Annotated in this window: 105 protein-coding genes, 2 tRNA genes and 6 pseudogenes (2 of these 113 cut by a window edge); 57 read left to right on the top strand and 56 right to left on the bottom strand. The window is 50.2% G+C overall.

Annotation, left to right across the window (positions count from 1 at the left end):
* The 4 genes in view from APU02_RS18975 to APU02_RS18960 are tightly spaced (at most 15 nt apart) and all read right to left on the bottom strand, a layout consistent with a single transcriptional unit that may run on beyond the window.
* Window positions 1–1,009: the 5' portion of a Gfo/Idh/MocA family oxidoreductase gene (locus tag APU02_RS18975; protein ID WP_060570960.1), read on the bottom strand. The gene continues 14 nt to the left of window position 1, outside the view; 1,009 of the gene's 1,023 nt are visible here — the first part of the coding sequence; its start codon is at window positions 1,007–1,009; the stop codon falls past the left edge of the window.
* Window positions 1,010–1,019: 10 nt separating this feature from the next.
* Entirely contained in the window at window positions 1,020–2,087 is a 1,068-nt protein-coding gene (locus APU02_RS18970; protein ID WP_060570921.1) for a Gfo/Idh/MocA family oxidoreductase, read from the bottom strand.
* On the bottom strand, window positions 2,084–3,268 hold the full coding sequence (locus APU02_RS18965) for a Gfo/Idh/MocA family oxidoreductase (RefSeq protein WP_060570920.1): 1,185 nt from the start codon (window positions 3,266–3,268) through the stop codon (window positions 2,084–2,086). Before APU02_RS18965 ends, APU02_RS18970 begins: the two co-directional genes overlap by 4 nt.
* Window positions 3,269–3,283: 15 nt before the next feature.
* Window positions 3,284–4,438 (bottom strand): Gfo/Idh/MocA family oxidoreductase, encoded by a 1,155-nt coding sequence (locus tag APU02_RS18960; RefSeq protein ID WP_060570919.1) that lies wholly within the window; start codon window positions 4,436–4,438, stop codon window positions 3,284–3,286.
* 189 nt (window positions 4,439–4,627) lie between these two features.
* On the opposite strand from APU02_RS18960, the gene APU02_RS18955 reads away from it, so the two are divergent.
* Window positions 4,628–5,683: a LacI family DNA-binding transcriptional regulator gene (locus APU02_RS18955; protein ID WP_060570918.1), complete on the top strand. Its 1,056-nt coding sequence runs from the start codon at window positions 4,628–4,630 to the stop codon at window positions 5,681–5,683.
* 1 nt (window position 5,684) lies between these two features.
* On the opposite strand, the gene msrA is transcribed toward APU02_RS18955, so the two are convergent.
* The gene (msrA, locus tag APU02_RS18950; RefSeq protein ID WP_060570917.1) at window positions 5,685–6,323 is read right to left on the bottom strand and encodes a peptide-methionine (S)-S-oxide reductase MsrA; all 639 of its coding nucleotides are present in this window, start codon (window positions 6,321–6,323) and stop codon (window positions 5,685–5,687) included.
* Between the two features lie 215 nt (window positions 6,324–6,538).
* Between msrA and tamA the strand changes: the two genes are divergently transcribed.
* The 3 genes from tamA to APU02_RS18935 are packed head-to-tail and all read left to right on the top strand — an operon-like array spanning window position 6,539 to window position 12,395.
* A complete protein-coding gene (gene tamA, locus APU02_RS18945) occupies window positions 6,539–8,272 on the top strand; it encodes an autotransporter assembly complex protein TamA (RefSeq protein WP_060570916.1) in 1,734 nt (577 codons plus the stop codon).
* Window positions 8,269–12,048, top strand: a complete 3,780-nt coding sequence (tamB, locus tag APU02_RS18940) for an autotransporter assembly complex protein TamB (RefSeq protein ID WP_060570915.1) — start codon at window positions 8,269–8,271, stop codon at window positions 12,046–12,048. The genes tamA and tamB overlap by 4 nt, the downstream gene beginning before the upstream one ends.
* Window positions 12,049–12,050: 2 nt before the next feature.
* Window positions 12,051–12,395, top strand: a complete 345-nt coding sequence (locus tag APU02_RS18935; RefSeq protein ID WP_042289476.1) for a gamma-glutamylcyclotransferase — start codon at window positions 12,051–12,053, stop codon at window positions 12,393–12,395.
* 339 nt (window positions 12,396–12,734) lie between these two features.
* Here APU02_RS18935 and ppa read toward each other — a convergent pair whose 3' ends face one another.
* The gene (gene ppa / locus APU02_RS18930) at window positions 12,735–13,265 is read right to left on the bottom strand and encodes an inorganic diphosphatase (protein WP_042289473.1); all 531 of its coding nucleotides are present in this window, start codon (window positions 13,263–13,265) and stop codon (window positions 12,735–12,737) included.
* Between the two features lie 308 nt (window positions 13,266–13,573).
* On the opposite strand from ppa, the gene ytfQ reads away from it, so the two are divergent.
* The 5 genes from ytfQ to APU02_RS18905 all read left to right on the top strand — a co-directional run bounded on the left by ytfQ (window position 13,574) and on the right by APU02_RS18905 (window position 19,326).
* A complete protein-coding gene (gene ytfQ / locus APU02_RS18925) occupies window positions 13,574–14,530 on the top strand; it encodes a galactofuranose ABC transporter substrate-binding protein YtfQ (protein WP_042289469.1) in 957 nt (318 codons plus the stop codon).
* Between the two features lie 75 nt (window positions 14,531–14,605).
* Window positions 14,606–16,108 carry a galactofuranose ABC transporter, ATP-binding protein YtfR gene (gene ytfR, locus APU02_RS18920; RefSeq protein WP_060570959.1) on the top strand — a complete coding sequence of 501 codons (1,503 nt, stop codon included), beginning with the start codon at window positions 14,606–14,608 and terminating at the stop codon, window positions 16,106–16,108.
* A gap of 13 nt (window positions 16,109–16,121) precedes the next feature.
* A complete protein-coding gene (gene ytfT, locus APU02_RS18915; protein ID WP_042289468.1) occupies window positions 16,122–17,144 on the top strand; it encodes a galactofuranose ABC transporter, ATP-binding protein YtfT in 1,023 nt (340 codons plus the stop codon).
* Complete coding sequence (gene yjfF / locus APU02_RS18910; protein WP_042289465.1) at window positions 17,131–18,132, top strand: galactofuranose ABC transporter, permease protein YjfF; 1,002 nt, start codon at window positions 17,131–17,133, stop codon at window positions 18,130–18,132. The genes ytfT and yjfF overlap by 14 nt, the downstream gene beginning before the upstream one ends.
* Window positions 18,133–18,213: 81 nt before the next feature.
* Complete coding sequence (locus APU02_RS18905; RefSeq protein WP_072197150.1) at window positions 18,214–19,326, top strand: methyl-accepting chemotaxis protein; 1,113 nt, start codon at window positions 18,214–18,216, stop codon at window positions 19,324–19,326.
* A 63-nt stretch (window positions 19,327–19,389) separates the two neighbouring features.
* On the opposite strand, the gene fbp is transcribed toward APU02_RS18905, so the two are convergent.
* Window positions 19,390–20,388 (bottom strand): class 1 fructose-bisphosphatase, encoded by a 999-nt coding sequence (gene fbp, locus APU02_RS18900; RefSeq protein ID WP_042289463.1) that lies wholly within the window; start codon window positions 20,386–20,388, stop codon window positions 19,390–19,392.
* Window positions 20,389–20,563: 175 nt separating this feature from the next.
* On the opposite strand from fbp, the gene mpl reads away from it, so the two are divergent.
* Entirely contained in the window at window positions 20,564–21,937 is a 1,374-nt protein-coding gene (mpl, locus tag APU02_RS18895) for a UDP-N-acetylmuramate:L-alanyl-gamma-D-glutamyl-meso-diaminopimelate ligase (RefSeq protein WP_060570914.1), read from the top strand.
* A gap of 103 nt (window positions 21,938–22,040) precedes the next feature.
* On the opposite strand, the gene yjgA is transcribed toward mpl, so the two are convergent.
* Window positions 22,041–22,592, bottom strand: coding sequence for a ribosome biogenesis factor YjgA (gene yjgA / locus APU02_RS18890; RefSeq protein ID WP_060570913.1), 552 nt, complete (start codon window positions 22,590–22,592; stop codon window positions 22,041–22,043).
* 95 nt (window positions 22,593–22,687) lie between these two features.
* On the opposite strand from yjgA, the gene pmbA reads away from it, so the two are divergent.
* The 10 genes from pmbA (at window position 22,688) to APU02_RS18840 (ending at window position 31,831) form a co-directional block, all read left to right on the top strand.
* Window positions 22,688–24,040: a metalloprotease PmbA gene (gene pmbA, locus APU02_RS18885; protein WP_042289456.1), complete on the top strand. Its 1,353-nt coding sequence runs from the start codon at window positions 22,688–22,690 to the stop codon at window positions 24,038–24,040.
* A 328-nt stretch (window positions 24,041–24,368) separates the two neighbouring features.
* Window positions 24,369–24,707, top strand: coding sequence for a glycine dehydrogenase (locus tag APU02_RS18880; RefSeq protein WP_060570912.1), 339 nt, complete (start codon window positions 24,369–24,371; stop codon window positions 24,705–24,707).
* 10 nt (window positions 24,708–24,717) lie between these two features.
* Entirely contained in the window at window positions 24,718–25,080 is a 363-nt protein-coding gene (locus APU02_RS18875; RefSeq protein WP_000435389.1) for an SFCGS family glycine-rich protein, read from the top strand.
* A gap of 2 nt (window positions 25,081–25,082) precedes the next feature.
* Complete coding sequence (locus APU02_RS18870) at window positions 25,083–25,382, top strand: DUF4312 family protein (RefSeq protein ID WP_060570911.1); 300 nt, start codon at window positions 25,083–25,085, stop codon at window positions 25,380–25,382.
* A gap of 22 nt (window positions 25,383–25,404) precedes the next feature.
* Entirely contained in the window at window positions 25,405–26,181 is a 777-nt protein-coding gene (locus APU02_RS18865) for a DUF4311 domain-containing protein (RefSeq protein WP_042289446.1), read from the top strand.
* A gap of 11 nt (window positions 26,182–26,192) precedes the next feature.
* Window positions 26,193–26,837, top strand: coding sequence for a DUF4310 family protein (locus APU02_RS18860; RefSeq protein ID WP_042289444.1), 645 nt, complete (start codon window positions 26,193–26,195; stop codon window positions 26,835–26,837).
* A 92-nt stretch (window positions 26,838–26,929) separates the two neighbouring features.
* Window positions 26,930–28,063, top strand: coding sequence for an amidohydrolase/deacetylase family metallohydrolase (locus APU02_RS18855; RefSeq protein ID WP_060570910.1), 1,134 nt, complete (start codon window positions 26,930–26,932; stop codon window positions 28,061–28,063).
* Window positions 28,047–29,165, top strand: coding sequence for a DgaE family pyridoxal phosphate-dependent ammonia lyase (locus APU02_RS18850; protein WP_060570909.1), 1,119 nt, complete (start codon window positions 28,047–28,049; stop codon window positions 29,163–29,165). Before APU02_RS18855 ends, APU02_RS18850 begins: the two co-directional genes overlap by 17 nt.
* Complete coding sequence (locus APU02_RS18845) at window positions 29,162–29,902, top strand: KDGP aldolase family protein (protein ID WP_042289437.1); 741 nt, start codon at window positions 29,162–29,164, stop codon at window positions 29,900–29,902. The genes APU02_RS18850 and APU02_RS18845 overlap by 4 nt, the downstream gene beginning before the upstream one ends.
* 18 nt (window positions 29,903–29,920) lie before the next feature.
* Window positions 29,921–31,831 (top strand): BglG family transcription antiterminator, encoded by a 1,911-nt coding sequence (locus APU02_RS18840; RefSeq protein WP_060570908.1) that lies wholly within the window; start codon window positions 29,921–29,923, stop codon window positions 31,829–31,831.
* Window positions 31,832–31,879: 48 nt separating this feature from the next.
* Here APU02_RS18840 and nrdG read toward each other — a convergent pair whose 3' ends face one another.
* The 5 genes from nrdG to treR form a co-directional block, all read right to left on the bottom strand.
* Window positions 31,880–32,344 carry an anaerobic ribonucleoside-triphosphate reductase-activating protein gene (gene nrdG, locus APU02_RS18835; RefSeq protein ID WP_042289432.1) on the bottom strand — a complete coding sequence of 155 codons (465 nt, stop codon included), beginning with the start codon at window positions 32,342–32,344 and terminating at the stop codon, window positions 31,880–31,882.
* Window positions 32,345–32,502: 158 nt separating this feature from the next.
* Entirely contained in the window at window positions 32,503–34,641 is a 2,139-nt protein-coding gene (gene nrdD / locus APU02_RS18830; protein ID WP_060570907.1) for an anaerobic ribonucleoside-triphosphate reductase, read from the bottom strand.
* A 403-nt stretch (window positions 34,642–35,044) separates the two neighbouring features.
* Window positions 35,045–36,700: an alpha,alpha-phosphotrehalase gene (treC, locus tag APU02_RS18820; RefSeq protein WP_060570906.1), complete on the bottom strand. Its 1,656-nt coding sequence runs from the start codon at window positions 36,698–36,700 to the stop codon at window positions 35,045–35,047.
* A 48-nt stretch (window positions 36,701–36,748) separates the two neighbouring features.
* Complete coding sequence (treB, locus tag APU02_RS18815) at window positions 36,749–38,167, bottom strand: PTS trehalose transporter subunit IIBC (protein ID WP_042289756.1); 1,419 nt, start codon at window positions 38,165–38,167, stop codon at window positions 36,749–36,751.
* Window positions 38,168–38,312: 145 nt separating this feature from the next.
* Window positions 38,313–39,260 carry a trehalose operon repressor TreR gene (gene treR, locus APU02_RS18810; RefSeq protein ID WP_042289426.1) on the bottom strand — a complete coding sequence of 316 codons (948 nt, stop codon included), beginning with the start codon at window positions 39,258–39,260 and terminating at the stop codon, window positions 38,313–38,315.
* Between the two features lie 389 nt (window positions 39,261–39,649).
* Here treR and mgtA point away from each other — a divergent pair, with 389 nt between their 5' ends.
* Window positions 39,650–42,358 (top strand): magnesium-translocating P-type ATPase, encoded by a 2,709-nt coding sequence (gene mgtA, locus APU02_RS18805; RefSeq protein ID WP_060570905.1) that lies wholly within the window; start codon window positions 39,650–39,652, stop codon window positions 42,356–42,358.
* Window positions 42,359–42,458: 100 nt separating this feature from the next.
* On the opposite strand, the gene gbpA is transcribed toward mgtA, so the two are convergent.
* The 10 genes from gbpA to arcA form a co-directional block, all read right to left on the bottom strand.
* Complete coding sequence (gene gbpA, locus APU02_RS18800; RefSeq protein ID WP_042289422.1) at window positions 42,459–43,910, bottom strand: N-acetylglucosamine-binding protein GbpA; 1,452 nt, start codon at window positions 43,908–43,910, stop codon at window positions 42,459–42,461.
* Between the two features lie 168 nt (window positions 43,911–44,078).
* Window positions 44,079–44,465: a 2-iminobutanoate/2-iminopropanoate deaminase gene (ridA, locus tag APU02_RS18795; protein ID WP_000047541.1), complete on the bottom strand. Its 387-nt coding sequence runs from the start codon at window positions 44,463–44,465 to the stop codon at window positions 44,079–44,081.
* A gap of 75 nt (window positions 44,466–44,540) precedes the next feature.
* On the bottom strand, window positions 44,541–45,002 hold the full coding sequence (pyrI, locus tag APU02_RS18790; protein WP_012907399.1) for an aspartate carbamoyltransferase regulatory subunit: 462 nt from the start codon (window positions 45,000–45,002) through the stop codon (window positions 44,541–44,543).
* Window positions 45,003–45,015: 13 nt separating this feature from the next.
* On the bottom strand, window positions 45,016–45,951 hold the full coding sequence (pyrB, locus tag APU02_RS18785; RefSeq protein WP_042289420.1) for an aspartate carbamoyltransferase: 936 nt from the start codon (window positions 45,949–45,951) through the stop codon (window positions 45,016–45,018).
* A gap of 35 nt (window positions 45,952–45,986) precedes the next feature.
* Window positions 45,987–46,088, bottom strand: coding sequence for a pyr operon leader peptide (pyrL, locus tag APU02_RS18780; protein WP_042321688.1), 102 nt, complete (start codon window positions 46,086–46,088; stop codon window positions 45,987–45,989).
* A 99-nt stretch (window positions 46,089–46,187) separates the two neighbouring features.
* Window positions 46,188–46,667: an arginine repressor gene (locus tag APU02_RS18775; protein WP_042289416.1), complete on the bottom strand. Its 480-nt coding sequence runs from the start codon at window positions 46,665–46,667 to the stop codon at window positions 46,188–46,190.
* Window positions 46,668–46,696: 29 nt separating this feature from the next.
* Window positions 46,697–48,100, bottom strand: a complete 1,404-nt coding sequence (locus tag APU02_RS18770) for a YfcC family protein (protein ID WP_060570904.1) — start codon at window positions 48,098–48,100, stop codon at window positions 46,697–46,699.
* Between the two features lie 58 nt (window positions 48,101–48,158).
* Entirely contained in the window at window positions 48,159–49,163 is a 1,005-nt protein-coding gene (gene argF, locus APU02_RS18765) for an ornithine carbamoyltransferase (protein ID WP_042289411.1), read from the bottom strand.
* Between the two features lie 123 nt (window positions 49,164–49,286).
* A complete protein-coding gene (gene arcC, locus APU02_RS18760; RefSeq protein ID WP_060570903.1) occupies window positions 49,287–50,213 on the bottom strand; it encodes a carbamate kinase in 927 nt (308 codons plus the stop codon).
* A gap of 10 nt (window positions 50,214–50,223) precedes the next feature.
* Window positions 50,224–51,444, bottom strand: a complete 1,221-nt coding sequence (arcA, locus tag APU02_RS18755; protein WP_060570902.1) for an arginine deiminase — start codon at window positions 51,442–51,444, stop codon at window positions 50,224–50,226.
* A gap of 677 nt (window positions 51,445–52,121) precedes the next feature.
* Between arcA and APU02_RS18750 the strand changes: the two genes are divergently transcribed.
* Entirely contained in the window at window positions 52,122–52,574 is a 453-nt protein-coding gene (locus APU02_RS18750; protein ID WP_042289403.1) for a YhcH/YjgK/YiaL family protein, read from the top strand.
* A gap of 47 nt (window positions 52,575–52,621) precedes the next feature.
* Here the strand turns inward: APU02_RS18750 and argF (APU02_RS18745) are convergent, their stop codons facing one another.
* The gene (gene argF / locus APU02_RS18745) at window positions 52,622–53,626 is read right to left on the bottom strand and encodes an ornithine carbamoyltransferase (RefSeq protein WP_042289398.1); all 1,005 of its coding nucleotides are present in this window, start codon (window positions 53,624–53,626) and stop codon (window positions 52,622–52,624) included.
* Window positions 53,627–53,789: 163 nt separating this feature from the next.
* Here argF (APU02_RS18745) and rraB point away from each other — a divergent pair, with 163 nt between their 5' ends.
* The 3 genes from rraB to APU02_RS18730 all read left to right on the top strand — a co-directional run bounded on the left by rraB (window position 53,790) and on the right by APU02_RS18730 (window position 55,966).
* On the top strand, window positions 53,790–54,209 hold the full coding sequence (gene rraB, locus APU02_RS18740; RefSeq protein ID WP_060570901.1) for a ribonuclease E inhibitor RraB: 420 nt from the start codon (window positions 53,790–53,792) through the stop codon (window positions 54,207–54,209).
* Between the two features lie 12 nt (window positions 54,210–54,221).
* The gene (miaE, locus tag APU02_RS18735; protein WP_192841986.1) at window positions 54,222–55,034 is read left to right on the top strand and encodes a tRNA isopentenyl-2-thiomethyl-A-37 hydroxylase MiaE; all 813 of its coding nucleotides are present in this window, start codon (window positions 54,222–54,224) and stop codon (window positions 55,032–55,034) included.
* Window positions 55,035–55,135: 101 nt separating this feature from the next.
* Entirely contained in the window at window positions 55,136–55,966 is an 831-nt protein-coding gene (locus APU02_RS18730) for a hypothetical protein (RefSeq protein ID WP_060570899.1), read from the top strand.
* A gap of 6 nt (window positions 55,967–55,972) precedes the next feature.
* Here the strand turns inward: APU02_RS18730 and APU02_RS18725 are convergent, their stop codons facing one another.
* Window positions 55,973–56,473 (bottom strand): GNAT family N-acetyltransferase, encoded by a 501-nt coding sequence (locus tag APU02_RS18725; RefSeq protein ID WP_042289390.1) that lies wholly within the window; start codon window positions 56,471–56,473, stop codon window positions 55,973–55,975.
* Window positions 56,474–56,659: 186 nt separating this feature from the next.
* Between APU02_RS18725 and APU02_RS18720 the strand changes: the two genes are divergently transcribed.
* The gene (locus APU02_RS18720; RefSeq protein WP_060570898.1) at window positions 56,660–57,859 is read left to right on the top strand and encodes a DUF898 family protein; all 1,200 of its coding nucleotides are present in this window, start codon (window positions 56,660–56,662) and stop codon (window positions 57,857–57,859) included.
* An 87-nt stretch (window positions 57,860–57,946) separates the two neighbouring features.
* Here the strand turns inward: APU02_RS18720 and APU02_RS18715 are convergent, their stop codons facing one another.
* The 3 genes from APU02_RS18715 to pepA all read right to left on the bottom strand — a co-directional run bounded on the left by APU02_RS18715 (window position 57,947) and on the right by pepA (window position 62,882).
* Window positions 57,947–60,808 carry a valine--tRNA ligase gene (locus APU02_RS18715; protein ID WP_060570897.1) on the bottom strand — a complete coding sequence of 954 codons (2,862 nt, stop codon included), beginning with the start codon at window positions 60,806–60,808 and terminating at the stop codon, window positions 57,947–57,949.
* Window positions 60,808–61,251 carry a DNA polymerase III subunit chi gene (gene holC, locus APU02_RS18710; RefSeq protein WP_042289386.1) on the bottom strand — a complete coding sequence of 148 codons (444 nt, stop codon included), beginning with the start codon at window positions 61,249–61,251 and terminating at the stop codon, window positions 60,808–60,810. Before holC ends, APU02_RS18715 begins: the two co-directional genes overlap by 1 nt.
* Window positions 61,252–61,370: 119 nt before the next feature.
* Window positions 61,371–62,882, bottom strand: coding sequence for a leucyl aminopeptidase (gene pepA, locus APU02_RS18705; protein WP_060570896.1), 1,512 nt, complete (start codon window positions 62,880–62,882; stop codon window positions 61,371–61,373).
* A 153-nt stretch (window positions 62,883–63,035) separates the two neighbouring features.
* Between pepA and ytgA the strand changes: the two genes are divergently transcribed.
* From ytgA to lptG, 3 genes are all read left to right on the top strand, one after another.
* Entirely contained in the window at window positions 63,036–63,086 is a 51-nt protein-coding gene (gene ytgA / locus APU02_RS27030) for a protein YtgA (protein WP_211180521.1), read from the top strand.
* A gap of 62 nt (window positions 63,087–63,148) precedes the next feature.
* On the top strand, window positions 63,149–64,249 hold the full coding sequence (gene lptF / locus APU02_RS18700; RefSeq protein ID WP_060570895.1) for an LPS export ABC transporter permease LptF: 1,101 nt from the start codon (window positions 63,149–63,151) through the stop codon (window positions 64,247–64,249).
* A complete protein-coding gene (gene lptG, locus APU02_RS18695; protein ID WP_042289381.1) occupies window positions 64,249–65,331 on the top strand; it encodes an LPS export ABC transporter permease LptG in 1,083 nt (360 codons plus the stop codon). Before lptF ends, lptG begins: the two co-directional genes overlap by 1 nt.
* Before the next feature lie 79 nt (window positions 65,332–65,410).
* On the opposite strand, the gene APU02_RS18690 is transcribed toward lptG, so the two are convergent.
* Entirely contained in the window at window positions 65,411–66,913 is a 1,503-nt protein-coding gene (locus APU02_RS18690; RefSeq protein WP_060570894.1) for a helicase HerA-like C-terminal domain-containing protein, read from the bottom strand.
* A 135-nt stretch (window positions 66,914–67,048) separates the two neighbouring features.
* Entirely contained in the window at window positions 67,049–68,068 is a 1,020-nt protein-coding gene (locus tag APU02_RS18685; protein WP_060570893.1) for an NAD(P)-dependent alcohol dehydrogenase, read from the bottom strand.
* A gap of 198 nt (window positions 68,069–68,266) precedes the next feature.
* On the opposite strand from APU02_RS18685, the gene APU02_RS18680 reads away from it, so the two are divergent.
* The 3 genes from APU02_RS18680 to APU02_RS18670 all read left to right on the top strand — a co-directional run bounded on the left by APU02_RS18680 (window position 68,267) and on the right by APU02_RS18670 (window position 70,768).
* A tRNA-Leu gene (locus APU02_RS18680) sits at window positions 68,267–68,351 on the top strand.
* A gap of 189 nt (window positions 68,352–68,540) precedes the next feature.
* On the top strand, window positions 68,541–69,788 hold the full coding sequence (locus tag APU02_RS18675; protein ID WP_060570892.1) for an integrase arm-type DNA-binding domain-containing protein: 1,248 nt from the start codon (window positions 68,541–68,543) through the stop codon (window positions 69,786–69,788).
* Between the two features lie 110 nt (window positions 69,789–69,898).
* Window positions 69,899–70,768 carry a DUF6387 family protein gene (locus APU02_RS18670; RefSeq protein WP_060570891.1) on the top strand — a complete coding sequence of 290 codons (870 nt, stop codon included), beginning with the start codon at window positions 69,899–69,901 and terminating at the stop codon, window positions 70,766–70,768.
* A 245-nt stretch (window positions 70,769–71,013) separates the two neighbouring features.
* On the opposite strand, the gene APU02_RS18665 is transcribed toward APU02_RS18670, so the two are convergent.
* The gene (locus APU02_RS18665) at window positions 71,014–71,439 is read right to left on the bottom strand and encodes a hypothetical protein (protein WP_060570890.1); all 426 of its coding nucleotides are present in this window, start codon (window positions 71,437–71,439) and stop codon (window positions 71,014–71,016) included.
* A gap of 423 nt (window positions 71,440–71,862) precedes the next feature.
* Between APU02_RS18665 and APU02_RS18660 the strand changes: the two genes are divergently transcribed.
* The 7 genes from APU02_RS18660 (at window position 71,863) to APU02_RS18630 (ending at window position 78,641) form a co-directional block, all read left to right on the top strand.
* Entirely contained in the window at window positions 71,863–72,066 is a 204-nt protein-coding gene (locus APU02_RS18660; protein ID WP_000401166.1) for an AlpA family transcriptional regulator, read from the top strand.
* 15 nt (window positions 72,067–72,081) lie between these two features.
* Window positions 72,082–72,390: a hypothetical protein gene (locus APU02_RS18655; protein WP_032422806.1), complete on the top strand. Its 309-nt coding sequence runs from the start codon at window positions 72,082–72,084 to the stop codon at window positions 72,388–72,390.
* Between the two features lie 337 nt (window positions 72,391–72,727).
* Window positions 72,728–73,930 (top strand): site-specific integrase, encoded by a 1,203-nt coding sequence (locus APU02_RS18650; protein WP_060570889.1) that lies wholly within the window; start codon window positions 72,728–72,730, stop codon window positions 73,928–73,930.
* The gene (locus tag APU02_RS18645) at window positions 73,927–75,468 is read left to right on the top strand and encodes a site-specific integrase (RefSeq protein WP_060570888.1); all 1,542 of its coding nucleotides are present in this window, start codon (window positions 73,927–73,929) and stop codon (window positions 75,466–75,468) included. The genes APU02_RS18650 and APU02_RS18645 overlap by 4 nt, the downstream gene beginning before the upstream one ends.
* Window positions 75,465–77,462: a hypothetical protein gene (locus tag APU02_RS18640; protein WP_060570887.1), complete on the top strand. Its 1,998-nt coding sequence runs from the start codon at window positions 75,465–75,467 to the stop codon at window positions 77,460–77,462. Before APU02_RS18645 ends, APU02_RS18640 begins: the two co-directional genes overlap by 4 nt.
* 7 nt (window positions 77,463–77,469) lie before the next feature.
* Window positions 77,470–77,886, top strand: a complete 417-nt coding sequence (locus APU02_RS18635) for a hypothetical protein (protein ID WP_060570886.1) — start codon at window positions 77,470–77,472, stop codon at window positions 77,884–77,886.
* 341 nt (window positions 77,887–78,227) lie between these two features.
* On the top strand, window positions 78,228–78,641 hold the full coding sequence (locus tag APU02_RS18630) for a hypothetical protein (protein ID WP_060570885.1): 414 nt from the start codon (window positions 78,228–78,230) through the stop codon (window positions 78,639–78,641).
* A gap of 72 nt (window positions 78,642–78,713) precedes the next feature.
* On the opposite strand, the gene bamE is transcribed toward APU02_RS18630, so the two are convergent.
* From bamE to APU02_RS18610, 4 genes are all read right to left on the bottom strand, one after another.
* On the bottom strand, window positions 78,714–79,016 hold the full coding sequence (gene bamE / locus APU02_RS18625; protein ID WP_131729053.1) for an outer membrane protein assembly factor BamE: 303 nt from the start codon (window positions 79,014–79,016) through the stop codon (window positions 78,714–78,716).
* Between the two features lie 100 nt (window positions 79,017–79,116).
* Window positions 79,117–79,770 (bottom strand): hypothetical protein, encoded by a 654-nt coding sequence (locus tag APU02_RS18620; protein ID WP_032422802.1) that lies wholly within the window; start codon window positions 79,768–79,770, stop codon window positions 79,117–79,119.
* 306 nt (window positions 79,771–80,076) lie between these two features.
* The gene (locus tag APU02_RS18615) at window positions 80,077–81,393 is read right to left on the bottom strand and encodes a relaxase/mobilization nuclease domain-containing protein (protein ID WP_060570884.1); all 1,317 of its coding nucleotides are present in this window, start codon (window positions 81,391–81,393) and stop codon (window positions 80,077–80,079) included.
* The gene (locus APU02_RS18610) at window positions 81,362–81,799 is read right to left on the bottom strand and encodes a hypothetical protein (protein WP_032422798.1); all 438 of its coding nucleotides are present in this window, start codon (window positions 81,797–81,799) and stop codon (window positions 81,362–81,364) included. Before APU02_RS18610 ends, APU02_RS18615 begins: the two co-directional genes overlap by 32 nt.
* Window positions 81,800–82,109: 310 nt before the next feature.
* On the opposite strand from APU02_RS18610, the gene APU02_RS18605 reads away from it, so the two are divergent.
* On the top strand, window positions 82,110–84,467 hold the full coding sequence (locus APU02_RS18605; protein ID WP_060570883.1) for a DUF262 domain-containing protein: 2,358 nt from the start codon (window positions 82,110–82,112) through the stop codon (window positions 84,465–84,467).
* Between the two features lie 45 nt (window positions 84,468–84,512).
* On the opposite strand, the gene APU02_RS18600 is transcribed toward APU02_RS18605, so the two are convergent.
* From APU02_RS18600 to APU02_RS18590, 3 genes are read right to left on the bottom strand one after another with little or no spacing between them, the layout of a single operon-like run.
* Window positions 84,513–85,349: a phosphoadenosine phosphosulfate reductase family protein gene (locus APU02_RS18600; RefSeq protein ID WP_060553423.1), complete on the bottom strand. Its 837-nt coding sequence runs from the start codon at window positions 85,347–85,349 to the stop codon at window positions 84,513–84,515.
* 2 nt (window positions 85,350–85,351) lie between these two features.
* On the bottom strand, window positions 85,352–88,651 hold the full coding sequence (locus tag APU02_RS18595) for an ATP-binding protein (RefSeq protein ID WP_060570882.1): 3,300 nt from the start codon (window positions 88,649–88,651) through the stop codon (window positions 85,352–85,354).
* Window positions 88,651–89,601, bottom strand: a complete 951-nt coding sequence (locus APU02_RS18590) for a DUF4007 family protein (RefSeq protein WP_060570881.1) — start codon at window positions 89,599–89,601, stop codon at window positions 88,651–88,653. The genes APU02_RS18595 and APU02_RS18590 overlap by 1 nt, the downstream gene beginning before the upstream one ends.
* Before the next feature lie 291 nt (window positions 89,602–89,892).
* On the opposite strand from APU02_RS18590, the pseudogene APU02_RS18585 reads away from it, so the two are divergent.
* Window positions 89,893–90,252, top strand: a pseudogene (locus APU02_RS18585) (tyrosine-type recombinase/integrase); the annotation flags it as partial.
* Between the two features lie 86 nt (window positions 90,253–90,338).
* Here the strand turns inward: APU02_RS18585 and APU02_RS18580 are convergent.
* Window positions 90,339–90,620: pseudogene (locus APU02_RS18580) on the bottom strand (transposase); the annotation flags it as partial.
* Window positions 90,621–90,783: 163 nt separating this feature from the next.
* On the opposite strand from APU02_RS18580, the pseudogene APU02_RS27025 reads away from it, so the two are divergent.
* Window positions 90,784–91,335: pseudogene (locus tag APU02_RS27025) on the top strand (DUF2913 family protein).
* Here APU02_RS27025 and APU02_RS18570 read toward each other — a convergent pair.
* Together APU02_RS18570 and APU02_RS18565 are read right to left on the bottom strand one after the other, a co-directional pair.
* Window positions 91,332–91,562: pseudogene (locus tag APU02_RS18570) on the bottom strand (Rpn family recombination-promoting nuclease/putative transposase); the annotation flags it as partial. The pseudogenes APU02_RS27025 and APU02_RS18570 sit on opposite strands and share 4 nt — an antisense overlap.
* Before the next feature lie 30 nt (window positions 91,563–91,592).
* Window positions 91,593–92,510, bottom strand: a complete 918-nt coding sequence (locus APU02_RS18565; RefSeq protein ID WP_060570878.1) for a LysR family transcriptional regulator — start codon at window positions 92,508–92,510, stop codon at window positions 91,593–91,595.
* A gap of 172 nt (window positions 92,511–92,682) precedes the next feature.
* Between APU02_RS18565 and APU02_RS18560 the strand changes: the two genes are divergently transcribed.
* The 12 genes and pseudogenes from APU02_RS18560 to APU02_RS18505 all read left to right on the top strand — a co-directional run.
* Window positions 92,683–94,164, top strand: a complete 1,482-nt coding sequence (locus APU02_RS18560; RefSeq protein ID WP_072197149.1) for an MFS transporter — start codon at window positions 92,683–92,685, stop codon at window positions 94,162–94,164.
* Window positions 94,165–94,301: 137 nt separating this feature from the next.
* Window positions 94,302–94,529, top strand: a complete 228-nt coding sequence (locus APU02_RS18555) for a hypothetical protein (protein WP_060570876.1) — start codon at window positions 94,302–94,304, stop codon at window positions 94,527–94,529.
* 11 nt (window positions 94,530–94,540) lie between these two features.
* Window positions 94,541–95,551, top strand: coding sequence for a 3-oxoacyl-[acyl-carrier-protein] synthase III C-terminal domain-containing protein (locus tag APU02_RS18550; RefSeq protein ID WP_060570875.1), 1,011 nt, complete (start codon window positions 94,541–94,543; stop codon window positions 95,549–95,551).
* Between the two features lie 26 nt (window positions 95,552–95,577).
* Window positions 95,578–97,419 (top strand): asparagine synthase (glutamine-hydrolyzing), encoded by a 1,842-nt coding sequence (gene asnB / locus APU02_RS18545; RefSeq protein ID WP_060570874.1) that lies wholly within the window; start codon window positions 95,578–95,580, stop codon window positions 97,417–97,419.
* Window positions 97,420–97,427: 8 nt separating this feature from the next.
* The gene (locus APU02_RS18540; RefSeq protein WP_082636860.1) at window positions 97,428–98,516 is read left to right on the top strand and encodes an AfsA-related hotdog domain-containing protein; all 1,089 of its coding nucleotides are present in this window, start codon (window positions 97,428–97,430) and stop codon (window positions 98,514–98,516) included.
* A gap of 4 nt (window positions 98,517–98,520) precedes the next feature.
* Entirely contained in the window at window positions 98,521–99,648 is a 1,128-nt protein-coding gene (locus tag APU02_RS18535) for a hypothetical protein (protein ID WP_072197148.1), read from the top strand.
* Between the two features lie 2 nt (window positions 99,649–99,650).
* On the top strand, window positions 99,651–100,421 hold the full coding sequence (locus tag APU02_RS18530) for an SDR family oxidoreductase (protein WP_060570871.1): 771 nt from the start codon (window positions 99,651–99,653) through the stop codon (window positions 100,419–100,421).
* A gap of 8 nt (window positions 100,422–100,429) precedes the next feature.
* A complete protein-coding gene (locus tag APU02_RS18525) occupies window positions 100,430–101,206 on the top strand; it encodes an SDR family oxidoreductase (RefSeq protein ID WP_060570870.1) in 777 nt (258 codons plus the stop codon).
* Window positions 101,207–101,261: 55 nt separating this feature from the next.
* Window positions 101,262–101,573, top strand: coding sequence for a hypothetical protein (locus tag APU02_RS18520; RefSeq protein WP_060570869.1), 312 nt, complete (start codon window positions 101,262–101,264; stop codon window positions 101,571–101,573).
* Between the two features lie 86 nt (window positions 101,574–101,659).
* Entirely contained in the window at window positions 101,660–102,325 is a 666-nt protein-coding gene (locus APU02_RS18515) for a 4'-phosphopantetheinyl transferase superfamily protein (protein WP_060570868.1), read from the top strand.
* Between the two features lie 10 nt (window positions 102,326–102,335).
* Window positions 102,336–103,022 (top strand): NAD(P)-binding domain-containing protein, encoded by a 687-nt coding sequence (locus APU02_RS18510; RefSeq protein ID WP_239692883.1) that lies wholly within the window; start codon window positions 102,336–102,338, stop codon window positions 103,020–103,022.
* 2 nt (window positions 103,023–103,024) lie between these two features.
* Window positions 103,025–103,284: pseudogene (locus tag APU02_RS18505) on the top strand (integrase core domain-containing protein); the annotation flags it as partial.
* 147 nt (window positions 103,285–103,431) lie between these two features.
* Here the strand turns inward: APU02_RS18505 and APU02_RS26315 are convergent.
* The 11 genes and pseudogenes from APU02_RS26315 to APU02_RS18465 form a co-directional block, all read right to left on the bottom strand.
* A pseudogene (locus tag APU02_RS26315) lies at window positions 103,432–103,569 on the bottom strand (transposase); the annotation flags it as partial.
* A 455-nt stretch (window positions 103,570–104,024) separates the two neighbouring features.
* Complete coding sequence (locus APU02_RS18495; protein ID WP_060570866.1) at window positions 104,025–104,276, bottom strand: MafI family immunity protein; 252 nt, start codon at window positions 104,274–104,276, stop codon at window positions 104,025–104,027.
* Between the two features lie 193 nt (window positions 104,277–104,469).
* On the bottom strand, window positions 104,470–104,748 hold the full coding sequence (locus tag APU02_RS26710) for a hypothetical protein (protein WP_192841985.1): 279 nt from the start codon (window positions 104,746–104,748) through the stop codon (window positions 104,470–104,472).
* Window positions 104,749–104,763: 15 nt separating this feature from the next.
* The gene (locus tag APU02_RS18485; protein ID WP_060570864.1) at window positions 104,764–105,063 is read right to left on the bottom strand and encodes a hypothetical protein; all 300 of its coding nucleotides are present in this window, start codon (window positions 105,061–105,063) and stop codon (window positions 104,764–104,766) included.
* Window positions 105,060–105,320: a hypothetical protein gene (locus tag APU02_RS26705; protein WP_131729052.1), complete on the bottom strand. Its 261-nt coding sequence runs from the start codon at window positions 105,318–105,320 to the stop codon at window positions 105,060–105,062. Before APU02_RS26705 ends, APU02_RS18485 begins: the two co-directional genes overlap by 4 nt.
* Complete coding sequence (locus tag APU02_RS18480) at window positions 105,310–105,936, bottom strand: adhesin (protein WP_233467550.1); 627 nt, start codon at window positions 105,934–105,936, stop codon at window positions 105,310–105,312. Before APU02_RS18480 ends, APU02_RS26705 begins: the two co-directional genes overlap by 11 nt.
* 363 nt (window positions 105,937–106,299) lie before the next feature.
* Entirely contained in the window at window positions 106,300–106,614 is a 315-nt protein-coding gene (locus APU02_RS18475; protein WP_060570863.1) for a hypothetical protein, read from the bottom strand.
* Entirely contained in the window at window positions 106,611–107,018 is a 408-nt protein-coding gene (locus APU02_RS18470) for a hypothetical protein (protein ID WP_239692882.1), read from the bottom strand. Before APU02_RS18470 ends, APU02_RS18475 begins: the two co-directional genes overlap by 4 nt.
* A 24-nt stretch (window positions 107,019–107,042) precedes the next feature.
* A complete protein-coding gene (locus tag APU02_RS27020; protein WP_233467549.1) occupies window positions 107,043–107,201 on the bottom strand; it encodes a hypothetical protein in 159 nt (52 codons plus the stop codon).
* 453 nt (window positions 107,202–107,654) lie between these two features.
* Window positions 107,655–107,834, bottom strand: coding sequence for a hypothetical protein (locus APU02_RS25375; protein WP_072197146.1), 180 nt, complete (start codon window positions 107,832–107,834; stop codon window positions 107,655–107,657).
* 134 nt (window positions 107,835–107,968) lie between these two features.
* Window positions 107,969–108,044: transfer RNA gene (locus APU02_RS18465), tRNA-Ile, on the bottom strand.
* 125 nt (window positions 108,045–108,169) lie between these two features.
* Between APU02_RS18465 and mug the strand changes: the two genes are divergently transcribed.
* Window positions 108,170–108,676: a G/U mismatch-specific DNA glycosylase gene (mug, locus tag APU02_RS18460; protein WP_060570862.1), complete on the top strand. Its 507-nt coding sequence runs from the start codon at window positions 108,170–108,172 to the stop codon at window positions 108,674–108,676.
* 87 nt (window positions 108,677–108,763) lie between these two features.
* Here mug and rpoD read toward each other — a convergent pair whose 3' ends face one another.
* The 3 genes from rpoD to rpsU form a co-directional block, all read right to left on the bottom strand.
* On the bottom strand, window positions 108,764–110,611 hold the full coding sequence (gene rpoD / locus APU02_RS18455) for an RNA polymerase sigma factor RpoD (RefSeq protein ID WP_042289358.1): 1,848 nt from the start codon (window positions 110,609–110,611) through the stop codon (window positions 108,764–108,766).
* A gap of 258 nt (window positions 110,612–110,869) precedes the next feature.
* Window positions 110,870–112,615, bottom strand: coding sequence for a DNA primase (gene dnaG / locus APU02_RS18450; protein WP_060570861.1), 1,746 nt, complete (start codon window positions 112,613–112,615; stop codon window positions 110,870–110,872).
* Window positions 112,616–112,850: 235 nt separating this feature from the next.
* Window positions 112,851–113,066 (bottom strand): 30S ribosomal protein S21, encoded by a 216-nt coding sequence (gene rpsU / locus APU02_RS18445; RefSeq protein WP_001144069.1) that lies wholly within the window; start codon window positions 113,064–113,066, stop codon window positions 112,851–112,853.
* A 227-nt stretch (window positions 113,067–113,293) separates the two neighbouring features.
* Between rpsU and tsaD the strand changes: the two genes are divergently transcribed.
* Complete coding sequence (gene tsaD, locus APU02_RS18440; RefSeq protein WP_042289353.1) at window positions 113,294–114,307, top strand: tRNA (adenosine(37)-N6)-threonylcarbamoyltransferase complex transferase subunit TsaD; 1,014 nt, start codon at window positions 113,294–113,296, stop codon at window positions 114,305–114,307.
* A 21-nt stretch (window positions 114,308–114,328) separates the two neighbouring features.
* Here tsaD and APU02_RS18435 read toward each other — a convergent pair whose 3' ends face one another.
* Window positions 114,329–114,997: a response regulator transcription factor gene (locus tag APU02_RS18435; RefSeq protein WP_042289351.1), complete on the bottom strand. Its 669-nt coding sequence runs from the start codon at window positions 114,995–114,997 to the stop codon at window positions 114,329–114,331.
* Between the two features lie 303 nt (window positions 114,998–115,300).
* Between APU02_RS18435 and APU02_RS18430 the strand changes: the two genes are divergently transcribed.
* Window positions 115,301–115,343, top strand: partial view of a S8 family serine peptidase gene (locus APU02_RS18430; protein WP_060570860.1) — the start only. 2,000 nt of this gene lie beyond the right edge of the window; the window shows 43 of its 2,043 coding nt (coding positions 1–43); its start codon is at window positions 115,301–115,303; its stop codon lies beyond the right edge, outside the window.

The raw sequence follows: 115,343 nt of genomic DNA, 5'->3' as shown, positions 1-115,343 counted from the left end.
TTATCCAGTGCCGTAATTGCGACGAACGATAAATGGCATCGACGATCTGCAAGGATTTCGCGGCTTCATCAATGCCGCATACATTTGCGGCGGCGGGATCGCACACCGCATTGTAGAACTGGCGAATCGCTTCCCGGTGGCCGACGCCCCAGTAGCTTTTGCCGCTGCCGTCCGGGGCGGAATCACTCGCCAGCTTGTGCCGCGCGCCGTCACGCAGTAACCACAGCTCACTGCCCTCAAGCTGCAGCAAGCCATGTTCACCGTGAATTTCCATTTGCAGGGGTGAGTTGGTGGTGTAACAGTTGCTGGCGTAGAACAGCCCGCGCGCGCCGTTAGCAAAGGCGAAGGTAGCCATCGCGCTATCCTCGCCGTCAATAATGTCAGCCAGCCAACTGCTGTCGACCACGCCTTTCACGCGGGTGACGCCCTTGCCAAACCATTGCATCAAATCAAGGGTGTGAATCGCCTGGTTGATCAGCAGACAGCCGCCTTCGGTGGCATGTTTCCCACGCCAGGGACTGTCGGTGTAATAACCGCCGCCGCGCGACCAGGTCAGCACAGCTTTAATGGCGAGCATTTTGCCGATTGTCCCGTCCTGCAGTTGCTGCTGAATAGCGATGCTGGTGGGGTTAAGCCGGTTCTGATAACAAATGCCCAGCGTTCCTTTGGCGTGCAGAAGGGCGGCGTCGATTTCCGCCACGTCCAGCGCGTTTATCACCGCAGGCTTTTCGCAAAAGACCTGTTTCCCCGCCGCCAGCGCGGCGAGGATCATCGGCTTATGCAGATAATGCGGCGTACAAATATGCACCACGTCGATGGCGTCATCCCACAGCATTTCACGATAGTCATGGTAGAGCTGGCAGTCATATTCTGCGGCCAGTTGTCGCCCCCGGTTGATATTGCATTCCGCAATGGCCCGTAGCGTCACGGCGGGCAACTGACGCAGTGCCTCTACGTGGGTGGTGTGGATGGCTCCACAGCCAATGATGGCGGCGTTCAGTGTTTTCATGGGCGCTCCGTCATCCACGCGCATTTGCCTGCATCTGTGCTTTAACGCACAACTCGGCGGCCTTAAAGGCGTGCGCCTGGGTCATGGCGTTTTCGCTGCGATGCAGACAGTCGAGGATCAGTTCGCCAAAGTAGGGGAAGCCGACTTTCCCCGCGACGGGATAGCGGAACTCGCCCTCTTTGTTGACCAGATAGACCACATCCTGCTCGCCGCGAGTGATATCGACATATTTACGGATTTCGATATAGCCCTCAGTACCGAGCAGGGTTAAGCGTCCGTCGCCCCAGGAAGAGAGGCCGTCCGGGGTGAACCAGTCGCAGCGAAAGTAGCCTGTGGCGCCGTTATCGCCCGCCAGCATCGCGTCGCCGAAATCTTCAAACAACGGATACTGTGGGTGATTCACGTTACGCGCCTGACTGGCGACAACCTGAGCGTTACTGTTGCCGGTGTAAAACAGAAACTGCTCGATCTGATGGCTGCCAATATCGCAGAGAATGCCGCCGAAATAGCGACGGTCGTAGAACCAGTCCGGACGCCCGCTGCCCTCGCGATGCGGGCCGGTACCGAGCGTTTGCACCACCCGGCCTATCGCCCCTTTTTTCACTAACTCGCCAGCGAAGACCGCGCTTTCGACGTGCAGGCGTTCGCTGTAGTACACCGCATATTTTCGTCCGGTTTTGGCTACCATCGCTTTGGCGTCTTCCAGTTGCCCGAGCGTAGTCAGCGGCGCTTTATCCGTGAAGTAATCTTTTCCGGCCGCCATCACCTTCAGCCCCAGCGGACAGCGCTCTGAGGGCACCGCCGCGCCAGCGATCAGCTGTATGTCCGGGTCATTGAGCAGCGTGTCCAGCGAGTCAGCCACCTGCGCCTGAGGGTACTGCTTCACGAACGCCGCCACCTTCTGCGGGTCGGGGTCATATACCCATTTCAGCGTCGCGCCAGCCTCAATCAACCCGTTGCACATGCCATAGATATGGCCGTGATCGAGCGCGGCGGCGGCAATCATAAACTCGCCAGGCTGGACCACCGGCTGCGGTTTGCCGGTGGGGGCATAGTTCATTCCATCGTTTAAGCTCATGCTTCTACTCCTGAATCTAAGTCTTTACCCAGAGGGATTGCGCCCACTTCGGCAAAATTGCTCACGGAAGCGGATTTCTCATAAAAATGCGGGGCTTTCTCCAGCAGGCCGCCGGTGCGATAAAACGCATCGGCGCGGGCAACCGGCAGCGTGACCACGGAACGAGTGATGGCCGATTTGTAAATCGCGGCGATCAGTTCCAGTGAGCGTTTCCCCTGCTCACCGTCCACCAGCGGCGCGGTTTGTTGTTCAATGGCGGTTAACACGTTTTCGATTTGCCCGGTATGCAGGGTCCATGTGAGGGCGGGTGTGGCGTGAAACAGCGCGGTCAGGCGCGCTTCCAGCGCAAGATTGTTTTCCGGCTGCGGAAAGCCGTTGTCGGCGGACTGACTGGCGAACACTTTCCACGGCGCGGAGATCCGCGCCTTTTCGCCCTGGATGACAATCTTCTGATCTTCGCCGTGATGAACGACCGAGGCGGTCAACTGCGTCAGCGCGCCGCCGGGGTATCTGAAAATCGCCGCGCTGAGGTCTTCGACTTCGGCGTTATCGTGGGCGACGTTGGTCATCATCGCCACCACCTCGCTGGGAAAGCCGAGCAGCCACTGGATGGCGTCGATGTGGTGCACCGCGTGATTCAGCGTGCAGCCGCCGCCCTCTTTTACCCAGGTGCCGCGCCACCAGAGGTCGTAATAGCTGTGCCCGCGCCACCAGAAGGAGTCCACCTGCGCGTGGCAAATATTGCCTGCCAGGCCGGAGTCCACCGCCGCCTTTAAGCGCCAGAACGCGTCAGTAAAGCGGTTTTGCGCAATCACCGACAGGGTTTTCCCGCTGGCCCGTTGGGCGGCGATCATCGCGTCGCACTCCTCCAGCGACGCCGCCATTGGTTTTTCGCACAGCACATGCTTTCCGTTATTCAGCGCATCAATGGCGATTTCCGCGTGGACGTAAGGCGGCGTACAGACGTCCACCAGATCGACATGCAGATCCGCCGCCAGCAGCGCGGCGTGGCTGGCGAACACCTGCGCTTCAGCCAGCCCGTAGCGGGTTTTCTTCTCTTCGGCTTTCTCCGGATAGATATCCACCAGCGCGACAATCCGGCAGCGTTCAGGAAAGGCCAGATAGCCCTGAATATGGTTATGGGAAATATTCCCCGTTCCAACAATCGCAACGTTCAGCATCCTTCCTCCTCGTCGTTACCAGGTGCCGGAAGCGTCCAGCGTGCGGCTGGCGACATGTTTTTCTACCGATGACGCAATGCGTTCTTGCAACAACTGGTAGTAGCGCTGCTCGTCAAAGGGAAACGCGACCCAGTCGTCGATCCAGGTGGACAGGTGCATGGCGTTAGAAAGCGTGAGACCGCGAATCCCCTCCAGACCGGGGGCGATCAGCGGCTCGCCGTGCAGGATAGCGGCGGTGAAATTACGGGTAATCACATCATGCTCGCTGCATTCCGCCGCGGTGGGAATCGTCACTTCCCAGCACTCCGGCTCGCCGAAGCCGTTTTGCCAGCGGGCATTGAACTCGGTTTCTGATTCGCGCAAACGCCAGAAGCGCAGGCGGCCTTCTTCCACCACCACTTTGCCGCGATCGCCTGCGATCTCCAGCCGGTTGGTCCCCGGCGCTTCTGCGGTGGTGGTAATAAACACCCCCGTTGCGCCGTTGGCGTATTCCGCATACGCGGTGACCTCGTTTTCGACCTCAATCTGGCGATGCTTACCAAACTGGCAAAAGGCGCGCATCCGCACCGGCATTCCCACCAGCCACTGCCAGAGATCGAGCTGATGAGGATCCTGGTTGAGCAGCACGCCGCCGCCTTCGCCTTTCCAGGTGGCGCGCCAGCCGCCGGAGTTGTAATAGCTCTGCGAGCGATACCAGTTGGTGATGATCCAGTTGGAGCGGCGCAGTTCGCCCAGTTCGCCGCTGTCGATGAGATCTTTCACTTTCTGGTACAGCGGATTGGGACGCTGGTTATACATCATGCTAAACACCACGTCGCATTCGCGAGCGCAGGCGTTCATTTCCTCAACCTGCGCGGTGTAGACGCCAGCGGGCTTTTCGCAGAGGGTGTGTATGCCCCGGCGCATTGCCATTATCGATAGCGCCGGATGATCGTAATGCGGCGTGGCGACAATCACCGCGTCGATCAGACCGCTTTCCAGCATCTCGCGCGCGTCGCTGAACAGAGCGACCGACTCGCCCGTCAGACGGCGGATGGCGGCATGTTTGTCGGGATTGTTATCGCAAACGGCGGTCAGGCAGGCTTCTTCAACCTTACCTGCCAGCAGATAACGGGCGTGGACGGTGCCGATATTGCCGACGCCAATAATGCCAAAGCGTACTTTTTTCATGTCAGGCCTTACTCAGTGCGATGGGGGATAAGCGGAACATAGAAAACGGCTGAAACGTCGACAACGGGATTTTGTGAGAGGGCTTGCAGGATGCAAAAGAAGTTAGCCCGCGAAGCAAAAAGGCGTTTTAGAATCAATGGGGTACATCTGCAAAAATTTGCAAAGATACATTGCGAGCGGGGTCACAGAATGTCAGGCAAGCTAAAAATGGACGAAATTGCGGCCTTGACCGGCTTCTCGGTCAGTACCGTTTCCCGGGTACTCAGCGGAAAGTCTTACACCAGCAACAAGGCGCGTGAAGCGATAGTGAGCTGCGCGCGCCAGTTGGGCGTGCTCGACTCCCTCGCCAGCGGTCGCCTGCTGATTAACGGCATCGTGGTTTTTGCCCCCCAGCGAACGTTCACCGCCCAGGGCGACGCTTTTTACCTGGAGGTAACGCGGGGCATCGCTGACGCGGTTGCGCCGCACGATGTGTATCTCACCTGGTGTGGGCTGGACGAGCAACGCGCCGATATCAAAATCTTTCTGGAAAAAGCCAACAATAAGAATATCAACGCCATCATTCTGATCGGCATTGACGATCCAACCATCCACAAACTGGCGCAGTCGCTGGATAAACCCTGCGTGCTGGTGAATTCGCAGGATCGGGAGGGGCTACTCGACGCGGTATCACCAGATCACCGGGCGATTGGCAACCTTGCGGCGCAGTATCTGTTCGATCAGGGGCACCGCCGCATACTTCACATCACCAGCCTGCGGCGCGAAACCATGTACTGGCGGCTGGAAGGCATTAAAGAGGTCTATCGCCAGTATCAGATCCCGTTTGATTCACAGCGGGATCTGTTGGTCACCGAAGGGTTTACCGCCGGGGAGGCGGAACAGGCGATAGACGACTGGCTGCGCATTACGCCGCGCGAGGCGTGGCCGGAAGTGATTTTTTGCGCGGGTGCGCCGATGTCGGTGGGCATCCAGCGCGTGCTGGAAAAAGCGGGCGTTCGCATGCCGGAGGGGATCTCGCTCATGACCACCGGCGTGGAGGGACTGGACGCGGAGGTTATTGCAACGGTGAGTTGCATCACCATCCCCTGTCGGGCGCTGGGGGTGGAAGCCGTGCATTTATTGCAAAACCGGCTCAACCGGCCATCCGCGCCGGTATTCAATTTATGCCTGAAAGGCAAGGTGTTGGATAAGGGCACGGTGGTTAGCGCCACGCGCCACGCCGCCCGCGTGGCCGTGTCACGATAGATTACCCTTGTGGCGGCAGACAAATGCCAATCCCGCCGATGCCGCAGTATCCGTACGGATTTTTGTGCAGATACTGCTGGTGATCGTCCTCGGCGTAGTAAAACGGCGTGGCGTTGCTGATTTCCGTTGTGATGTGGCGATCGTCGCCGGAGGCGGTCATCGCCGACTGAAAACGCGCAAGGCTGGCGCGCGCGGCGGCATCCTGCTCCGGCGTCAGCGGATAAATGGCCGAACGGTACTGGGTGCCGTGGTCGTTGCCCTGACGCATACCTTGCGCCGGATCGTGGTTTTCCCAGAACACCTGTAGCAGCTGCTCGTAGCTGATAACGTTCGGGTCATACACCACGCGTACCGCTTCGGCGTGGCCGGTCTCGCCGGAACACACTTCCCGGTAGGTCGGGTTAGGCGTATAGCCGCCGGTATACCCCGCCGCGGTGCTGTAAACGCCAGGGAGCTGCCAGAACAGGCGCTCAACGCCCCAGAAACAGCCCATGGCGAAAAGGGCGACTTCCATCCCCTCGGGCACGTTCGTCATTGAATGTTCATTGACGGCGTGAAGCGTCGCCACCGGCATCGGGGTATTGCGTCCAGGTAGCGCCTCTGACGGTGAAATCAGATGCTTTTTGTCGAATAAACTCATGGTGCCGTTCTCCCGATAATCAGTAATTGGGGTTAAGGTTGTAACAAGACGCGTATTTGCACACAATATCCATTACGAATACGTCTATCTTAAACATAAGAAATATTTGGGTTGTCGTCTGTTTTTCAATCCCAGTTGTTGGGTTTTTGTTAAGCCGTGGATCGGCATTATGGTTGTTTTCCAGGGGTGGAAATAAGGGATATTCAGGAGAAAAAGTGCCACATATCCGTCAGTTATGCTGGGTGAGCCTGCTGTGCTTAAGCAGTTCCGCCTGGGCCGCGAACGTCCGATTACAGGTCGAGGGGCTATCAGGAGAACTGGAGAAAAACGTCCGTGCGCAGCTCTCCACGATTCAAAGCGACGAAGTGACGCCGGACCGGCGTTTTCGCGCGCGCGTAGATGATGCTATCCGTGAGGGGCTAAAGGCGCTCGGTTACTACGAGCCGACGATCGACTTTGACCTGCGTCCGCCGCCGGCAAAGGGGCGTCAGGTGCTGATCGCCAGGGTCACGCCGGGTGAACCGGTGCGCATTGGCGGGACCGAAGTCATTTTACGCGGCGGCGCGCGTACCGACAGAGATTATCTGGATCTGCTGAAAACGCGTCCGGCAGTCGGGACGGTGCTGAATCACGGGGATTACGACAGTTTTAAAAAGTCCCTCACCAGCGTGGCGCTACGTAAAGGGTATTTCGACAGCGAATTTAATAAGAGCCAGTTGGGCGTCGCGCTTGACCGCCATCAGGCTTTCTGGGATATCGACTACAACAGCGGCGAGCGCTACCGCTTTGGTCATGTCACTTTCGAAGGTTCGCAGATCCGTGATGAGTATCTGCAAAATCTGGTGCCGTTTAAAGAGGGGGACCAGTATGAATCAAAAGATCTCGGCGAGTTAAACCGTCGTCTCTCGGCGACCGGATGGTTCAACTCGGTGGTCGTCGCGCCGGAATTCGACAAAGCGCGCCAGACCAAAGTGCTGCCGCTAAAGGGCGTGGTTTCGCCGCGCACCGAAAACACCATCGAAACCGGGGTGGGCTATTCCACTGACGTCGGCCCGCGGGTAAAGGCGACGTGGAAAAAACCGTGGATGAACTCGTACGGGCACAGCCTGACCACCAGCGCCAGCATCTCCGCCCCCGAACAGGTGCTGGATTTCAGCTACAAAATCCCGCTCTTAAAGAATCCGCTGGAGCAGTATTACCTGGTGCAGGGCGGCTTTAAGCGTACCGATCTCAACGATACCGAACAGGACTCCACCACGCTTGCGCTTTCGCGCTACTGGGATCTTTCCAGCGGCTGGCAGCGGGCGATAAACCTGCGCTGGAGTCTCGACCACTTTACCCAGGGCGAAGTGACCAATACCACCATGCTGCTGTATCCGGGGGTGATGATAAGCCGTACCCGCTCGCGCGGCGGCCTGATGCCGACGTGGGGCGACTCGCAGCGCTATTCGATTGACTACTCCAACACCGCCTGGGGATCAGATGTCGATTTCTCGGTGATCCAGGCGCAAAACGTCTGGATCCGCACCTTGTACGATCGCCACCGTTTCGTGATGCGCGGCAATCTCGGCTGGATTGAGACCGGCGACTTTGACAAAGTGCCGCCGGATCTCCGCTTCTTCGCCGGGGGCGATCGCAGTATTCGCGGCTACAAATATAAATCAATCTCGCCGAAAGACAGCAATGGCGACCTGAAAGGGGCGTCAAAGCTGGCAACCGGCTCGCTGGAATATCAGTATAACGTCAGCGGAAAATGGTGGGGCGCGATGTTTGTCGACAGCGGCGAAGCGGTCAGCGATATCCGCAGAAGCGACTTCAAAACCGGCGCCGGGGTTGGCGTGCGCTGGCAGTCGCCGGTCGGGCCGATCAAGCTCGATATCGCCGCGCCGATCGGCGACAAAGACGAGCATGGTTTACAGTTTTACATCGGTCTGGGGCCTGAATTATGAGTTTATGGAAGAAGATAAGCCTCGGCGTACTGATTTTTATCCTGCTGCTGCTGGCAACCGTCGGGTTTCTGGTGGGCACCACCACCGGTCTGCATCTGGTGTTCAACGCGGCGAACCGCTGGGTGCCGGGGCTGGAAATCGGCCAGGTGACCGGCGGCTGGCGTGACCTGTCATTGAAAAATATCCGTTACGACCAGCCGGGCGTGGCGGTGAATGCCGGCGAAGTGCATCTGGCCTTAGGGCTGGACTGCCTGTGGAACAGCAGTCTGTGCGTCAACGATTTGTCGCTCAAGGACATCAACGTCGTCATTGACAGCAAAAAGATGCCGCCCTCGGAACAGGTAGAGGCAGAGGAAGACAGCGGCCCGCTGAATCTCTCCACGCCCTATCCCATCACCCTTTCTCGCGTCGCGCTGGAAAACGTCAATATTAAAATTGACGACACCACCGTTTCGGTAATGGATTTCACCTCAGGCCTGAACTGGCAGGAAAAAAATCTGACCCTGAAGCCCACCTCATTACAGGGGCTGTTGATCGCGCTGCCTAAAGTGGCGGACGTGGCGCAAGAAGAGGTCGTGGAACCGAAGATCCAGAATCCGCAGCCGGACGAAAAACCGCTCGGCGAAACGCTCAAGGATCTGTTCTCCAGGCCGGTGCTGCCGGAAATGACCGACGTTCACCTGCCGCTGAATCTTAATATTGAAGCGTTTAAAGGCGAGCAGTTGCGTCTTACGGGCGATACCGATCTGACGGTCTTTAACCTGTTGCTGAAGGTCAGTAGCATTGACGGCAATATGAAGCTGGACGCGCTGGATATCGATTCCAGTCAGGGGACGATAAATGCGACCGGTACGGCACAGTTAAGCCATAACTGGCCAGTGGATATGACCCTCAACAGCACGCTGAACGTGGAGCCGCTGAAGGGCGAGAAGATCACGCTAAAGGTGGGCGGCGCGCTGCGCGAACAGCTGGAAGTCGGCGTGAATCTCTCCGGTCCGGTGGATGTGGATCTGCGGGCGCAGACGCGGCTGGCGGAGGCCGGGCTGCCGCTCAATCTGGACGTGGTCAGTAAGCAGGTTTACTGGCCGTTTACCGGCGATAAGCAGTTCCAGGCCGATGATATCCGGCTCAAACTCACCGGCAAAATGACCGACTACACGCTGTCGATGCGCACGGCGGTGAAAGGGCAGGATATTCCCCCGGCGACCATCACCCTGGATGCGAAAGGCAACGAACAGCAGATTAACCTCGACAAGCTGACTGTCGCCGCGCTGGAAGGGAAAACCGAGCTGAAAGCGCTGGTGGACTGGCAGCAGGCGATCAGCTGGCGCGGTGAACTGACGCTGGACGGCATTAACACCGCCAAAGAGGTGCCGGACTGGCCCTCGAGGCTCAATGGTCTGGTCAAAACCCGCGGCAGCCTGTATGGCGGCACGTGGCAGATGGAGGTGCCGGAGCTGAAGCTGACAGGCAACGTTAAGCAGAACAAGGTTAACGTTAACGGCTCGCTGAAGGGCAACAGTTACATGCAGTGGATCATTCCAGGACTGCATCTGGAACTGGGGGCGAACAGCGCGGATGTGAAAGGCGAGCTGGGCGTCAAAGAGCTGAATCTGGACGCCACCATTGACGCGCCGGGGCTGGATAACGCACTGCCGGGGTTAGGCGGTACGGCGAAAGGCCTGTTAAAGGTGCGCGGCACGGTCGATGCGCCGCAACTGCTGGCGGATATCACCGCCCGCGGCCTACGCTGGCAGGAACTCTCCGTGGCCCAGGTGCGGGTAGAAGGAGATATCAAATCCACCGACCAGATTGCCGGACAGCTTGATGTCAGGGTAGAACGAATCTCGCAGCCGGATGTGAATATCAATCTTGTCACGCTGAACGCGAAAGGCAGCGAGAAGCAGCACCAGTTGCAGCTGCGGGTTCAGGGCGAGCCGGTTTCCGGACAGCTCGATCTGGCCGGTAGCTTTGACCGAAAAGAGATGCGCTGGAAAGGTACCCTCAGCAATACCCGCTTCCAGACGCCGGTGGGGCCGTGGTCGCTGACCCGCGCCATCGCACTGGATTACCGCAACCAGGAGCAGAAAATCAGCATTGGGCCACATTGCTGGACGAACCCGAACGCTGAACTGTGTGTGCCGCAAACCATTGACGCCGGGGCGGAAGGCCGGGCGGTGGTGAATCTCAACCGCTTCGATCTGGCGATGCTGAAGCCGTTTATGCCAGAGACCACTCAGGCCAGCGGCGTTTTTACCGGGAAGGCTGACGTGGCGTGGGACACCACCAAAGAGGGGCTGCCGCAGGGCAACGTGACGCTTTCCGGACGTAACGTGAAGGTGACGCAGACGGTTAACGACGGGCCGCTGCCGCTGGCGTTTGACACGCTGAACGTCAGCGCCGATCTGCATAACAATCGCGCGGAACTGGGCTGGCTGATTCGCCTGACCAATAACGGACAGCTTGACGGTCAGGTGCAGGTGACCGATCCGCAGGGGCGACGTAATCTTGGCGGCAATGTGAACATCCGCAACCTCAATCTGGCGATGGTGAACCCGATCTTTGCCCGCGGTGAAAAAGCGGCGGGGATGCTGAACGCGAACCTGCGTCTCGGCGGCGATGTCCAGGGGCCGCAGATGTTTGGTCAGCTCCAGCTAAGCGGTCTGGATATCGACGGCAACTTTATGCCGTTTGACATGCAGCCAAGTCAGCTGGCGATGAATTTTAACGGTACGCGCTCGACCCTGACCGGGGAAGTACGTACTCAGCAGGGGCAGATAAACCTCAGCGGTGACGCAGACTGGAGCCAGATCGACAACTGGCGCGCGCGGGTTGCGGCGAAAGGCAGCCGGGTGCGCATTACCGTACCGCCAATGGTACGGCTGGACGTCTCGCCGGACGTGGTGTTTGAAGCGACGCCGAGCTTATTCACCCTCGACGGTCGTGTCGACGTGCCGTGGGCGCGCATTGTGGTGCATGAGCTGCCGGAAAGCGCAGTGGGCGTCTCCAGCGACGAAGTCATGCTCAACGATCAGTTACAGCCTGAAGAACCGCAGACCGCCGGGATCCCGATCAACAGCAACCTGATCGTCCACGTCGGCAACAACGTGCGGATGGACGCGTTTGGCCTGAAAGCCCGTCTGACGGGCGATTTGAAAGTGGCGCAGGATAAACAGGGGCTGGGGCTTAACGGACAGATTAATATTCCGGAAGGCCGCTTCCACGCCTACGGGCAGGATCTGATAGTGCGTAAGGGCGAACTGCTCTTCTCTGGCCCGCCGGATCAGCCTTTACTCAATATCGAAGCGATTCGTAACCCGGAAGCGACCGAAGATGATGTAATCGCTGGCGTTCGCGTCACCGGATCGGCGGACGAACCGAAGGCGGAGATCTTCTCTGATCCGGCCATGTCACAGCAAATGGCGCTCTCTTATCTGCTGCGCGGACAGGGACTGGATAGCGATCAAAGCGACAGCGCAGCGATGACCTCCATGCTCATTGGCCTGGGGGTTGCACAAAGTGGTCAGGTTGTGGGTAAAATCGGGGAGACATTTGGCGTAAGCAATTTGGCGCTGGACACCCAGGGGGTAGGGGACTCATCCCAGGTGGTGGTCAGCGGATATGTATTGCCTGGTCTACAGGTGAAATACGGTGTGGGCATATTTGACTCTTTAGCCACGCTCACGCTACGTTATCGCCTGATGCCTAAGCTATATCTGGAAGCCGTGTCTGGCGTAGATCAGGCACTGGATTTGCTCTATCAGTTTGAGTTTTAGCAATGCGAATATTTGTCTACGGCAGTTTACGAACCAAACAAGGCAACAGCCACTGGATGACCAACGCCCAGTTGCTGGGCGAATACAGTATTGATAACTACCAGTTGTACAGCCTGGGCCACTATCCAGGCGCAGTTCCCGGGAACGGAACAGTACAGGGTGAAGTTTATCGTATTGATAACGCCACGCTGGCCGAACTGGATGCCCTGCGCACCCGGGGCGGCGAATACGCACGCCAGTTGATCCAGACGCCGTACGGAAGTGCATGGATGTATGTGTACCAACGTCCGGTGACGGGATTAACGCTGATCGAAAGCGGTAACTGGTTAGACAGAGACCAGTACTGAATTGAGCACGCCACCTTCGGGTGGCGTTGTTTTTTGCGAGGCGCTACGCATCATTATTTGTCATCTCATCACGCCATTTCTTTTCTCTCCGTTCCGCTTCACTGTGCAGAGGGATCAATCCAGGGAGGATACTGAACAACCATTTACGGACGCGGGCTCTCTGCGCCAGACAGCTCCTTCGCACAGGCATGGCTGGGGATGAGGTGGTCGACGTTGCGTTATTAAGACGCAGGCTATCGTGAAAGAGGGGAAGTTAGGCCGGTTAAGGCGCTTCATCAGGCATAAAAAAACCCTGATCCGCCGATGCCCGACGTTCAGGGTTTTTATCGCGTAACGAACTTATTTCTTCGCGGCGCGCTCGAAGGAAGCAACGATTTCCGCTTTAGCGGCTTCGGCGTTGTCCCAGCCGTCAACTTTCACCCATTTGCCTTTTTCGAGGTCTTTGTAGTGCTCGAAGAAGTGAGTGATCTGCGCTTTCAGCAGTTCCGGCAGGTCGTTCACGTCTTTAATGTGATCGTACTCTTTGCTCAGCTTGGTGTGCGGCACGGCAACCAGTTTCGCATCTTCACCGGATTCGTCGGTCATTTTCAGCACGCCAACCGGACGGCAGCGGATCACAGAGCCCGGCTGCAGCGGGTACGGCGTTGGGACCAGTACGTCAACCGGGTCACCGTCCAGAGACAGGGTGTGGTTGATGTAGCCGTAGTTGCACGGATAGAACATCGCGGTGGACATGAAGCGGTCAACGAACAGCGCGCCGCTCTCTTTGTCGACTTCGTATTTGATCGGATCTGCGTTAGCCGGGATCTCAATCACTACATAGATATCTTCCGGCAGCTCTTTACCCGCAGGTACGTTGAGTAAGCTCATGTCTGTTTCCTTTAACTGTGTCGTAAACAAGTGGCAAGTATTATAGCTATCTCGCGCCGAATGTCTTCGCCTGATTTTGTTTTTACCTCCCTCCCGCATGGCCTTTTTAGCGCGCTCGCATGACAGGAAAATCCATATCTTCAGCCGCTTTTTTCATAGGTAAATGAAAGCGATTACAAACTTGTGATTAACGTTCTATTTACTTTTTTGAAGTGTGATGTAACGCAATTCGTTACATATTCGATTGTCTATAGTTTTTTCGCGACTGTTTCTTAACCAACAAAAACTCACCCTACGAGGACACAGTTATGTGGAAGCGCTTACTTTTAGTCACAGCAGTTTCGGCAGCCATGTCGTCTATGGCGATGGCCGCCCCCTTAACCGTAGGATTTTCGCAGGTCGGCTCAGAGTCCGGCTGGCGCGCCGCCGAGACCAACGTGGCGAAAAGCGAGGCCGAAAAGCGGGGGATTACGCTGAAGATCGCCGACGGCCAGCAGAAGCAGGAAAACCAGATTAAAGCAGTGCGCTCGTTCGTGGCGCAAGGGGTTGACGCTATCTTCATTGCGCCGGTGGTTGCGACAGGGTGGGAACCGGTGCTGAAGGAAGCGAAGGACGCGGAAATTCCGGTCTTTCTGCTCGACCGCTCCATTGATGTCAAAGACAAATCTCTCTATATGACGACGGTGACCGCCGACAACGTCCTTGAAGGCAAACTGATAGGCGACTGGCTGATCAAAGAGGTGAACGGTAAGCCGTGTAACGTGGTTGAGTTGCAGGGAACAGTCGGCGCCAGCGTGGCTATCGACCGTAAAAAAGGCTTTGCAGAAGCCATCGCCAATGCGCCAAACATCAAAATTATCCGTTCCCAGTCTGGCGACTTTACCCGCAGTAAAGGTAAAGAGGTGATGGAAAGCTTTATCAAAGCGGAAAACAACGGCAAGAACATCTGCATGGTTTACGCCCACAACGATGATATGGCGATTGGCGCCATTCAGGCGATAAAAGAGGCGGGACTGAAGCCAGGGAAAGACATTCTCACCGGTTCCATCGACGGCGTGCCCGACATCTTCAAAGCGATGATTGACGGTGATGCCAACGCCAGCGTTGAACTGACGCCAAACATGGCGGGTCCGGCTTTCGACGCGCTCGAGAAGTTCAAGAAAGACGGCACGATGCCGGAAAAAGTGACCATCACCAAATCGACGCTTTATCTGCCGGACACCGCGAAAGAAGAGTTAGAGAAGAAGAAAAATATGGGCTACTGATTGTTTGACAAGGCCGGGTGGCGCGACGCTGACCCGGCCTACGGTAAAGCGGGTTCAGAATGTACCGGAGGAACCATGACCACTGCTCAACACCAGGCGATCCTCCGTACCGAGGGCTTGAGTAAATTCTTCCCGGGCGTCAAAGCGCTGGATAACGTCGACTTCACGCTACGGCGCGGCGAAATCATGGCGCTGCTGGGGGAAAACGGCGCGGGGAAATCGACGCTGATCAAAGCGCTGACCGGGGTATATCACGCCGATCGCGGTACGATATTTCTGGAAGGCCGTGCGATCTCACCCCGGAATACCGCCCATGCACAGCAATTGGGCATTGGTACGGTGTATCAGGAAGTTAACCTGCTGCCAAACATGTCGGTGGCGGATAATCTGTTTATTGGCCGTGAGCCCCGGCGTTTTGGCCTGTTGCGGCGCAAGGAGATGGAAACACGCGCCTCGGCGCTAATGGCGTCTTACGGCTTCTCGCTCGACGTGCGCGAGCCGCTAAACCGCTTTTCAGTGGCAATGCAGCAGATCGTCGCCATTTGCCGGGCTATCGATCTCTCTGCAAAAGTGCTGATCCTCGACGAGCCGACCGCCAGCCTTGACACCCAGGAAGTGGAGATGTTGTTTGGTCTGATGCGCCGCTTGCGCGACAACGGCGTCAGCCTGATCTTCGTGACCCATTTCCTCGATCAGGTCTACGACGTGAGCGACAGGATCACCGTCTTACGTAACGGTAGCGTTGTTGGCTGTCGTGAAACGCGCGAGCTGCCGCAAATCGAACTGGTGAAAATGATGCTGGGACGCGAGCTGGAAACCAACGCGCTCCAGCGCGCGGGGCGCACCTTGCTGAGCGACAAACCGATCGCTGCGTTCAAAGGGTATGGCAGGAAAGGGACGATCGCCCCGTTCGATCTGGAAGTGCGCCCCGGTGAGATCGTCGGTCTGGCGGGGCTGTTAGGCTCCGGGCGGACGGAAACCGCGGAAGTGATCTTTGGCATCAAGCCGGCAGACAGCGGCAGCGCGCAGATCAAAGGCAAACCGCACGCTCTGCGATCGCCGCATCAGGCATCCTGCCTGGGGATCGGGTTTTGTCCGGAGGATCGGAAAACCGACGGTATCATTGCCGCCGCATCGGTACGGGAAAATATCATTCTGGCGCTCCAGGCTCAGCGCGGCTGGCTGAGGCCGATCCCGCGCAAGGAGCAAAACGACATTGCGGCGCGTTTTATTCGCCAGCTTGGTATACGCACGCCCAGCGCGGAACAGCCGATTGAGTTTCTTTCCGGCGGCAATCAGCAGAAGGTGCTGCTGTCGCGCTGGTTGCTGACCAAACCGCAGTTCCTGATCCTCGACGAACCCACCCGCGGGATTGACGTCGGCGCGCATGCCGAGATCATCCGGCTGATCGAAACCCTTTGCGCCGACGGTCTGGCGCTGCTGGTGATTTCTTCGGAGCTGGAGGAACTGGTCGGTTATGCGGATCGGGTCATCATTATGCGCGACCGAAAACAGGTGGCGGAGATCCCCCTGGCTGAACTCTCTGTTCCGGCGATCATGAACGCCATCGCGGCGTAAGGAGACTTTTGTGATGCCTCAATCTCTCCCGCAAAGCACCTCGCCAAAGCGACGCTTTCGCTGGCCGACCGGGACGCCGCAGCTGATAGCGCTCCTGCTGGTGCTGCTGGTGGACAGTCTGGTTGCGCCGCATTTTTACCAGATTGTCCTGCAGGATGGCCGTCTGTTCGGTAGCCCTGTCGATATTCTCAATCGCGCCGCGCCTGTGGCGCTGCTGGCGATCGGTATGACGCTGGTGATCGCTACCGGCGGCATCGATCTCTCTGTCGGCGCGGTGATGGCCATTGCGGGGGCCACCACCGCGGCCATGACCGTCGCCGGACACAGCCTGCCGGTGGTGTTGCTCGCCGCGCTTGGCTCGGGGATCCTCGCCGGATTATGGAATGGTGTCCTGGTGGCGATCCTGAAAATCCAGCCGTTTGTCGCCACCCTGATCCTGATGGTGGCCGGGCGCGGCGTCGCGCAGTTGATCACCTCCGGACAGATCGTCACCTTTAGCTCGCCTGCGCTCTCCTGGTTTGGCAGCGGATCCCTGCTGCTGTTTCCGACGCCGGTGATCGTGGCGTTGATCACTCTGCTGCTGTTCTGGTTGCTGACCCGTAAAACCGCACTCGGTATGTTTATTGAAGCGGTAGGCATTAACATTCGCGCGGCCAAAAACGCCGGCGTGAATACACGGATCATCGTCATGCTCACCTATGTGCTCAGCGGGCTGTGCGCGGCGATTGCCGGGATCATCGTTGCGGCGGATATACGCGGCGCCGACGCCAACAACGCCGGGCTATGGCTGGAGCTGGACGCCATTCTGGCGGTGGTTATCGGCGGCGGCTCGCTGATGGGTGGACGCTTCAACCTGTTTTTGTCGGTGGTGGGGGCGCTGATCATTCAGGGCATGAACACCGGCATTTTACTGTCCGGATTCCCGCCGGAAATGAATCAGGTCGTCAAAGCCGTCGTGGTGCTGTGCGTGCTGATTGTCCAGTCGCAGCGCTTTATCAGTTTGCTAAAAGGAGTGCGTGGTCGTGATAAAACGTAACCTACCGCTGATGATCACCCTCGGGGTTTTTGTGCTGGGCTATTTGTACTGCCTGACCCAGTTTCCCGGCTTCGCCTCCACGCGGGTGATCTGCAATATTCTCACTGACAACGCCTTTCTCGGCATCATCGCCGTAGGGATGACCTTTGTGATCCTCTCCGGCGGTATCGATCTTTCTGTCGGTTCGGTGATCGCCTTCACTGGCGTATTTCTGGCGAAAGCCATTGGTTATTGGGGCGTGTCGCCGTTGCTGGCGTTTCCACTGGTGCTGGCGATGGGCTGCGCCTTCGGCGCGTTTATGGGATTACTGATTGACGCGCTGAAGATCCCGGCGTTTATCATCACCCTTGCCGGGATGTTCTTTCTGCGCGGAGTCAGCTATCTGGTGTCTGAAGAGTCGATTCCGATTGACCATCCTGTTTACGATACCCTTTCCAGCCTGGCGTGGAAGATCCCCGGCGGCGGGCGTTTGAGCGCAATGGGTCTGCTGATGTTGGCGGTGGTGGTGACAGGCATTTTTCTGGCTCACCGCACGCGGTTTGGGAATCAGGTGTACGCCATTGGCGGCAACGCGACCTCGGCAAACCTGATGGGCATTTCAACGCGCAGCACCACCATTCGCATCTATATGCTGTCCACCGGGTTGGCGACGCTCGCCGGAATCGTTTTTTCTGTCTATACCCAGGCCGGTTACGCGCTGGCGGGCGTTGGCGTGGAGCTGGACGCGATCGCTTCGGTGGTCATTGGCGGCACGCTGCTGAGCGGCGGCGTCGGCACCGTGCTCGGTACGCTGTTCGGCGTGGCTATTCAGGGGCTGATTCAGACCTATATTAATTTCGACGGCACGCTCAGTTCGTGGTGGACGAAAATCGCCATCGGGATCCTGTTATTTATCTTCATCGCGTTACAGCGCGGCCTGACGGTGCTGTGGGAGAACCGGCAAAACGCGCCGGTACGCAGAATATCCCCCTCGGTCTTACCAAAGTGAAACGCGGGCATCGCGTAATCACCTAAACTTTTTCCGGTTGTTGTCGATAGTTTCTGTACAGACTTCAACCGGAAAATAACGATGCCAAAATCCCTCTCCCTACGACTTTCCCTGCTGGTTTTATTGTCGCTGATTACCCTGCTGTTGCTGCTAACGGGCAGTATGGGGATGTACGCCTCCACCCGCATCATCACTTCCTGGTTCTACTATGGGATCATGACCGGCGCGACGCTGACTGCCATTGCGCTGCTGATGGTGGTCTGGCTGCTGCTGCGTAACCAGCTCCTGAAGCCACTTGATAACGCGGTTGAGCAACTGGAGCGTCTGGCAACGGGGGATTTATCGTCTGTTGAAAGTCGTTATGCCAGCGCCGAGTTCAATCGTCTACAGTCGGCGCTTGCCGGGATGCGCGTGGCGCTGAGTGAATCCGTCAGGCGCGTCCGTGACGCCAGCGCGCAAATTGACACCGGCAGTCGTGAGCTGACCGCCGGCAATCTGCATCTCGCTTCGCGTACTGAATCGACGGCGACATCGCTGGAGCAAACTGCCGCCAGCATGGAAGAGCTTACCGCGACGGTGAAGCAGAATGCGGAAAACGCCGACCAGGCGCACCGGCTGGCAAAGTCTGTTTCTGACACCGCCGACCGCGGTAGCGAAATGGTCTGTTATGTCATTGAGAAAATGCGCGATATTTCCGGCAGTTCACACCGGATCGCCGATATTCTTGGCGTGATCGACGGCATTGCTTTCCAGACCAATATCCTGGCGCTGAACGCCTCCGTGGAAGCGGCGCGGGCCGGGGAGCAGGGGCGCGGTTTTGCCGTGGTGGCAGGCGAGGTGCGTAACCTGGCGAGCCGCAGCGCCGAGGCGGCGAAAGAGATCCGTATGCTTATCGGCGATTCTCAGGCGCAGGTGAACGAAGGCAGCGATCTGGCCATGCAGGCGGGCGAAACGATGGATGAGATCGCCAGCGAAGTGATGCGCATGACGACGCTAATGCGGGAAATCGCCAGCGCGTCACAGGAGCAGAGCCGCGGCATTGAGCAGGTTAATATCGCGGTTAGCCAGATGGATGAAACCGCGCAACAAAACGCGGCGTTGGTGCAGCAGTCCTCTGCGGCCACCCGCTCGCTGGAAGCGCAGTCTCATGCCTTAATCGACGCGATGGCGACCTTTAAACTGCAGACGGCGTAACGGCAAAACGCAGGTCGGATAGCGGTTTCGCCTTATCCGGCCTGCGCATGCCGTCTGTCATCTTTATGCGTCCGGGTACTCACGAATAAAGCGCTCAACGTCGTCAACCATATGATCGTTACCGACGAAGAACGAACGACGCTGGTGCAGGCTTTCCGGAATGATATCCAGAATACGCTCTTTCCCGTCGCTGGCTTTACCGCCCGCCTGCTCGGCGAGGAACGCCATCGGGTTGCACTCATACAGCAGGCGCAACTTCCCTTCCGGATGGCTGGCGGTGCTTGGGTAGAGGTAGATCCCGCCTTTCAGCAGGTTGCGGTGGAAGTCCGCCACCAGTGAGCCAATGTAGCGCGAAGTGTAAGGACGATTGGTCGGCTTATCTTCTTCCTGACAGAATTTGATGTACTTCTTAACACCATTCGGAAACTTGATGTAATTGCCTTCGTTGATGGAGTAGGTTTTGCCCTTCTGCGGGAAGCGCATGCGTTCCTGGCTCAGACAGAACACGCCCAGCGACGGATCGTAAGTAAAGGCATGTACGCCGCAGCCGGTGGTGTACACCAGCATGGTGGAAGAACCGTACACCACGTAGCCCGCGGCAACCTGCTTGTTGCCTGGCTGCAGGAAGTCTTCTTCCGTCACCGGCGTACCAACCGGGGTCACGCGACGATAAATAGAGAAAATGGTTCCGACAGAGACGTTAACATCGATGTTGGACGAGCCATCCAGAGGGTCCATCAGTACGACATACTTCGCGTGTTCACAGCCTTCAAAAACGACGATTTCGTCTTCTTCTTCAGAGGCGATGCCCGCGACGATATCGCGCGCCTTGAGTGCAGCTTTCAGTTTCTCGTTCGCGAACAGATCGAGTTTCTGCTGAACCTCGCCCTGCACGTTCTCAGCACCGCTGGCACCCAGGATATCGACCAGACCGGCCTTGTTGATATCGCGGTGGATGATCTTGGCGCCCAGCTTTATTGCCGACAGCAAAGCAGTGAGCTCACCGGTAGCATGAGAGAACTCGTGCTGCTTTTCGACAATAAATTCACCTAACGTTTTCATAACACTTTCCCTGCAATTGATATGGAGTAAAGCGACCGTAACAATCTTAACAAATATTTCAGGGGCTGCGCTCAGGTGAATCGCGCCAGCAAAGTACGGATTATCCTGAAATGCGTTTCTCACTTGCCTGACATATGCGTAAAATGGCCCGCAGATTAAAAAAGGATAGTGACGTATGCGCATTCATATTTTGGGAATTTGTGGCACCTTCATGGGCGGCCTGGCGATGCTGGCGCGCTCACTCGGTCATGAAGTAACAGGTTCGGACGCCAATGTGTATCCGCCGATGAGCACGTTACTTGAAAATCAAGGTATTGATCTGATTCAGGGTTATGACGCCAGTCAGCTCGACCCACAGCCTGATCTGGTGATCATTGGCAACGCCATGACGCGTGGGAACCCGTGCGTTGAAGCGGTGCTGGAAAAAAACATCCCGTACATGTCCGGCCCGCAGTGGCTGCATGATTTTGTCCTGCGTGACCGCTGGGTGCTGGCCGTGGCAGGCACCCACGGTAAAACCACCACTGCTGGCATGGCGACCTGGATCCTGGAAGCCTGTGGCTACAAGCCTGGCTTTGTGATCGGCGGCGTTCCGGGCAACTTCGAGGTTTCAGCGCGTCTGGGCGAAAGCGATTTCTTCGTGATTGAAGCCGACGAATACGACTGCGCCTTTTTCGACAAGCGCTCCAAGTTTGTTCATTACTGCCCGCGCACGCTAATCCTCAATAACCTCGAGTTCGATCACGCGGATATTTTTGACGATCTGAAAGCGATCCAGAAACAGTTCCACCACCTGGTGCGCATCGTACCGGGCCAGGGACGGATTATCTGGCCGGAACACGATATTAACCTCAAGCAGACGCTGGCGATGGGCTGCTGGAGCGAGCAGGAGCTGGTGGGCGAGCAGGGCCACTGGCAGGCGAAGAAGCTGAACGTCGATGCCTCTGAGTGGGAAGTGTGGCTGGATGGTGAAAAAGTGGGCGAAGTGAAGTGGTCGCTGGTGGGCGAGCACAACATGCACAACGGCCTGATGGCGATTGCCGCTGCGCGTCATGTCGGCGTTCAGCCTGCGGATGCCGCAACGGCGCTGGGGTCGTTTATTAACGCCCGCCGTCGTCTGGAACTGCGTGGCGAAGCGAACGGCGTGACCGTCTATGATGATTTTGCCCATCACCCGACCGCGATCCTGGCGACCCTTGCCGCGCTGCGCGGCAAAGTGGGCGGCACCGCGCGCATTATCGCCGTGCTGGAACCGCGTTCCAATACCATGAAAATGGGACTGTGTAAGGACGATCTGGCGCCGTCATTAGGCCGCGCCGATGAAGTGTATCTGCTACAGCCGCCGCATATTCCGTGGCAGGTGGCTGAAGTGGCGGAGGCCTGCGTACAGCCTGCGCACTGGAGCGGAGACGTTGACGCGCTGGCGGAGATGGTCGTGAAAACCGCGCAGCCGGGCGATCACATTCTGGTGATGAGCAACGGCGGGTTTGGCGGTATCCACCAGAAGTTGCTGGATGGGCTGGCGAAGAAAGCGGCAGCCGCAGAGTAAAACAGTACCCGGTGGCGCTGGCGCCTACCGGGCCTGGACAATGCGCAATCTCGGTAGCCGGACAAGGCGCACGCGCCGCTATCCGGCAGATTGCCATACGCTATTACGCGTCGTTTTCCGCCAGTTCGCGCAGATACTGGAAGATTTGGCGCGCGGATTTCGGCGGTTTATTTCCTTCTTTCTCTTTCTTCGCGTTACGGATCAGCGATCGTAATTGCTGACGGTCGGCATTGGGCCACAGGTTCAGGACTTCCGCGACCGCGTCATCCCCTTCGACGATCAAACGATCGCGCAGGTTTTCGAGCTTGTGGAACAGCACCACCTGCTGGTTGTGGCGGTTTTTCAGCTTGTCCAGCGCCTGACGAATTGGCTCCACGTCACGGCTTCGCAGCATTTTACCAATCAACTGCAACTGGCGGCGACGGCCTTCCATCTTGATACGCTGAGCCAGCTCAATGGCGGCCCGCAGATCCGCATCCAGCGGGATCTTATCCAGCGCGTTTTTCCCCAGATCCACAATTTCTGCGCCCAGGCGTTTTAACTCCTCGGCATCGCGTTTAATTTCACTTTTGCTGACCCAGATAATTTCATCGTCTTCGTCTTCGATGTCATCACCGGGAACGTCGTCGAGCCAGTCTTCGGGCTGCTTTGTCATCTCAGGCTCCTTAAAAAAAGAGGCTAATGTTACCAGTTAAGATGCGCACTGAAAAACGGTTCTCTGTTAGACTTCAGAGAAACTCTCTCTACAGTATGGCATTTGCGATGAAAGTAATCTCACAAGTTGAAGCGCAGCGTAAGATTCTGGAAGAAGCGGTCTCGACAGCGCTGTCGTTAGCGTCAGGCAAATCCGACGGCGCGGAAGTCGCCGTCAGCAAAACCACCGGCATTAGCGTGAGCACACGTTACGGTGAAGTGGAGAATGTTGAATTCAACAGCGATGGCGCGTTGGGGATTACCGTTTATCACCAGAACCGTAAAGGCAGCGCGTCATCCACCGACCTCAGTCCGCAGGCGATTGCCCGTACCGTACAGGCGGCGCTGGACATTGCGCGCTACACCTCGCCGGATCCGTGCGCAGGCGTGGCGGATAAAGAGCTGCTGGCCTTCGATGCGCCGGATCTCGATCTGTTCCATCCGGCGGACGTGTCCCCGGACGAAGCTATTGAGATGGCGGCGCGCGCCGAGCAGGCGTCCTTACAGGCGGACAAGCGCATCACCAACACCGAGGGCGGCAGCTTTAACAGCCACTATGGCATTAAAGTATTCGGAAACAGCCACGGTATGCTGCAGGGCTATTGCTCTACCCGTCATTCGCTGTCCAGTTGCGTGATCGCCGAAGAGAACGGCGATATGGAGCGTGACTACGCCTACACGATTGGCCGCGCGTTGGGCGACCTGCAAACGCCGGAGTGGGTTGGGGCCGAGTGCGCGCGTCGTACGCTTTCCCGCCTGGCGCCGCGTAAACTTTCGACCATGAAAGCGCCGGTGATTTTCGCTAATGAAGTGGCGACCGGACTGTTCGGCCATCTGGTTGGCGCGATTGCCGGCGGCTCGGTGTATCGTAAATCCACCTTCCTGTTGGATTCGCTGGGTAAACAAATTCTTCCCGACTGGCTGACAATTGAAGAACATCCGCACCTGCGTAAAGGGTTGGCGTCGTCACCGTTCGACAGCGAAGGCGTGCGCACGGAACGCCGTGACATCGTCAAAGACGGCATTCTGACCCAATGGCTGTTGACCAACTATTCCGCGCGCAAGCTGGGACTGAAAAGCACCGGCCATGCGGGCGGCATTCACAACTGGCGTATTGCCGGACAAGGGCTGAGCTTTGAGCAGATGCTGAAAGAGATGGGCACCGGGTTGGTGGTGACAGAACTGATGGGCCAGGGGGTAAGCGGCATCACCGGTGATTACTCGCGCGGCGCGGCCGGCTTCTGGGTGGAGAACGGCGAAATCCAGTATCCGGTAAGTGAAATCACCATCGCCGGGAATTTAAAAGAGATGTGGCGCAATATTGTGACTGTCGGTAACGATATCGAAACCCGCAGCAATATTCAGTGCGGCTCCGTCCTGCTGCCGGAAATGAAGATTGCCGGACAATAATCCGCCTCAGGCGGCAAACGCGCGACAGGCCGGATAAGACGCTTTGCGGCGTCATCCGGCATTGCTTCGCACCCATAAGTAAACGTAATACCCATCACACTTCTCAACTTATTCCATCAATAGCATTGTTCGTTTTCCTCCTTTCGTTTCCGCTTCATTTCTCGATACAAATCACACTTTTCCAGCGATAAATCAGCAAAACCGCCTTTTCTGTGGAACAGATCACTATCGCCACTCGCCTTTCCACTTCGAAGTGGAAAACAACTCGCTACAAACTTTTTACCTCCGCCGTTAGTTTTAACCCAGAGCCATTAACGGGGTAAGACGAGTGAATAACGGAGCAGTAATGAACGACATGGGGGAACAGGTGGCGCAGACGGCGGCACTGGCCGATCGCATGCTGGCGCAGGTGTACGCATTACTGCGTGAACATCACATCATTCCCAACGCCGTACAGGAACAAATGCTGACGTCTCATGTTCGCGCCATGGCGCACCGGTCAGTGACCGGCGAGCCTTTGCCTGAAGTGGAAGCCAGTTTATTTGATGAAATATCCGCCGAATCAATGGCGCTTGCCCGCGACGTGGTGGCGGCGTTTGGCAATCTTCCCGAGGAAGAAGCCTGGCTGCTGTCGGTCCACTTCGAAGTCGCGAAAGACAATCTTTAAGGAGCAAATAATGGAACAAATTACCGTTGTGATTGGCGATCGTCTGGGAAAAGGCCAGAAAGTGGCGGCAGGCGTCGAGAAAGCGGGCGGCCGTGCGGTAGTGGTGCCGGGCGTGGCGGCGGATATGAAGCTGGGGGACGTTATGAAAGCGGAAAATGCTACCTTCGGCATCTCTTTCTGCGGCAGCGGCGGCGCAGGTGCGATCACCGCGCAAAATAAACATGGCTATAAAGCCAAATACGGGATGCGCTCAGTGGATGAAGGCGTAACGGCGATTAACGAAGGCTGCAACGTGCTGGGTTTCGGCTTTATGGATAAAGAAGAGCTTGGCGAACGTCTGGTGCAGGCCTGGCAGAAAAAGTACGGCGCCTGAGTATGAGAGAACAATTCACCACCACGGTGAGAGTCTCCGGGAAAGGCGAAGCCAAAGCGCGCGCCTTTGCCGATGCCCTGAACCACGTTCAGGCTGCGGTCATGAAGGCATCGCCGCATATTTTACTGCGTATTGAGCCACAGGATGTGCAGGTTGTTCAGGCGCGTGAATCGGTACGAAAAGAAGCGTTTCTGTTCTTCTTTTTGCGCCGCGAAAGGCGGACGTACAGCGTGGAGCTGGACGTGACCGTCAACGTGACAGCCATCAATCTGGACAAGGTGGATTTTGTCTCGCAACGCTGATTCTTGTTAAAAAGGCATAACTATGTTCCTGATAATTTTAATAAAATCGCTCATCATCGGCGGCCTGGTCGGCGTAGGTGTGGGTGCCGGGGCTGCACGCATGTTTCATGCGCCTACCACACAGGGGATGGGCGCATTTCGTACGTTGGGGGAACTGAACTCCTGCGAAGGGGATCCGGCTTCTCACTTCTCCTTCGGCCTGGGCTTCTTCTTCAACGCCTGGGCGTCCTCCGTGGCGGCGGGGGCGTTCACTCAGGACGTCGATCACCGCATTATACCGAACTGGGGCGCGGCGGCGTTGATGCTCAAAAACCGCAACGTGGGTGAAACGCTGCACGATCCGAAAAAGATGGCGATTGCCTGCGGCATCATCGGCATGATCGTGGTGACCTTCCTGAATCTCACCGCCTCCTCGGTGCCGGAAGCCTTGCAGGTCACCGCTGTGAAAGTGCTGGTGCCTGCGGCAAACCTGCTGGTCAACACCGTGATGCCGGTGATCTTCTGGTTGGCGGCGATCGACGCCGGTAAGAAATCCGGTTTCTGGGCGACCGTTTTCGGCGGCGCGGCGCAGCTGATTATGGGGAACGCCGTTCCGGGGCTGGTGCTTGGTATTCTGATCGGCAAGGGCGTCGAAGAGAGCGGCTGGAACCACGTCACCAAAGTCATGATGGCCGCCATTGTGCTGCTGTTTGTCCTGAGCGGCTTCTTCCGCGGCTTCGATATGAAGCTGATCGAATCCTTCCACATGACCGTGCCGAACTGGCTCGAACTGATCCACAACTCGCTTAGCGGCAAATAACGGAGGCCACAATGGAACAGAATAAAGGTTTTTGGTTTGCCGACTGGTCGTTTCCGATCTTCGTTGGCCTGCTCTCTTCCGGCGTGTTTGCCGGGACGCACATGTACTACCTGTACGGTATCGGCGCGTTTAACGAAGTGGCTTTTGTGGCGATGCTGAAGGCGGGGATGGATACCGGCTCCTACGGCGCGGTTGCGGCGTTTGGCGCCAGCTTCCTGTTCGCCCGCATTATTGAAGGTTCGCTGGTAGGGATTCTGGATATCGGCGGGGCCATTCAGACTGGCGTTGGCCTGGGCGTTCCGGCGCTGCTGCTCGGCGCTGGCATTATTTTCCCGGTCGAGAACTTTATCGCCTCTCTGGTAACCGGTCTGGCGATTGGCCTGGCGATTGGTTACGTCATCATTCTGGCGCGTAAATTCACCATCAACCAGAGCGATTCGACCTACGGGGCGGACGTCATGATGGGGGCCGGTAACGCCTCTGGCCGTTTCCTGGGACCGTTGATTATTCTGAGCGCGATGACCGCCTCTATTCCGATTGGCGTGGGGTCGCTGCTGGGCGCGCTGTTGTTCTATATCTGGCAAAAACCGATCACCGGCGGCGCGATCCTCGGCGCCATGATTTTAGGCTCCATCTTCCCGATCGCGATCAGCTGATGACCGCCTCCAGGCCGGATAAGGCAGTGACGCCGCTATCCGGCACATCATCCCGGCGGGCGTAGAATCGCCCGCGCAAACAGGAGAGTGACATGTTTGATTTACTCCTGCGCCGTGCACGTCTGGTCGACGACACGGTATGCGATATCGCGATAAAGGACGGCAAAATTGCCGCGCTGGGCGAGATAAACGATCCGGCGGTGAAAACCGTCGACTTACGCGGCGAATGCTACGCCAGCGCCGGGTGGATTGACTCTCACGTTCACTGCTATCCGAAATCCCCCATTTATTATGACGAGCCAGACAGCGTCGGCATTGCAACCGGCGTGACCACCGTCGTGGATGCAGGCAGTACCGGTGCTGACGATATTGATGATTTCTACACCCTTACCCGCGACGCGGCGACGGAGGTGTATGCGCTGCTTAATATCTCCCGCGTCGGGCTGATTGCGCAAAATGAACTGGCGAACATGGCGAATATTGACGCCGACGCGGTAAAGCAGGCGGTGAAGCGTCACCCGGACTTTATCGTCGGCCTGAAAGCGCGCATGAGCAGCAGTGTGGTCGGTGAAAACGGCATCACCCCGCTGGCGCGCGCAAAAGCCATTCAGAAAGAGAACGGCGAACTGCCGCTGATGGTGCATATCGGCAATAACCCGCCGAATCTGGATGACATTGCCGGGCTACTGAGTGCCGGCGACATCATCACCCATTGCTACAACGGCAAACCTAACCGCATTCTGACGCCGGAAGGGGCGTTGCGCGCCTCGGTCACCCGGGCGATTCAGCGCGGCGTGCGGCTTGATGTCGGTCACGGTACCGCCAGCCTGAGCTTTGCGGTGGCGAAGCGCGCCATCAGCTTAGGCATTCTGCCGCACACCATCAGTTCGGACATTTATTGCCGCAACCGCATCAGCGGTCCGGTGCATTCGCTTGCCAACGTGATGTCGAAATTTCTTGCTATCGGCATGTCGCTGCCGCAGGTCATCGACTGTGTGACCGTTAATGCCGCCGAAGGGCTGCGTCTGAAAAATAAAGGTCGCCTCCTGCCGGGCCTGGACGCCGATCTCACCCTCTTTACGCTTCAACGCCAGCCCACCGTGCTGGTGGATGCTGAAAACGACAGCTTACAGGCTGAAATGCTGTTAGTGCCGCTTGCCGCGATTCGCGCGGGCAAGGGCTATATGACCGAACAAGGGAGCGCGGAACATGCCTTCAATTTTTGAGAAATACAATCTAAAACAAGTCATTAATACTTCGGGTCGCATGACGGCGCTGGGCGTTTCCACGCCGCGCCCGGAAGTTGTAGACGCGGCGATGGCCGGGATGAATCAGTACTTTGAAATGAAGGATCTGGTGAATAAAACCGGCGAGTACATTGCGAAACTGCTGGAGGTGGAAGGCGCGATGGTGGTCTCCTGCGCGTCAGCGGGCATTGCCCAGTCGGTGGCTGCTGTTCTGGTGCAGGACAGCGACTGGTTGCTGGAAAACCTCCACGTTACGCCCATAGAAAAGAACGAAATCGTGTTGCCGAAAGGCCATAACGTCAATTTCGGCGCGCCGGTCGGCACAATGGTGGCGCTCGGCGGCGGTAAGCTGGTGGAGGCTGGCTACGCCAACGAATGCTCCGCAGCCCAACTGGCGGCGGCGATTACGCCGCGTACTGCGGCTATCCTCTATATCAAGTCTCACCACTGCGTACAGAAAAGTATGCTCAGCGTCGAGCAGGCGGTGGTGGTGGCGCGCAAACACAATCTGCCGCTGATCGTCGATGCCGCAGCGGAAGAAGATTTGCAGTGCTACTACCGCGCCGGCGCTTCTCTGGTGATCTATAGCGGCGCGAAGGCCATTGAGGGTCCGACCAGCGGTCTGGTGATAGGCAAAACCCAGTATGTGGAATGGGTGAAACGTCAGACGGCGGGCATTGGTCGGGCGATGAAGGTCGGTAAAGAGGGCATCCTCGGCCTGACCTGCGCCATTGAGCTTTACCTGAACGCGCAAAAAGAGAGCGGGGCGGAAATGGTGGAAAAAATGACGCCGTTTATCGACACGCTGAACACCCTGAACGGCGTAAGCGCCCGCGTGGTGTGGGACAGCGCCGGACGCGACATCGCGCGCGCTGAGATTAAATTCGATGAAGCGGTGACCGGCATCGCGACCGGCGAACTGGTAGAGGCGCTCAAACAGGGCGAATACGCCATTTATTTCCGCGGGTACAAAGCCAACGAAGGGATTATTGAAGCAGATGTGCGCAGCGTAGACCGCGCGCAACTGGAGATTGTGGCGCGCCGTATTGGCGAGGTGATTAACCAGGAGAAAACAGCATGAAACTGACCCCTAATTTTTACCGCGATCGCGTTTGCCTGAACGTGTTGGCAGGCTCGAAGGATAACGCCCGTGAGATCTACGCGGCGGCGGAAGGACATGTGCTGGTCGGCGTGCTCTCTAAACATTACCCGGATGTCGACAGCGCCGTGGCTGATATGCGCGAGTATGCCCAACTGATCGATAACGCGCTGTCGGTAGGGCTTGGCGCGGGCGACCCGAACCAGTCGGCGATGGTGAGTGAGATCTCGCGTCAGGTGCAGCCGCAGCATGTCAATCAGGTTTTCACCGGCGTGGGGACCAGCCGCGCGCTGCTGGGGCAGGGCGAAACGGTGGTGAATGGACTGGTGTCGCCTACCGGCACGCCGGGAAAGGTGAAGATTTCTACCGGGCCGCTAAGCAGCCGCGCCGCTGACGGCATAGTTCCGGTCGAAACGGCCATTGCCCTGCTCAAGGATATGGGCGGCAGTTCCATCAAATACTTCCCGATGGGCGGCCTGAAATGCCGCGATGAATTTAAAGCGGTAGCGGAAGCCTGTGCGCGTTATGACTTCTGGCTGGAGCCGACGGGCGGTATAGATCTCGATAACTATGCCGAGATTTTGCAGATTGCGCTGGACGCGGGTGTGAGCAAAATCATTCCTCACATTTATAGTTCAATTATTGATAAGGTGAGCGGTAATACCCGTCCGGACGATGTGCGCCAGCTGCTGGCGCTCACCCGGACGTGCTTAGGCTAAAAAAACGAGGAGAGTGACGTGCGATTCCCCAACCAACGTTTAGCGCAACTGTTTGCGATGTTGCAAAACGAGACGCTGCCGCAGGATGAGCTGGCGCAGCGGTTGTCGGTCTCCACGCGTACTGTTCGTGCCGATATCACGGCGCTTAACGCTCTGCTGACCCAGCACGGCGCGCAGTTTATCCTCAGCCGGGGAAACGGTTATCAGCTCAGGATCGATGACCCGGCCAGTTTTCAGACCTTACAGGCGCAGCAGTCCAGCGCGCTACGCATTCCGCGCACCAGCCAGGAACGCGTGCATCATCTGATGGTGCGCTTTCTGACTTCCGCCTTTTCCATCAAGCTGGAAGATTTAGCTGATGAATGGTTTGTCAGTCGGGCGACCTTGCAAAACGACATGGCGGACGTGCGCGAATGGCTGCAGCGTTACCATTTGACGCTGGAAACCCGCCCGCGTCATGGCATGAAGCTGTTTGGCAGCGAGATGGCGATCCGCGCCTGTCTGACCGATCTGTTATGGACGCTGGTACAGCAGGATCCGGCGAATCCGCTGGTGATGGAAGAGGCGCTGTACGCAGGCGTGCCGTCGCAGTTGCAGCCTGTCCTTGAGGATATTTTTAACCGTTTTCACATTCGCCTGACCGACGAAGGCGAGCTGTTTTTACGCCTTTACTGTGCGGTGGCAGTGCGCCGCATCAGCGAAGGCTATCCGCTGTCGGAATTTGCCACCGAAGAAGTGGAAGAAAATGTCTGCCTGGCGGCGCGTGAGATTGCCGGTGTGATCCAGCATCTGGCGAATCACCCGCTTTCGGTGTCGGAAGAAAACTGGCTAAAAGTGCATATTGCCGCCCGCCAGGTGCAGGAGATTGCGCCGAGCGCGATCAACGCCGACGACGAAGAAGCGCTGGTGAATTACATCCTGCGTTTTATCAATAGCCAGTACAACTACAACTTGTTGAATGACAAGCAATTACATGCGGATCTGCTGACCCATATCAAAACGATGATCACCCGGGTGCGCTACCAGATCATGCTGCCGAATCCGCTGCTGGAAAACATCAAACAGCATTATCCAATGGCGTGGGACATGACGCTGGCGGCCGTCTCCAGTTGGGGGAAATACACGCCCTATAGCATCAGCGAAAATGAGATCGGTTTTTTGGTGCTGCATATTGGCGTAGGGCTTGAACGTAGTTACAACATTGGTTACCAGCGGCAGCCGAAGGTTCTGCTGGTCTGCGATGCGGGTAACGCGATGGTGCGGATGATTGAAGCGGTACTGGCACGCAAATATCCGCAGATTGAAATTGTCCGTACGCTGACGCTGCGCGACTACGAGCAGCGCGAAAGCATCGCCGAGGATTTTGTGATTGCCACCGCGCGGGTCGGTGAAAAAGACAAACCGGTCGTGCAGATTGCGCCGTTTCCCACCGACTATCAACTGGAGCAGATCGGCAAGCTGGTGTTGGTCGACCGTACCCGTCCGTGGATGTTGAACAAATACTTCGACGCCGCCCATTTCCGCATTATTGACGGTGAGATGGAAAGGCAGACGCTGTTTAAAACGCTGTGCGATCAGTTGCACCGTGAAGGCTTTGTCGATGCCGAATTTCTTGATTCGGTGGTCGAGCGTGAAGCCATTGTCAGTACCATGCTCGGCGACAGCATCGCGCTGCCCCACGCCCTCGGATTGCTGGCGAAAAAAACGGTGGTCTATACGGTGCTGGCGCCGCAGGGTATTGCCTGGGGAGATGAAACCGCGCACGTCATCTTTTTACTCGCCATCAGCAAAAGTGAATACGAAGAAGCGATGGCGATCTACGATATTTTCGTGACCTTCCTGCGCGAGCGCGCCATGACGCGCCTGTGCGCCTGCCAGAATTTCGCCGACTTTAAAGCGGTGGCGATGGAGTGCGTGAGCCGTTTTTGAGAGGTGTTTGTCCGCTGTTTCAGTATGTTGCGCAAATAAACAAGCCTGTTAACGCAGGTGATGCACAACCTGATTGCTGCTGCCGCGCCAGATAAGCGCCGGGTCTTTCAGATCCTGCACAAATTTGCCATCAACCAGCACGTTAATCAGATCCACTACCTGCATTTGCGCGGCGTTGAGCTCATCGAGCTTGTAGCCGGTCCACACCCAGATATCTTTTCCCGGACATTCAGCACGAATGCGCTGCACCAGTTTCAGGATATCCGGTACGTTTTGAGGATGCAGCGGATCGCCGCCGGAAAGCGAAATTCCCTGACGGTGAATACGCGTGTCGTTCAGATCGTTAACGATCTGGTCTTCCATCTCCTTGGTAAACGGTTTACCGGAATTCAGCCGCCAGGTGCTTTTGTTGTAGCAGCCGGGGCACTCGTGCACACAACCTGAAACAAACAATGTGCAACGGGTACCGGGGCCGTTGACGATGTCGACAGGGTAGTACTGGTGATAATTCATCTTCACTTCTCAATTGACGCCATTACTGCGTTGGCCGCGCTCGCTCACCCGGGTCACTTACGACTGTAAGCTCCCCGGGATTCACTGACTTTCCGCCTTGTCCTGACGCCAGTTGCTTTGCGAAAAGCGTCGCTCTGCCGGGCAATAATACTGCCTGCTTAACCGATCTGCCCGTTACCTAAATGCTTAACGCGGCGCTTCACTTCTTCCTGCTTACCGGCGTTAAACGGACGTGCGTCCGGACTGCCCAGGTAGCCGCAGACGCGGCGGGTGACGGAGACGCGGGCGGCGTCGTGGTTACCGCATTTCGGGCAGGTAAAGCCTTTGCTGGTACACTCGAACTCACCGGTAAAGCCGCATTCATAGCACTCGTCGATCGGCGTGTTGGTACCGTAGTACGGCACGTGCTGATAGCTGTAATCCCACACGTCTTCCAGCGCTTTCAGGTTGTGCTGAATGTTCGGGTACTCGCCATAGCAAATGAAGCCACCGCTCGCCAGCGGCGGGTAAGGCGCTTCGAAGTCGATCTTGTCGTACGGGTTCACCTTCTTCTCCACGTCGAGGTGGAAGCTGTTGGTGTAATAGCCTTTATCGGTTACGCCCGGCACCACGCCAAACTCGGCGGTATCCAGACGGCAGAAGCGGTCGCAGAGGTTTTCACTCGGCGTGCTGTACAGGCTAAAGCCGTAGCCGGTTTCGTCTTTCCACTGATCAACCGCCTGGCGCAGACGTTCGACAATCGCGATGCCTTTGGCGCGCAGTGTGTCGTTGTCGTACATGTGCTCGCTGCCGAACAGGGCGTTGATGGTTTCATGAATACCGATATACCCCAGCGAAATCGACGCGCGACCATTTTTGAAGATCTCTGCGACATCGTCGTCGGCTTTCAGACGCACACCACAGGCGCCTTCCATATACAGAATGGGCGCCACGCGCGCTTTCACGCCTTCCAGACGGGCGATACGGGTCATCAGCGCTTTACGCGCCAGCACCAGACGGTCATCCAGCAGTTTCCAGAACGTCGCTTCGTCGCCTTTCGCTTCCAGCGCGATGCGCGGCAGGTTCAGGCTGATTACGCCCAGGTTGTTGCGCCCATCGTGTACCTGTTCGCCGTTCTCGTTTTCCCAGACGCCGAGGAAGCTGCGGCAGCCCATCGGCGTTTTGAACGAACCGGTCACTTTCACGACCTGATCGTAATTCAGGATATCCGGGTACATGCGCTTACTCGCGCACTCCAGCGCCAACTGCTTAATGTCGTAGTTCGGATCGCCAAACTTGTGGTTCAGGCCGTCGCGAATGGCAAACACCAGTTTCGGGAACACGGCAGTCTTGCGGTTTTTGCCGAGACCCGCGATGCGGTTGCGCAGAATCGACTGCTGAATCAGTCGCGATTCCCAACTGGTGCCCAGCCCAAAGCCAAAGGTCACGAACGGCGTCTGACCGTTAGCGGTGTGCAGCGTGTTTACTTCGTATTCCAGAGACTGGAATGCGTCGTAGCACTCTTTTTCGGTACGCGAATGCGCGTAGCCGTCGGCATCCGGAATCTGCCACTCATCGGCAGTTTTACGGTGCTTATTGAAGCTGGCGGTGACAAACGGCGCCAGCACTTCATCAATACGGTTAATGGTCGTGCCGCCGTAAATATGGCTGGCGACCTGAGCGATAATTTGCGCGGTCACCGCCGTGGCGGTGGAGATGGACTTCGGCGGTTCGATCTCCGCGTTCCCCATTTTGAAGCCCTGAGTCAGCATGCCTTTCAGGTCGATCAGCATACAGTTGAACATCGGGAAGAACGGCGAGTAGTCCAGATCGTGGTAGTGGATATCACCCCGCTCGTGCGCCTGCACGACATCTCGCGGCAGCAGGTGCTGACGGGCGTAGTGTTTCGCCACGATACCGGCCAGCAGATCGCGCTGGGTCGGGATCACTTTGCTGTCTTTGTTGGCGTTTTCGTTAAGCAGCGCGGAGTTGGTTTGCTCCACCAGGCCGCGAATTTCCTGGTTCAGGCGGCCGCGCTTCTCGCGCTGGATATCGCGATCGTGGCGATACTCAATGTAGGCGCGCGCCAGCTGCTTATACGGACCGGACATCAGCTGGTTTTCAACCGCAGTCTGGATCTCATTGATATCGACCTGGCTACGCTCATTCATCTGGCTGCTAACGACTTCTGCGACGGTGGCGCAGTAATCTGCGTCATCGACTCCCGCTGCTTTAGCTGCACGCAGAATGGCTTCTTTGATGCGCTCTGATTTAAACGGCACTTTACAGCCATCTCGTTTCATCACATGCGGTGTCATGATCACTCCATATTTATAAGAACAGGTTATCCACAGAGGCTGGGGAAGCCGTGTTGGGCTTATTCATCTCTTTATCCAATGACTTCCCGCAATCCAGACCCATGTTATCCACAATTTTGCCCTCAGGCGGTGTTTTGTCGTTGTAGCAATTGTAGTCGATTAATACAACATGTTGGGTCGGCGTGCATTTTAAATTCTATATGTAGTGATTTGCATCAAAAGTGTTTGAACTTTTCTTGATGTAGCGCAAAGTAAAAACCAGAGCGTACAGATGACGGGCACTACGCGGTTTGTAAATTATTGCGAGAAAAATCTGATTAATTATTCAACGAAAACAGGAAGGTAAGGCGGGAGGCACATTCAGCCCGGGAATCCTTTCGCCGGGCAGGACAGAGGTATGGATTTACTTCCGCAACCACCAGACTGCTTCAAACGGGCGTAGCGTCATGGTTGTCGGCTGCGGCGAGACTTCCTCGTAGTTATGCATCAGGCATTGCCACTTACCGTGCCAGCGTTCTGGCTGCCAGGGCTGGCATTCACCGCTCAGGTTGGCGATCGCCAACAGCGTCTGGCCCTGCCATTCACGACGATAGCACCAGAGATGCGGGCTGTCGGGCAGCAGATCCTGATAGTCGCCCCAGGTCAATACTGGCTCTGCTTTACGCAGCGCGATCAGCCGCTGGTAGGTGTAGAACACAGAATTCGGATCGCCCACTGCCGCCGCCACGTTGATGTCGGCGTAATTATCGCAGGGCGCAATCCACGGTTCGCCGGTGGTAAACCCGGCATTTGGGCTATCGTCCCACTGCATCGGCGTGCGGCTGTTGTCGCGGGATTTACTCGCCAGGATCGCCAATAACTCATCCGCTTCGCGCCCTTGCGCGCGCAGCGCTGCAAACATATTGTGACTTTCCACATCGCGGTAGTCGATGATCTGCGAGAAGTGCGGATTGGTCATGCCTATCTCCTCGCCCTGGTAAATGTACGGCGTGCCCTGCATGCCGTGCAGTACCATCGCGAGCATTTTCGCCGCCGGAACGCGGTATTCGCCTTCATCGCCAAAACGCGAAACGATGCGCGGCTGATCGTGGTTACACCAGAACAGCGCGTTCCATGCCACGTTGTGCATTCCCTGCTGCCAGTGGCGGAACAGGGCTTTTAGCGCCACCATGTCCGGCTTCGCCAGCGTCCATTTTTCGCCGCCGGGATAATCCACCTTCAGATGATGAAAGTTAAAGGTCATCGACAGTTCGCTGCCGCTGAGTGACGCGTAGCGCTGGCAGTGTTCCAGGGTGGTGGAGGACATCTCGCCGACGGTCATCAGACCGCGCGGGGTGAACACGTCGCGGTTCATCTCATGCAGAAATTCATGGGCGCGCGGACCGTCAGTGTAGAAACGTCGACCGTCTCCGTCCAGGTCGTCAGGAAAGCGCGGGTCTTTGGAGATCAGGTTAACGACGTCCAGACGCAGGCCGTCTACGCCGCGATCCGCCCAGAACTCGCACACCTTTTTCAGTTCGGCGCGCACCGCCGGGTTCTCCCAGTTCAGGTCCGCCTGTTCCGGCGCGAACAGGTGCAGGTAATACTGTTCACTTTGCGCGTGCCAGCGCCAGGCGTTGCCGCCAAATTTGGAGCGCCAGTTATTCGGAGGCGCGTCAGGCGAGCCGTCGCGCCAGAGATAAAATTCGCGATACGGACTGTTTTTGTCCTGTGCGGCGTTAAACCACGGGTGCTGGGTGGAAGTATGGTTAAACACCATATCGAGGATGATACGGATGCCGCGCGCTTTGGCCTGGGCCACCAGTTCGTCGAAATCGTCAAGCGTGCCATAGGCCGGATCGATGGCGGTATAGTTGGCAACGTCGTAGCCATTATCTACCTGTGGGGAGATATAGAACGGCGTCAGCCAGAGGGCATCCACGCCCAGCTTTTGCAGGTAGTCGAGACGTCGGGTCACGCCGCGCAAATCGCCGGTGCCGCTTCCGGTGGTATCCTGAAAACTCTTTGGATAGATCTGGTAGATCACGCCGTTTTGCCACCAATGGGGAAGGGTAGTCATAGCAAATTCCTGGTTATGCGAGGGGGCGCAACTGCGCCCCAAATGAAGTCAGACAATCTGTAAGGTGCCCTGACGGTGTTTACGCTGATACACAAACGAAGTCAGCACCATCGGAATAACAATCGCGATCGCCATAGCGGCGGCGTACACCTGCCAGTAGGTGGGCTGAATCGAGAGAATGCCCGGCAGGCCGCCGACGCCAATCCCGTTTGCCATCACGCCGTTCAGGCCGCACAGCAGACCGGCAAGCCCGGAGCCAATCATTGCGCAGAGCATCGGGAAGCGGTATTTCAGGTTGATGCCGTACATCGCCGGTTCCGTAACGCCCAGGTAGGCGGAAATGGCGGCGGGCACGGAGATTTCGCGTTCGTTATGTTTACGGCTGGAAATAATAATTCCTACCACGGCGGACGCCTGGGCGATGTTAGACAGCGCGATCAGCGGCCAGACCGGCGTGCCGTTCATGCTCTGGATCATCTGCATATCGATGGCGAGCGTTGTCTGGTGTACTCCGGTGATCACCAGCGGGGCGTACAGGAAGCCAAACAGGGCGGCGCCAATGGGGGCGAAGCTGCCGGTCATCAGATGGCGCACCGCGAACGCGACGCCGTCGCCGATCATCCGACCAAACGGACCGATCAGCGCGTGGGCGAGGAAGACCGCGAGGATTAACGAACAAACCGGTACGATCACCAGGTACAGGTAGTCCGGCACGATGCGCTTCAGGCGCGTTTCAATAAAACCGAGCGTCAGACCCGCCAGCAGTGCCGGGATTACCTGCGCCTGGTAACCAACTTTAGCGATGCTGAACAGGCCAAAGTCCCAGACTTCCGGCAATTGTTGCCCGAGGAGATACGCGTTCATTAGCTGCGGTGAAACCAGCGTGACGCCCAACACAATACCCAGGATCGGCGTGCCGCCCATTTTTTTGACCGCCGACCAGCAGATCCCGACCGGCAGGTAGAAGAAAATCGCTTCGCCAATCAGCCATAAAAAGTCATAGACGGTTTTCAGTGCCGGATACATCTGCGCCAGCGTCTGGCCGTTGCTCATCGGCACATCGCCAATCACGTTGCGAAAGCCAAGGATTAAGCCGCCGCTGATCAGCGCCGGCAGTAGCGGGAAGAAGATTTCGGCGAAATGGGAGATCAACTGCTCATGCCATTTCATATTCTGGCGCGCGGCTTTTTTCGCCTGCTCTTTGTCGGCGTGGGCCTGGCCGGTGGTGGCCAGCAGCGCCTTATAGTAATCACCGACATTGGTGCCAATCACTACCTGAAATTGTCCGGCGTTGGTGAAGCAGCCTTTGACCATCGGCAGTTGTTCGATCTCTTTCGGACGGGCAATGGCTGGTTGATTCAGTACAAAGCGCAGACGTGTCAGGCAGTGGCTCACCGTCGCGATGTTTTCCCGCCCGCCAACCAGCGCAATAAGCTGGTCGATATCCGTTTGTTTGATTTTACTCATCATGAAGCCTCATGGCGATGACTGTGAAAATGGGTGTTGCTGGACTGGCGACAGAATATATCCGCGATGAATATTTAAAAATGGGAACGTTCCCGAAACGCAGCGAAGATCACAAATTCGCGTACAGAAAGCGGTCAGTTGCGGATCAGGAAAGCATGGAAGGAATGACGATCTGGCGCAGTTCGCCGCGCCCGGTGATCTGATCGATCAGTTGGGAAGCCGCCTGGCGTCCGGCTTCGGCGTAGCCCGGATCGACGGTGACGATCTCGGGATGGAGGAATTTCATCAACGGCGTATTGCCAACGCTCGCCAGTTGCAGCGCGTCGATCCGCTGTTCCTGCAAATATTTGCTGGCCCCGAGGGCGAGGGTGTCAGTGGCGCAGACCAGCGCCGTGGTTTCTGGCGTGATCACGCTGGCGGCATGATCGTAACCTTGCTTCATTGCCAGACCCGGCAGCGCGGCGACGGGATGCAGCTTGCGCTGTTTGCAAAACGCCAGGTACGCCTCATGGCGGCGCTTACCGGTGGTGACGTCGCTGTGGGGGACGCCGAGAAAACTGATGTTGCGGTGACCCTGATCGTACAGGCGCTGCATCAACATTTTTATCGCCCCTTCGTCGTCATAACAGACGGAAGCAAAGCCCTGTGCGTCGCGCGCCAGCAGCACCAGCGAAGCCTGCCACGGCGCAATCATCGCGTCGGTAATGCCGGTAAAGCCAAATAACACGACGCCGTCAATATTGCGGCGCTTCAGCATGCCGAGGTGTTCTTCTACTTTCGCTGTGGAGAACTGGCTTTCCATCATAATGGGATCGTAGCCCTGTTCATAAAACACGGGCAGCATGGTCTGAACGGCAAGATTCTCGGACAGCGAGTCAAGGCGGGTGACCATAATGGCAACCACTTTGTCACTCTGACCACGCATGGCGCGCGCAGAGCGGGAGGGGGAAAAGCCGTGCTGATTCATTACCGCTTCCACGCGTTCGCGGGTGCGCTCGCTCACGCCGCTTTCGTTATTGAGTACGCGCGAAACCGTGGATTTTCCCACGCCGCTCAGACGGGCGATGTCTTTGATAGTCAGCCGATTTTGCATCCCGTTTTCCCATAGCAGGCATCAAGAAGAGGTAAAGAGGATAACTTTACGCATTTGAACCGCAATGAGCAAAGTCTGGTTTATCATTGGTTTAATCACAGGGTGTTATTATATCGCCATAATAGCCACAAAGAGTATGATCTGCGGCTTATAATCTGCGTCTTAAATTATTCACTTACCGGAGGCTTTATGGATCCCGATCCCACCCCTCTCCCGCGATGGAGAAACACTTTTTTCCGGTAAGCCTGCCTTTCGCTGTCTTACCGGCGACGTAAGACAGTGACGCGTTAACGTCCCTGTTAAGAAAATAAATTGCCTGTCAGGTAAGGCTTTGCCACGCCTGAACGCTTTTTCTGCGCCTTTCTGCTTTTGGCGCGGAGGGACTGCCTATGTTTAAAAATATCACTCGCCAGCTTTTTGCCCGGCTCAGCCGCCATTTGCCCGATCGCCTGGTGCATCGCGATCCGTTACCGAACGCGCAGACGCTTGCCAGTACGCCGATCCCGTCATCACTCAGCGAACACTGCCTGAAAGTGGCCGTCATGGATGACGCGACGTTGTGGAAAACTTTCGGCGCCCACCCGGAAGGGTTGACGCCGACGGAAGTGGATGCGGCGCGTGAAAAGCACGGCGACAACCAGTTACCCGCCCAGCAGCCATCGCCGTGGTGGGTACATCTGTGGGTCTGCTACCGCAATCCATTTAATATTCTGTTAACCATTCTGGGGGCCATCTCTTACGCCACGGAGGATCTGTTTGCGGCGGGAGTGATCGCGCTGATGGTGGCGATCTCCACACTGCTGAATTTCGTTCAGGAAGCACGCTCGACCAAAGCGGCGGATGCGCTAAAAGCGATGGTCAGCAATACCGCGACGGTGTTGCGGGTGATCAATGAAAAAGGCGAGAACGGCTGGATCGACGTCCCTATTGATCAACTGGTGCCTGGCGATATCGTAAAACTGGCGGCGGGAGACATGATCCCGGCTGATCTGCGGGTGCTTCAGGCGCGCGATCTGTTTGTCGCCCAGGCGTCGTTAACCGGCGAGTCGCTGCCGGTGGAAAAAGTGGCTAACACCCGCGAGCCGGCGCATAACAACCCGCTTGAGTGCGATACCCTGTGCTTTATGGGGACCAACGTCGTGAGCGGTACGGCGCAGGCCCTTGTGATTGCCACGGGAGCCAACACCTGGTTTGGGCAACTGGCAGGCCGCGTCAGCGAACAGGAAAGCGAACAGAACGCCTTTCAGAAAGGCATCAGCCGCGTCAGTATGTTGTTGATTCGCTTTATGCTGGTGATGGCGCCCATCGTGCTGGTGATCAACGGCTATACCAAAGGCGACTGGTGGGAAGCGGCGCTGTTCGCCCTCTCGGTGGCCGTCGGACTGACGCCGGAAATGCTGCCGATGATCGTCACTTCCACACTGGCGCGCGGCGCGGTGAAACTGTCGAAGCAAAAGGTGATTGTGAAGCATCTCGACGCCATTCAGAACTTTGGCGCGATGGATATTCTTTGCACCGACAAAACCGGTACGCTGACCCAGGACAAAATTGTTCTGGAAAACCACACTGACATTTCCGGCAAACCCAGCGATCGCGTTCTGCACGTGGCATGGCTGAACAGCCATTATCAGACGGGGTTGAAAAATCTGCTTGATACCGCCGTGCTGGAGGGCGTGGATGAAGCCTCCGCGCGCGAACTTGCGACCCGCTGGCAGAAAATTGATGAGATCCCGTTTGATTTCGAACGTCGCCGCATGTCGGTGGTGGTCGCTGAACATGCGGAGGTGCATCAGCTGGTGTGCAAAGGCGCGCTGCAGGAAATCCTCAACGTCAGCACGCATGTGCGCCATAACGGAGAAATCGTGCCGCTGGATGACAACATGCTGCGCCGCGTGAAGCGCGTCACCGATACCCTGAATCGTCAGGGGCTGCGCGTGGTGGCGGTGGCTACCCGCTATCTGCCTGCGCGAGAAGGCGATTACCAGCGTATCGACGAATCCGATCTGATCCTTGAAGGGTACATCGCCTTCCTCGATCCGCCGAAAGAGACGACGGCGCCTGCGTTAAAGGCGCTGAAGGCCAGCGGTATCACGGTGAAAATTCTGACCGGCGACAGCGAGTTGGTCGCGGCAAAAGTGTGCCATGACGTCGGACTGGACGCGGGTGAAGTGGTTGTTGGCAGCGATATCGAAAGCCTGAGCGACGACGAGCTGGCGACGCTGGCGCAGCGTACCACGCTGTTTGCCCGTCTGACGCCGATGCATAAAGAACGCATTGTCACGCTGCTTAAGCGCGAAGGGCACGTCGTGGGCTTTATGGGCGACGGTATTAATGACGCCCCGGCGTTGCGTGCGGCGGATATCGGTATTTCCGTCGATGGCGCCGTGGACATTGCCCGGGAAGCCGCCGACATTATCCTGCTGGAAAAGAGCCTGATGGTGCTGGAAGAAGGGGTGATCGAAGGTCGTCGCACTTTCTCGAATATGCTGAAGTACATTAAGATGACCGCCAGCTCCAACTTCGGTAACGTCTTCAGCGTGCTGGTGGCGAGCGCCTTTTTACCGTTCCTGCCCATGCTGCCGCTGCACTTACTGATTCAGAATCTGCTGTACGATGTATCGCAGGTGGCGATCCCGTTTGATAACGTGGACGATGAGCAGATCCAGAAGCCGCAGCGCTGGAATCCGACAGATCTGGGGCGTTTTATGATCTTCTTTGGTCCGATTAGCTCGATCTTCGACATTATCACGTTCTGCGTGATGTGGTGGGTCTTCCACGCGAACGTGCCGGAGGCGCAAACCTTGTTCCAGTCCGGCTGGTTTGTAGTGGGGCTACTGTCGCAAACGCTGATTGTGCATATGATTCGTACCCGCCGCGTGCCGTTCATTCAGAGTCGCGCCGCGTGGCCGCTGCTGTTGATGACGCTGGTGGTGATGATGGTGGGCATTGCGCTACCGTTCTCGCCGCTGGCCGGGTATCTGCAATTGCAGGCGCTGCCGCTGAGCTACTTCCCGTGGCTGGTCGGTATTCTGGTAGGCTATATGACGTTAACGCAGTTGGTGAAAGGCTTCTATAGTCGCCGCTACGGTTGGCAGTAATGCGCAGTGGGTCGCTTATGAGCCGGTCGGGCAAAGCGAAACCGCCCTCCGGTGTCTGCGGTAAAAAGCCGGACGAGCATGACCCCGTCCGGCAGTCGGCTTAGTGCTTCAGCACCCACGCTTCTTTCCAGTGTGCGCCAACGCCTGGCTCAAACTGGTTAGCGCCTGGAGCGTACTGGACGCAGTAGCCGCTGTACGGGAAAGGCTTACATTCGTAGGTCTTACCGTCTTTCGGTTGCAGCACCACGGTACCGGCTTTGTAAGACGCGATACTGTCCGGGAAGGTAAAGTCGTGGTGACCGGCGTTGTCGGTCGCCGCGTCGCTTTCCAGCATCAGGTTCAACACGTCCTGAGCAAACAGCGTGCCGTCTTTGTTGGTCGCATAGTATTTCAGCATATGGTGACCAGCAGTCACGTCAGTCAGGGTCATGGTGACGTCCTGGTTGGCGTTGTTCATGTCCTGCTTCAGATAGCCTTTTTCCGCGCCGTGATGATTCATCACGTGGGCTTCAAAATTCACATCGCCGTGCGTATTCACGTGGAAAGTCACGGTGGCATTGCCGTGCGCAATCTTGCTGTACTGCAGATCGGTAACGGCGATGGTTTCGTTCACTTGCGCTTTTTGCTCTTCATAAGAGATGGCGACAGACTGCAGCGCGCTGCCTTCTCTTACGAACACGCTATTCGCGCCATGTACCGGGCCAATCTCACCCCCTTCGTCTTTCACGCCTACGCGCACATCGCTGTGGGTGCTATTGATCAATTGCGCCATATCGAAGGCCCACTGGTTCGCATCGCCCTGAGCAGCGGAGGCAATGGTCATTTCAGTGCGCATTGAGGTTACTTCACCATTGGCGTCAAAGAAGCGGGCAATGACTTTATCGCCTGCGTTCAGGTTATTACCGGCAATCTGACCGCTGAGGGTTTTGCTCCATTCGGAAACCACGCCCGGGGTTTCATCCGGAGTCACGTTGCCGCTGTTACCGAAATCCACGTCAATGGCCTGATAGAAGCTATTTGTCGTATCTGCAATTTCCCACACGCCGTAAATAACCTGATAACCGGTACGTTCAGGAACATTACAGTTCATTGACTGCGTGACCGCCGGCGCCTGGCCATTTCCATTAATGGTACAGAACGGCGTTAAATCAAATTGATCGCGGGTCAGCGGCTTATTTGGATCCCAGTTTTGTTTGGTGATGTAATAACGCCAGTTCGTGGTTTTATGCGGCGCAGTATGGTGCCATACAAACTGGTGTGGACCTGCTGTCATTGGGCTTTTGGTCCAGGCGTTCAGGCTCTGGCGATCCAGTTGAGAATACTGAGAAATACCGGCGCTGGCGAGCTGTCCGTCTGGCGGCATCGCGCCAGTCGGGAAGCCGGAGGTTTTTTCTACGCTCTGCGGTTCGTATTGAACGGAACCACAATCGACGTTTTGCCCCAGCTTGCACATATATGCGCGGCTGGCAGGGGATTCAATATAACCGTGTGCTAACGCTGAAGAAGCAACGGTCAATGTTGCTACCGCCAGCGCGATTTTGGAAAGTTTCATTATTAGTCCATTAGTGTATTAAAACAACGAGTGCGGCAGGAAGTGTATTAATGGACCGACGGTGATGTCATGAAATAGCGAGGATAAAAAAGGTCAAAATAAAAACCTATTTTATTTTTAAAAACATAAGGCAGCGTGTGCTGCCTTAAAAAAAGATAACCGGAATAGTTAGCGACGAACGGCAATCGCTTCGATTTCGATTTTTACGTCTTTCGGCAGACGCGCCACTTCCACGCAGGAGCGCGCCGGGAAGGTGGCGTTGTGCTCGGTGAAGAACGCTTCGTAGGTGGCGTTCACGGTCGCGAAGTCGTTCAGATCTTTGACAAACACGGTGGTTTTCACGATATCGCCCACTTTCAGGCCAGCCGCTTCGACGATGGCTTTAACGTTTTCCAGCGACTGACGCGCCTGAGCGGACACGTCTTCCGGTACGCTGCCGGTTTTTGGATCAACCGGGATCTGACCGGAAGTGATGATCATGCTGCCCAGATCTACGCCCTGAACATAAGGACCGATAGCCGCAGGTGCATTTTCCGTCGCGATAGTTTTGCTCATGATTTCTCCTGAATACAGCGGTAAAAGAAAGTTCCCGACAATTATAAGGAGCCGGGAATTTATAACCAACTCCAATTAGTTGGCCAGCACCACATAATGAGAAAACTCTTTTTCGCAGTATTTGCATTTGAGCGCAATGTCATCCGCGCGCTTTTTCACTGCAAAGCTGGAGGAAACCGGCTCCGCATGGCTGATGCAGTTGCTGTTCGGGCAAACCAGAACGCTTTCAATGCGATCCGGCAGGCTTGGACGCGATTTTCCTACTACCTCGTAATTGTCGATCCGGTTCACGGTGGCCTGCGGCGCATACAGTGACAGCTGGTTAACCTGCTCAGCGGTCAGGAAGGTGTTCTCAATTTTGATCAGATCTTTGCGGCCCATTTCGCCGGAAGGGAGGTTGAGGCCGATGGTGATGCGCTGGTCGGTTTCGGTCAGCTTGAACAGGGTCAGCAGCTTAAAGCCTACCTGGGCGGGAATATGATCGATCACGGTGCCGCATTTGATCGCTTCAACCTGTAATTTATTGTCGTGTGTCATCGTTTATTCTCCCTTACAGTGCCAGATCGCGGGTCAGAACCAATGCCAGTAACGCCTGGCGGGCAAAAATACCGTTACCCGCCTGCTGGAAGTACCAGGCGTGCGGGGTTTTATCGACGTCGGTGGCGATTTCATCAATGCGCGGCAGCGGATGCAGCACCTTCATGTTTTCACGCGCGCCCGCCAGATCGCTGGCGCGCAGAACAAACTGCGCTTTCACGTTGGCGTATTCCGACGGGTCGAGACGCTCTTTCTGTACGCGGGTCATGTACAGAATGTCCACCTCCGCCATGACTTCCTCAATCGAGGCGTGCAGGCTCCAGGCGATACCCTTTTCGTCGAGCATATCGAGAATGTACTGCGGCATCGCCAGCGCGTCCGGGGCGATAAAGTAGAAACGGTTGCCGTCGAACTTCGCCAGCGCCTGGGTCAGCGAGTGGACGGTACGGCCATATTTCAGGTCGCCGACCATCGCGACGTGTAGGTTATCCAGACGACCCTGGGTTTCCTGGATGGTAAACAGATCCAGCAGCGTTTGGGTCGGATGTTGGTTTGAACCGTCGCCAGCGTTCAGGACCGGCACCTGGCCGGAAAACTCGGTCGCCAGACGCGCGGCGCCTTCCTGCGGATGGCGCATCACGATAGCGTCCACATAGGTGCTGATCACCGAAATGGTGTCTGCCAGCGTCTCGCCTTTCTTACCCAGCGACGTGTTCGCGCTGTCGGAAAAGCCCACCACACTTGCGCCCAGGCGGTGCATCGACGTTTCAAACGACAGGCGGGTACGCGTGGAAGCCTCGAAGAAACAGCTGGCGATGACCTTATGCTTTAGCAGCTCCGGCTGTGGATTCGCTTTTAATTTTGCTGCCGTCGCCAGCACCAGATTGAGGTCATCGCGGCTGAGGTCGTTTATGGAAATGATGTGTTTTTGATACAACGGATTAGCCATGTTTATCTCCTGACGCCTGGGCAAAAAAAAGCCCCTCATTTGAGGGGCTGTGAATAGGTGAGCAACGGAAAGAAAAACGGCAGGCCAGCGTCTGTTTTCAGACGCGGTAAGACAGAATGTCGTACACACTGAACCATGCTTCCTCCCGGCAAATTGTCCGCGATTATACTCAGCTCCGTTTACGGATCAAGCAAAAAAATGCTCATTTTATTCAAAGCAAACGGTTTTAATGAATACTAATTCATTTTGAGTAAGTAATTAATCTGCTTGTGGACAAGGCCGGTGCGCTGCACGACCCGGGGGGCCACCCAGACAATACTGCTGCCAGCGATAACCCCGAGGATCTCCGGCAGGGCGTGGTAATCGAGGATTCTGGCGACCGCGCGGCCATATCCGGCAACGGTATGGATAAGGATAAATTCGCTGTTGTGCTCCACGCTGACCACCATTTCAGCAATCGAACGGGCGGCATCCGGCGCAGGGCGCAGTTGCGGATTCACGGAATAAATTTTTTGACCCTTTGTATTTCGTATTTTTATGACGCCAAGCATTTTCAGCAGGCGCGACACCGTCGACTGACTGATGCTTTCAAACCCGTGGTCCTGCAGGTCGCGGCGTATCTCCTCCTGCGACAGGTAACTTTTTTCGGTAATCAGGCGCTGACAGACCGCCAGTTGCTGCTGCTCTTTGGCGGAGTAATCATCGTAATCCTTCATAAATGCACCTTATCTTTATTATTCGAACGCTACAGCATGGCGCCCACGCTCAGTACGGCCATGTTGAGCACCGTCAGGATCAGCAACAGCGGCGCCACCCATTTCAGATACCGCACGTAGGGAACGCGGGCGATCGCCAGGCCGCCCATCACCACTGCCGAGGTCGGGGTGATCAGGTTGACGATCCCCGACGCCGACTGGTACGCCGTAACAACCAGATCCCGCTGCACATGGGCAAAATCGGCCAGCGGAGCCATGATCGGCATCGTCAGTACCGCCAGTCCGGATGATGAAGGGACCAGGAAGGAGAGCAGAACTTCCAGCCAGTAGGTGACGTTGATGAAAATCGTGGTGGATAGACCGGAGACCAGATTCTCGGCGCTGTGCAAAATGGTATGAGTAATCATGCCGCTATCCATGACGACCACAATGCCGCGCGCGATGCCGATAATCAACGCCACGCCGAGCAGATCGCGCGCGCCGTCGATAAAGGTGCTGGTAAACGCTTCTTCTCCCATGCGGGCGATTACGCCCACCACGATCGCCGCCGCCAGAAAGACGCCAGAGATTTCGGCCATCCACCAGCCGCGCACCGCCACGCCGTAGATCATAATGGCGAAAGAGGCGGCGAAGATCAGCAGAATCCATTTGCGGGTGGCGGTGAAGGCCAGCAGGGTATCGGAACGGTTGCCGAGGAAGTGGGCGCGGTTTTCCGCCATTTTATCCGCCACGATCGACAGTTCAGGGTTGCTGCGTACCTTACGCGCGTAACGCATAACCCAGACCACGCAGATGAGATAGCCGACGAGCAGCAGAATGACGCGCAGCAGCATTCCCTGGGTGAACGGGATCCCGGCGGCATTGGCGGCAATGACCGTGGCGAACGGGTTAATGGTCGAGCCCAACGTGCCGATGCCTGCGCCGAGCAACACGGTGGCGGCGGCAACCAGCGGATCAAAACGCGCCGCCATCATCACCGGTACCAGTAGCGTGTAGAAAGGGAGCGACTCTTCCGCCATCCCGTAAATCGTGCCTCCCGCGGCAAACAGCGCCATCAGGATGGGGATCATCCATTCCTCTTTGCCGTTAAGTCTGACCGTCACCCGCTCAATGCCCGCGTCGATAGCGCCGGTTTTGTTCACCACGCCGAGGAAGCCGCCGATGATCAGAACAAACAGCGCCACGTCAATTGCGCCTGCGGTGTAGGTTTCGTGATTGTACAAACCGTCAATGGGCGCCAGCAGCACAGCGGTAATGCCCTGCGGATGCGCCTCGGTGGGAGCATAGGTTCCCGCCACCGGAACCTCTTTGCCAAGCGTGGCGTTCATCGCCATCTGGTATTTGCCCGCCGGGACAATCCAGGTCATGACGGCGACCAGCGCGATAAGAATAAACAGGATGGTGTACGCGGTGGGAAACTTGAATTTACCCATGATTTTCTCTCCGGATATCACGGGCAGCCGCCGTCGTAGCGACCGCTGCCCGCAAGGGTTAGTCGCCGAGGGTCGCTACCATCACCGCTTTGATGGTGTGCATGCGGTTTTCCGCTTCGTCGAACACGATGGCGTGGTCGGACTCAAACACCTCGTCGGTCACTTCCAGCCCCTTCAGACCGTAAGCCGCTTCGATTTCGCGTCCTACTTTGGTGTGCTCGTTATGAAAGGCGGGCAGGCAGTGCATGAACTTGACGTTTGGGTTGCCGGTCGCGTTAATCACCTGCTGATTCACCTGGTAAGGGGTCATCAGACTGACGCGTTCCGCCCACGCTTCTTTTGGTTCGCCCATTGACACCCAGACGTCGGTATAGAGGAAATCGACGTCATAGACGCCTGCTTCCACATCCTCTGTCAGGGTGATGCGCGCGCCGGTGGTGCTGGCGATAGCGCGGCATTCGGCGACCAGCGCCTCGTCGGGCCAGAATGATTTCGGCGCCACCAGCCGGATGTCCATACCCATTTTCGCCGCGCCGACCATCAGCGAATTGCCCATGTTGTTGCGCGCATCGCCCAGATAGGCAAAGCGCAGTTCCGGCAGCGTTTTTCCTGGCGCATGCTCCAGCATGGTCATCAGATCCGCGAGGATCTGTGTGGGATGAAACGCGTCGGTCAGGCCGTTCCATACCGGTACACCGGCGTATTGCCCTAACTCCTCGACGATTTGCTGACCGAAGCCGCGATATTCAATGCCGTCATACATCCGTCCCAGTACCCGGGCGGTGTCTTTCATCGACTCTTTATGACCAATTTGCGATCCGCTCGGACCGAGATAGGTCACCTGCGCGCCCTGGTCGAAGGCTGCAACCTCAAAGGCACAGCGGGTGCGGGTGGAGGTTTTTTCAAAAATCAGCGCGATGTTTTTACCGCTCAGTTTTTGCACCTCACGCCCGGCTTTTTTGGCCGCTTTCAGTTCGATTGCCAGATCGATCAGCGACTGAATTTCCGCCGGAGTAAAGTCGAGAAGTTTCAGAAAGTTACGTTTTTTCAGTGAAATAGCCATGTATCTGTCCTTAAATCGTGTAGGCCTGACAAGCGCCGCGCCGTCAGACGATGTCAGCGTTTCGTTGCCGGATGACGGCGTTGCGTTATCCGGTCGACAAAGAGATGAATGAAATAAAAGGGATTACGCGTCGGCAGCTTCGCGTCGGATTAACGTGCCTTTATCGCCAGCGAGGATCGCCGGGCCATCGGTCAGCGAACCAATCCCGGCAATGCCATGGCAGCGGCTGACAAACTCTGCGCAGGCGGTGACTTTCGGCCCCATCGACCCCGCGTCAAACTGCATCTCGCTAAGCAATTCCGGAGTCACCTGCGCCAGCGGACGCTGCGTGGGTTTACCCCAGTCGAGATACACGGCGTCGGCGTCGGTCAGGATCAGCAGCGCGTCGGCGCAGATCTGGCTGGCGAGCAGGGCGGCGGAGAGATCTTTGTCGATCACCGCTTCAATGCCGTGGTAACCGTCCACTTTTTCAATGACCGGCACGCCGCCGCCGCCGTTGCAGATCACCAGATGATCGCGGGCAATCAGCGCCTGAATCGCATCGCTTTCCACAATGCGTCTGGGCTGTGGTGAAGGCACCACGCGGCGGAACGCGTTGCCGTCGGCTTTGAATACCCAGCCTTTTTCCGCCTCCAGCGCATCAGCCTGCGCCGCGTCATACACCGGACCGATGTATTTAGTCGGGTTGCGAAACGCCGGATCGTGCTCGTCCACTTCCACCTGGGTCAGCAGGACGCTGATTTCCCGCTGTGGTAACTGATTTTTCAGCGCCTGTTGCAGCATGTAGCCGATCATCCCCTGGCTCTCGGCGCCGAGGATGTCGAGAGGATAGGGGGTAACGCGGTCATAGGCGCTGTTCTGTAACGCCAGCAGACCAACCTGCGGGCCGTTGCCATGCACCAGCACCACCCGCCACTGCCGGGTGAGCTGCGCGATGGTGCTGGCCGCCAGTTCGATGTTTTTGCGCTGAATATCCGCTTCCAGCGGTTCGCCGCGCTTAAGCAGCGCGTTGCCGCCCAGCGCGACAACCAGAGTCGGTTTCTGTGTCATGGTCGATTCCTTAAATGCCGTCGCGTTCCAGTGGGCAGCTCATGCAGCGTGCGCCGCCGCGCCCGCGTCCCAGTTCGTCGCCGGGGATAGGCAGTACGGTGATCCCCGCTTTGTCGTATTTCTCGTTGGTCCAGATATTGCGCTCGTAGCCCACCACAACGCCGGGGCGCAGGGTGAGGACGTTATTGGCGTCGTTCCACTGTTCGCGCTCGGCCTCAAAAGCGTCGCCGCCGGTGGTGATTAAGCGGACCTGATCGATGCCGAGCGCTTTTTCAATGGCGTTTACCAGCGTGCGCTCCTCGGTACGCTTCAGCCCGCCGCGCCCGTCCGGGGTCAGGGTCCAGCACTTGACGTCCTGACGCACCACTTCCGGGTACACGGAAAACGTGTCGATATCGATATGGGTCATCACCGTGTCGAGATGCATACAGGAGCGGTGTTTAGGCAGCTCAACGGCAATCACCCGTTCGGCCTGACGATGGGTAAACAGCGCCTGAGCCAGAAATTCAATGCCCTGCGGCGTGGTGCGTTCGGACATGCCGATTAATACCGCGCCGCGTCCAATCACCAGTACATCTCCGCCTTCAAGCGTCGCGTGGTCGTAATTAATGTTTTCGTCGCCGAAATATTTAATAAATTCGCCGTCGGCAAATTGTGGATGCCAGCGATATATCGCACGCAAATTATTGGTTTCACGCTGACGGGCGGGTTTCGCCATCGGATTAATCGAAACGCCGTTATATATCCAGCATGAAGTGTCGCGAGTAAATAAGTGGTTAGGTAATGGCTTCATAATAAAGTCATTAATATCGTGAGTATCCACCACGATATTTTTAATGGATGCCGGAATTTCACCGTACGTGAGTCCGCCGCTTAAATGCCGCGCCAGTTCCCGGTGCGGCATATCCGCCAGCCACGCGCGAATGTCGGCGGCAAAGGTTGGGCCGAGTCGGTAATCGGAAATTTGCGTCTCCAGTAGCCAGCGTCTGGCGTCAGCGATATCCAGGGTTTGTGTTAATAAATCAGTCAGTAACAACACTTCGATGCCCTGTTGACGCAGGGTGTTGGCAAAAATGTCATGCTCCTCACCCGCACGTTCAACCGACAGCACGTCATCAAATAACAGCGCCTGACAGTTAGATGGCGTGAGGCGTTTCAGGCTGAGATTTGGGCGATGCAGCATTACGCTGCGCAGTTGACCGATTTCAGAACCGACATAATGTTTTTCCATTACGATACCTTCCACTCTGTTTCAGGAATAAAAAGGTGGTGGCTGCAAATAATCAGGTTATTCGCAGTCAGGACAGTGCAGATAATTTTCGTAAAGCATCATTAAATTAATTTCAGAGGGATTGTGTGATGGGATTCACATCAGGTGGGATATGTGTATTTTCTTAATTAATATATGACGGGGGTCTGAGAAATAACAAAAATAATAAGATCTAAAATGAATTACTACGCAATTATGCGGCGGCTTATGCGGCAGTGTTAATTATTTGTTGGGGGCGATATATAAATTATCTCCGCTAACCGATTGATTTGTAAGGGTTGCTAACAATTTACTGCATAAGTATGCGTAATGCTAATTATATTATTTAGGACCAAAATTAAATCATGCGATAATTATGAGAATGTTGCTCGTTAATGCAGGGAAAATGAAGTGTGATCGGCTGCTGATTTTTCCTGTAAAGAATTTAATAACAGCAGGTTAGGCAGCGTTAAGGAAACGCTGGTTTACCAGTTATGCAGAAAAAGCGCATAAATTACAATTAGCTGTTAACAGTCCATCAACAAGTCCGCCGATAAACATGCGCTGACGCAAAACTTCGTCAGACGGGGGTGGTGCTCCGCTAAAAATTCTCGTATAACAATTTAAAATGAAACGCTGTTTTAATTGTGAGGTATGAGATGATCGTCGGCAATATTCACCATCTGCAATCCTGGCTTCCTCAGGAGTTGCGCGAAGCCATTGAGCACATAAAAGCCCATGTCTCTGAAACAACAGAAAAGGGTAAGCACGATATTGACGGTAACCGACTGTTTTACTTGATTTCGGAAGACATGACCGAGCCGTTTGAAAAGCGTCGGGCGGAGTATCATGCGCGCTATCTGGACATCCAGATCGTTTTAAAAGGGCAGGAAGGGATGACCTTCAGCACGTTGCCAGCCGGAACGCCGGAAACGGACTGGCTGGCGGAAAAAGATATCGCCTTCTTACCGGAAGGTGAGCAGGAAAAGACAGTGATCCTCAATGAAGGCGACTTTGTCGTCTTTTATCCGGGAGAAGTCCACAAGCCGCTGTGCGCCGTCGGCGCACCGGCGCAGGTGCGTAAAGCGGTGGTTAAGCTGCTGGTAGCGTAATACGCCAGGGCCGGGCGGCGATTGCGCGCCCGGCCTCCGGCAACGGATTATTGCGATAACGTCGCGACCATTACCGCTTTGATGGTGTGCATCCGGTTTTCGGCCTGATCGAACACAATGCTGGCCGGAGACTCAAACACCTCGTCGGTCACTTCCATGCCGCCATGCAGCCCGTACTCTGCGGCCATTTTCTTGCCCAGCGTGGTCTGGTCGTCGTGGAACGCGGGCAGGCAGTGCAGAAACTTCACCTGCGGATTGCCCGTAAGCGCCATCATCTGGCTGTTGACCTGATAGCCGCGCAACAGCGAGATACGCTCTGCCCACTTTTCTTTTGGTTCGCCCATCGATACCCAGACGTCGGTATAGATAAAGTCCGCGCCCTTGACGCCTGCGGCTACGTCTGCGGTAAGAGTGATATTCCCGCCGTTTTTCTTCGCCATCGCCTGGCATTCTGCCACCAGCGCAGCCTCCGGCCAGCAGGACTCAGGCGCGACCAGACGCAGATCCAGCCCGGTTAAGGCGGCGGCTTCAAGCATCGAGTTGCCCATGTTGTTGCGCGCATCGCCCGCATACGCCAGCGTCATTTCGTTAAACGCTTTGCCCGGCAGATGCTCCTGCATGGTCAACAGGTCAGCCAGCAATTGGGTCGGGTGAAATTCATCAGTCAGGCCATTCCACACCGGAACGCCAGCGTAGGCCGCCAGCGTTTCGACCAGTTCCTGGCCGTAGCCGCGGTACTGAATGCCGTCATACATTCGCCCGAGCACGCGGGCGGTGTCTTTCATCGACTCTTTGTGGCCAATTTGACTGCCGCTGGGGCCGAGATAGGTCACGCGCGCGCCCTGGTCATATGCGGCAACTTCGAAAGAGCATCGCGTACGGGTCGAGTCTTTTTCGAAGATGAGCGCGATATTTTTGCCCGTCAGTTTCTGTTCTTCTGTGCCGTTTTTCCTGGCAGCTTTCAGGGAGGCTGCGAGTTGCAGCAGCGCGGTAAGTTCAGCAGAGGTGAAATCGAGTAACTTCAAAAAATGCTTCTGATAAAAACCTGACATAGATCCCTCCTGAGGCATAAGCCACTTATTGAATTAAAATTCAATTTATATGGATGATTATGCAATTGCAACCCCGTTTAACAAATCTTTCCTGGAAAGGTGGAGGCAATGACGGCGGTGTGTGACAATAAGAGTATCGGCAGGACATTATGAGGAACGAGCTATGGCAAACCCGGAACTACTGGAAGAACAGCGTGAAGAGACGCGCCTGATTATTGAAGAATTACTGGAAGATGGCAGCGACCCGGACGCGCTGTACACCATCGAGCATCACCTTTCCGCAGACGACTTCGAAACCCTGGAAAAAGCGGCGGTAGAAGCGTTTAAACTCGGCTATGAAGTGACTGAGCCGGAAGAACTGGAAGTGGAAGAAGGCGACACGGTGATCTGCTGCGATATCCTCAGTGAATGCGCGCTGAATGCCGAACTGATTGATGCGCAGGTTGAACAACTGATGACCCTGGCGGAAAAATATGATGTTGAATACGACGGCTGGGGCACCTACTTTGAAGATCCGAACGGCGAAGAAGGTGAAGGCGACGACGATTTCGTCGATGAAGATGACGACGGCGTGCGTCACTAATCGCACAATGCGCTGAACGTGCGGCAACGCTGGTTGCCGCACTGTTTTGACAGGTTACACATGGATTACCCGCAAATACTCGCTCCGATTCTGCGCTTCCTGCACTGCCCAACGCCTCAGGCGTGGATTGACCAGGCGCGCCTCCCGCAACATCTTCCTCTGTTACTGACCGACCATCTGCTCTGCGAGCTGAAAGCAGCGCAAACGGCGATGCTGCTGGTGCGTAAGTACGTCGCGGATAAACAGGGGGCGCAAGCGCTGCTCGCCTGGCTTCAGCCTTATGAAGCGTTTGCCTTCCGTGACGGGCCGGAACCGGATTTCGTCGCGCTGAATAAACACATTGGTAAAAGCGTGATGCCGAAAACCGACGATCCGTGGGGACAGCGGTTGATCGACAGCATGGTACTGCTGATAAAAGAAGAGCTGCATCATTTCTGGCAGGTGCGGGAAGCGATGCAGGCGCGCAATATTCCCTATGTGAAAATCACCGCCAGCCGTTACGCCAAAGGGATGCTGAAAGAAGTGCGCACGCATGAACCGCTTACGCTTATCGATAAGCTCATTTGCGGCGCTTACATTGAGGCGCGCTCCTGCGAACGTTTCGCTGCGCTGGCTCCGTACCTGGATGACGCTCTGCAGACGTTCTATCTTTCGCTTTTGCGTTCCGAAGCGCGGCACTATCAGGACTATCTGGCGCTGGCGCAACAGGTGTCACAAGAGGACATTTCGCCCCGCGTGCGCTATTTCGGAGAAGTGGAAGCGGCGTTGATCGCTTCGCCGGACAGCGTGTTTCGCTTCCATAGCGGTGTTCCCGTCGCCTCTTAATTTCGGTAGTTCTGTCTGGCGTAAGGTGACATCACAACGAAAGACGTGAAAAATGGCTCTCTTTTACGCGCGGATCCCTCACGCGCAGGCAAGGAATACCGATGAACTGGACACATGTCATACTCGCAGGCTACGTTGGCGCGATTCTCGCTATCGTCATTGGCCTGTTTCGTAAAAAGGGGTGGGTCGGGAAAGTCTCCGGCGCGGTAATTTTTATTGTGGCGATCATGGCGTGGAATTTATTCGACGTTCACTATCTGATCCCACGCGAAAAAGCGGCGACGGGGCAGAGCGAAGAACAGCAGTTTAATGAGGCGATGACCACGCTGCCGACCATGCAGGTTTTGAAAGAGCAGGAGCCTGAACTCTGGAATCGTATCCGCGATCAGGCTGTTCAGATGCGTAAAGAAGGAAAATCTGAGCAGCAATTAATTGATACTGTGCAACCGCAGATATTGCAGATCCAGATGGCGCGCCTGCAAAACGCGCCGGATGATAATGTCATTAACTACATGAAAATCAATCTGGAGCAGATTGCCGCTGTGCAGAAAAAGGGGGATGACGCGTGTTTTCGTTTCCTCTTTCCGGCGGTGAAGGGCGGTATTAATCCGATGCGGATGATTTCACCCGAGATCATCAAACGCCGGATGGACAGTGACGTGGCGATGATGCGCGCAGCCTATGGGCTGAATAAACACACGGTGACGGATGCCGAAAAGCAACAGGCGTTGCAGGACCTGCGCAACGTGGTGCCGACGCTGGCGCAACGCTATGGCGATGATTTGCAAATTATGGCGGAACCGCAGAAAGGGATAGGCAAAGAGAAAATTGCCTGCAATCTGGTGCAGGACATGTGGACGGAAGTTCTGGCGTTGCCAGCAGCCAACGCCGCTGGCGTCATTCGACTTTCGGTATCCCCTGAAATGCAGTAGCGGCGCTTACAGGGGTTTGAGCATCCGCACTTCGCAGTCGACGTGCCCGGTACAGCCCAGCGGCTCGCTGATATGCTCAAACCCTAGATGTTCGTACAGGCCGATGGCTTCGCGCAGAAAAGCCGTGGTCTCGAGATAACAGCGTTTGAATCCCTGCTCACGGGCGTGGTCCAGCGCCATCAGCGCCAGTTTCTTAGCGAGCCCCTTCCCTCGAATGGTCGGCAGAAAGTACATTTTTTGCAGCTCGCAAATGTCCGGTTCGCTACAGGTCAACGGCGCAATCCCGCCGCCGCCCACCACTTCACCCTGACACTCCACCACCCAGTAGGCGTGACCCGGCTGGCAATACAGCTGATATAACGCATCCAGATTCGGATCGGCAACGGTGTAGCCTTTGTCAGCAGTAAGGCCATATTCGGCGGAAACCTGGCGGATAACGGCGGCAATCGCCTGATTATCGTTAGCCGTCAGGCGACGTAAGGTGGGGGAAGAGTCGACAGCATTCATTGTACAATCCGGATAAATTACGCAAATAATCCGCACTAATAGCACCCTCCGCTAAGTGATGCAAGCGCCTTATCGCGCGGAGGAATTATGTAAATCAAAACATGAATAAGGTATTATTCTTTTACAGGTAAACTATTGCCTGCTAATTATGTGCATTTTTAAGGAACAATTTTTCAGGGATCTAATATGCAGGAAAATCTTATAAAGAGTGAGCCTCCGTCTCATCGTTTTCATTTTCGCGGCGATGGCGGTAGCTATTTTCTTATTTGTCTTGTCAATTCATTGCTGGTTTTAATTACGCTGGGTATTTATTTGCCCTGGGCGCTAATGAAATGCCGCCGCTATATTTATGCCAACATGACGCTAAACGGCCAACCTTTTAGCTGGAACATGAAAGGTGGCGATATATTCCTGAGCTGGCTGATGTTGGTGGTGATATATATCGCAGGTGTCGGATTTATTAGCATGGAGTACGTTGCGGTTGGCGCGATGATTCTGGCGCTGTTGATCTTATCGCTTCCCATACTGATGATGAAAAATCTGCAATGTCAGGCGATGATGACCTCGCTGAACGGCATTCGCTTTGGCTTTCGATTTTCTTCTCTGAAGGCGATGTGGAATCTGCTGTTTCTGCCGGTATTGTTGATATTGGCACTGGTCGTGGTGGTTTATTGCCTGTACCGGGTTTGTCCGCGCGAAAGTTTGGGCGAAATTATTTTTTCGGCGATTGCGCTGGGTCTGATATCGCTGGCGGGAATGGGCACGATCAGCGGCTTTCTCTACAGTCGCCTGATGACAATGGTGGGTGAGGGAGGCAGTTTTGGCATCCACCGTTTTTCGGCACAGGTTAACCTCCGGCACTGCATTAAGTCGGCGATTCTGGCAATGGCGGCGTTAATTCCGTTTCTCACGGTGATCGGTTTTATGGCCGTTGCGTTGATCAAATCCGCCGCAGAACTGGACGTGACGGGGATGTCGGAAGACGAGATAGAGACGCTAATTCTTATCGAATACCAACGACAGATTATGATGATGCAGATTATTTATTATCTGGGCTTTGCGGTATCGACCAGCTATCTCATCGTCGCGTTTCGTAACCATTTCCTCAATAACCTGCAACTTGCCGACGGACATATCCGTTTTCGCTCTACGCTGAGCTGGCATGGGATGGTGTACCGGTTGGGCGGTCTGTATCTGATTTCAGGGATTACCGGCGGGCTGGCCTATCCGCTGCTGCGCGTGTGGGTGATTAAATGGCTGGCGGAGAACACCTGCGTGGTGGGCGATCTGGATACGCTGGCGCTGACCGACAGCGATGAGCGGCTAGATAACGGCCTGGTGTCGCGCCTGTCCCGCGGCGTGATGCCGACGCTCTATTTTATGTAAAAAAAAAAGCCGGATGGCGTGACCGCTTCTCCGGCTTTAATCTTGTGAGCCGGACAAGACATTCTGCCTCGTTGTCCGGCTGTCTGCTTACAGTGCGGCAATCACCGCCTGCTGCTCAATCAGCTTGGCTTTCGCTTCGGCGTAGCCTTCCAGCTTCTCACGTTCTTTGGCGATCACCGCTTCCGGTGCGCGCGCCACAAAGCCTTCGTTGGCCAGTTTGCCTTCAATACGGCCAATTTCGGCTTCCACCTTCGCCACTTCCTTCGCCAGACGCGCCAGTTCGGCCTCTTTGTCGATCAGGCCCGCCATTGGGATCAGCAGCTCGGCGCCGTCGATAATCTTGGTCACGGAAACCGGACCTTTATCATCCACAGGCAGTACGGTGATGCTTTCCAGACGCGCCAGCGTTTGCAGGAAGCTACGGTTGTCGTTCACGCGACGAACGGCATCTTCGCTACAACCGCGCAGCAGCAGCAGCAGCGCCAGCGGTTTGCCCGGCGCGATGTTCATTTCCGCACGGATATTACGTACAGCCACGATCGCCTGCTTCAGCCATTCGGTATCCGCCAGCGCCGCTTCGTCAACCTGAGAGGCGTCATAAGCCGGGAACGGCTGGAGCATGATAGTGTCTGCGTTAATGCCGCAAATCACCTTCACGCGCTGCCAGATGGTTTCCGTGATGAACGGAATGATCGGATGCGCCAGGCGCAGCAGACCTTCCAGTACGGTCACCAGCGTATGGCGGGTGCCGCGCAGTTCTGCTTCTGTACCGCCGTTCATTACCGGCTTGGTCAGCTCAAGATACCAGTCACAGAACTGGTTCCAGGTGAATTCATACAGAATGCCTGCGGCAATGTCGAAGCGGAAGCTGTCCAGCGCTTCACGGTACGCTTTTACGGTCCGGTTGAATTCCGCGAGGATCCAACGGTCTGCCAGCGACAGCGTCATTTCACCGCCGTTGAAACCGCAGTCCTGATCTTCGGTATTCATCAGGACAAAGCGGCTGGCGTTCCACAGCTTGTTACAGAAGTTACGGTAGCCTTCCAGACGCTTCATATCCCAGTTGATGTCGCGACCGGTTGACGCCAGCGCCGCCAGGGTGAAGCGCAGGGCGTCGGTGCCGTGCGGTTCAATGCCGTCCGGGAACTGCTTCTCGGTGCGTTTGGCGATCTTCTCTGCCAACTGCGGCTGCATCATATTGCCGGTACGTTTCTCCAGCAGTTCCGGCAGGGAGATGCCGTCCACCATATCCAGCGGATCGATCACGTTACCCTTGGACTTGGACATCTTCTGGCCTTCGTCGTCGCGGATAAGCCCCGTCATGTAGACGGTCTTAAACGGCACCTGCGGCTTGCCGTTTTCATCTTTGATGAAGTGCATGGTCATCATGATCATGCGGGCGATCCAGAAGAAGATGATGTCGAAGCCGGATACCATCACGCTGGTTGGGTGGAACTGACGCAGCGCGTCGGTGTTTTCCGGCCAGCCGAGGGTGGAGAAGGTCCACAGCGCGGAAGAGAACCAGGTATCCAGGACGTCGTCGTCCTGACGCAGCGCAACGTCGGCGGACAGGTTATTTTCCTGACGCACGTCGTCTTCGCTGCGGCCGACATAAACGTTGCCTTCGTTGTCGTACCACGCCGGGATGCGGTGACCCCACCACAGCTGGCGGGAAATACACCAGTCCTGAATATCGCGCATCCAGGAGAAGTACATGTTTTCATACTGCTTCGGCACAAACTGAATATCGCCGTTTTCAACCGCTTCTACCGCCGGTTTGGCCAGCACGTCGGCGCGGACGTACCACTGGTCGGTCAGCATCGGTTCGATAACCACGCCGCCGCGATCGCCGTACGGCACGGTAAGATCGTGCGGTTTAATTTCTTCCAGCAGGCCCAGCGCGTCTACAGCGGCAACCACCGCTTTACGTGCGGCGAAGCGTTCCAGCTTCTGGAACTCAGCCGGGATATCGCTTGAGTAAACGTCAGACTCGTTGCCTTTGGTGTCGTACACTTCCGCGCTTTCACGGATGTCACCGTCGAAAGTCAGAATGTTGATCATCGGCAGAGCGTGACGACGGCCCACTTCGTAGTCGTTAAAGTCGTGTGCCGGGGTGATCTTCACGCAGCCGGTGCCTTTTTCCATGTCGGCGTGTTCGTCGCCGACAATCGGAATACGTCGGTTCACCAGCGGCAGCACCACGAACTTGCCAATCAGATCCTTATAACGCGGATCTTCCGGGTTCACGGCCACGCCGGTATCGCCCAGCAGCGTTTCCGGACGGGTGGTTGCGACCACCAGATAATCTTTACCGTCGGCGGTTTTGGCGCCGTCGGCCAGCGGATAGCGGATATGCCACATGGAGCCTTTCGACTCGCGGTTTTCCACTTCGAGGTCAGAGATCGCGGTGCGCAGCTTCGGGTCCCAGTTCACCAGGCGTTTGCCGCGGTAGATCAGGTCTTCTTTGTACAGACGGACGAACACTTCTTTCACGGCATTGGAAAGACCTTCGTCCATGGTGAAGCGTTCGCGCTCCCAGTCTACGGAGTTGCCGAGACGGCGCATCTGGCGAGTGATCGTGCCGCCGGATTCCGCCTTCCACTGCCAGATTTTATCAATGAAGGCGTCACGGCCGTAGTCGTGACGGGTTTTCCCTTCTTCTGCGGCAATTTTACGCTCAACCACCATCTGGGTTGCGATACCGGCGTGGTCGGTGCCGACCTGCCACAAGGTGTTTTTGCCCTGCATACGCTGGTAGCGAATCATGGTGTCCATGATGGTTTGCTGGAAAGCATGACCCATATGCAAACTGCCGGTGACGTTCGGCGGCGGGATCATGATGCAGAAACTCTCCTGGCTTTCATCGCCATTGGGTTTGAAATAGCCCTGCTTTTCCCAGTGCTCGTAAAGCGGCTGTTCGATATCTTGCGGGTTGTATGTCTTTTCCATTATTTCCAGGTTGCCGTATTCAGGTTAAAACCCGCCACGCGGTAGGCTTTGTAGCGCTCGCGTGCGGATTGTTTCAGAGAATCTTCGTGAGGAACGAAGTCTATCACTTCTGTGAAAGCGGTGGCAAAATCTGCAAAGCCGACGCGCAGGCTGATGAGAAGATCGCGTGGGCTGCTGTTGCGCTTCTCCGGCCAGGCGATTTCGACCGGCGCGCCACCGCGCGGGCCTTCCCCGGCCAGATTGTGCGGAACAAAGCTTTCCGCAGGTCTTGCCCATAGGGCTTCATCCAGACGCAGCGCCTGCTTTTCGTTTTCGCAGGCGATCAGTACGCGCTTGCCGCTGCGCCAACGTTCTGCGGCAATGTCACACACCAACTGTTCGACGGCGCTGAGGCCGTCTACGGTGTTGTCGTTGTCGAGAAGGTAGAACGTTGCGTTTCTCATATAGGGGCTTCTTGTTGTGGATTTATATGCAAAGCCGGATGGCGCGATGCTTATCCGGCCTGCAATCAGCATTTCTACGTCGCCCCGGTAGCTTAGCGCCACCGGGCAACAGACGACAATTACTCGTCGCCGTTAAAACCCGCACGGTTCAGCAGGAACTGCGACAGCAGTGCTACCGGACGACCGGTTGCGCCTTTTGCTTTTCCGGAGCGCCAGGCCGTACCGGCGATATCCAGGTGCGCCCAGTTGTACTTACGGGTAAAGCGCGACAGGAAGCAGCCCGCGGTAATCGCCCCACCCGGACGTCCGCCAATGTTCGCCATATCGGCAAAGTTAGACTCCAGTTGCTCCTGGAACTCGTCACCCAGCGGCAGACGCCATGCGCGATCGCCCGCTTGCTCGGACGCGCCGATAAGCTCGTGCGCCAGCGGATTATGGTTCGACATCAGTCCAGTGATGTGGTGGCCCAGCGCAATCACGCAGGCGCCGGTCAGGGTCGCGACGTCAATGACCGCTTCCGGCTCAAAACGCTCAACGTAGGTTAACACGTCACAGAGCACCAGACGGCCTTCGGCGTCGGTGTTCAGCACTTCAACGGTCTGACCGGACATGGTGGTCAGCACGTCGCCCGGACGATAGGCGCGACCGCCCGGCATGTTTTCACATCCCGCCAGCACGCCAATGACGTTAATCGGCAGTTGCAGTTCAGCGACCATACGCATTACGCCGTAAACCGCCGCTGCGCCGCACATGTCGTACTTCATCTCATCCATGCCTTCGGCTGGTTTGATGGAGATACCGCCGGAGTCAAAGGTCAAGCCTTTCCCAACCAGCACAATCGGGCGCGCGTCTTCGTCCGGACTGCCTTTGTATTCAATGACCGACATCAGCGATTCGTTCTGGGAGCCGTGTCCGACCGCGAGATAGGCGCACATCCCCAGTTCGCGCATCTGCTGTTCGCCAATGACACGGGTTACAACGTTTTTGCTGTAACTGTCAGCCAACTGGCGCGCTTGTGACGCCAGGTAGGCGGCGTTACAGATATTCGGCGGCATATTGCCGAGGTCTTTCGCCGCTTTGATCCCGGCGGCGATTGCCAGACCGTGTTGAATGGCGCGCTCGCCGCTGGTCAGTTCGCGGCGGGTCGGGACGTTAAAGACCATTTTACGTAACGGGCGACGCGGCTCGCTTTTGGTGGTCTTCAGTTGATCGAAGCTGTAAAGGGTCTCTTTCGCGGTTTCCACCGCCTGACGCACTTTCCAGTAATTGTTGCGGCCTTTGACGTGCAGTTCTGTCAGGAAGCAGACGGCTTCCATTGAGCCGGTATCATTCAGGGTATTTATCGTTTTCTGAATAACCTGCTTATACTGACGTTCATCCAGCTCGCGCTCTTTGCCACAACCGATGAGGAGGATACGCTCGGACAGAACGTTTGGAACATGGTGCAGTAACAACGTCTGCCCCGGTTTTCCTTCCAGTTCGCCACGGCGCAGCAGGGCACTGATGTACCCGTCGCTGATTTTATCGAGCTGTTCTGCAATCGGAGAAAGGCGGCGTGGTTCAAAGACGCCCACGACGATGCAGGCACTCCGCTGTTTCTCCGGGCTACCGCTTTTTACACTAAACTCCATGCACTACGCTCCTGAATCTTAAAGACAACGGCGGCACCTGCGGTTAGAATTGCAAGCTTTCGTAACTCATGTCCGCTGTTGCGGTGACTTCGTGTTAATCTTAACGTTATTACGGCATTGGCACGTCAGAACGCGTTCTGAGCGGCGAATCCGCTGAGTATAATAATTTTAGCGACGATTTCGACGACTCAAGAGAATAAATGACGGATAAGCCATGAAACAAGCTAAATTCCTGCAAAAGACGAGTTTTTACGGGCGTATTTAAAGTGATAATCATAAGATATCTGGTGCGGGAGACGCTCAAGAGCCAACTGGCGATTCTCTTTATCCTGCTTCTGATCTTTTTCTGTCAGAAGCTGGTGAGGATCCTCGGCGCGGCGGTTGACGGTGACATTCCGGCAAATCTGGTGCTCTCGCTTCTGGGGCTTGGCGTACCTGAAATGGCGCAGCTCATCCTGCCCCTCAGCCTGTTCCTCGGGCTTTTGATGACGCTGGGCAAACTCTATACCGAAAGCGAAATTACGGTCATGCACGCCTGTGGTCTGAGCAAGGCGGTGCTGGTCAAAGCCGCCATGATACTGGCGCTGTTCACCGGGATCATCGCCGCGGTCAACGTCATGTGGGCGGGACCGTGGTCGTCAAAACATCAGGACGAAGTGCTGGCGGAAGCCAAAGCCAACCCGGGTATGGCCGCGCTGGCGCAGGGTCAATTCCAGCAGGCGACTAATGGCAGCTCGGTGCTGTTTATCGAAAGCGTCGACGGCAGCGACTTTAAGGATGTGTTCCTGGCGCAAATTCGCCCGAAAGGCAACGCGCGTCCATCCGTGGTCGTGGCAGATTCCGGACACTTGACCCAACTGCGCGACGGCTCCCAGGTGGTCACGCTGAATAAAGGCACCCGCTTCGAAGGCACCGCGCTATTGCGCGATTTCCGTATTACTGACTTCCAGGATTATCGGGCGATTATCGGTCATCAGGCGGTTGCGCTGGATCCGAACGATACCGACCAGATGGACATGCGCACGCTGTGGACGACCGACACCGATCGCGCCCGTGCCGAGCTGCACTGGCGTATCACATTAGTATTCACAGTATTTATGATGGCGTTGATGGTTGTGCCGCTGAGCGTGGTAAACCCGCGCCAGGGACGTGTGCTCTCGATGTTACCGGCGATGTTGCTGTACCTGATGTTCTTCCTGATCCAGACCTCGCTGAAATCCAACGGCGGTAAAGGCAAGCTGGATCCGGCTATCTGGATGTGGTTGGTCAACCTGTTGTATCTGGCGTTAGCCATTGGCCTGAACCTGTGGGATACCGTGCCGGTGCGCCGACTGCGCGCCCGTTTTTCACGTAAAGGAGCGGTGTGATGCAGCCATTTGGTGTCCTTGACCGCTATATCGGTAAAACCATTTTTACCACCATCATGATGACGCTGTTCATGCTGGTGTCGCTCTCTGGCATCATCAAGTTCGTCGACCAGCTGAAAAAGGCCGGGCAGGGGAACTACGATGCGCTGGGCGCCGGGATGTATACCCTGCTCAGCGTGCCGAAAGATGTCCAGATCTTCTTCCCGATGGCCGCGCTGCTTGGCGCGCTGCTGGGCCTCGGCATGCTGGCCCAGCGCAGCGAACTGGTGGTGATGCAGGCCTCCGGCTTCACCCGGATGCAGGTCGCGCTTTCCGTCATGAAAACCGCGATTCCGCTGGTGCTGCTGACCATGGCTATCGGCGAATGGGTCGCGCCGCAGGGTGAACAGATGGCGCGTAATTACCGTGCGCAGGCGATGTACGGCGGTTCGCTGCTTTCCACCCAGCAGGGGCTATGGGCGAAAGACGGCAACAGTTTTGTTTATATCGAACGGGTAAAAGGTGAAGAAGAGTTAGGCGGCATCAGTATTTACGCCTTTAACGATCAGCGCCGTTTGCAGTCTGTTCGCTACGCGGCCTCCGCGACGTTCGACCCGGACGAGAAGGTCTGGCGTCTGTCGCAGGTGGACGAGTCGAACCTGCAGGATCCTAAACAGATTACTGGCTCTCAGACGGTGAGCGGTATATGGAAAACCAACCTCACGCCGGACAAACTGGGTGTGGTGGCGCTGGACCCGGATGCGCTTTCCATTAGCGGCCTGCACAACTACGTGAAGTATCTGAAGTCGAGCGGCCAGGACGCCGGACGCTACCAGCTCAATATGTGGAGCAAAATCTTCCAGCCGTTGTCCGTGGCGGTAATGATGCTGATGGCCCTGTCGTTTATCTTCGGTCCACTGCGTAGCGTACCGATGGGCGTGCGTGTGGTCACCGGCATCAGCTTTGGTTTCGTCTTTTATGTGCTGGACCAGATCTTCGGCCCGTTGACGCTGGTTTACGGTATACCGCCGGTTGTCGGCGCGCTGTTGCCGAGCGCTTCGTTCTTCTTGATAAGCCTGTGGCTGATGATGCGCAAGTCGTAACCGCGGTTTTATCCTTGTGATTGCCCGGTGGCGCTACGCTTGCCGGGCACAATGGGTGCAGCGTTCAGTGTCCGTCAGGCTAACGCTTTCTGCCGCCCAACAGGCTTCCCAGCATCCCGCGAATGATCTGATTGGTAACCTGTCGCGCTGCGCTTTTCGCTACGCTTTGTACCACGCCGTCGCGCTTGCCGCCGCGCGGACCGGTGCTGCCAAACAAAATATCCTTCAACCCGCCCAGGATACCATCGTCAACCGCTACTTCTTTGCCTTTCGCTGCAGGCGCGTTTTGCTCTTCAGTCGCGGCCTGAACACCCTTTTGCAGCAACTCAAACGCCGATTCGCGATCCCGTTCTTCTTCATATTTTCCATAGAGTGAAGAGTGGTTTATCAACCCGTTGCGCTCGTCGTCAGTGACTGGCCCCATACGCGAGCAGGGGGCAATCACCATTGCCCGCTCCACCACCGATGGACTACCTTTGGCATCCAGGAAGGAGATCAGCGCTTCGCCGGTGCCCAGTTCCTGAATGGCTTTTTCCGTGTCGAACGCTGGATTGGCGCGCATGGTTTGCGCGGCGGTTTTCACCGCTTTTTGATCTTTCGGCGTAAAGGCCCGCAGGGCGTGCTGGACACGATTGCCCAGTTGACCGAGCACGTTATCCGGGATATCAGCGGGATTCTGTGAGACGAACCAGACGCCAACGCCCTTCGAACGGATGAGGCGGATCACCTGTTCGATTTTATCCAGCAGCACCTCTGGCGCATCGTTGAACAGCAAATGCGCTTCGTCGAAAAAGAACACCAGCTTCGGTTTTTCCAGATCGCCCGCCTCCGGCAGTTGCTCGTAAAGCTCAGAGAGCATCCACAGCAGGCTGGCGGCATAGAGTTTCGGCATCTGGTAGAGTTTTTCGGCGCTAAGGATATTGATGATCCCTTTACCGCTGGCATCGGTGCGCATCCAGTCTTTGATGTCGAGCATCGGCTCGCCGAAGAAATGGTTCGCCCCCTGTTGTTCTAAAGTCAACAGGCCGCGCTGGATCGCGCCGATGGAAGCGCTGCTGATATTGCCATACTGATTCTGGAAGGATTTCGCGTTATCGCCGATATACTGGGTAATCGCCCGCAGGTCTTTAAAATCGAGCAGTAAGAATCCCTGATCGTCGGGAATGCGAAAGATGATGTTCAGCACGCCGGACTGCACCTCATTGAGATTCAGCAGGCGCGCCAGTAGTAGCGGTCCGAGGTCCGAGATCGTGGCGCGTACCGGATGTCCCTTCTCGCCAAAGATATCCCACAGCACCACCGGGTTATTATGCGGCTGCCAGTCGCTGACGCCGATGTTTTGCAGTCTGGCAAGCAACTTCTCGGAGGCTTGTCCTTCCTGAGCCACCCCGGTGAGATCGCCTTTAACATCCGCCATAAATACCGGTACGCCGATGCCGGATAGCGACTCGGCGAGCTTTTGCAGCGTGACGGTTTTCCCTGTCCCTGTCGCCCCGGTAATCAGGCCGTGACGGTTCGCCATACCAGGCAGTAAAAACAGTTCGGTGTCCGGCGTGCGGGCAATTAACAAGGGTGCGCTCATGAGATTTCCTCCGTTTATCCTGCGTCGAGTATAGGCAACCGTGCGGCACTCTTCACCGCTTTATTCAACAGATTGCGAGGAGGGTTCCAAAGAGGGCGAGAGGACCGGGTAGCGAATGCCGCCCGGTAGAAGCGATTAAAAGTCGGCTTTAAGCACCACGCGATAACGGGCTTTGCCTTCACGAACGTGCTGGATAGCCTCGTTGATTTGCGACATGGGGAACAGTTCGGTGGTGGGCGCAACCTTGCTGCGACCGGCGAACTTCATTAGCTTACGCAGTTCAAAAGGCGTACCTGTTGCCGAGCCGGAGATGCTGCGATCGCCAGCAATCAGGGTAAACGCCGGGACAGGCAGCGGCTTCAGCACCGCACCGACGGTGTGGAAGTTGCCGCCGTGGGCCAGCGCTTCAAAATACGGTTGCCAGTCGAGATCGACGTTGACGGTGTTGATGATCAGATCGAACTGTCCAGCCAGTGCTTTCAGCGCTTCGGGATCGCGGTTGTTCACCACGCTATCGGCACCCATTGCCAATACTTCCTGCTTTTTCGCCGGATTGGAGCTAAACGCGGTCACTTCGCAACCCATCGCATGCAGGAGCTTGATGGCGATATGCCCGAGCCCGCCAATACCGATTACCCCAACACGGCTGGTGGCAGTAATGTGGTGCATCAGCAGCGGTTTAAATACCGTGATGCCGCCGCACAACAGTGGGCCTGCGGATTCAATATCAATGCTGTCCGGCAGCGGAATCACCCATTGCCAGTCTGCGCGAATTTTCTCGGCAAAGCCGCCGCGATTCAAAATGGTAGGGACGGCGCCTTCCAGACAATTGACCTGGTTACCGCTGATACAGGCGTCGCAATGCCCGCAGCTGCGCGCTGTCCAGCCAATGCCAACGCGCTGACCGACCTTCAGCCCTTTATCCTGCGCCGCGCTGCCGAGGGCCGCCACGCGACCAATCACCTCATGTCCCGCCACCAGCGGGTAGCTCGACATACCCCACTCGTTATCGATCATCGACAAATCGGAATGGCAGATACCGCAGTAATCCACCTGTACCTCGACATCTTCTGCCTTGAGTTCACCCGCATCATATTCAAAGAGTTCAAGTTCGCTGCCCGCTTCTTTCGCGGCATAGCTTTTTATCATCGACATCGTGTTTCCCTCGTGTGGTGTTGAACTGGAAGTGTAGAGCATGGAAAACCGCGATGCTTCGCAGAAGGGGGGATAATGGCATCAGGAGGGGAAGGTATGCTGATTTTTTCAACACTTAGTGAACAAGGCAGATGCTACTGCTTGCATGGTTGCGAGCGACAGGTATAATCCACAACGTTTTCCGCATACCTCTTCAGTGCCGAAGTGGCGAAATCGGTAGACGCAGTTGATTCAAAATCAACCGTAGAAATACGTGCCGGTTCGAGTCCGGCCTTCGGCACCATACAAAGCTTTTCTCAAGTCTACTAACGTCTACTTTAGTCCATAAAAACAGTAAGTTAAGCAGGTTCTTGGCTTTTCTGAGTCTGTCTACGTCTACTCACTTCTATACACATATACCAACAAATGATGGTATAACTGGTGGTATCTTCGGTTCGATTGATTTTGATACCAACAACGGAGGTATCAACTGATGGCACTCACTGATATCAAAGTTCGAACAACAAAGCCCTCCGATAAACCTTTCAAACTCACAGATGGGCAGGGTATGCACCTGCTGATCAACCCCAATGGTTCAAAGTACTGGCGACTCCAATACCGTTTCGGGGGCAAACAGAAAGTTTTAGCATTGGGTGTTTATCCAATGGTCTCTCTTGGTGAAGCCCGCAGGAAGCGAGATGAAGCCAAAAAGTTGGTATCTGATGGTATCGATCCTTCTGAAAAGAAAAAAGCAGATAAGATTGAGCAAAGCGAAGCCCTGACATTCGAAGCTGTTGCAAGGGACTGGCATACTGCCTGTAAAAGGAAATGGTCAGATTCTCACAGCGAAAGAGTTCTAAAAAGCATGGAAGATGGTCTCTTTACGGCTATTGGTAAAAGAAAAATATCCGAGCTTAATACCAGAGATCTTATCGCCCCTATCAAGGCCGTTGAAGCTTCTGGACGACTAGAAGTAGCTGCTCGTCTGCAACAACGAACCACAGCAATCATGCGATATGCCGTACAGAATGGCTTAATTGACTACAATCCAGCACAAGATATGTCTGGGGCAATTACAGTTGCGAAACGAACCCACAGACCAGCCTTACCATTTGATAGGTTCTCAGAGCTTTTAGAGCGCATTGAAAGCTTTAAAGGTAGGAAACTTACTAAATTAGCTGTGAAGCTGACATTGCTCATTTTTATCCGTTCCAGTGAACTCCGATTCGCAAGATGGTCGGAGATCGACTTTGAAAATGCGATGTGGACTATCCCTGGAGAACGCGAGCCATTGCCAGGGGTCAAACATTCTCATCGAGGCTCAAAAATGAAGACCCCACACCTCGTGCCGTTAAGTCGTCAGGCCTTAGAACTTCTAAAAGCCATCAGAGAAATCAGCGGTGAATGCGACCTTGTATTCATTGGCGATCATGATTTCAGAAAACCTATGAGCGAGAACACAGTGAACAAGGCACTAAGGTCGATGGGTTATGACACAACCGTTGAGGTATGTGGGCATGGATTCAGAGCGATGGCTTGTAGTGCCTTAATCGAATCGGGAAAATGGTCAAGGGATGCTGTTGAACGGCAGATGAGCCACCAAGAGCGAAACTCCGTTCGTGCGGCCTACATTCATAAAGCAGAACACCTCGATGAGAGAAGGCTTATGTTGCAGTGGTGGGCTGATTATCTTGATGAAACAACTAAGAAAAGAATTGCACCTTTTGATTTTGATAACTAACTGATTATTATAAATAAAATGGCGTATTCAATAACCAATTGAGACGCCATTTTTTTTTTGCGATTTATGTGCTATTACGAAGTAATACTTTTTACAACGGAGTGGCATTAATGAAATCTTGGGTAAAAATGAATAGTTGGACATCAGAAGACACCAAAGCAGTGAAAACGTGGTTTGATTTGGACAAATATCGAGAGTTTGAAAACATTTCTATTAATATGCTTTACCATGAAATATGGGCGAGAACGTATTTCTTCAAACCAGTAATAGAAGAAGGAATGCAGAAAACGGTAATGAAAAATTATATGCAGATATTGGATGGTGATCCTTTTCTTATCAAAGAGAAGCACTTAAGTTATATGGATGCCGAAAATAAATTATATCAACCTCCATACTTTTTTATTACTACAGTTGATCGAATAGCAAATATCAGTTTTGCTTGTATGAGAAAGGCTTTATTCATAAGAGCAAATACAGAGCAATATAAAATAGATTCCACTATTGAAAATGAATATATTTCCGAAAAAATCCCTGAACAGTTTCCTACTACAATTATGTTAGAAATCGATCTTGCGGGTGGAAGCGATGATGAGATAGCTGAGGCCCTGCGAGTATCATTACCACAATGGCGAAAAGTAAAAGGCGTTAAACCTGCACCACTTGATGCAGTCAGATTTGGTTATGGGGCAATAAAAAAATTAATTAGTTATCGAATTATCCCTATGCTTGATTTGCTCGCATGGTCAGAACGAAAAAAAGTACTTCTGTCTGACGACAGACTATCTCGATTACTATACACGGATGAAGATGATGATAAGGCGATTCGTCAAGGATATCATATAAGAGATGCTGATCGGCCTTTTGCAATGAAAACTGTAGAAATTGATTTCTTAAGACAATTTAACTTTTTTATTAATAAAAATCAGCATGTTAAAGAAATGAGGGTTTCGGATGTTATGAAACTGTCAGACACTGATTGATTATATTGCAATGGTTGATAAATATATTTTAAGATAGAGCTTTCTGAAAATAGATGTTTATTATTATTTAAAATGCGGTATCGATTATGCGAGATATGACAATTATTTCCAGAATATGATTGTTCTATAATATAAAAGAAAAACGTTTCCCATTTTTGGAAGAAATGAAGAATGCCAGATTAGACACTATATACAGCACATAATTGATGTAATGTCAGGAAAAATCTGATAGTAAAGAGGCTATTCTATAGCCTCTTTTTAGTTTTGTTTAGAATTTTTTTGTTATGAATTTTGGATTCGATTATATTTTTTTCTCTTTTAGCAGTGTGTATGTTATTTAATGTAATGAATTTTTTTGCCAGATCTTGATAGTTTTCTGTGAATATATTTTCAGATATAGCAAATGAATTATCTTCCTGTTTTGTTAAAATTTCTTTGCCAAGCATATAACTAATTAAAGAGGTTGTTTCATCTGGTATTATCGTTGTTCGTTCACTTATATCATCAATTAGAAATTGTAAGAAATCAAGATGTTCTCTTGGTGTTAGATTACATAGGTATTTATCATAAAATTCATAACTACCAAGTTTAATTAATTCATTTCTGAAAAGATGCTCATTACTATAATAATACACTCTAATGTGGTCAATGTTCCCTTTAATATTAATCATTTTTGGGTCCTTAAGAATTATTGTTATAATAAAATAACATATAAAAGCTATTATGCAATAGAATTTAGAAGGTTTTTATTATAAAAGTAAATTTTTCAAGCTAACTGCTTATTGATGAAAAATACCTAATTAGAGGCTACCTTAATACGCAATTAAACAGATAGTTATCTTCTCTAAGCTCAAATCTAGTGAGTAAAGGCTTTCGATCTTGTGAAAATTTAGGTGAATGAAAGAACTGTTTTCTACCTGTAGCCTATTGATGTGAGGGTTTCGGATGTTATGAAACTCTCAGACTCCGAGTGATATGAATCTCCAGAGACTCATGATTTTGAGCTAAGGATGGCTCTGCTGATCGGAATCTCGCTTCAATCATTTGAAAACCATGTGTATTGTGAACCTATTGAAATAACAGAGGGTATACATATGGAACATCAAACTCGTCTTATTCGTTTACCTGAAGTCATGAAGAAAACTGGTTTTTGTAAAGCATGGATTTATCGTCTCATCAGTGATGGGCGTTTTCCTCAGCCAGTGAAGATTGGATTGCGTGCTGTTGCCTTTGTCGAGAGTGAAGTTGAGGACTGGATACAGTCTGTTATTGAAGCGACCAGAAATAATGTTGCCTGAATAGGGAGTGGAAATATGAATATTAATGACTTTGCACAATTTGAAAATTATGAAGGTATTATCAGTGATGGTATCTTTGAGGATGTTTTTTATATGGGCTATGTTGAAGAGATTGAACTAACAGAAGAGAATAAGAAATATATTGAATGGTTAAGCTACTTCTTTGTTGCCGAAATGCAAGGAGTGTTGGATGAAATTAACGAGCTGGACATGCTTGACCAAATTTCCGTTTTTGATTTTTGGTTTAAGCTTATCCAATCAAGAGATGAAGTAGAGGCCCTAGCAAGAACTATTATATATTATAAGTCGGGAATACCTGTTTGATATAAATTGAATGTAAAAAGTTTAGTGCTGTTTGAAAAAAAGTAAATATTCACCTAAATAATGCACTTATTTTTTACTAAAGACTTTACAAATAATATTAATGTGCTTTATTTATAATAGATTGAGAGGGGGCAATTACTATCAGGTGTATACAATGCTCATTATGTACCACTGATAACAAAAAGTAAGTTATTCTCCTCTTTAGAGTGCGTCTTAATTGGAATGAAGGTTGTTTTTTATTTGAAAAGAATAGTAAATTTTTTTATATGATAATATGTCATATGATACAGCTATACTTATTTTGTAAAATTAATATTTAAATATTAGAGGTGAAGAAATGAAGAAAATAGGGACACATTTATTTTTAATGGATAGTGGAGAAAGATTCTGTGTTGTATTGGATAAAACTACCGGAGTACCTCTTCATTATCCTAATATATATCTTATTAATGAATATAGAAATTGTGGAAAGTCTATATCGACCATAGAATTGGTTGGAGCAAGTATTTCCATGCTGTATAATTTCCTATCAGATATGGGGATAGATCTTGTAGATAGAATTCTTTCTCAATCATTTTTATCTATTAACGAAATTGATGCCTTGAGGGATTTCACCACAATAAATACAAAAAGACTTCGCAGTAAAAGTAGATATTGTAATATGTCAGTTAGACCAGCTACTAAATACTTTAGATTAACATCTATAGCTAATTATCTTGAGTGGTTATGTCAGATTCTTTTGATGGATTTAGATGTAAACCAAGAGAGAATAAGCGTTTTTATTAAGCAGATTGAAAAGAGAAGGCCAGTAGTGAAAAAAAGAAATGCTCTTTCAGTAGAAGATAAAGGTCTAAATGAAGAGCAGATTGATTTATTATTAAGAACAATTCAAATTAATTCAGACATTAATCCGTTCATCACTGATGTTCAGGTTAGAAACAGATTGATGATACTCATACTTTATACATTAGGTATCAGATGTGGAGAGCTACTTAACCTGCAAATCACAGATATCGATTTTCATGATGGTAGTATATATATTCGTAGAAGGGCTGATGAGAAATCTGATCCTCGAAGAAGGCAACCTTTAGTTAAAACATTAGAAAGGAAAATAGAACTTTCAGATGTTTTACTTAAAGAGATTCGCAACTATATGCTAAATGAAAGACGTAAGTTTAAGAAAGCCAGAAGACATAGCTATCTATTTGTTACTCATAAATCAGGGCCAACACAAGGTCAGCCAATCTCTAAGAGTGGATATAACAACATCATTAGTGAGATTAAAAAAACATCATTAGAACTCAGTGATTTTGCCGGACATCAGCTAAGACATGCATGGAATAATAATTTTTCTAAAGCTATGGATGCTTCTGGCGACGTTGGTGAAATAGAACAAGAAAAAATAAGATCCTACAATATGGGATGGAGTGAAAAGTCTAAAACTTCGAGTATATATAATGAAAGGTTCATTAGAGAAAAAGCAGGGATAGTAGCATTATCATTGCAAAATGATCAATTAAAAAAAGGAGGTTTGAGATGAGCAAAATAGCTAAGGAACATATTGAATACCAATTATTATTAGTGCAGGCTAAAACAGAAGGTTATAGCTTTAATCTATATGATGATGTTTGGTCTATTGATGTTAATAATAAAATTCGTGTTTATAAAATAACGAGTAAAATAAATAATAATTTACGAGAAGGTTTTTTAAAAACTTTAGCTCATTATGCTCAATATAACAGCCCTTCAACTGCGATGTTATGTAGCTACATCTTAAAATATTTTTTTATTTTTATGGACTACTCAGAGAAAATTAAAGAACAGGATTTGATAGCATTTCAAAATAAGAATCAAAACAAGAAAAACTACGGAACATATCTTAAAAGTTTTTTTAAAACATGGTATGAGTTAGGATACCCTGGTGTTGATAAAAAATTATACGACTTTATTCTTTCATGGGGTAATTTTTCTGATATCAGAAAAGCTGGGGATGTTATCAAAAGAAAAGATCCTATACAGGGTCCATTAACAGATGCAGAACTTCAAGGATTTAATGAGGCAGCTTTAAGAGCATATGAAAGAGGGAGTATTTCTTTATCTGATTACACGATGGCTTTACTTGTAAGTCATACAGGACGAAGAACTCTACAGATAACACAAATGAAAGTATCTGACATTATAAAGGCTAAAAATAGTAAAGGTGAGATTTCATATTTATTAAAAATACCAAGAATAAAACAAAGAAATGATTTTAGAGAGCTTTTTAGAACGTTCAGAATAACAGGTAATTTATACGACTTACTTCAGAAACAAGCTCAAGACTCCATAGAAATTGTGTCTAAATATTTAAACAGAGTGCTAAATAATGATGAGAAAGAATTAGTTCCATTATTCGTTTCTACGCTTAGAATTAGGTATATGTTAGATAACAATGAAAAAGATGACATTTTCACATCAGATAAAATACATTTTAATACATTGAAAATTGCAAGATTGGTACGAAAAATTCTTGCAGAAGAAACTGTTATCTCTGAGAGAACAGCAAAACCTCTACATGCTAGCCCAAGACGATTTAGATACACGTTAGGAACAAGAGCCGCAAGAGAAGGTGCGGGAGCGGAAGTTATCAGTGAGTTGTTGGATCATACAAGCCCACAACATGCGGGGGTTTATATCCAGAACAATGCTGATTATGCATATAAGATAGACCAAACTGTAGGGGAAGAATTGTTTCAATACTCTAAAATATTTCAAGGGGAAGTTATCGAACACATAGATGATGACATACATGCATCTCGTAGGATACGAGATTTAGATGGTGATGATGCAGGTCAATGTAATCAATGTTCATCATGCTCAGCTAACGTACCAGTCCCTTGTTATACCTGTATAAGCTTTCGTCCTTGGCTGGATGCAAGACATGATCTTATTTACATCAAACTGGTAGAGGAAAGGAGGAAAGTCCTCGATTTTACTAAAGATTCAAGAGTTGCAGAGTCTCTTGATAGAACTATTTTAGCTGTCGAAGAGGTTATAAAAAAATGTGAGGAAATTAAAAATGGGAGATTGATTAAATGAATGCAGAAACAAAAGTGAAATCATTTAAATCGAATAGAGAAATTAATGCATTAAAAAAAATAGATTCATTTATTGAATATTGCAAAGATATTCATAAAAAGACTTATGACTTTGAATGGGAATCTAATTCTTGGCCGATAAAAGCAATTTTTAGAAAACATAATAAAGTTCTAAATGAACCACTTAATAATGAATTGATTGATTTTGCTAAAAGTTATATTACCTATCAATATACTGTTGTAGGAAGAAGGCATAGAGCAACTTTAGATAAGATGTTGAAGGTTTTATCTATAGTTGAATATGTGTTATTAAATAGGACAGGCAAAGCAAATATTAATGCTATTAATTTAATCCTATTGGATGAATGTTCATCTGAAATAGGTAAAAACTATAAGGAATTCAGGAATTATGCTTTAAACAAGGAGCTTGAGAGAATGATTGATTTTCTTAATAATCGAGCTTTTTTAAATTGTGGTGTTATTAAGTGGGTTAGTTCAGTTAAATTTCCAGAAACTAGAAAGGTTGATGAGAAGTCAAAAAATGAAAGAAGAAAAAAATTGCCAAATCAAGCTTCTCTGAATGCTATGGCTGAAATATTCTCGCTGCCTGACAACCAACTTAGCGACCGAGATGCCTATCTGTCATCAGTTTTCGCATTGCTTATGTGTGCTCCCAGCAGGATTTCAGAGATCCTGGCTCTTCCAGAAGATTGTGAGATTGAAGAGAAAGATAGAAATGGAGTTAATCGTTACGGTCTGAGATTTTTCTCAAATAAAGGTTATGGTGGCGATATCAAATGGATACCTACAGTTATGGTTCCAGTAGCGAAGAAGGCTATAGAAAGACTCAGAAAAATATCTAAAAACGCCCGCGATTTTAGTTTATGGGCTGAAAGTGAACACGACAGCTTCTTCAGACATCCTGAATGCCCTGATAAAGGATGGGACGAGCCACTAACACTCGTCGAGGTATTCCAGGCATTAGGTTATCCTTCTATACGAACAGAAGGTAAAGCTAGAGCAAGACTAGCCGAACTAAACCTTAAACCATGCACACATAGTCATACTTTTACCTTAAACTATTTATGTCAGTTTGTTCTTTCTCAACTACCAGAATGCTTCCCTGTATATGATAAAAAAAAGAAAATTAAGTATAGCGAGGCTTTATGTTTGATTAATAAATACCAATTGGAAGAGCACAATCAGACGGTGATTTATAAACCATATAGATCAAATACCGAATTTTTCTGTAGAGTCCTAAAAGGAACAAAAAATACACCGGGGATTCTTGAAAGGCATGGTTATATGGATGCTAATGGTAAACCTCTTCGCATTAGAACACATCAAGCTAGACATCTTCTTAACACGATTGCACAGCGTGGAAATATGAGTCAATTGGATATCGCTAAATGGTCTGGCCGAGCGATCGCTTCACAAAATCATGTTTACAACCACACGACAGAAGAAGAGATGTTTGAAAAGTCTCGCGCTCTAAATATAAGTAATTATGTTAATATAGCTCCAGCATTCTCTGTTAGAGATTTAGCTCCGAGCCTTCCGGCTGAGTTCTCTGACTTGGACATATTAGATCATGGTGCAGTCCACGTTACGGAATTTGGTTATTGCGTGCATGATTACTTAATTAGTCCATGTGAAAAATTTCGTGATTGTTTACATTGTGATGAGCAAGTTTGTGTTAAAGGTGAAAATGATAAGCTGGAGAATCTTGAACAACGTTTAATTCAAGTTGAAAAACTTTATACTAAAGCCAAACTCTCTATTCAAGAAGAAGAGCTTGGTGCGGATAAATGGTTTAACTATCAAGAAAGGACACGCGAAAGATTGAAAGATTTGATCTCTATCTTGAAAGATCCAGATATTCCAGAAGGTTCAAAAATTAGACTCACTGGATCAAGTTTCACACACATGCAGCGTGTATTAGAACAAAAAAAGGGCATTTTAATAAATAATATAATCAAAGTTAAAAACAAGTGAGGGCATTATGGCAAAACATTTAAATGGATTTGAAATTGATACGATTAAAAAAATAATTATCAAATGGAATGGTAAATTGACGTGGGATTTACTCTGCGAAAAGATTGCAGAACGTTTGGGAAGAAAGCCTACACGACAGACTTTAAACTGTCATAAAGATATCGTAGTGGTCTTCAATCAAAAGAAAAAAGGTATAAAGGACGACGATTCAAAAATAAAAAAGCCAGCAAACCTTAATATTGCTGCCCAACATATTAAGAATCTGGAAGATAAATTGGCTATTTTGGAGGTGCAACATGACCGTGTTTTACAGGAGAATATGCTAATTAAATATAATGCTTATAAATTTGGTATCAAAGAGCATCAACTCTATAGCTCTCTTCCTGAGATAGACAGAGAGCGTCATGACCGCAAAACCAGATAGAGATTAGTAGGTATAACGAAACTATTTCTTGTACAACATGATAATTTGTTTTTCAAAAACAGATCTCTAATTTGTTGCTTTAAGATTATCCCTTATTAGGCATGGTGTTGATCTCCCATAGAGCTAATCAAGCGACTTCAACGATCTCGGTATATATGGATTTCGGCAGGAAGATCATTTGGCTCCATTATTTACTATTAACCAAAGACAAAGTGATTGTAAAATAATATAAACTCATTTGGTGTAAATTGTGAAGAAATCTTAACGCCCATATTGATTTTTTATAAACTTGTGATATTTAAATATAGAAGGGAAAATTATTAATTGCAAGGATGCATGTTATGGATAAAATAAATATTAATTTAATGGAAAGACACCTTCTTCTCTTGGATCGATTCGTTGATAAGTTGGTTCAATCTGGTTTCTACGAAAAAGATATCACAGAGAAGTCTTACTTGTTTTGCGCTGGATTTTATATCAAGTATAAAAATGAAATAGAAAAGCTCACATTTTCCAACAGGGAGGTTGTGTTAACTTTTTTGTTGTTATCATACTATAGCTATATCAAGAAGTTAGATGATGATCTTATTGATAAAGAGCGTATGAAGCGAGTATGTTCTTCTCTTATCAATTACATAGTCGAAAATAGCAGTCGCACTGAAAGAATTTATCTTCATGAAAAGAAGAAGTATGAACAGATGCCGTTAAAAAAAGAGCTGGTTAAAATGGCAAAAAAAAGTAAGTATGGATTGTGATTTTCATTAAAAAACCCGTAGATTGAAAGTCTACGGGTTAAATTTTCCCCTGATGCTGGTTTTGTCATTTACCTAAAAGATGCCAGTCTTCACGTTGCTTGTTCCAGCATTGAAGATATATGTGCTAACTTTTTCGCCTTTGAAAGAAACTGTCAGAGATTTCGTTTGTGAGTCTGCGCCGCCTGCAAGCAGCCCAACAACAGGGATGAAAGAGGTAGCTTTGGACTGGCTGTTATACATAGTGTAAGACCATTGTTCTTCACCATCGATCAAGGAGCGGCTGTCAGGTTCACCGAACGATGCTAACACGTCCTGTTTTGTAGTTTTGCCTTTAACAACTTTGGTCTTCACACTTTCCTGCGTCTCATTTTTCAATGACTGGTTGCCTACTGAAGAACAACCTGCCAAGGTCATAAAAACGAATCCTACGATAATGATTTTTTTCATACAAAAATTTCCGTTTTATTTTTAAATTTTAGCGTTTTACTGACTCAATAAGGTTTCTAAGTTCATTTTCAAATCTCTCGCTTCTTCTTTTAATCCATTTGATACAAACGAAGCTTCCGATCCTTGATAGAAAATATGTGAGCCACATATACTTGTGCTCATCCCACACATATCCGTCTTTGAATCCCATAAGCAATGAGCAAAATGCAATGAAAGAAGCCAAGCAAAGCAACGTGAAGAGAAAATAAAACCATTTCGGAACAGGCATTGCTCTAAAAAAGGATGCCGTCGAAGCATTATGAAATAGTATTGTCAGTAAAGCTGGAATAATGACGGTTTTACTGCTTAAGTTTACTTTATATTCACCAGTGTTTAAATTAACAATGATCGCATCTGCATATACGACACACAAGTTATCGTTACTATACTTTCGAAGCTCATATAGACGAATCCTGTGTGAGTGCCTGAACGCGATTCCATAGGCTGAAATCTGCTTTTCATCGCCATCATCTGTTTTTACCAAGATTTGAGCATTTGTTGGGTTGGAACTGATAACAGTCGCAGAGAAAATCTCCGCAAACTTGAAAGTTTCACCAAACACTTCGAATTCATTAGTAATGATTTCTTGTTGCTGTCGCTCAGACAGACCAATGTTATGGTGTTTCGTAGTGGAGATACTCATAAAAGTTCCTATGTGTTCTGAATGAAGTCATATTCGTCTTATGGAGAAATCAAGGAATACACACGAGATGGTATCTGCCATTTCAAAACCTTCTTCTTATTAGAATAAGAAAATAGACTAGTTAAATCAGTCTATTAGATGAATAGTTGTAAATTGACATTTTGACTGAGTTTGCAGGAAAGGCAAATCACTTGTACCGATCGATTACAGATTAATGATAGTCGCGAGCTATCAACTATAGATTATCGATCGGTATAAACGATCAATATATTGACTTGTATCTGTCAAAAAAAAGGCTTGCCAGCCTTACATCGAAAGCGAAGTTCTTTTGGATTGAGGTGCAGATTCGATGAAGTTTTTTTGGGGGATAGGTGTAATCTCTACCACTCTCATGCCAGTGATGGTTTTGTGTTTTTTAGGGCGTTTAAGGGTTGGGATTTTGAGTTTTTTGAAGATGGTATTAATGGTGTTGAGATAGGGGATGGTTTCTAACCATCTGAATGTTGAAATCATATAGCTTCGCTTGGAGGCTTCTTTTACCGCTTGGGTTGCAAACGCTTCTTGAGCACCAGCACCTGCTTCTAAGTGAATCGGTTTGACTGAAGCGTTAGTGTATTCGTCCTGACCAGCACTGTTATCATGGATAAGCGCTGCTATGGGGCTGTTAGCTTCCGTTGTTGTGATTTCATGTGGATGTGTTGCTATGGCACTATCAGGCGCTTCGCTAACCGATGCCTTACTGACTGAGGGCATTTTCAATGCAAACAGGAAAGCATTGTCGCGTTCCGGCTGGTAATCTAGCCTGTTTTGTAAGGCAGACCAGGAATAACCTTTTCCTAACTGCGAAGCTTTGAAAGCAATCCCCTGATATTCGAATGAAAACCCATTCATTTTCCCTGTTGAGGCAATATTCGGAAGCGCTTTGATATTGTTGGCGGCAAGCTGCATCACAAAATCAGTGGTAGATGGTTTATCGACAAGTAATGCTTCCAGGGCTTCCTGAATAACCGATTTGGGTGATAGCTCTCCTTTATACTTCTCCATCATCGCTTCGTTACGCGATAGCTTTTTAGGCTTCGGTATTGCGATTATCGTTTTTTGGGGCGGGGATTTTCTGGATAGCGAAGCTGGGGATGGTGATGCTACCAATTCTGGCCCTTTGGTTTTGGTCAGATGGTGATCTATTTCTAACTGTTGGATGATACGGGTGCTGATGAGGTTTTCATTTTTGCCCAAGTAAAGACTTCTATTGGATAGATCTATACGACTGGCAATAATGTGGATGTGCTGGCCGGCCGCATCATCATGAAGGACATAGCATCTGAGGTGCGTTTCAGAGAAGCCCATTCGGGACATGTAATCATCAGCAATCCCTGACCACTGAGCATCTGTCAGCGCTTCGTTTTTCGGCAAGCGAAGCGAATTGTGCCATATGGGTTTGACCACATCACGACGAAGCGCTTTTGTGGTATTAAATTCAACTATCAGATCTTCAGCGGAGCTTCCATCCATGTTCCCGCCAATCACTATCGGATCTTTTTTATGATGAGAAGCTGGTTTTAATGCGTAAAGCACTACACCAGCGAAGCTCTTACCCCTGCGGATTTTTTGCATTCCCTTCATGGGAAGCTCTCCACAGGTCAGCGGTAATTAAATGCAAGCGAAGTTCTGAGACCTGACGCTTTACGGCGAAGAGTTCAGTTTGCGTCAGAGAGCTTTCATAGCTCTTGCTATCAAGATGAGCCACAAGCTTGTTTAGCTTCTGCGAAATCTCACCAAGGGTTTTCCAGGCTTCAAAATTGATAGCTGGAACGACAGCAGGAAGTTTATTAAGTAAAGATAAGCGAAGCCACTCGCCTTTAGGATGACGGCAACGTCTCTCATTGAGAAGCGTTAGCTCTTCATCATTTAATCTTACACTGACGCAATGAGAACGAAGCTGGTTGTGTGTGAGCTTCTCTTCGTTAACGTTTCCATTATGGGAGTGCTTACTGACAACGATCTTATTAAAAGTATTATTTTCGAACATATGAACTCCTTTTCATACAATTAAATAAAAGCATATTCCTTATGCTTAATTTATTTATATGATAGAAGCGAGTAATGTCAATGCCGTGTGTTGATTTTGCTTTTAATTTTTTTCAACCGAAGGGCGAAAAAACAAGGGGAACTCGAAGAAGCAGCGTAGCGCTTCGATGAGTTAGCCCTTGCTTAGAGATGATTAGTGAGTATTGCTTGATGATTATTGCTAAGTCTTCCATAGTTGGTAAAATCACATTTATGGTAAAATACCAAAATCTTAATTTTTTTTAATAAATGGTATGAAATCAAGGGGTTATATGGAAATCAAAGATGTTTTCGGGGCGCAGCCCAAAAGTGTTTGGGAGTATCTCTGTGAGAATGGTCAAGGATTATATGTGCCTGCATATCAAAGGCAATATTCTTGGGATAAGCCTAAAATAACACGTTTAATTGAGGATATTTGCCATGGGTTCACAACGCTTATAAGCCGAGATGATGCAATAACATTTTTAGGTACTATAATCGCAATTCACGATACAAATTTAGTTACGGTTGATCCTATAGTTAAGGGAGATGTTCCTTCCAGGGTTATGACTATAATAGATGGTCAACAAAGATTGACTACATTACTATTAGTGAATACTGTATTACATGAAGAGATAAAAATTAGGTTAGTTAAAAAGATAAATAAAAAAAGCGAAGCCGATGCAGATATTTGGTTAGTCGAAGAATGCATGAAGGTGATCGGTCGATTAGCAAAAACATTCGAAGAAGACAAAGATTATGGCGATGAAAATTTTCGATATTATCCGAGAATGATTAGAGCATATGACGACTCGTGGTCTCGTAAAAAGGATAAGGCGAGTTATAAGTCTGCTATAGGTCATTATTTGCACACGTATGGTAAATATGGTCGTGAGGAAATCAAGAAAAACTTTAAATATGATCCTCCTGAAAGTGAACAAGAGAATAGTAGTAAATACAAGCCACTATCTGAGGGCCGGAAAACAGTATATGCTCTGGTCAAAAATATATGCAAAACAAATGATTCAACAGGAAAGGCCTCTGTAAAATCAGATCAACCAGAATTAGAACTTCCAGAAATATCAAGTGTTTTGGAAAATGAGAAGTTTCAAAATCTTCTCTTAAAATCGGAGTTTCCAGAATATGTGAAAGATAAATTAATAAAGAATGATGATCAATCATTTGAAGAATTGATTCGATTAATTTTATTTGCTAACTTTGTCCTTGACCGTGTTGCGATAACTATTGTTACTGCCAAAAATGAAGATTATGCATTCGATATGTTTGAATCTTTAAATACGACAGGGGAGCCATTAACTGCTTTTGAAACTTTCAAACCTAAGATTATAAATGCCGAAAAACTTAGTGGGTATGAAAGTTCTAAATCACATCAATATGTAGAAGCGATTGAAAATTATCTCGAAAGTACTGGCAAATCAAATGATAAACAGGAGGCGACAAGTCGGTTGATTGTTTCTTTCGCATTAGCGGAGAAAGGAGAGAAGCTTTCAAAAAGACTTAGTGAGCAAAGACGTTTTCTCAAGGATAGCTTTGAAAAATTTCCTGAATTAAAACAACAGCAAGAATTTGTCAGACATTTATCGCATGCTGCCCTATTTATAAGATATTCTTGGCCTGATGATAAGTCATTAACTTCGTTGATTTATTCTGCTGAAGAAGCTCAGACTGATGAAGTTATTTTATGTATTGATTTACTTCGGAAATTTAATCACACAATTACTCTTGGTCCTTTAATTCGTTTCTACTCTGAAATAAGAAGAGTTTCACCAGAATTTAGAACTATTGCAATTAATAACTTTATTGATGCGGTTAAAGCTATTACTGCATTTTCTGTTCTCTGGAGGTCTTCACGTCGTACTACAGAGAATATTGATTCGCATTATCGTAGATTAATGATGTATGGATATGAAGATGTTGGTTTAAAACCTCTCGCAAGGGATATGAATGAATTTGGTTCAGAAATTACTTTAAATGTGATTGGGCTTAAAAAGGCATTTTTATCAATACTTGCAAAAGAAGGGAATGTGGGAAGCAAGGATGAGTGGGTTAAGGCTATTTCAAAAATACCTGCATATTCAAATCAGAAAGAAATTACACGCTTTATTCTATTGGCTGCAGCTCATGATAGCGTAGAAGATAAAAATATTCCTGGCCTTACCGTAGCTGGTAGAGTGGGAACTTTACCTATGCTTGATATTAAAAATTGGAAAGGTGAACAATTACAAACGATTGAACACATCGCACCTCAAGAAAAGTCCCACGAAGGTTGGTTAGAGGATATTTATGAGGAACAAGAACTTATTGATCGATTAGGTAATTTAACATTATTACCAAGTCGTGAAAACTCATCTCTTAAAAATGGTAGTTGGGCTAAGAAAAAATTGTTTTACAAGATTCTGTCTGCAATGACACCAGACCAATTAGAGCCATTACAGGAGCAAGGTAAGGTACAAGGAATAAATTTAGCACAATCTACAAGTGAGCTATTGTCAGAGTCCAGATATTTACCGCTTGTTAAAGCTGTAGCTTTAGTTGAAGGTGATTGGACAAAAGAACTTATAGAGAAACGTAGCGTTAGAATCGCCGAGTTAGCATGGGACCGTATTCATGCTTGGTTGAGTGTTGAATAAGTTCCTTCGGGTAATAAATAGTGCACCCAAATGGGTGCACTTAAATTATTTATGACATATATTGCACGAACCATTCCCCTCATCATCACCATATATATCATCAATATCTTCGATTTCAACTGGGCGTAATGGATTTAGCGTTTTCTTTGCAGAAGCTCTCGCTTTTCTCTCATCATAATCTTTGAATATTTGTATTATTCTCTCTGGTTTTTCAAGTTCAGAAAGAGATTCTCCTTGTGTCCATGTAAATGGTGAACCGTGGTCCATAGCATTTTTTTCGTAAGCTTTTGCTTCTTCAAATGCATCTGGGTGGTATTCTTTTAACCGTGCCCATTCAATTTTTTGCTGGAAAAAACAGAATGTGCAACCAGAGCGACTACGCCATTTATAATATTCAGGCCAGCCTACGCCTGAAGCTTCTAAAATCTCACCCACAGCAGCTTTATCTATACCATTTTCACGAAAAGGAAGGGCGATTTTTAGATTTTTGTGCTTTGAAGCATACCCTTCACGATATTCTTCGTCCGCTCTTATAGCAACGTAGCTGGTAACGGTGTCGCCGGATGCAAGCATAGGTCTGACCCATAGCTCAAATGGCCTTAACTTTAATTGGCGAGTACACCATCTTGTTTGTGGCGAAGGAAGAAAATGATTGTATTCTTTTAGCCAGAAATCAAAGTCTCGGTCAGGGTTTAAATACTCAATTTTTTTACCAAGAAATCCTTCAAGTTTTCCTAAAAATTCATAAACCTCAGGTAATTCCTTTCCTGTATCAGTGAAAAAATACTCAATATTGAGTTCAGGATGGTGCTGGCGCATGTATATCGCTAAGGCTGCGCTATCTTTGCCACCAGAGATACCTAAAACATGTCGTTCTGCCATAATTAATCATCCTTACCATTTACAATTGCAATACTAACTTTTGCAAGAGCTGCCAGTAAAATACTTTTGCTAAAATCTTTATCGTGTATTTCACAGAGAATTTTTTGTGAAATATCTTCTACGATTTTTATATCGGATGATTTTATATCATATTCAGCTTGTACTGTTCCATTTTCTCGATCATCGAAAATAAAAGCAAAAGCTTCTCTTGTAGGTTTTCTATTCTTAATCGAAGACAACACTTCAATTCTTTTGAATTTTTTAGCCCAAGATGCTATTTCTATTAATGCAATATCAATGTCATTGTCGGACCATAGTCTCGGCGGCTTATTCGCTGCCAAGCTTAAAATGCTTTCAATACTTTCGTTTGTTTCATTTAAGTCTTTTAGACGGGTTGAAAAAGCATCAAACCGGAAATCGCCCGAAATTCCCGAAACAGTGTTTGATCTGTTCTTGATCTCAGCAAAATCATTATCATTAGCGTCCAATGCTATTAGCATTTTTCTGCGAATATTTTGTAAAAGGTTGTTGTAAGAATTAACTAATTCTTTAATTGAAGATTCGATCCTCGCTGAAAGATCATTATCATTCTCTGAAGTGAATGTAAATGGTAAATCGACAAATAACAGTTTGTGAGGATCTGATGCTCTGAGCAACAGATCTCTCATTTTCTTGCTATCTTCAGATAATGTCGAAGTCCGCTTAGACCATTCAGGCAAAGCATAAACCATACCAACGAGCGATCTTGCAATCTCCAGTGGTTCTTGTCCTGAAGAAGGAATATTCAACTGCGTTAAGGTTCTACTAATTTGAGAAAGTAGATTGTTTTTATTTTCATCAATGAGGATCTTCTTCAAATGGAAACGAGAAGAGTCTTGAAGAAGTTCATCTATTTCACTATCCGTTATCTTTGATATAAAGTAATTATCTTTATATAAAGCCATTTTATCTTTGTTGGCTAAAATATATACCAAAAAGAGAACTGGATGGATTCCATTCTTTACACCAAAGGGTGGCTTGCCCCACAGTGAAAACATTTGTTGTACTGATACAAGCTTGTTTTCATCTGCGAAAAGTTTATCTGTGAATTTAAATAGAGGTGTCAAGACTGCAACATCATCGTTATAATTTGGAATAGTTAATCCAAATTTCCCATTTGTAGATTTATGGATTTTGGGAATGACTAATAATGTCTCATGTAAGCCTCTTTCGGCTGGCCAACCGGACAGTCCTAAGTTTTCTTGATTTTCAGCATACAGCATTTTGTAGAGCAGGTCTTTACGGGCTTTAACAGCATTAGGTGAAAGACTGTTGCGATTTATTAGTTCGCTTTTTAGGCATGGAGCATCATAAAATATTTTATCTGCAAATGTAGATGCAATTGATGAATAATTTTCTATATTAACCCATGAGCCATTAATCAACCATTCTGAATAGCGTAATGCCTCTCTTAGTGATTCCTCAATAATGTTTTTTAGAACTGTTATTCTTGCATATATTTCTCTCCTAGCCACAGAATCACTTATTATTTCATGATTGCTGTCAAGGATTTTATATAAAGCCATAAGCTCATACCCATTCTCGACAATTTTATCTGTCTTAATAGGTACGCCTGGAATAATATTTTCAGGTATGTTATCTCTACTTTTCTTAATTTCTTTTTTAAGTTGAGAATGGGTCATTCCTTTTTCTGGGAATATGACAAATAGTTCTCCAAATTTATCAGAGGTAATAGGGGGTAAATTCTTTAGTTTCCCTTTGAATACCTCTAATGAACAAAGAGATATATCCATCCAGCGTAATGAACCTGTTTGGTAATAATGTTTTTTAGCCACGACTGGGCGAATGCCTGCTGCTTTAGACAACAGTTCGTAATCAAGAGAGGATATATTGTTTAATTCTTTCTTGATCTCCTCGTCTATATCAAAATCACTACCTTCAAATACAGCCCAAGATTCAAGATGCTTCCTGTAAACGATAACACTTGATTTCTTTAATTCATTTAATAATGTCTCTAAATCATAATTGATATTACTGTGATAAATACTTTTAATTACTTCATTAGAGGCAGGTAGACCAGTACTATTTCTAAAGAAATCCAGTATTGCAATATTTTTTATCAAGCTAATTTTTAGCTTGTCGGAACCAGCTTCTACGCGTTCAACTGCTTCTACAGACTGAGCCCATCGATGACCATCTGGTGAAGATAGTATTGCCGGTTCAAGATTTGTACGCAAAAAATTCCAATAATGCTCTGGAGTGTATGTTTGATCTTCGCTATATTTTGTTGATTTCAGGAAATCATGGAACGCATGAGGTTCTGAAGAACTCAGGAAACCAAAAATACTCCTTTCATTTTGACCAAAATGCCTTCTTGATGCAGGTCCTAAGATAGTCGCCATTGTTGGATGTAATGGCCAACATTTAATTAAAGACTCTACTAACTGTGCACTGATTGAAGGTCTTCTCTTTCTAACTTCATCTGCTACTATTTGAGCAGCATTTACATTAACATCATTTTTTAAATCTTCGCTAATTGAAATCGCTTTAGACAATAGTTCAATGGTTTCATCACTTGATGAAATTAATGGTATATCTGCATAGCGCCCTTGCACCTTAGCCCAGTCGTTTTGTATCTCATTACCTAATTTTGATGAGTATTGTCTAAATGCTTGATGCAGAATCCCAATAACAATTAACTTGCCGTTACTTCTTGAAGCTGCTTCAGCAAGATCCTGATAGAAATGTATATCATTTTCTTCTTGAGCCGAATACTCAAGGAATTTTCCCATTTCATCGATGACTATAATCAAGCCATCATATGTTGAAGAATTACTAAGTACTTTTAGCCGATCAATGAGATCAGTACCTTTTGGTTTAATTTCTTTCTTCTTGTTAGATTTTGTTTGTTTATCCAGCGAGCTGTTTATTTCTTGTACGACACTCGTTCTTTTACCCGTTATTGGTAAAATATTCCAACCGTTGGTGATAGGAAATGCATTTTTAAATAATGGCAAAATACTTTTATCTAAACGAGTATAAGCTTTATTCCTTATTTCTTCATTAGGATGCAACGTAGAAAGAAGCGTGATTGCAAGAGATGATTTCCCGCTACCATATGGGCCTGTTAAGGTAAAAGCTCTTTGTTCAGAGTTGATAATTTGAGTGCAAAGATTATTAATAACATTCTGTGCCGATTTATTACAAATATATCCATCTAATGAATCCAGGCGTCCCAAGTCTGTATCAATTCGGACAGAGCGTTGATATTGTTGAGTAATTTTAACTTTGTCCATTAACATTATAAATCACCATAAGCCATAATAATTTGTTCAATTTTTAAGTTAGCTAATTGTTTTTCAGATGTATTTGATATTACAACTTGTCTAATTCCTGAAGAGTCAGACCACTTTAAGAAACCATTTGTTTTTTCTTCAAGGGTTGCAAGTCTGTCCGCGACAGAGTCTTCATCAAGCTTAAATACTCTTCCAGGAGATGACGGACCATATGCTATAGTTTCAAAAGATAACGTATTTGCTTCAGAATATAATGACTCCCAAAATTCGATGAGTGAAAAAATAAAAATATGGTCGCTGAGGGAGTATTTCTGTCCTCTCTTGAAGGAAAACAGACCTCGACTTTCCTCTTGAATTAAACCTAATTCTGATAATAGTGGTTCTGCGTTTTCTTCTATATTGTTATCAGATTTTGGGCAGTATGATCTAATGCAGGCCTCAACATCCCTCTTTAATGTTGCTTCAGAGATTTTTAGATTTCTTTCTGCTGCGTAATCTTTAAGACGCTCTACGATATTATCGCGTGAAAATGAAGATGATGTTATATTGTTAAAGATATAGCACCAAGTTGTAGAGCGATGTTTACTGTTAGCTGCCGGTAAGCCGGCTAAACGCCAGTGAGCGAGCCAAGCTGTGCTTGGATTTTCACAAAAAGGATCTAATCCTTTATCCTGAAGGATCATATCCCATTCTTTTGGAATAATGAAAACGCCTTTGTTGGTGTTAGACTCCTCAAGTAGCCCGCATGCGAGCGACCAATGTTTGATGGAGGACACCATGTTTTTGCCTACGCCAAACACACCGATAGCCTCCTCCTGAGTAAACGTAGCTTTGTCAAGAGTGTTATCACTGTTTTTTTGATCATAAGACTTTTTCAGCCACATCTGCTTTAGTGGGAAAGTCTCATGACCGGAGAAGTGGGGTGTATAGCTTGGTTGTTCGAGTAGATTTTCCATTGTCTTTCTTCTACTGGATAAGTTTGCCAGTAAGAATAGCATGTCGCTGGAGGATTTATCCAGTAGTAAGTATTTTTTTACTGTTCGAATATACAGTTATTGAGGTTTCATTTGCAATGCGTTAGTAGTAGGCGCTATGAAAATCAAGAGTGGTAATTTTGGCAGATGACTGGCGATGATATCTCTGAAGATAGTATCGCTTGTTGGTACTAACGTTGGTATTTCATGTGTGTTTGTTTTATTTTTCTTTTTTTTATAATAGGTTATCTAAATGTTCGAGTCCGGCCTTCGTTCTGTGGCGAACATGAGCTGATCTTTATTGGCGATCATGATCCGCGTAAACCCATGAGCGAGAACACGGTAAACAGTGCTTTAAGGGTGATGGGCTATGACACCAAAGTTGAGGTTTGTGGTCACGGTTTTCGTACGATGGCCTGTAGTTCGTTAATTGAGTCAGGGCTATGGTCGAAGGATGCGGTGGAGCGCCAGATGAGCCATATGGAACGTAACTCGGTGCGGGCGGCGTATATCCATATAGCGGAACATCTGGATGAGCGCAAGCTGATGTTGCAGTGGTGGGCTGATTTTCTGGATGCGAATCGGGAGAGAGCTATTACGCCGTTTGATTATGCGAAGGTAAAGCGGGGTTAAGTGTAAACCCAGCTGTGGTAACTTAGAAGCCCACTGTTACCAACGTTGCAAAACTGGGTCTTCCGCAACTTGGGTGGAGATTTTCCTGCCAGAGGACTTATCACCCGTCGTCTCAGTAACTCGAACCTTTCCCGACCATACATCTGCCGTTTCAGCATCTTCAGACGATTTACATGCCCCTCGACAACATTGTTACTCCATCTGCTGCTTATCGCTTCGTGTACTGCTGTTACATCGGCTTCCATCCCGGTAGCAACACGCTGAAGCTCAACGAGCTCACTCTGACTGACGTCAGCGAGCCATTGATTTAACTGGAATTTATTCTTCGTTTTCAGCATCCGGTAGAGGTCGAGGGACAACTGTTGTGCGGATGCAGGTGCTTCCGGATGCCACTCTGCCACTGTTTCGCTTAAACTACGCTCAGTATGAACGTTAACGGGAAACCGCTAGCATTTTGCGGGCTGAATATAAGGATAAGGGCGCGGAGTGACGCTGACAGAAAAATCGGGCCATCTGGCATAGTGTGCCCTAGTGGCGCTTGCGCTGGCCAGACAGAACGGCGATGTGCTGTCATCAGCACAGGAAAACCTCTTTCTTACCCGCTGGCTGGCGACAGCACTGAAGCAACGTCATTTTTCGCGTAATGTCCGAGTGGCTGCTGAAACAGGGCCGCCAGCTGGGCGTCAGCGTGAAGCTGGCCAGCAAGCTGAATTACCTCTGGCGCTCCTGCACCGGCGAGTTGACTGAGTAGAACGATCTGTTCCGGCTGACCTATGCGCTGGAAACAGCCAAAGATATGCACTGGAACTATCGTCTGCTGAGTGATCGGGAATGGTCCGGCCGGAATGCCGTGGCGCTCAGTGCGGGCGTCAATGGCATTTATCTCTCACGGGGCAACCTCAATGTCGTTTTTGACGACAGCGGCCGACAGATAAATCCGCTGACAGCGCGTCTGACGGGGAACGTAGCGGGGGTAATGAAGATGTTTAATCGCTGTGGCAGGCAGAGCCTGAGTCTGGTGTCTCCCTGCCCCACCAGTATTCGCTGATGGCCAGACAGGGAGTGGCAGGAAAGGATTATTAGTGGCGGATCTGCGCCTGGTCGTCTTCGGTCAGACCGGTCATTTTCATGACGGTATTGCGGTCAATGCCGTTCTGCAGCATGGTACGGGCAACTTCATGTTTGCCTTTTTCAATACTACGTTGTTCACCCTGTTGGATGCCCTTCTCAATACCCTTCTGTTCGAACTGTTGTGCGATGGTCATGATTGCGTCTCCGTGTTGCGGCACACGCTGTGGCAGTTCGCGTACGCGGTGTCCCTTCCGTCTGGTTACTTCTGGTTACGTCATAACCTTGAAAACTTCAAAAAACGCCTGATTTTCATTCGTATTAATATCTGGAGCAGCAATTTCCTGGTGATGGTTTTTGTACACACGTTGAATAGTACGAATAATGGATCGCGTTTTTTGGTCTGACAGCGAAGAATGTAATACGATCGCCAGCGAGGGAAGCGCTGGCAGAGAGAGTTTAGTGCTCACTTCGACCAGGTTTACCGGCGCGATACGATAAGGCAATACGCCTACCGCAATGCCTGCGCTGAGTGCAGCGATGACGGCAGTTATACCCACCCCGACGAACACTTCTTCCCAGCGAATTCCCGACTGGCGTAAACGTTGAGAAGTCAAATCGCGTATACCGCAGTCAGGAGAAAGGTTGGCGATATGCACAGGGCGCTCGGGAATAAAGGTATATTTTTCGGTAGCAAACCAGCCAAATCGTTCCTGGCACAGTTCCAGCCCTTCGCGGCGGTCATCATTATTACGCACAATCACTGCATCCAACTGACCGTTGTTAAATGAATTCATTAACACGTGAGAGCTGTCAACAGTCACCTCTATCAATAACGTAGGGTCTAATGACTTCATTTGTGAAAGAATTTCCGGCACTTCGGGTCCCATCACATAGCATGAAATGCCCAATTTGAATTTGCTATCAGTCATTACTAAGCTGGATATTGCCCGATCATGAGAGCTGAGAAAATCACGCGCGGATGAGATAAATTTTTCTCCAAAAACAGAGAGACGCACCTGACGAGGCGTACGTTCTATCAATTTTTTCCCAAGCTTATCCTCGAGTCGCTTCAGCTTAACGCTTAAAGCCCCTTGCGTTGTGCCCAGTTCAGTCGCCGCACGAGTGAAACTTTTTGACTCTGCAATCATGATAAATGCGCGTACGGAATCAATATCCAGCGTGGTCATCTCAACTATTCCATTTTGTTGTCACAGATATACCAAATTTTACCATGTCTAATTAATTTGAAAAGTGATACTTTTTTTTACTGTTAGAACATTTAGCTAAAAAGAAAACATTATCTTAATAAATGCTTTCATAAGAAATGTCATCTTTTTAAATCGACGGAGCAAAAAAGGAATGGCTGCGACCTTATCATCAAAAAATAAGATAGCACTGAGTGCTGTGTGCTTATCCGCCATTATGTTAGGGCTGGAAATCACCAGTATCCCATCAATTTTACCAACGCTCGAAAAAATGTTGCCTGCAGAGTTCAGTCAACTTCAATGGATTATGAATGCCTACACCCTGGCAATGTGCTCTTGTCTGGTTGCTATGGGTGCTCTGGCAGATCGATTTGGCCGTAAGCGTATCTTCCTTGTGGGGATTACTGTTTTTGGTATTGCCTCCCTCATTTGTGGAATGGCAAGCAGTGCACCAGTGCTTATTAGTGCCAGATTCCTGCAAGGTGCCAGTGCGGCTGCCATGCTTTCCTGTCAGGTCGCTGTGCTTTCACATCAGTTCAGAGACGGGCCTGAGCGAGGAGTTGCCTTTGGGTGGTGGGGAATTATGTTCGGCCTTGGCCTTGGATTTGGCCCTGTTATTGGTGGGGGTATTCTTGCTCTGTTGAGCTGGCACTGGGTGTTCCTTATTCATGTTGTGATTGCCGTGGTGACCATTTTTGCTGCCCGGATGGGCGTGGTGGAGTCGAGTGATCCGCACGTGGTGAAAATTGATCTTGGGGGTATTATCACCTTACCGATCGCCGTATTTGGTTTTGTCTATCTCATTACACAGGGGCATGAATTAAGTCTGGCATCGGGTAAGGGCCTGGAAATTATTGCGCTCAGTATTGCAAGCCTGCTGCTGTTCATTATCATTGAGCTGAAGAGCCAACGTCCTATTTTTGATTTTAAAGCTTTCCGCATTCGCAACTTCTCAATAGCAATGTTAGGAGCTAGCGGCATGAATTTTTCATTCTGGCCGTTCGTTATCTATTTTCCGCTCTATTTACAGTCAGTGTTGGGCTACAGCAGCGTGGTGGCAGGGCTAATTGTACTGGCTTATACCCTGCCTACAATTGTAGTTCCGCCTTATGCTGAGCGCCTGTTACAGAAACGCGGCCCAGGTTTTATTATACCAGTGGGATTATTCACCATCGCGATTGGCTTTGCGTTACTGCACGTAACCATTTCCAGTGGACATGCTAGCTGGTTGACATTACTACCGGGCTGTCTGATTGCTGGAGTAGGGTTAGGATTGACAAATACACCAGTAACCAATACCTCGACCGGCTCACTGCCTCCAGAACGTGCAGGCATGGCATCGGGAATGGAATTCAGCGCCCGCATGATTTCACTCGCAGTGAATATCGCCGTGATGGGGTTTGTGTTGCTATCTGGCGTCTCAGCCGAGCTGGTTCATAGCGTAAATGTCGATTCACTGGCAAGTGTCGCCAATACGATTGCCGCAGGCAACTTCAATGCAGAACTTCTGGGTGGCGTGAATGTTGCCACAGCACATGATGCCTTTGTAAATGGTATCAGTTGGGTTACATTGTACGGCACATTGGCCCCGGCAATTCTTGGATTACTGGCACGCCTTATTTCACAAAAAAAATGATCAAATAAAGTCGTAACAAGCTGATATCCTGTTTATTAAAATTCATTTTCGATAAAAAATAAAATTTTATTCGTCACTATTATGGAACAGAGTGCTCCAGGTAACACTTTGCTCTCATAAAATACAAGGGCATTAAGATGAAAAAAGATATTGAAACTATTCGGCCACAACTCGCATTAGTTTTGGATATGGAACCTCAAGATATTTATCCATATACCAATCTAAATGAGAATGAAAAATGGGACTCTTTTGCAATTCTCGCGGCAGTCGCATTAGTCACTAAAGAAACAGGGAAGCAGGTGACCGTAGAAGATATGAAAAAGATCAAAGTCGTGAATGATCTGGTTCTCCTACTGGTGGAATAAGGTTTTATAAAATGCATACTCATTCAATTTTTGGCGTTAATATTATAGCAATTACAGCAGCAATACCGTCTACGGTGATGGAAGCATCTGATTTTACTCTTATGTATGGAGAGAAAAATGTCTCACGTGTTATTAGAGGAACAGGAATAAAGTCAATCAGGGTTGCTAAGCATATATCAACGACAGATCTGATGACTGCCGCAGTAAATAATTTACTAAACAATATTGATTTTGAGAAGAATAAGATAGATGGTTTGATCGTTATCACTCAAACACCCGATATATGGAGCCCAGGAACCTCATTTTCTCTTCATCAGGTTTTGGGTCTCAGCGAAAACTGTTTTTTACTTGATCTTAATTCGGGTTGTTCTGGTTACGCCAATGGGCTGATTCAGGCTGCTGCGTTGGTCAAGGCGGGTGTATGTAAAAATGTGTTGGTATGTACTGGTGATGTTAATTCCCGTGTCATTGATGACAAAGAGTATCAATCCAGAATGCTGTTTGGCGATGCTGCATCGGTATCATTGATCACCAGTGGTGAGGACACTTTTACATTTGTTTATGGCGCTGATGGGGAAGGCAGAAAATCCCTTGGTGTAGGAATGCATTATCAAAAAGAAGGCGCAATTTCCGGAACGGTTGGCTATTTGAAAATGGATGGCGCTGCTGTTATGAGTTTTGCCCTAAAACGTGTTCCTGAAGCTATTGATACACTGTTATCAGAATCGAATGTTGATAAAAATGAAATAGCACTTTATGCCTTACATCAGCCAAATGAGTTAATTCTTGGATACCTGAGAGACGTCATGAGTCTGAATGATGAACAACTGCCTGCAGATGTTGACGGTATTGGTAATACTAATTCGACTTCTATTCCTTTATTGTTAAGTCGAAAAGACTGGAGTCATTCACGGAAAAACATAATCATCTGTGGGTTTGGTGTTGGCCTTTCCTGGAATGCGATGTTGATAAATCTGGAAAAAACAAAAATTATTAAGCCCACAGTAGTGCTAGATAACTGAAAACTTTTAAAAATTAGGGGTGTGGAATGTGTGGTATTACTGGATGGGTAGATTTTAAAAATAGAAATTCTGACAGAACGTTTTGTGTACAAGCCATGACGGAATCATTAGCACATCGTGGGCCAGATGGTCAAGGTGTCTGGAATGATAAATATGCATCTCTAGGACATCAGCGATTAGCTATTATTGATATTGAGCATGGTGCTCAACCAATGGAAGCCAGAGGTTTTAATGGTAACCATGCAGTGATTGCATTTAATGGACAAGTGTTTAACTTTCAGGAACTACGAAGAGATTTACAAGGATTAGGTTATCATTTTGATACAACCAGTGACACGGAGGTGCTTCTCAAAGGCTACTTACACTGGCAAGAAAATATTGTCCATCATCTTAATGGCATGTACGCGGTAGCCATCTGGGATTGTCAACGTAATCAGCTTTTTATGTTTCGCGATCGCATGGGGATAAAGCCTCTTTATTATGCTTTGACTGAGAGCGGCGTCATTTTTGCTTCAGAGCCGAAAGCTCTGTTTGTCAGCGGTGTTGTTCAACCAAGTATTTCAAGAAATGGATTTTGTGAAATACTCGATATGCTGAAAACACCTGAATGTACTGTATATGATGACGTATTTGAAGTGCGCCCGGGTACGATGCTGATATTTGATAAAAATGGGTTACAAAAAGAGACCTACTGGGCATTAGAAGCTAGGGAACATGTTGACTCTCTGGAAACGACTATTGACACAGTCAGAACGTTGCTTACTGACACAGTGAGCAGACAAATTGTGTCAGATGTGCCGATATGTTCTCTCCTGTCGGGAGGGCTTGATTCATCCGCAGTCACCGCGATGGCGGCTAAATCCTTATCTTCAGGGTATTTACCGTCCTTCTCTGTTGATTTCAGTCGTAACATCGAGACTTTTCAAGCTGATGGGGTGAGAGGAGCCGCCGATGCGCCCTTTGCTCGAATGCTCGCCCAGCACGCGGGCACCAAACACACTGAGTTATTGCTACGCAGTGAAGATATGCTCAATGAATCCGTCAGGCAAAAGGTCTTACGTGCAGTAGATGCGCCACCTGCTTATTGGGGAGATATGTGGCCATCTTTGTATCTGTTATTTCGCGAGATAAAAACCCACTCTAGCGTTGCCCTTTCAGGCGAGGGAGCTGATGAAATTTTCGGCGGCTATCAATGGTTTAGAAACCCAGCAGCCAGAGATGCGGATACATTTCCTTGGTTAACTGCGGGATCGTCACGCTATTTTGGTGGTCTCCAGTTGCTATCACGTGACTTTGTTACTTCATTAGAACGTGAAGATTATCGAGCTGAACGCTATAGCGAAGCGGTGAAAGAAGTCCCTACTTTGCCAGGAGAAAGCGATATAGATTGGCGTATGCGGAAAACGTCTTATCTCGCCATTACTCGATTTTTACCCACATTGCTTGACCGCAATGACCGTATGAGTATGGCGGTTGGGTTGGAGGTTCGCGTGCCATTCTGCGACCATCGGTTAGTCGAATATGTATTTAATACACCGTGGGAAATGAAAAGTTTTGACGGTAGAGAAAAAAGTTTACTGCGTGCCGCAACACGGCACCTACTACCGGATGGGATTGTTAACCGAATCAAAACACCGTATCCGGCCACCCAGGATGGTGCATATGAAAATGGACTCCGAGTTGAGTTACGTACGATTCTTGAAAATAACCGCTCACCGGTTTACGAACTGATTGACCGTGAAAAAATTATCAGTCTATTAAAAAGAGATTCATCAGAAATAAGCCAGCCTTACAATCGAGGAAGTATTGAAATGGTGCTCTGGATGCATCGCTGGATGAACCAGTACCAAGTCAACGTTACGGCATAACAGGAGATATGATGGCAATTCAGAATAAAGATACCATTGCGCCAAAATTATTGCACAAAGGGAGCGCTGATGACGTGTTATTGTGCAATCCGAGAAAAGTTATGCCCGCCATTGTTATGCCGAAAGGCCCTATTTCTAAGAATATTGGTGTTACTTTAAAAGCATTTTATCATCGTAATGTAAATGGTGATTATATTTATATTGATGATTATGACGAGTTATTATCAGAAGTGGAATTTGAAGGTAATACTGAACTGATCTACCAAGGCATTCCATTTCAGAGGCTTGATTTGTTGATTAAAAAAAATAATTTCGATCATGATTTTATTAATGCTGAGAATGTTACTTCTTTCCTGAATGAATGCCATGTTGAACGTTATTCAACCAGTTTTCAGTTAGTCAATAATGCAGATCACTATTTCTTTTACAGAAAGCAGCATGAGCATGTTCCCGGCATTATGTTTATGGAAGCAGCCAGACAGGCAATTTATTATCAATTGTATACCTACTCTCAACATCCGTTAGGGAAGGTCACTGTAAGTTTAAGTCAAATGCAAGCTGATTTTTACTCTTATTGTGAACTTATGTATCCGGTGGAAGTTGTTGTTGATGATTTTACTTTAACAAAATCATCAGCGCCAAAGGAAATTGCGTATTCAATTTCGTTCTATCAACAGGCGAAGCTGATTGCAAAAATCAAAACTGTGGCACCCGTGATTTCGATTGAGAAATTTAAGTTGGCTAGAAATGTGCTGCTCAATACTGATAATGTATTTAAGCCTTTAAGTCACTCGCCACTAACAGTATTGATTACGTCACATGATCTTAGTCAGAATATTGTTGTATTGAAAAGTGTATCAGGTAAGGGGTGTGTTACTAGCAGGGTAAAGAATAAAGATATAGAAAAGGCGATTATAACTTTTGTTTATGATAATTCGATATCTTTCAGCACATCTATTTATAGGGTTGGTGAAGGAAATGGGGAGAGTATTTGGTTATTTGAGCGAGTCTCATTTGAAGAGTTAGAAAGTCTTAAAGAGATGATCAAGCGAGGATTTGTCGAAAATTCTGTTGGCACTAACGTGAACAGCGAGTGAAATTATGTCTGATTATTCAAATTTGACGCAGCCTATATCTTTTGGGAAAAATCAGTTAGCAACAAACAGAATGTATTTTTCCTCGGTTGGGTTTGATCTTTGTGACCCACTGGGAAGGCCTCTTCCAGAATTTTTTTCGATATATGATTCTCTCATGGAAGGAGGATGTGGTTTTGGCTTTTTAGGAAATGCATCAGTTGACCCTTTGTCACAATATACAGATCGCAGCATGAAAATTGTTTCTGAAGAACATGCGAATTATTTAAAGCCAGTTATTGAAAGTGCGAATAATAAAAAATTTATTTTAGGCGTTCAATTGCAACATTATGGTGTAAAGCCTGAAAAAAATTCTTTAAGTAATAATCTATCCAATATTCCTGGTGATGTGACATGCTTGAATGAAGAACGCATTGAAGAATATATTGATCAGTTTCATAAGGCTGCGTGTCTGGCATTAAGTATAGGTGCGCCTGCAATTCAAATACATGCAGCTAATGGCTACCTATTGAGTTCTTTTCTCTCACCGAGAACTAATCGGCGAAGAGATAAGTGGGGGGGGTCACCGCTGGGAAGATCGCTAATTCTGGTCGAAATCATTCGCAGAATTAAAATTTCTGTTGGTGGTAAAATGGCAATATTTGTGCGTCTACAAATCGATGATGGTTTGGGTAAAGAAGGAATTCATGTCGATATTTTAAGTGATGTCATTATTGCTATTGAAGAAGCTGGGGCTGATGCAATCATTGGTGCTACAGGAATTGCTGAGACTTATAGTAAGTTCTTGAGCGATAAAAACTTCACAATTGATATTTCTCGATCGGCTGGGCGTTTCTTTAAACAAAGAACAGCTTTGCCTATTGGTTTTGCTTCTAATATTGATAGTCTGAAATTGGCCGATGAGATTCTTGACAGTGGAGACGCCGATTTTATTGGTTTTGGGCGAGCGGTTGTTGCAGATCATCAGTTTGTTAATAAAGAGTTGGCAGGAGATTATGATAGTGTTTTCCGTTGCCGTTGGGATTCGTATTGCTTGAGGGATAAGAAAGAACCATCAGCAGACAGGGTATTTTGTTGTGTGAATCCACGCTATTTGCGCCCCAATAATATTCAATTAAAATATCAGGAGAAATAAAAATGTCTTATACTGGAAAAATCGCATTAGTTTCTGGCGGAACCCGTGGGATTGGGTTTAATGTAAGTAAAAGCTTGATCGAAAAGGGTGTTTTTTGTTACATCACGGGAAGAAATAAAGAAGACGGATTGAATGCGCAGGAAAAACTGGGTAGTAATTCACGTTATGTTCAGCTTGACGTCACAAATGAACGTTCCGTAATTGAGCTTTTCGATTTAATTCGTAAGGAGCATGGGCGTTTAGATCTTGCTGTTAATAATGCAGGTATAACCACTAAAAGGGCCTCGGTACAAGAACTGGATTTAAACGAGTGGAACCGTGTTTTACAGGTTAATCTTATTGGACCATTGTTATTGATGTCACACCAGATTCGCCTTATGGCTCTGGGTGAGAAAGGTTCAATTGTAAATGTCTCGTCTTGTGGCGGAGTTTTAGGACAACCACGGCAAAGTGCATATTCTACCAGTAAAGCGGCATTAAATATGTTGACACAGGTTGCTGCAGTTGAAAGTGCTAATCCACCTGAAGGGAAGAGTGTGGTGAGGATCAATGCGGTTTGCCCGGGCCCGACGTTAGGTGGAATGAACACAGAGGAGCGACTTCGTGCTAACCCTGCATCAACAGAAGAGAAAATTCAGTCAACCGCAATGAAACGTTTTGCCGAGCCAGGAGAGATCACTGCCGCCATATTATGGCTTTTAAGTGAGCAGTCATCCTATGTAACGGGGACATTGCTTTCCGTTGATGGCGGATTTAGTGCCGGGAAATTTTAAGGGAAATCATGCGTACTTTGAGTTCACCCGAGAACCAGAAACAGCAGGAAGCCTCTAAGAGAGTATTCATTACTGGAGTGAGCAGAGGCTTAGGTCTGGCTCTGGCTTGTGTTTATCTCGATAAAGGTTGGACAGTATACGGTACAGCACGACATAAACCGACTCAGCTTGCCGGGCACGATCGGTTTATTTTCAAATCGTGTGATTTGCAAGATCCTGAGCAGGTGGCAGCATTATTTGAACAAGAATTTAACCCTGTTATTACACTGGGTGTGTCGGTTATACATCTTAATGCTGGTGTTTCTTCGAATGCACCATTGCATACTGATGAATATGATCTTTCACAATTACAACAGGCCATGATGGTTAATGTTCTGGCTAATAAGTTAATTCTTGACGTGCTTTTTCTATCAGGTTTTAAACCGGCACTTGTTGTGGCATCAGCTTCTATTGCTGGTACACGATACCGTGCTGGTATGTTGTCATATAGTATATCTAAGGCTGCCTTGAATGCATTGTGCGGCGTTTATGCTCAAGAAAACCCAGACGTGTTTTTTGCTGTATTAGGTATGTGTAATATTCTGACTGATTTATCTTTAGGGATAATTTCAAAGGATCGATTATACGAATTTCCCGAGCATTTAAAATTAAGAGAAAGGTTTAATAAGCCCGGATACGCAGTTAGTCCTGAGAAACGTGCAATAGAAATTTATCAAAGGATCATTGAGCAAGGATGCAAAGGAATCATAAGCGGTGAGTTTATAGAGTTAAGAAATATTCTATGAACTTTGGTATATTTTTTACAAATGAAATAATTACAGTTTACATTTGGGGGTTATTATGGAGAACGGACTTAACGATATTTTAAAAACTGCTATTTATCGACAAGAGCCATTTATGGACCAACCTTTTGATTTTTCTGAAGGAGATGATACTGAACTGTATTCTTCAACGGGACAGCTAGATTCATTGAGTCTGTTGACTATCATTTCAGATGTAGAACAACAGTTATTTAAGGTGCTTGGATATAAAATTAAACTTGCAACAGAGCAAGATCTTTCATTTCAAAACTCCCCGTTTAAAACATATGGTAAAATGTTGAGCTTTATTAATGATAAAATTCAACTTTCGTTAAAAAATATAGAGAATTAGTTTTTATCCGACCCTGTAGAAGGGTCGGTATTCTGACGGGTACATCTCTATACTATTTATTAGTATGAAGTGGGGTAAATAATTATATGCTTTGGCGCGAAGTAGCTTACTTAAAAGATAACGATGGTGAAGACATTACCGTTTTCGTGGGAAATTATTCTGATTTTACACAGGATGATGCCATCTTCCTTTCTGAAGACGAGAAAATAATGTCTCAGGAATTTTCGAGTGTTTCTACACGTAACCGATATATTGCAGGTAAAGCTTTTTTACGCAGAGCACTAGGGTTTATGTTTAACACGGCGCCCTTTCAAGGGGCTATATCAAAAAATGAGTATGGTAAACCATACATAGTGGATTTTGATCAAAAGATAAACTTTAATGTGTCCCATACGGGTAACGTTATTGTAATCGCGTTCTCGAAAAACAAGCCTCTTGGTATTGATATTGAGCTAAAAAATCGTCCAATACATCAACATCTTGCGGGCTATATATTTACAGATGAAGAAGCCGAAGAAATCCTAAGTAAGGCTGATTGGCCAGAGTGTTTTTTACGCGCATGGACAAGAAAAGAGGCTGTGCTGAAATGTATCGGTTGTGGCTTCTCTGGTGATGCGAAGGAAATTAAGGTTCCACTTGTTGATGAAAAACTTCTGGCTTATAAAAATTTATTGAATGTAAATATCTTTCAGAGTTGGCATCTATTTCCGATAGATTTTTTGCCAAATATAATTTGCGTTATTGCTATTTAATGATATGGAGATGGATATTATGAGTTTGAAAGTGGGAATTATTGGTGCAGGAGCAATGGCACAGGCTATTACGTTACAAGCGGTAAGAAATGGATTTGAGGTTATGGTGAGTAATACTCGTGGTTCCGAATCTCTCGAGTTATTAATAAGAACATTAGAATGCAAGGCGGGTACACCTGAACAGGCAATCAATTTTGGTGATATATTGATAGCCGCAGTTCCCCTCTATGCTATACCAAAATTACCAAAAGAATTACTTATAAATAAAATCGTTGTTGATCCGCTAAATTACTTCCCTCATCGTGATGGCGTTATCCAGTCGTTAAAAAATGGTGAGATAACAACAAGCGAGCTATTTGCAAAAAACGTACCAGGTGCCATTATTGTTAAGGCTTTTAACTCTATTACGGTTGAGGATTTACATCGTGATGCGCGGCCAAAAGGAATGATTGATCGCCGGGCAATTCCGATCGCCAGTGATAATATCGAAGCGAAGTCCACGGTAGCGAATTTCATTGAAAGTATCGGTTTCGACGTTGTGGATGCAGGTGAGTTAAGTGGCAGCTGGCGCTTTGAGCGTTACCGGCCTGTATATTGCGTTGCACTAAAGCAGGATGTATTGAAAGAGCGTCTGTTTGCCACCAATCGTGATACCTGGGTTGCTGATGGCTACTGGATATTTAATCGGGGTGTGTAACAGTCCATGAGAGAAACGGAATATCCTGTTCAATGACCGATGGTTAGAATGCACTGGCTGAGCGACTAAACGGGATCCTGAAAAATGAGTTTTTACTCTCGCGCCCTGTAGATCTGGTCCAAGTCCGGAAAATGGTAAAAGAATCCGTGGCAATTTATGACCAGAGCGGCCACACTTGGCCCTGAAATACAAAACGCCCGATGATGTTCATCAGGCGTTTTATAGACAGAAAACTGTCCACCATTTTCTATTTTCACTATAAAAGAGAAAACAAAGTTAACACCCAGTGAATATTTAATGTCACAAAGTGGTTTTACTTTGTCCCCAATTAAATCAACAAGATGATGAAGTTTATCATTGAGATCTAATGAAACCTCCTCCTTAGTGCAAATCTTCCAGCTAGTTTCTATATTTTGCGTTTCTTAATCGCGGCACGGATCACACTGCACAACGATTCGATAGCATTCGTGGTGTCGATAGCTTTGCGGATATCCGGTGGATAGCCGAAGAACGTGTTGAGGCTTTCCCTGTGCACACGCCAGCTTTTGATGGTCCCGACCACCGGGATAAAGTCTGCGCCCGTTGACAGGATATCTTTCAGTTCTTCCTGACGCTGAGTGTACATCTTTACCGAGCACACTTCCGCGCTCATCCCGGCACAGTTTTCCTTCTTATAGCGCTCATTTTCTGCTTCGACGCGTTACTTTCGCGACCTGCTGAGGAGTCTTACTCTGCGATTCGGCTTCGGTTAAGTCACTGAACGAGCTATTCTCAACAACAACTCTCTCTGACGCGGATTACAGAGGCGAGGCCGATTTTTCCCGTTACTTTCCGTTGATTACCGTCGTTTTTACCTTCCGCACTTCCGGTGCGACAACTTTTTGCCCCGACGCGCCTTTTTCATCTTCATATGCTACCGCTGGCCAAGAGCACCTGGCGCATTGTTAGGATTTTAAAAATGCTCCTGACGTTGGTGTTGGGAGCATTTGTACGTTTTAGCGGTTATTTTTCTGGATTTATATATGTATACCTACTATCAATTTCCAGACCAAGATAATTAACTATTTTAATCACTTGTGTGTACTCATCCTTACTGATCACAACATCATAATCAGCAATATGATCACATAGCGTTTCGAATGCTAATATATTCTCTGAAAACCCAAGATAACCAAGGGCAAAGTCAACTAACGAAGGTTCCAGACGATCTTTTAATCCTTCACCAAATTCTCTAATTTCGTCATTAATACCCATTTCACCCACGCTATTTTTTTAATAGGTCTGAAAGTTGGAGGAGTCGGATTACTATCCGGGAACACTGTTACAATTTTCCCCCTGGCGGGCTCGTATACCACACAAACTCTGACATCACTCGTTCTTCCCAGGCAACCTACCTTGCTGGCCTTTCTGCGTTTGTATACGCTCCATCAGTTCCGGTCTGAGCAAACTATTGAGTATCGGGGGAGGTAGCAATGTCTCCCACAGTATGAACAACCTTATCTGCTGACCAACTTTGAGAAAAGACAATTTTTTCTGGATTTCCAGGATAGAGATGTCTACCTTGCGTTGGGCTATCCCCATATAAAATATGCTGTTTCGCTTCTGGTGAAAGGATATAAACATATTTCTGGTTTGAAGGTGATAGTCCAAGATCTGAACTTTTCGCAATAGACAAAAAGGCTTTAGCAGCTACGTATCGCACCAGCTTGGCTTCACTCGTCGGCACACCACTCGCCAGGATTTATGCTGCCCGTTGCGGCGTCATTTCTCCGTCAGCCGTCAACGCACTAACCGGGCCCCAAAAAAACTCTGCCCATGCTGTCAGCAATCCTTTAACGGCATCCTGCCCTTCAGGTATCTGGCTCTGCGAATTTTTAACCAGCGCCGCCGTAAGTTCATCCGGTGAAACGCCATTCTGGATCATACTGGCCGCAAGCGACTGTTGAGATAAATCAATATCATTCAGCCCTTTAGGCAGACTCCGCGAGTTATTCTCAACAACAATTTCAACTATATGAGTTAGGATTGTTGCAAATTTCACTCAGGATCTGACGGAGGCACCTTACGCGATTTTCGCTCGTCAAGTTTCGCGAAGATCCATATTTTTGCACCTGAAGCCAACCCAATAATCAAACTCACAACAGATAAATAAGTTAATGATTTTTTGGAAAAGTCAACATATCCCGATATCAATAATTCAATAATTACATTATTTACTAGGAAAATAAAAGCATAAAAACAAAGTCCGTAGTAAATAGTACTCAGAAGAAAAACAGATAACGTGGTTTTATTTTTCATTTTCACTAACCTTATCTTTAATTTTATTACTTATAACTTCCCCACCGATACCACCAATCAGGTCATTTACCTCCCCAGGGAAAGGAGCAAACTCACCAAATTTACCACCGAACCATGCACCAATAGCCGCCCCACCAATAGAACCAGTATCTGGACCATCATTAAAGAATGCACCACCCATCGCAATTCCGACGTTCTGTCCGACAGTTCTTCCTGGTGCAAGCATACCCGCAATGCCTGAACTGGCACTGCTTTTCCAGTCCCAGCTTTTGTTTTCATTGCCTGGCTGGCTTAAATCAAACCACTGGTAACTTCCATTGGCTATCTCCGCGATAACTCCACCACTGACCATTTTACCGACCGAAGCGGCAGGCCCCAGGTACCATGCCCCCGCTATCATTACACCGTCCTGATAACCTTCCACGATCACTTTTGCGATATTAGCACCTTCCGGTAATTCGCCTTTTGCGATCTTATCCAGTCCGGCCTGTGTTTCTTCCGGTGACAATCCCTGAGTTGTCGCAAACTGCTTCCAGGACGCAGCAGCATCAACGTAGTCTCTCTCCGGTTGACAGCAAACTGTTCCAGCCATCTCCGAGCGAGTTATTCTCAACATCAACTCTCCCTGACGTGGATTGCTGAGGCGAAGCCAATTTTCCCCTTTACTTTCTGATGGTTACTGTTTTTTTGCCTGCCGCACTTCCGGTGCGACAACTTTTTACCCCGACGTGCCTTTTTCGCCTCGAATACACTACCGCCACGGTGAAGAACCCACTCTCCGGGTAAATTGCCTGCAGCTATTCAACATAATGCAGGGGATTATGCACAGTTCAGGAGGATGAACCATGCATAATCAGCGTTATGTCTTGCGCCCTTCAGAAGCCTGCGATGGTGCAGGTTGACAGCCAAGAGACTCAGACGGCTAAGAGATTAACTGTCGGAGTCTCCGTTTTTATTATTTATAATCTAATAAAATCAATTAATAAAATTCCTCATCAACATGCCCTTCGGATTTCAGTATCTCCAGAAATCGCTTGTAGGCAACTTCATCACGTTCGATGATATCATCAAGCAATTTTTCTTTAATTAGAGCCCAGTGATAAATACCGTTTTTGAAATATATGGCTTGAAAATCTATTTCAGGAGAGATCATTGATACTTGAGTCGCTCTATATGCCATCAACCTACCATATTCTTTCAGTAAACCTAAAAAATAAGTTTCATCACCAAACCAATAAACGCTAAAAACATCAACGATCCTGCCCAATGGGTCTCGAGGGTCTCTTATTTTCATTTTTTACCTCCATCGGTCAGTGAAGGACCTGGTTGTAACGGATTCCTTTGTGGTGTAACAATTTTCATATCATATGCTTTACCAGTATTAACATTGTACTGGTAATATACTGATATTGACGATCCATCAGGAAGATAATGTGTCGCTTCCATTTTCTGGAATCCAGCAGAAGTAGGGAATCTAGGGTCATTATTCATACCCGGTAACTTACCACCTTGTGAAGGATTTGACTCGACTTGCTTCCAGAACAGTTGCTCATTCAGATCTCTCGGTGCTGCTGACTGCAAACCGGGCTTCGCTGTTGAGATCTTCTCCGCAGCACTGATCAGGATTTTGTTATCAATGACCTTCAGGCCTTTACCAACCAGTGATAAAGCCTTTTCTGCCGGGATCGACGTCAGCAATGCCAGAGCATAGTCTTTCGCATCTTATGCTGATAGCAGGGCCATTACCGTATCGCTCCCTGGATTATTTTCCAGGATCGCTTTGATAATGTCCGCACTTTCCGGTAAGTCACCCCGCACAATATCCGTCAGCCCGGCCTGAACCTGTTCCGGCGAAAGATTGTGGTCCTGCGCGTATTTCACCCAGGATGTGGCTGCCTTTCCTGTATCCGTCAACCCTTTTGGCAGATTCTCCCAGCCACTCAGCGAGTTATTCTCAACAACAACTCTTTCCGACGCTGGTTGCTGCGATGAACCCGGTTTTTCCCTGTTCTTTCCGTGAGTTACAGCCGATTTTTCCTATTGTATTTCCTGCCCGCCAACTTTTTGTCCCGACGCGCTTTTTTCACCTGAACACGCTACCGCCCCGGTGAAGAGTCCACTGGATAAATAGCCTGCGGCCGTTCAACATAACACGTGGGAATTATGCGCAGTTCAGAGGGACGAACCACGCATAATCAGCGTTATGTCCTAAGCCCTTCAGAAGCCTGCGATGGTACAGTCTGACAGTCAGGAGACACAGACGGTTAAGAAATTAACTGTAGGGTTATCATTTTTTATTTTATAAAACAGTATGTTAACAGATGTTTTTTTCATCTAACGATTCCACTTAATATCAAAATCAGTTAGTTGATTGTCAAGATACTCTTTTTTTTCAAACCAATAATCAAAACCTTCAGTATCTCCATGCTGTAAAATCAGGTAATACCCTCCTGTTTCACCAGCAGTATCATCAACAACTTGGATCTTCCAGCCTGCATAACCGCCTATGCTCACTGGATGGGGGTTTTAGGAGTACAGCCATCGCATAAATCACAATATTCCTGCGACACTTTTGCGACACTCATATCTGTTAAATAAAAAAGCCACTCTTTCGAGTGGCTTAACTTAATGATTTTATAGCTAAAATTTGGTGGCCCCTGCTGGACTTGAACCAGCGACCAAGCGATTATGAGTCGCCTGCTCTAACCACTGAGCTAAGGGGCCGTGGCGGTGAATTATAAAGTAACTCCCTCCTGCAATCCAGCCATAACCGCACAGGTGCTGTTTTATTAAACAACGTATTTTCAATCCGTTATACTTTTCTCGTGTTGTATTGTTCTGGAGAAAATATGGTTAAGGATATTTTGGCCCCGGGGCTGCGGGTGGTGTTCTGTGGCATCAATCCCGGGCTTTCGTCGGCGGGAACGGGGTTTCCGTTTGCGCATCCGGCAAATCGTTTCTGGAAAGTGATTCATCAGGCCGGATTTACCGACCGCCAGCTTAAGCCGGAAGAGGCTGAACGGCTGTTAGACTTTCGCTGCGGCGTCACTAAACTGGTCGACAGGCCTACGGTTCAGGCAAATGAAGTGACGCGCAAAGAACTGCATGACGGTGGGCGTAATCTGATCGCGAAGATCGAAGATTATCAGCCGCAGGCGCTGGCCATTTTAGGTAAGCAGGCGTTTGAACAGGGATTCAGCCAGCGGGGCGTCCAATGGGGAAAACAGGACATCACCATTGGCGCCACCGAGGTGTGGGTGTTACCCAATACCAGCGGGCTGAGCCGCATTACGCTGGATAAACTGGTCGAGGCATTCAGGGAGCTGGACGAGGCGCTGATCACCCGCGGATTGTAGCGCGGGATAGTATTGCCCCGATGCAGGATCTACCGAGCAGTAAAAAAAACGCCACCCGAAGGTGGCGTCAGTTATACAGACGACGAATTAATCGTCGAGGAAGCTACGCAACACTTCAGAGCGGCTCGGGTGGCGTAGTTTACGCAGCGCCTTCGCTTCGATCTGACGGATACGTTCGCGGGTAACGTCAAACTGTTTACCCACTTCTTCCAGCGTGTGGTCGGTATTCATATCGATACCAAAACGCATACGCAGCACTTTGGCTTCACGGGCGGTCAGGCCAGCCAGAACGTCGTGCGTGGCGGCACGCAGGCTCTCGGTAGTGGCAGAGTCCAGCGGCAGCTCGAGGGTGGTATCCTCGATGAAATCACCCAGATGCGAATCTTCATCGTCACCGATCGGGGTTTCCATGGAGATCGGCTCTTTGGCGATCTTCAGCACTTTACGGATCTTGTCTTCCGGCATCAGCATACGTTCGGCCAGTTCTTCCGGCGTCGGTTCACGCCCCATCTCTTGCAGCATCTGGCGGGAGATACGGTTGAGCTTGTTGATGGTCTCAATCATATGCACCGGGATACGGATGGTGCGCGCCTGGTCTGCGATAGAGCGGGTGATCGCCTGACGGATCCACCAGGTCGCATAAGTGGAGAACTTGTAACCACGACGGTATTCAAACTTGTCTACCGCTTTCATCAGACCGATGTTGCCTTCCTGAATCAGATCCAGGAACTGCAGGCCACGGTTGGTGTATTTCTTGGCGATAGAGATAACCAGACGTAAGTTCGCTTCAACCATCTCTTTCTTCGCACGGCGGGCTTTTGCTTCGCCGATGGACATACGACGGTTGATGTCTTTCACCTGCTCGATGGTCAGGCCGGTCTCTTCTTCAATCTGCTGCAGTTTTTGCAGGCCGCGGTGAACGTCATCGGCCACGTCGTGCAGCTTTTCAGACCACGGTTTGTTCATCGCGATAGCCGCGTTGAACCAGGTTTCGCTGGTCTCGTTGCCGGTGAACAGGGTGATGAAGTTCTTCTTCGGCATTTTACACTGCTCAACGCAGAGCTTCATGATCAGGCGTTCCTGAGTACGCACACGGTCCATCATCACGCGCATGCTGTTCACGAGGTAGTCGAACTGCTTCGGTACCAGACGGAACTGCTTGAACACTTCAGAAAGCTTGAGGATCTCAGTCTGCGCATCCGCATGACTACGGCCTTTCGCTTTGATGGTGTCACGCGTCACTTCATACTGCGTACGCAGTTCAGCGAATTTCTCGCGCGCCAGTTCCGGGTCGATGCTGTTGTCGTCATCCGCGCTGTCGTCGTCGCCGTCTTCCTCATCTTCATCCTCATCGTCGTCCATGTCTTCCTGAGACAGTTCTGAGCCGACGTGGGTGGCGGTAGGCGCCAGATCTTCTTCCGCGTTTGGATCAACGAAACCGGTGATCAGATCGGACAGACGCGCTTCTTCTGCTTCAACGCGATCGTATTGTTCCAGAAGATAGGTAATGGCTTCCGGGTATTCCGCAACAGAACACTGAACCTGGTTGATCCCGTCTTCAATGCGTTTTGCGATGTCGATTTCGCCTTCGCGGGTCAACAGTTCAACGGTGCCCATTTCGCGCATGTACATGCGCACCGGATCGGTGGTGCGACCGATTTCCGACTCTACGCTGGAGAGAACCTGCGCAGCCGCTTCTTCTGCGTCTTCATCGGTACTGGTCGTGTTTTCAGCAAGCAGCAGATCATCGGCATCCGGTGCTTCTTCCATCACCTGAATACCCATGTCGTTGATCATTTGGATGATATCTTCGATCTGATCTGAATCGACGATATCTTCCGGCAGATGGTCATTGACCTCGGCATAGGTCAGATAGCCTTGCTCCTTACCACGGGTAACAAGAAGCTTCAGCTGTGACTGCGGGTTTTGCTCCATAAGACGGTATCCACACTTAATTCGTTTGATTGGTGTCAGCCAGCGTTGCCGCCAACATTTAAAGCGAGGGCGTATTTGTTTTTTTGCCGCTGCCTCTCAGTGCGGCTGTCGGGGTCTCCCCGATCGCTATTCGGCACTTAAGCCGTTAAATACTTCCTCATTTACGTTGTCCCTGGGGGCGCTGAGTTCCCGAGCTTTACACTCCCGGGATGTATTTCATGCTGCCCTTGATACAACGCGAATGATGTTGTCTTTCAGTTATCTCTTCGCCAGCTCCTGGTTCAGAGTCCAGAGCTCCCGGCGTTCTTCGCTGCTTAAACCATGTGTGCGCTCACGAGCAATCAACTCTTCCTGGCGCAGCTCAAGCATCGAATCAAACATATGGTTGAGTGAGTCGGTGAAGGTTTTTTCAGCAATGTCCTTATCTGCTATATCGTCCCACATCGACAGTTTTTCAAGGGTGGCCGCATCATTTGTGCCACGATAGTGTTCTAAAAGTTGCCCGGTGGTCAGACCTGGCTGGGACAAACAAGTGTTGACCAGTTCTGCAAATAAGCCAAGTCCGGGCAGCTTATTATGATCCAGACCGTTCAACGGTGGGACCAGTGGCGCCAGTTCCGGATTTTGCACCAGCAGTCCTATCAGTATACGCATGGTCGTGCGTTTTAGCTGTGGAGCGAGCCGGGAAGGGCCATTTTCAGACAATTTTGGCATTAATCGTTCAAGCTGGCTGTCGTCAAGGATGCCCAGCTTGTTGCCCAACTCCTGGCGCAGGTAAATGCGCAGCGTTTCGCCCGGCACCTGAGTGATTAACGGTAATGCCAGCGTACTGAGCTGCGCGCGTCCGTCCGGGGTGCTCAAATCGACCTGCGGCAGCAGGCTGTTAAACAAAAACGCGGAGAGCGGTAACGCCTGCTCCATCCGGGTTTCAAACGCTTCTTTACCCTCTTTACGCACCAGCGTATCCGGGTCTTCGCCGTCAGGCAGGAACATAAAGCGTAGCTGACGACCATCGGTCATATACGGCAGCGCGGTTTCCAGCGCGCGCCAGGCGGCGTCTCGTCCTGCCCGGTCGCCGTCATAACAGCAAATCACCGTGTTGGTCGCGCGAAACAGGAGCTGAATGTGATCGGCGGTGGTCGAGGTGCCCAACGACGCCACGGCGTAGTTAATGCCGTATTGCGCCAGCGCCACCACATCCATATAACCTTCCACAACCAGCAGTCGCTGTGGATCGGCGTTATCCTGCTGCGCTTCATACAGACCATACAACTGACGGCCTTTATGAAAAATATCGGTTTCCGGGGAGTTGAGGTACTTCGGCAGGGCATCGCCCAGCACCCGACCACCAAAGCCAATCACCCGGCCACGCTTGTCGCGAATGGGGAACATCACCCGTTCGCGGAAGCGGTCATAGCTGCGTCCCTGATCGTTGGTGACCAACATGCCCGCATCGACCAGCGACTGGCGATTTTCGCTATTGCCGCCAAACCGTTTCAGGACGTTGTCCCAGCCGGGGGGCGCAAAACCAATAGCAAAACGCGCGATCACTTCGCTACTGAGTCCTCGCTTTTCCAGATACTGGCGCGCAGGGGTAGCGGCGGGTTGCATCAGAGATTGCTGATAAAACGTGTTCAGACCGTCCATCAATTGATAAAGGCTTTGCCGTTGATGGCGCTCTATCTGACTGGGGCCAGTGCCTGCTTCAAATGGAACCTCAAGATTGTGCATTGCCGCCAGCTCTTCGACGGTTTCCACGAACTCGAGCTTGTCGTAGTTCATCAGGAAATCGATCGCGTTGCCGTGCGCGCCGCATCCAAAGCAGTGATAAAACTGTTTTTCACCGTTTACGGTGAAAGAGGGGGTTTTTTCGTTATGGAACGGACAGCACGCATGATAATTCTTGCCCTGCTTTTTGAGCTTCACCCGCGCGTCGATCAGATCGACGATGTCGGTGCGCGCCAGCAGGTCATTAATAAATACGCGTGGGATTCGTCCAGCCATAAGCCCCGTTAGTAAACTTCATCCTTCAAACTGTCTCTGCGTTGGCTGCGCTCGTTCACCCCCAGTTACTGACTTCTCTAAGCTCCGGGGATTCACTCACTTGCCGCCTTGATACAGGGTGAATGATGTTGTGTAATTGCTGATTCATAAACGAAAACAAGCCGCGCATTCCTTTCGGAAGCACGGCCTTACAACTACAACTCTGTCTGAATTGAGAGCCCTGGCCCTCAACAGATTAGTACAGACGAGTACGGCGTGCGTTTTCGCGAGCCAGTTTCTTCGCGTGACGTTTCACTGCAGAAGCTTTAGCGCGCTTACGTTCGGTAGTCGGTTTTTCATAAAACTCACGACGACGAACTTCCGCCAGAACACCTGCTTTTTCGCAGGAACGCTTGAAGCGACGCAGAGCTACGTCGAACGGCTCGTTTTCACGTACTTTAATTACCGGCATGTGCCTCTCACCTTTGATTAAATCGGTTTGCCGCTGGCATCAACGCCAGCTTATTTCAAAATGGTGCGGAATTTTACTGCAATTGCTGCTGCTTTGTAAAGCACCGCGGCCTTTTTTGAAAGGGACTTTTGTAAGGGGCCAGAGTATACACGAAGTCAGGTCGCAGGGTATACATCGACCCGCATTCGACCTAAACTGCGCGGTATCAGAGTGAGGTAAAACAAGTCATGCGTGTACTGGGAATTGAAACATCCTGCGATGAAACCGGCATCGCCATTTACGACGACGAAAAAGGTCTGTTAGCCAACCAATTGTATAGTCAGGTGAAATTACACGCTGACTACGGCGGCGTGGTGCCTGAGCTGGCTTCACGCGATCACGTCCGCAAAACGGTACCGTTGATCCAGGCGGCGCTGAAAGAAGCCGGATTGAACGCCAAAGAGATTGACGCGGTGGCGTATACCGCCGGTCCGGGTCTGGTTGGCGCGCTGCTGGTGGGCGCAACGGTTGGACGTTCGTTGGCATTCGCCTGGAACGTGCCGGCCATTCCTGTACACCATATGGAAGGGCATCTTCTGGCGCCGATGCTGGAAGATAACCCGCCAGAATTTCCGTTTGTGGCGCTGCTGGTTTCCGGCGGCCATACGCAGCTTATCAGCGTGACCGGCGTCGGTCAGTATACCCTGCTGGGCGAGTCGATTGACGATGCCGCTGGCGAAGCGTTTGATAAAACCGCGAAGCTGCTGGGGCTGGACTATCCTGGTGGTCCGATGCTGTCGAAAATGGCCGCACAGGGTACCGCCGGGCGCTTTGTCTTCCCACGCCCGATGACCGATCGCCCTGGGCTGGACTTCAGCTTTTCCGGCCTGAAAACCTTTGCTGCTAACACCATTCGCAGCAATGGCGACGACGATCAGACCCGCGCCGATATCGCCCGCGCATTTGAAGACGCGGTCGTCGATACGCTGATGATCAAATGCAAACGCGCGCTGGATCAAACCGGTTTCAAACGTCTGGTGATGGCGGGGGGCGTCAGCGCTAACCGCACCCTGCGCGCGAAGCTGGCAGAGATGATGCAAAAACGCCGTGGCGAAGTCTTTTACGCCCGCCCGGAATTTTGCACTGACAATGGCGCGATGATCGCCTATGCCGGTATGGTGCGTTTTAAAGCGGGCGCGCTGGCCGACCTGGGCGTCAGCGTGCGTCCGCGCTGGCCGCTGGCGGAGTTGCCTGCCGCCTGAGGCGGCGTGTCATCCCGGATGTCAGGTCATAATATCTAATATCCGGGATCTGGCCAGCAGGCAATAGAGCTGACTGTCATTTTTCACCCGCAATTTCTCCATTGCCCGTATTTTATGCGCGCTTACGGTTTTAATACTCAGGTGCATCTGACGAGAGACATCCGTCAGATTTCCCCCTTTGCACAGAAAACGCAACACGTCTATTTCTCTGGCGGAGAGCGACTCCTCGCTTTGAAGGAAGCCTTTCATTAGCGACGGTTCGATGTAGACCTCATCTTTTATGACGCAATTAAGCGTATCGCGCAGGACTGTCTCACTGAGGGCGTGACTGACATAGGCTTTTGCCCCGGCTTCAAGCGTCAGCCGGATAAGCTGCGGGCTTTTAAACGGGGCTATCAGCACCACTTTTAACGCAGGGTATTTCTGGTGCAATTTTTTAATCAGCGCCAGTCCGTCCAAATCACAGTGCGGATGAAGGTGTTGTGCGGTGTTAAGCATATATCCCAACAGCAGGATGTCGGGAGTTTCTCCTGCCAGCAACGTAAGCAAGGAAGAGGTCGACCCGACGTCTTCCAGCAGCGAGAAATGGGAACCAGAGCTCGCGCAGGATCTGTCTAACCCTTCAATCATTGCACGTATACCCCGGCGGATCAGGGGGTGCTCATCGGCAATCGCTATTTTTACTGACATCACGTTCTCCAGCATAAGAAGGCGAATATTTTATAAGCACCATACGTTGGTGAGTAAAATTAAAAGAACACTTTCATATAAAAATGTGCTTGCATTAATGTCGATATACGATTTTTTTATTTTGACCGTTTTTATCTTTTTTATGAGTTGACTTGTGTAACGCCTCTGCTTTTTAGCTCGGCGCGAAAGAAAAAGAATTTTCTTATTATTTAAAAGAAAGCTCTACTTGGCCGTTGGGTAATGACTATTTTAGGCTGAAAAAAGGAACAACACAGATCATGTCATAAAGGAATATCGGCTAACATGAAAAAAAGCATTTTATCAATGTTAATTTGCGCAGCAGTAA

It is taken from the genome of Citrobacter sp. 50677481, assembly GCF_001463265.1.
Lineage (GTDB): Bacteria > Pseudomonadota > Gammaproteobacteria > Enterobacterales > Enterobacteriaceae > Citrobacter_A > Citrobacter_A sedlakii.
Note: the sequence above shows the minus strand (reverse complement) of the source record. Positions and strands in the feature narration are given on the sequence as shown.

Excerpts from the sequence above, each read along its gene's own strand:
- APU02_RS18970 (WP_060570921.1), bottom strand. The coding sequence starts at position 2,087 with ATGAGCTTAAACGATGGAATGAACTATGCCCCCACCGGCAAACCGCAG.
- APU02_RS18965 (WP_060570920.1), bottom strand. The coding sequence starts at position 3,268 with ATGCTGAACGTTGCGATTGTTGGAACGGGGAATATTTCCCATAACCAT.
- APU02_RS18960 (WP_060570919.1), bottom strand. The coding sequence starts at position 4,438 with ATGAAAAAAGTACGCTTTGGCATTATTGGCGTCGGCAATATCGGCACC.
- APU02_RS18955 (WP_060570918.1), top strand. The coding sequence starts at position 4,628 with ATGTCAGGCAAGCTAAAAATGGACGAAATTGCGGCCTTGACCGGCTTC.
- msrA (WP_060570917.1), bottom strand. The coding sequence starts at position 6,323 with ATGAGTTTATTCGACAAAAAGCATCTGATTTCACCGTCAGAGGCGCTA.
- tamB (WP_060570915.1), top strand. The coding sequence starts at position 8,269 with ATGAGTTTATGGAAGAAGATAAGCCTCGGCGTACTGATTTTTATCCTG.
- APU02_RS18935 (WP_042289476.1), top strand. The coding sequence starts at position 12,051 with ATGCGAATATTTGTCTACGGCAGTTTACGAACCAAACAAGGCAACAGC.
- ppa (WP_042289473.1), bottom strand. The coding sequence starts at position 13,265 with ATGAGCTTACTCAACGTACCTGCGGGTAAAGAGCTGCCGGAAGATATC.
- ytfQ (WP_042289469.1), top strand. The coding sequence starts at position 13,574 with ATGTGGAAGCGCTTACTTTTAGTCACAGCAGTTTCGGCAGCCATGTCG.
- ytfR (WP_060570959.1), top strand. The coding sequence starts at position 14,606 with ATGACCACTGCTCAACACCAGGCGATCCTCCGTACCGAGGGCTTGAGT.
- ytfT (WP_042289468.1), top strand. The coding sequence starts at position 16,122 with ATGCCTCAATCTCTCCCGCAAAGCACCTCGCCAAAGCGACGCTTTCGC.
- APU02_RS18905 (WP_072197150.1), top strand. The coding sequence starts at position 18,214 with ATGCCAAAATCCCTCTCCCTACGACTTTCCCTGCTGGTTTTATTGTCG.
- fbp (WP_042289463.1), bottom strand. The coding sequence starts at position 20,388 with ATGAAAACGTTAGGTGAATTTATTGTCGAAAAGCAGCACGAGTTCTCT.
- mpl (WP_060570914.1), top strand. The coding sequence starts at position 20,564 with ATGCGCATTCATATTTTGGGAATTTGTGGCACCTTCATGGGCGGCCTG.
- yjgA (WP_060570913.1), bottom strand. The coding sequence starts at position 22,592 with ATGACAAAGCAGCCCGAAGACTGGCTCGACGACGTTCCCGGTGATGAC.
- pmbA (WP_042289456.1), top strand. The coding sequence starts at position 22,688 with ATGGCATTTGCGATGAAAGTAATCTCACAAGTTGAAGCGCAGCGTAAG.
- APU02_RS18875 (WP_000435389.1), top strand. The coding sequence starts at position 24,718 with ATGGAACAAATTACCGTTGTGATTGGCGATCGTCTGGGAAAAGGCCAG.
- APU02_RS18870 (WP_060570911.1), top strand. The coding sequence starts at position 25,083 with ATGAGAGAACAATTCACCACCACGGTGAGAGTCTCCGGGAAAGGCGAA.
- APU02_RS18865 (WP_042289446.1), top strand. The coding sequence starts at position 25,405 with ATGTTCCTGATAATTTTAATAAAATCGCTCATCATCGGCGGCCTGGTC.
- APU02_RS18860 (WP_042289444.1), top strand. The coding sequence starts at position 26,193 with ATGGAACAGAATAAAGGTTTTTGGTTTGCCGACTGGTCGTTTCCGATC.
- APU02_RS18855 (WP_060570910.1), top strand. The coding sequence starts at position 26,930 with ATGTTTGATTTACTCCTGCGCCGTGCACGTCTGGTCGACGACACGGTA.
- APU02_RS18850 (WP_060570909.1), top strand. The coding sequence starts at position 28,047 with ATGCCTTCAATTTTTGAGAAATACAATCTAAAACAAGTCATTAATACT.
- APU02_RS18845 (WP_042289437.1), top strand. The coding sequence starts at position 29,162 with ATGAAACTGACCCCTAATTTTTACCGCGATCGCGTTTGCCTGAACGTG.
- nrdG (WP_042289432.1), bottom strand. The coding sequence starts at position 32,344 with ATGAATTATCACCAGTACTACCCTGTCGACATCGTCAACGGCCCCGGT.
- nrdD (WP_060570907.1), bottom strand. The coding sequence starts at position 34,641 with ATGACACCGCATGTGATGAAACGAGATGGCTGTAAAGTGCCGTTTAAA.
- treC (WP_060570906.1), bottom strand. The coding sequence starts at position 36,700 with ATGACTACCCTTCCCCATTGGTGGCAAAACGGCGTGATCTACCAGATC.
- treB (WP_042289756.1), bottom strand. The coding sequence starts at position 38,167 with ATGAGTAAAATCAAACAAACGGATATCGACCAGCTTATTGCGCTGGTT.
- treR (WP_042289426.1), bottom strand. The coding sequence starts at position 39,260 with ATGCAAAATCGGCTGACTATCAAAGACATCGCCCGTCTGAGCGGCGTG.
- mgtA (WP_060570905.1), top strand. The coding sequence starts at position 39,650 with ATGTTTAAAAATATCACTCGCCAGCTTTTTGCCCGGCTCAGCCGCCAT.
- gbpA (WP_042289422.1), bottom strand. The coding sequence starts at position 43,910 with ATGAAACTTTCCAAAATCGCGCTGGCGGTAGCAACATTGACCGTTGCT.
- ridA (WP_000047541.1), bottom strand. The coding sequence starts at position 44,465 with ATGAGCAAAACTATCGCGACGGAAAATGCACCTGCGGCTATCGGTCCT.
- pyrI (WP_012907399.1), bottom strand. The coding sequence starts at position 45,002 with ATGACACACGACAATAAATTACAGGTTGAAGCGATCAAATGCGGCACC.
- pyrB (WP_042289420.1), bottom strand. The coding sequence starts at position 45,951 with ATGGCTAATCCGTTGTATCAAAAACACATCATTTCCATAAACGACCTC.
- pyrL (WP_042321688.1), bottom strand. The coding sequence starts at position 46,088 with ATGGTTCAGTGTGTACGACATTCTGTCTTACCGCGTCTGAAAACAGAC.
- APU02_RS18775 (WP_042289416.1), bottom strand. The coding sequence starts at position 46,667 with ATGAAGGATTACGATGATTACTCCGCCAAAGAGCAGCAGCAACTGGCG.
- APU02_RS18770 (WP_060570904.1), bottom strand. The coding sequence starts at position 48,100 with ATGGGTAAATTCAAGTTTCCCACCGCGTACACCATCCTGTTTATTCTT.
- argF (WP_042289411.1), bottom strand. The coding sequence starts at position 49,163 with ATGGCTATTTCACTGAAAAAACGTAACTTTCTGAAACTTCTCGACTTT.
- arcC (WP_060570903.1), bottom strand. The coding sequence starts at position 50,213 with ATGACACAGAAACCGACTCTGGTTGTCGCGCTGGGCGGCAACGCGCTG.
- arcA (WP_060570902.1), bottom strand. The coding sequence starts at position 51,444 with ATGGAAAAACATTATGTCGGTTCTGAAATCGGTCAACTGCGCAGCGTA.
- APU02_RS18750 (WP_042289403.1), top strand. The coding sequence starts at position 52,122 with ATGATCGTCGGCAATATTCACCATCTGCAATCCTGGCTTCCTCAGGAG.
- argF (WP_042289398.1), bottom strand. The coding sequence starts at position 53,626 with ATGTCAGGTTTTTATCAGAAGCATTTTTTGAAGTTACTCGATTTCACC.
- rraB (WP_060570901.1), top strand. The coding sequence starts at position 53,790 with ATGGCAAACCCGGAACTACTGGAAGAACAGCGTGAAGAGACGCGCCTG.
- APU02_RS18730 (WP_060570899.1), top strand. The coding sequence starts at position 55,136 with ATGAACTGGACACATGTCATACTCGCAGGCTACGTTGGCGCGATTCTC.
- APU02_RS18725 (WP_042289390.1), bottom strand. The coding sequence starts at position 56,473 with ATGAATGCTGTCGACTCTTCCCCCACCTTACGTCGCCTGACGGCTAAC.
- APU02_RS18720 (WP_060570898.1), top strand. The coding sequence starts at position 56,660 with ATGCAGGAAAATCTTATAAAGAGTGAGCCTCCGTCTCATCGTTTTCAT.
- APU02_RS18715 (WP_060570897.1), bottom strand. The coding sequence starts at position 60,808 with ATGGAAAAGACATACAACCCGCAAGATATCGAACAGCCGCTTTACGAG.
- holC (WP_042289386.1), bottom strand. The coding sequence starts at position 61,251 with ATGAGAAACGCAACGTTCTACCTTCTCGACAACGACAACACCGTAGAC.
- pepA (WP_060570896.1), bottom strand. The coding sequence starts at position 62,882 with ATGGAGTTTAGTGTAAAAAGCGGTAGCCCGGAGAAACAGCGGAGTGCC.
- lptG (WP_042289381.1), top strand. The coding sequence starts at position 64,249 with ATGCAGCCATTTGGTGTCCTTGACCGCTATATCGGTAAAACCATTTTT.
- APU02_RS18690 (WP_060570894.1), bottom strand. The coding sequence starts at position 66,913 with ATGAGCGCACCCTTGTTAATTGCCCGCACGCCGGACACCGAACTGTTT.
- APU02_RS18685 (WP_060570893.1), bottom strand. The coding sequence starts at position 68,068 with ATGTCGATGATAAAAAGCTATGCCGCGAAAGAAGCGGGCAGCGAACTT.
- APU02_RS18675 (WP_060570892.1), top strand. The coding sequence starts at position 68,541 with ATGGCACTCACTGATATCAAAGTTCGAACAACAAAGCCCTCCGATAAA.
- APU02_RS18670 (WP_060570891.1), top strand. The coding sequence starts at position 69,899 with ATGAAATCTTGGGTAAAAATGAATAGTTGGACATCAGAAGACACCAAA.
- APU02_RS18665 (WP_060570890.1), bottom strand. The coding sequence starts at position 71,439 with ATGATTAATATTAAAGGGAACATTGACCACATTAGAGTGTATTATTAT.
- APU02_RS18660 (WP_000401166.1), top strand. The coding sequence starts at position 71,863 with ATGGAACATCAAACTCGTCTTATTCGTTTACCTGAAGTCATGAAGAAA.
- APU02_RS18655 (WP_032422806.1), top strand. The coding sequence starts at position 72,082 with ATGAATATTAATGACTTTGCACAATTTGAAAATTATGAAGGTATTATC.
- APU02_RS18650 (WP_060570889.1), top strand. The coding sequence starts at position 72,728 with ATGAAGAAAATAGGGACACATTTATTTTTAATGGATAGTGGAGAAAGA.
- APU02_RS18645 (WP_060570888.1), top strand. The coding sequence starts at position 73,927 with ATGAGCAAAATAGCTAAGGAACATATTGAATACCAATTATTATTAGTG.
- APU02_RS18640 (WP_060570887.1), top strand. The coding sequence starts at position 75,465 with ATGAATGCAGAAACAAAAGTGAAATCATTTAAATCGAATAGAGAAATT.
- APU02_RS18635 (WP_060570886.1), top strand. The coding sequence starts at position 77,470 with ATGGCAAAACATTTAAATGGATTTGAAATTGATACGATTAAAAAAATA.
- APU02_RS18630 (WP_060570885.1), top strand. The coding sequence starts at position 78,228 with ATGGATAAAATAAATATTAATTTAATGGAAAGACACCTTCTTCTCTTG.
- APU02_RS18620 (WP_032422802.1), bottom strand. The coding sequence starts at position 79,770 with ATGAGTATCTCCACTACGAAACACCATAACATTGGTCTGTCTGAGCGA.
- APU02_RS18615 (WP_060570884.1), bottom strand. The coding sequence starts at position 81,393 with ATGAAGGGAATGCAAAAAATCCGCAGGGGTAAGAGCTTCGCTGGTGTA.
- APU02_RS18610 (WP_032422798.1), bottom strand. The coding sequence starts at position 81,799 with ATGTTCGAAAATAATACTTTTAATAAGATCGTTGTCAGTAAGCACTCC.
- APU02_RS18605 (WP_060570883.1), top strand. The coding sequence starts at position 82,110 with ATGGAAATCAAAGATGTTTTCGGGGCGCAGCCCAAAAGTGTTTGGGAG.
- APU02_RS18600 (WP_060553423.1), bottom strand. The coding sequence starts at position 85,349 with ATGGCAGAACGACATGTTTTAGGTATCTCTGGTGGCAAAGATAGCGCA.
- APU02_RS18595 (WP_060570882.1), bottom strand. The coding sequence starts at position 88,651 with ATGTTAATGGACAAAGTTAAAATTACTCAACAATATCAACGCTCTGTC.
- APU02_RS18590 (WP_060570881.1), bottom strand. The coding sequence starts at position 89,601 with ATGGAAAATCTACTCGAACAACCAAGCTATACACCCCACTTCTCCGGT.
- APU02_RS18565 (WP_060570878.1), bottom strand. The coding sequence starts at position 92,510 with ATGACCACGCTGGATATTGATTCCGTACGCGCATTTATCATGATTGCA.
- APU02_RS18560 (WP_072197149.1), top strand. The coding sequence starts at position 92,683 with ATGGCTGCGACCTTATCATCAAAAAATAAGATAGCACTGAGTGCTGTG.
- APU02_RS18555 (WP_060570876.1), top strand. The coding sequence starts at position 94,302 with ATGAAAAAAGATATTGAAACTATTCGGCCACAACTCGCATTAGTTTTG.
- APU02_RS18550 (WP_060570875.1), top strand. The coding sequence starts at position 94,541 with ATGCATACTCATTCAATTTTTGGCGTTAATATTATAGCAATTACAGCA.
- asnB (WP_060570874.1), top strand. The coding sequence starts at position 95,578 with ATGTGTGGTATTACTGGATGGGTAGATTTTAAAAATAGAAATTCTGAC.
- APU02_RS18540 (WP_082636860.1), top strand. The coding sequence starts at position 97,428 with ATGATGGCAATTCAGAATAAAGATACCATTGCGCCAAAATTATTGCAC.
- APU02_RS18535 (WP_072197148.1), top strand. The coding sequence starts at position 98,521 with ATGTCTGATTATTCAAATTTGACGCAGCCTATATCTTTTGGGAAAAAT.
- APU02_RS18530 (WP_060570871.1), top strand. The coding sequence starts at position 99,651 with ATGTCTTATACTGGAAAAATCGCATTAGTTTCTGGCGGAACCCGTGGG.
- APU02_RS18525 (WP_060570870.1), top strand. The coding sequence starts at position 100,430 with ATGCGTACTTTGAGTTCACCCGAGAACCAGAAACAGCAGGAAGCCTCT.
- APU02_RS18520 (WP_060570869.1), top strand. The coding sequence starts at position 101,262 with ATGGAGAACGGACTTAACGATATTTTAAAAACTGCTATTTATCGACAA.
- APU02_RS18515 (WP_060570868.1), top strand. The coding sequence starts at position 101,660 with ATGCTTTGGCGCGAAGTAGCTTACTTAAAAGATAACGATGGTGAAGAC.
- APU02_RS18510 (WP_239692883.1), top strand. The coding sequence starts at position 102,336 with ATGGATATTATGAGTTTGAAAGTGGGAATTATTGGTGCAGGAGCAATG.
- APU02_RS18495 (WP_060570866.1), bottom strand. The coding sequence starts at position 104,276 with ATGGGTATTAATGACGAAATTAGAGAATTTGGTGAAGGATTAAAAGAT.
- APU02_RS26705 (WP_131729052.1), bottom strand. The coding sequence starts at position 105,320 with ATGAAAAATAAAACCACGTTATCTGTTTTTCTTCTGAGTACTATTTAC.
- APU02_RS18480 (WP_233467550.1), bottom strand. The coding sequence starts at position 105,936 with ATGTTGAGAATAACTCGCTCGGAGATGGCTGGAACAGTTTGCTGTCAA.
- APU02_RS18475 (WP_060570863.1), bottom strand. The coding sequence starts at position 106,614 with ATGAAAATAAGAGACCCTCGAGACCCATTGGGCAGGATCGTTGATGTT.
- mug (WP_060570862.1), top strand. The coding sequence starts at position 108,170 with ATGGTTAAGGATATTTTGGCCCCGGGGCTGCGGGTGGTGTTCTGTGGC.
- rpoD (WP_042289358.1), bottom strand. The coding sequence starts at position 110,611 with ATGGAGCAAAACCCGCAGTCACAGCTGAAGCTTCTTGTTACCCGTGGT.
- dnaG (WP_060570861.1), bottom strand. The coding sequence starts at position 112,615 with ATGGCTGGACGAATCCCACGCGTATTTATTAATGACCTGCTGGCGCGC.
- rpsU (WP_001144069.1), bottom strand. The coding sequence starts at position 113,066 with ATGCCGGTAATTAAAGTACGTGAAAACGAGCCGTTCGACGTAGCTCTG.
- tsaD (WP_042289353.1), top strand. The coding sequence starts at position 113,294 with ATGCGTGTACTGGGAATTGAAACATCCTGCGATGAAACCGGCATCGCC.
- APU02_RS18435 (WP_042289351.1), bottom strand. The coding sequence starts at position 114,997 with ATGTCAGTAAAAATAGCGATTGCCGATGAGCACCCCCTGATCCGCCGG.